The sequence below is a fragment of the Rhodanobacter sp. BL-MT-08 genome (genome assembly GCF_054161255.1).
Genome location: NZ_CP167872.1, coordinates 227,335 through 342,677 on the forward strand (window position 1 = coordinate 227,335; position 115,343 = coordinate 342,677).

79 protein-coding genes, 1 pseudogene and 1 riboswitch (1 of these 81 running past the window's edge) are annotated in these 115,343 nt (G+C 60.7%); of the genes and pseudogenes, 29 read left to right on the forward strand and 51 right to left on the reverse strand.

Annotated elements, in window-relative coordinates; all coding sequences use genetic code 11:
* Positions 1-240: 240 nt before the first annotated feature.
* From ACDK93_RS00995 to ACDK93_RS01015, 5 genes are all read right to left on the reverse strand, one after another.
* Positions 241-879 carry a glutathione S-transferase gene (locus ACDK93_RS00995; protein ID WP_458070726.1) on the reverse strand — a complete coding sequence of 213 codons (639 nt, stop codon included), beginning with the start codon at positions 877-879 and terminating at the stop codon, positions 241-243.
* Positions 880-945: 66 nt separating this feature from the next.
* Positions 946-1,650 carry a LytR/AlgR family response regulator transcription factor gene (locus ACDK93_RS01000; protein WP_458070727.1) on the reverse strand — a complete coding sequence of 235 codons (705 nt, stop codon included), beginning with the start codon at positions 1,648-1,650 and terminating at the stop codon, positions 946-948.
* Positions 1,628-2,728 carry a sensor histidine kinase gene (locus ACDK93_RS01005; RefSeq protein WP_458070728.1) on the reverse strand — a complete coding sequence of 367 codons (1,101 nt, stop codon included), beginning with the start codon at positions 2,726-2,728 and terminating at the stop codon, positions 1,628-1,630. Before ACDK93_RS01005 ends, ACDK93_RS01000 begins: the two co-directional genes overlap by 23 nt.
* 173 nt (positions 2,729-2,901) lie before the next feature.
* Complete coding sequence (locus ACDK93_RS01010; protein WP_458070729.1) at positions 2,902-3,564, reverse strand: alpha/beta hydrolase; 663 nt, start codon at positions 3,562-3,564, stop codon at positions 2,902-2,904.
* Positions 3,565-3,653: 89 nt separating this feature from the next.
* Positions 3,654-5,825 carry a prolyl oligopeptidase family serine peptidase gene (locus ACDK93_RS01015; RefSeq protein WP_458070730.1) on the reverse strand — a complete coding sequence of 724 codons (2,172 nt, stop codon included), beginning with the start codon at positions 5,823-5,825 and terminating at the stop codon, positions 3,654-3,656.
* Positions 5,826-5,981: 156 nt separating this feature from the next.
* Between ACDK93_RS01015 and ACDK93_RS01020 the strand changes: the two genes are divergently transcribed.
* The 3 genes from ACDK93_RS01020 to ACDK93_RS01030 all read left to right on the forward strand — a co-directional run bounded on the left by ACDK93_RS01020 (position 5,982) and on the right by ACDK93_RS01030 (position 9,865).
* On the forward strand, positions 5,982-8,426 hold the full coding sequence (locus ACDK93_RS01020) for a S9 family peptidase (protein WP_458070731.1): 2,445 nt from the start codon (positions 5,982-5,984) through the stop codon (positions 8,424-8,426).
* Positions 8,427-8,490: 64 nt separating this feature from the next.
* Positions 8,491-9,042: a DUF2059 domain-containing protein gene (locus ACDK93_RS01025; RefSeq protein WP_458070732.1), complete on the forward strand. Its 552-nt coding sequence runs from the start codon at positions 8,491-8,493 to the stop codon at positions 9,040-9,042.
* 226 nt (positions 9,043-9,268) lie between these two features.
* Positions 9,269-9,865, forward strand: coding sequence for an HAD family hydrolase (locus ACDK93_RS01030; RefSeq protein WP_458070733.1), 597 nt, complete (start codon positions 9,269-9,271; stop codon positions 9,863-9,865).
* Between the two features lie 401 nt (positions 9,866-10,266).
* Here the strand turns inward: ACDK93_RS01030 and eda are convergent, their stop codons facing one another.
* The 4 genes from eda to zwf all read right to left on the reverse strand — a co-directional run bounded on the left by eda (position 10,267) and on the right by zwf (position 15,276).
* Positions 10,267-10,917 (reverse strand): bifunctional 4-hydroxy-2-oxoglutarate aldolase/2-dehydro-3-deoxy-phosphogluconate aldolase, encoded by a 651-nt coding sequence (eda, locus tag ACDK93_RS01035; RefSeq protein WP_458070734.1) that lies wholly within the window; start codon positions 10,915-10,917, stop codon positions 10,267-10,269.
* Positions 10,918-10,972: 55 nt separating this feature from the next.
* Positions 10,973-12,790 carry a phosphogluconate dehydratase gene (gene edd, locus ACDK93_RS01040; RefSeq protein WP_458070735.1) on the reverse strand — a complete coding sequence of 606 codons (1,818 nt, stop codon included), beginning with the start codon at positions 12,788-12,790 and terminating at the stop codon, positions 10,973-10,975.
* A gap of 206 nt (positions 12,791-12,996) precedes the next feature.
* Complete coding sequence (pgl, locus tag ACDK93_RS01045) at positions 12,997-13,710, reverse strand: 6-phosphogluconolactonase (RefSeq protein WP_458070736.1); 714 nt, start codon at positions 13,708-13,710, stop codon at positions 12,997-12,999.
* A gap of 135 nt (positions 13,711-13,845) precedes the next feature.
* The gene (gene zwf, locus ACDK93_RS01050; protein ID WP_458072312.1) at positions 13,846-15,276 is read right to left on the reverse strand and encodes a glucose-6-phosphate dehydrogenase; all 1,431 of its coding nucleotides are present in this window, start codon (positions 15,274-15,276) and stop codon (positions 13,846-13,848) included.
* A gap of 318 nt (positions 15,277-15,594) precedes the next feature.
* Here zwf and ACDK93_RS01055 point away from each other — a divergent pair, with 318 nt between their 5' ends.
* From ACDK93_RS01055 to nagA, 3 genes are all read left to right on the forward strand, one after another.
* A complete protein-coding gene (locus tag ACDK93_RS01055) occupies positions 15,595-16,347 on the forward strand; it encodes a GntR family transcriptional regulator (protein ID WP_458070738.1) in 753 nt (250 codons plus the stop codon).
* A 70-nt stretch (positions 16,348-16,417) separates the two neighbouring features.
* Entirely contained in the window at positions 16,418-17,449 is a 1,032-nt protein-coding gene (locus tag ACDK93_RS01060; RefSeq protein ID WP_458070739.1) for an SIS domain-containing protein, read from the forward strand.
* 203 nt (positions 17,450-17,652) lie between these two features.
* Positions 17,653-18,792 carry an N-acetylglucosamine-6-phosphate deacetylase gene (gene nagA / locus ACDK93_RS01065; protein WP_458070740.1) on the forward strand — a complete coding sequence of 380 codons (1,140 nt, stop codon included), beginning with the start codon at positions 17,653-17,655 and terminating at the stop codon, positions 18,790-18,792.
* A 109-nt stretch (positions 18,793-18,901) separates the two neighbouring features.
* Here nagA and ACDK93_RS01070 read toward each other — a convergent pair whose 3' ends face one another.
* On the reverse strand, positions 18,902-21,934 hold the full coding sequence (locus ACDK93_RS01070) for a TonB-dependent receptor (RefSeq protein ID WP_458070741.1): 3,033 nt from the start codon (positions 21,932-21,934) through the stop codon (positions 18,902-18,904).
* A 273-nt stretch (positions 21,935-22,207) separates the two neighbouring features.
* A riboswitch (cobalamin riboswitch) is annotated at positions 22,208-22,435 on the forward strand.
* 140 nt (positions 22,436-22,575) lie between these two features.
* Here ACDK93_RS01070 and btuB point away from each other — a divergent pair.
* The 3 genes from btuB (at position 22,576) to ACDK93_RS01085 (ending at position 29,501) form a co-directional block, all read left to right on the forward strand.
* The gene (gene btuB / locus ACDK93_RS01075; protein ID WP_458070742.1) at positions 22,576-24,480 is read left to right on the forward strand and encodes a TonB-dependent vitamin B12 receptor; all 1,905 of its coding nucleotides are present in this window, start codon (positions 22,576-22,578) and stop codon (positions 24,478-24,480) included.
* Between the two features lie 252 nt (positions 24,481-24,732).
* Entirely contained in the window at positions 24,733-27,906 is a 3,174-nt protein-coding gene (locus tag ACDK93_RS01080; RefSeq protein ID WP_458070743.1) for an efflux RND transporter permease subunit, read from the forward strand.
* Positions 27,907-28,403: 497 nt separating this feature from the next.
* Positions 28,404-29,501, forward strand: a complete 1,098-nt coding sequence (locus ACDK93_RS01085) for an IS110 family RNA-guided transposase (protein WP_458070744.1) — start codon at positions 28,404-28,406, stop codon at positions 29,499-29,501.
* A gap of 354 nt (positions 29,502-29,855) precedes the next feature.
* Here ACDK93_RS01085 and ACDK93_RS01090 read toward each other — a convergent pair whose 3' ends face one another.
* On the reverse strand, positions 29,856-30,347 hold the full coding sequence (locus tag ACDK93_RS01090; RefSeq protein ID WP_458070745.1) for a YybH family protein: 492 nt from the start codon (positions 30,345-30,347) through the stop codon (positions 29,856-29,858).
* A 466-nt stretch (positions 30,348-30,813) separates the two neighbouring features.
* Here ACDK93_RS01090 and ACDK93_RS01095 point away from each other — a divergent pair.
* Positions 30,814-32,351, forward strand: a protein-coding gene (locus tag ACDK93_RS01095; protein WP_458069793.1) for an IS3 family transposase whose coding sequence is annotated in 2 segments (ribosomal slippage) — positions 30,814-31,273 and positions 31,273-32,351 — 1,539 coding nt in all. Because the reading frame shifts where the segments join, the coding sequence is not laid out codon by codon here.
* A 196-nt stretch (positions 32,352-32,547) separates the two neighbouring features.
* Here the strand turns inward: ACDK93_RS01095 and ACDK93_RS01100 are convergent.
* The 10 genes from ACDK93_RS01100 to ACDK93_RS01145 all read right to left on the reverse strand — a co-directional run bounded on the left by ACDK93_RS01100 (position 32,548) and on the right by ACDK93_RS01145 (position 44,369).
* Entirely contained in the window at positions 32,548-33,033 is a 486-nt protein-coding gene (locus ACDK93_RS01100) for a DUF3617 domain-containing protein (protein ID WP_458070746.1), read from the reverse strand.
* A 96-nt stretch (positions 33,034-33,129) separates the two neighbouring features.
* Positions 33,130-34,800, reverse strand: coding sequence for an alkaline phosphatase family protein (locus tag ACDK93_RS01105; RefSeq protein ID WP_458070747.1), 1,671 nt, complete (start codon positions 34,798-34,800; stop codon positions 33,130-33,132).
* Positions 34,707-35,168: a hypothetical protein gene (locus ACDK93_RS01110; protein WP_458070748.1), complete on the reverse strand. Its 462-nt coding sequence runs from the start codon at positions 35,166-35,168 to the stop codon at positions 34,707-34,709. The genes ACDK93_RS01105 and ACDK93_RS01110 overlap by 94 nt, the downstream gene beginning before the upstream one ends.
* 208 nt (positions 35,169-35,376) lie before the next feature.
* Positions 35,377-37,032 (reverse strand): multicopper oxidase family protein, encoded by a 1,656-nt coding sequence (locus ACDK93_RS01115; protein ID WP_458070749.1) that lies wholly within the window; start codon positions 37,030-37,032, stop codon positions 35,377-35,379.
* A 196-nt stretch (positions 37,033-37,228) separates the two neighbouring features.
* Positions 37,229-38,692 (reverse strand): MATE family efflux transporter, encoded by a 1,464-nt coding sequence (locus tag ACDK93_RS01120; RefSeq protein WP_458070750.1) that lies wholly within the window; start codon positions 38,690-38,692, stop codon positions 37,229-37,231.
* 142 nt (positions 38,693-38,834) lie between these two features.
* Entirely contained in the window at positions 38,835-39,356 is a 522-nt protein-coding gene (locus ACDK93_RS01125) for an acyloxyacyl hydrolase (protein ID WP_458070751.1), read from the reverse strand.
* A gap of 141 nt (positions 39,357-39,497) precedes the next feature.
* Positions 39,498-41,024, reverse strand: coding sequence for a DHA2 family efflux MFS transporter permease subunit (locus tag ACDK93_RS01130; protein ID WP_458070752.1), 1,527 nt, complete (start codon positions 41,022-41,024; stop codon positions 39,498-39,500).
* Positions 41,025-41,112: 88 nt separating this feature from the next.
* The gene (locus ACDK93_RS01135; protein ID WP_458072313.1) at positions 41,113-42,231 is read right to left on the reverse strand and encodes an efflux RND transporter periplasmic adaptor subunit; all 1,119 of its coding nucleotides are present in this window, start codon (positions 42,229-42,231) and stop codon (positions 41,113-41,115) included.
* A gap of 147 nt (positions 42,232-42,378) precedes the next feature.
* On the reverse strand, positions 42,379-43,869 hold the full coding sequence (locus ACDK93_RS01140) for an efflux transporter outer membrane subunit (RefSeq protein WP_458070753.1): 1,491 nt from the start codon (positions 43,867-43,869) through the stop codon (positions 42,379-42,381).
* Positions 43,870-43,892: 23 nt separating this feature from the next.
* The gene (locus tag ACDK93_RS01145; RefSeq protein ID WP_458070754.1) at positions 43,893-44,369 is read right to left on the reverse strand and encodes a MarR family winged helix-turn-helix transcriptional regulator; all 477 of its coding nucleotides are present in this window, start codon (positions 44,367-44,369) and stop codon (positions 43,893-43,895) included.
* A 235-nt stretch (positions 44,370-44,604) separates the two neighbouring features.
* Here ACDK93_RS01145 and ACDK93_RS01150 point away from each other — a divergent pair, with 235 nt between their 5' ends.
* Positions 44,605-46,206: a S10 family peptidase gene (locus tag ACDK93_RS01150; protein ID WP_458070755.1), complete on the forward strand. Its 1,602-nt coding sequence runs from the start codon at positions 44,605-44,607 to the stop codon at positions 46,204-46,206.
* 18 nt (positions 46,207-46,224) lie between these two features.
* Here the strand turns inward: ACDK93_RS01150 and ACDK93_RS01155 are convergent, their stop codons facing one another.
* Positions 46,225-47,274, reverse strand: coding sequence for a LacI family DNA-binding transcriptional regulator (locus ACDK93_RS01155; RefSeq protein WP_458070756.1), 1,050 nt, complete (start codon positions 47,272-47,274; stop codon positions 46,225-46,227).
* A 128-nt stretch (positions 47,275-47,402) separates the two neighbouring features.
* The gene (locus tag ACDK93_RS01160) at positions 47,403-48,689 is read right to left on the reverse strand and encodes a sugar MFS transporter (RefSeq protein WP_458070757.1); all 1,287 of its coding nucleotides are present in this window, start codon (positions 48,687-48,689) and stop codon (positions 47,403-47,405) included.
* A gap of 448 nt (positions 48,690-49,137) precedes the next feature.
* On the opposite strand from ACDK93_RS01160, the gene ACDK93_RS01165 reads away from it, so the two are divergent.
* The 4 genes from ACDK93_RS01165 to ACDK93_RS01180 all read left to right on the forward strand — a co-directional run bounded on the left by ACDK93_RS01165 (position 49,138) and on the right by ACDK93_RS01180 (position 56,789).
* Complete coding sequence (locus ACDK93_RS01165) at positions 49,138-50,247, forward strand: glucokinase (protein WP_458070758.1); 1,110 nt, start codon at positions 49,138-49,140, stop codon at positions 50,245-50,247.
* 145 nt (positions 50,248-50,392) lie between these two features.
* Positions 50,393-53,212, forward strand: coding sequence for a TonB-dependent receptor (locus tag ACDK93_RS01170; protein WP_458070759.1), 2,820 nt, complete (start codon positions 50,393-50,395; stop codon positions 53,210-53,212).
* A 182-nt stretch (positions 53,213-53,394) separates the two neighbouring features.
* Entirely contained in the window at positions 53,395-55,716 is a 2,322-nt protein-coding gene (locus tag ACDK93_RS01175) for a beta-N-acetylhexosaminidase (RefSeq protein ID WP_458070760.1), read from the forward strand.
* An 11-nt stretch (positions 55,717-55,727) separates the two neighbouring features.
* Entirely contained in the window at positions 55,728-56,789 is a 1,062-nt protein-coding gene (locus tag ACDK93_RS01180; protein WP_458070761.1) for an acyltransferase family protein, read from the forward strand.
* 25 nt (positions 56,790-56,814) lie between these two features.
* Here ACDK93_RS01180 and ACDK93_RS01185 read toward each other — a convergent pair whose 3' ends face one another.
* Both ACDK93_RS01185 and ACDK93_RS01190 read right to left on the reverse strand, forming a co-directional pair.
* Positions 56,815-57,450 (reverse strand): Lhr family helicase, encoded by a 636-nt coding sequence (locus ACDK93_RS01185; protein WP_458072314.1) that lies wholly within the window; start codon positions 57,448-57,450, stop codon positions 56,815-56,817.
* A 36-nt stretch (positions 57,451-57,486) separates the two neighbouring features.
* Positions 57,487-61,467, reverse strand: a pseudogene (locus ACDK93_RS01190) (DEAD/DEAH box helicase); the annotation flags it as partial.
* A 227-nt stretch (positions 61,468-61,694) separates the two neighbouring features.
* On the opposite strand from ACDK93_RS01190, the gene ACDK93_RS01195 reads away from it, so the two are divergent.
* Positions 61,695-63,710: a trypsin-like peptidase domain-containing protein gene (locus ACDK93_RS01195; protein WP_458070762.1), complete on the forward strand. Its 2,016-nt coding sequence runs from the start codon at positions 61,695-61,697 to the stop codon at positions 63,708-63,710.
* A gap of 103 nt (positions 63,711-63,813) precedes the next feature.
* Here ACDK93_RS01195 and ACDK93_RS01200 read toward each other — a convergent pair whose 3' ends face one another.
* Positions 63,814-64,395: an acetate uptake transporter gene (locus ACDK93_RS01200; protein ID WP_458070763.1), complete on the reverse strand. Its 582-nt coding sequence runs from the start codon at positions 64,393-64,395 to the stop codon at positions 63,814-63,816.
* A gap of 429 nt (positions 64,396-64,824) precedes the next feature.
* On the opposite strand from ACDK93_RS01200, the gene ACDK93_RS01205 reads away from it, so the two are divergent.
* Positions 64,825-68,760: a molybdopterin-dependent oxidoreductase gene (locus ACDK93_RS01205; protein WP_458070764.1), complete on the forward strand. Its 3,936-nt coding sequence runs from the start codon at positions 64,825-64,827 to the stop codon at positions 68,758-68,760.
* Between the two features lie 17 nt (positions 68,761-68,777).
* Here ACDK93_RS01205 and ACDK93_RS01210 read toward each other — a convergent pair whose 3' ends face one another.
* The 5 genes from ACDK93_RS01210 to cyoA form a co-directional block, all read right to left on the reverse strand.
* Positions 68,778-69,566, reverse strand: a complete 789-nt coding sequence (locus tag ACDK93_RS01210; protein WP_458070765.1) for an SURF1 family protein — start codon at positions 69,564-69,566, stop codon at positions 68,778-68,780.
* Between the two features lie 29 nt (positions 69,567-69,595).
* Complete coding sequence (gene cyoD, locus ACDK93_RS01215; protein WP_458070766.1) at positions 69,596-70,006, reverse strand: cytochrome o ubiquinol oxidase subunit IV; 411 nt, start codon at positions 70,004-70,006, stop codon at positions 69,596-69,598.
* Complete coding sequence (cyoC, locus tag ACDK93_RS01220) at positions 70,003-70,644, reverse strand: cytochrome o ubiquinol oxidase subunit III (RefSeq protein ID WP_458070767.1); 642 nt, start codon at positions 70,642-70,644, stop codon at positions 70,003-70,005. Before cyoC ends, cyoD begins: the two co-directional genes overlap by 4 nt.
* On the reverse strand, positions 70,637-72,610 hold the full coding sequence (gene cyoB, locus ACDK93_RS01225; RefSeq protein WP_458072315.1) for a cytochrome o ubiquinol oxidase subunit I: 1,974 nt from the start codon (positions 72,608-72,610) through the stop codon (positions 70,637-70,639). Before cyoB ends, cyoC begins: the two co-directional genes overlap by 8 nt.
* Before the next feature lie 111 nt (positions 72,611-72,721).
* The gene (gene cyoA / locus ACDK93_RS01230; protein ID WP_458070769.1) at positions 72,722-73,795 is read right to left on the reverse strand and encodes a ubiquinol oxidase subunit II; all 1,074 of its coding nucleotides are present in this window, start codon (positions 73,793-73,795) and stop codon (positions 72,722-72,724) included.
* Between the two features lie 163 nt (positions 73,796-73,958).
* Between cyoA and ACDK93_RS01235 the strand changes: the two genes are divergently transcribed.
* Entirely contained in the window at positions 73,959-75,296 is a 1,338-nt protein-coding gene (locus ACDK93_RS01235) for an MFS transporter (protein ID WP_458070770.1), read from the forward strand.
* Here ACDK93_RS01235 and ACDK93_RS01240 read toward each other — a convergent pair.
* From ACDK93_RS01240 to ACDK93_RS01250, 3 genes are all read right to left on the reverse strand, one after another.
* Positions 75,224-76,024: a GGDEF domain-containing protein gene (locus tag ACDK93_RS01240; protein ID WP_458070771.1), complete on the reverse strand. Its 801-nt coding sequence runs from the start codon at positions 76,022-76,024 to the stop codon at positions 75,224-75,226. The genes ACDK93_RS01235 and ACDK93_RS01240 overlap by 73 nt on opposite strands.
* Positions 76,025-76,165: 141 nt before the next feature.
* Complete coding sequence (locus ACDK93_RS01245) at positions 76,166-76,390, reverse strand: hypothetical protein (RefSeq protein ID WP_458070772.1); 225 nt, start codon at positions 76,388-76,390, stop codon at positions 76,166-76,168.
* Positions 76,391-76,632: 242 nt separating this feature from the next.
* Positions 76,633-78,417 carry a hypothetical protein gene (locus tag ACDK93_RS01250; protein ID WP_458070773.1) on the reverse strand — a complete coding sequence of 595 codons (1,785 nt, stop codon included), beginning with the start codon at positions 78,415-78,417 and terminating at the stop codon, positions 76,633-76,635.
* A gap of 472 nt (positions 78,418-78,889) precedes the next feature.
* Here ACDK93_RS01250 and ACDK93_RS01255 point away from each other — a divergent pair, with 472 nt between their 5' ends.
* Together ACDK93_RS01255 and ACDK93_RS01260 are read left to right on the forward strand one after the other, a co-directional pair.
* Positions 78,890-80,272, forward strand: a complete 1,383-nt coding sequence (locus ACDK93_RS01255) for a tyrosine-type recombinase/integrase (protein ID WP_458070774.1) — start codon at positions 78,890-78,892, stop codon at positions 80,270-80,272.
* 40 nt (positions 80,273-80,312) lie between these two features.
* The gene (locus ACDK93_RS01260) at positions 80,313-81,341 is read left to right on the forward strand and encodes a hypothetical protein (protein WP_458070775.1); all 1,029 of its coding nucleotides are present in this window, start codon (positions 80,313-80,315) and stop codon (positions 81,339-81,341) included.
* Between the two features lie 355 nt (positions 81,342-81,696).
* Here the strand turns inward: ACDK93_RS01260 and ACDK93_RS01265 are convergent, their stop codons facing one another.
* Positions 81,697-83,091, reverse strand: coding sequence for a hypothetical protein (locus ACDK93_RS01265; RefSeq protein ID WP_458070776.1), 1,395 nt, complete (start codon positions 83,089-83,091; stop codon positions 81,697-81,699).
* 156 nt (positions 83,092-83,247) lie between these two features.
* On the reverse strand, positions 83,248-83,637 hold the full coding sequence (locus ACDK93_RS01270; protein ID WP_458070777.1) for a helix-turn-helix transcriptional regulator: 390 nt from the start codon (positions 83,635-83,637) through the stop codon (positions 83,248-83,250).
* Positions 83,638-84,208: 571 nt separating this feature from the next.
* On the opposite strand from ACDK93_RS01270, the gene ACDK93_RS01275 reads away from it, so the two are divergent.
* On the forward strand, positions 84,209-84,727 hold the full coding sequence (locus ACDK93_RS01275; protein WP_458070778.1) for a hypothetical protein: 519 nt from the start codon (positions 84,209-84,211) through the stop codon (positions 84,725-84,727).
* Between the two features lie 284 nt (positions 84,728-85,011).
* On the opposite strand, the gene ACDK93_RS01280 is transcribed toward ACDK93_RS01275, so the two are convergent.
* From ACDK93_RS01280 to ACDK93_RS01300, 5 genes are all read right to left on the reverse strand, one after another.
* Positions 85,012-85,713 carry a MobA/MobL family protein gene (locus tag ACDK93_RS01280; protein ID WP_458070779.1) on the reverse strand — a complete coding sequence of 234 codons (702 nt, stop codon included), beginning with the start codon at positions 85,711-85,713 and terminating at the stop codon, positions 85,012-85,014.
* Between the two features lie 1,572 nt (positions 85,714-87,285).
* On the reverse strand, positions 87,286-88,014 hold the full coding sequence (locus ACDK93_RS01285) for a hypothetical protein (protein WP_458070780.1): 729 nt from the start codon (positions 88,012-88,014) through the stop codon (positions 87,286-87,288).
* Positions 88,015-88,151: 137 nt separating this feature from the next.
* Positions 88,152-88,640 carry a hypothetical protein gene (locus ACDK93_RS01290; RefSeq protein WP_458070781.1) on the reverse strand — a complete coding sequence of 163 codons (489 nt, stop codon included), beginning with the start codon at positions 88,638-88,640 and terminating at the stop codon, positions 88,152-88,154.
* 486 nt (positions 88,641-89,126) lie between these two features.
* Positions 89,127-90,398, reverse strand: a complete 1,272-nt coding sequence (locus tag ACDK93_RS01295; RefSeq protein ID WP_458070782.1) for a hypothetical protein — start codon at positions 90,396-90,398, stop codon at positions 89,127-89,129.
* Positions 90,399-90,438: 40 nt separating this feature from the next.
* On the reverse strand, positions 90,439-90,915 hold the full coding sequence (locus ACDK93_RS01300) for a hypothetical protein (RefSeq protein ID WP_458070783.1): 477 nt from the start codon (positions 90,913-90,915) through the stop codon (positions 90,439-90,441).
* Between the two features lie 411 nt (positions 90,916-91,326).
* Between ACDK93_RS01300 and ACDK93_RS01305 the strand changes: the two genes are divergently transcribed.
* Positions 91,327-91,605 carry a helix-turn-helix transcriptional regulator gene (locus ACDK93_RS01305; RefSeq protein WP_458070784.1) on the forward strand — a complete coding sequence of 93 codons (279 nt, stop codon included), beginning with the start codon at positions 91,327-91,329 and terminating at the stop codon, positions 91,603-91,605.
* 197 nt (positions 91,606-91,802) lie between these two features.
* Here ACDK93_RS01305 and ACDK93_RS01310 read toward each other — a convergent pair whose 3' ends face one another.
* The 3 genes from ACDK93_RS01310 to ACDK93_RS01320 all read right to left on the reverse strand — a co-directional run bounded on the left by ACDK93_RS01310 (position 91,803) and on the right by ACDK93_RS01320 (position 93,862).
* Positions 91,803-92,285 carry a JAB domain-containing protein gene (locus tag ACDK93_RS01310; protein ID WP_458070785.1) on the reverse strand — a complete coding sequence of 161 codons (483 nt, stop codon included), beginning with the start codon at positions 92,283-92,285 and terminating at the stop codon, positions 91,803-91,805.
* A 167-nt stretch (positions 92,286-92,452) separates the two neighbouring features.
* Complete coding sequence (locus ACDK93_RS01315; RefSeq protein ID WP_458070786.1) at positions 92,453-93,415, reverse strand: DUF932 domain-containing protein; 963 nt, start codon at positions 93,413-93,415, stop codon at positions 92,453-92,455.
* 138 nt (positions 93,416-93,553) lie between these two features.
* Entirely contained in the window at positions 93,554-93,862 is a 309-nt protein-coding gene (locus tag ACDK93_RS01320) for a hypothetical protein (protein WP_179480831.1), read from the reverse strand.
* A gap of 470 nt (positions 93,863-94,332) precedes the next feature.
* Here ACDK93_RS01320 and ACDK93_RS01325 point away from each other — a divergent pair, with 470 nt between their 5' ends.
* Positions 94,333-95,103, forward strand: a complete 771-nt coding sequence (locus ACDK93_RS01325) for a hypothetical protein (protein WP_458070787.1) — start codon at positions 94,333-94,335, stop codon at positions 95,101-95,103.
* A gap of 92 nt (positions 95,104-95,195) precedes the next feature.
* On the opposite strand, the gene ACDK93_RS01330 is transcribed toward ACDK93_RS01325, so the two are convergent.
* The 4 genes from ACDK93_RS01330 to ACDK93_RS01345 all read right to left on the reverse strand — a co-directional run bounded on the left by ACDK93_RS01330 (position 95,196) and on the right by ACDK93_RS01345 (position 102,769).
* Positions 95,196-100,460, reverse strand: a complete 5,265-nt coding sequence (locus tag ACDK93_RS01330; protein ID WP_458070788.1) for a hypothetical protein — start codon at positions 100,458-100,460, stop codon at positions 95,196-95,198.
* A gap of 296 nt (positions 100,461-100,756) precedes the next feature.
* Positions 100,757-101,458: a hypothetical protein gene (locus ACDK93_RS01335; protein ID WP_458070789.1), complete on the reverse strand. Its 702-nt coding sequence runs from the start codon at positions 101,456-101,458 to the stop codon at positions 100,757-100,759.
* A 16-nt stretch (positions 101,459-101,474) separates the two neighbouring features.
* Entirely contained in the window at positions 101,475-101,984 is a 510-nt protein-coding gene (locus ACDK93_RS01340; protein ID WP_458070790.1) for a hypothetical protein, read from the reverse strand.
* A 467-nt stretch (positions 101,985-102,451) separates the two neighbouring features.
* Complete coding sequence (locus ACDK93_RS01345; protein WP_458070791.1) at positions 102,452-102,769, reverse strand: transposase; 318 nt, start codon at positions 102,767-102,769, stop codon at positions 102,452-102,454.
* Between the two features lie 131 nt (positions 102,770-102,900).
* On the opposite strand from ACDK93_RS01345, the gene ACDK93_RS01350 reads away from it, so the two are divergent.
* Positions 102,901-104,172, forward strand: coding sequence for an AAA family ATPase (locus tag ACDK93_RS01350; RefSeq protein ID WP_458070792.1), 1,272 nt, complete (start codon positions 102,901-102,903; stop codon positions 104,170-104,172).
* On the forward strand, positions 104,169-105,050 hold the full coding sequence (locus ACDK93_RS01355) for a hypothetical protein (RefSeq protein ID WP_458070794.1): 882 nt from the start codon (positions 104,169-104,171) through the stop codon (positions 105,048-105,050). The genes ACDK93_RS01350 and ACDK93_RS01355 overlap by 4 nt, the downstream gene beginning before the upstream one ends.
* A gap of 434 nt (positions 105,051-105,484) precedes the next feature.
* Here ACDK93_RS01355 and ACDK93_RS01360 read toward each other — a convergent pair whose 3' ends face one another.
* Complete coding sequence (locus tag ACDK93_RS01360) at positions 105,485-106,045, reverse strand: hypothetical protein (protein ID WP_458070795.1); 561 nt, start codon at positions 106,043-106,045, stop codon at positions 105,485-105,487.
* 282 nt (positions 106,046-106,327) lie between these two features.
* Between ACDK93_RS01360 and ACDK93_RS01365 the strand changes: the two genes are divergently transcribed.
* Together ACDK93_RS01365 and ACDK93_RS01370 are read left to right on the forward strand one after the other, a co-directional pair.
* Positions 106,328-108,085 carry a reverse transcriptase family protein gene (locus tag ACDK93_RS01365; RefSeq protein ID WP_458070796.1) on the forward strand — a complete coding sequence of 586 codons (1,758 nt, stop codon included), beginning with the start codon at positions 106,328-106,330 and terminating at the stop codon, positions 108,083-108,085.
* Complete coding sequence (locus ACDK93_RS01370; protein ID WP_458070797.1) at positions 108,051-110,198, forward strand: ATP-dependent nuclease; 2,148 nt, start codon at positions 108,051-108,053, stop codon at positions 110,196-110,198. Before ACDK93_RS01365 ends, ACDK93_RS01370 begins: the two co-directional genes overlap by 35 nt.
* A gap of 394 nt (positions 110,199-110,592) precedes the next feature.
* On the opposite strand, the gene ACDK93_RS01375 is transcribed toward ACDK93_RS01370, so the two are convergent.
* Both ACDK93_RS01375 and ACDK93_RS01380 read right to left on the reverse strand, forming a co-directional pair.
* A complete protein-coding gene (locus tag ACDK93_RS01375) occupies positions 110,593-112,431 on the reverse strand; it encodes a putative bifunctional diguanylate cyclase/phosphodiesterase (protein WP_458070798.1) in 1,839 nt (612 codons plus the stop codon).
* A 100-nt stretch (positions 112,432-112,531) separates the two neighbouring features.
* Positions 112,532-112,969 carry a sensor histidine kinase gene (locus tag ACDK93_RS01380; protein WP_458070799.1) on the reverse strand — a complete coding sequence of 146 codons (438 nt, stop codon included), beginning with the start codon at positions 112,967-112,969 and terminating at the stop codon, positions 112,532-112,534.
* A gap of 43 nt (positions 112,970-113,012) precedes the next feature.
* Between ACDK93_RS01380 and ACDK93_RS01385 the strand changes: the two genes are divergently transcribed.
* Both ACDK93_RS01385 and ACDK93_RS01390 read left to right on the forward strand, forming a co-directional pair.
* Positions 113,013-113,345, forward strand: coding sequence for a chemotaxis protein CheB (locus ACDK93_RS01385; RefSeq protein WP_458070800.1), 333 nt, complete (start codon positions 113,013-113,015; stop codon positions 113,343-113,345).
* Between the two features lie 443 nt (positions 113,346-113,788).
* Positions 113,789-115,343 carry the 5' portion of a PAS domain S-box protein gene (locus ACDK93_RS01390; protein WP_458070801.1) on the forward strand. 617 nt of this gene lie beyond the right edge of the window, so only the first 1,555 of its 2,172 coding nucleotides appear in the window; the start codon lies at positions 113,789-113,791; its stop codon lies off the right edge, out of view.

Below are 115,343 nucleotides of genomic sequence, written 5' to 3' on the forward strand. Positions count from 1 at the left end.
AATTCAGCGCATCGCGTTCTGCGAATTAAAGGTATCCAACGCCGGTTGGCCCCGAGCAAACGCCGCTGCCGAAACGTAGGTTGGCGCTGAGCAAAGCGAAGCCCAACGGGTACGAAGCGATGTCATTCGGATCGCCTCGTGCCTATGGGGCTTTTTGTTGGGCTTCGCTACGCTCAGCGCCAACCTGCGTCGCTGCCTCAATCTCCACACTCGCACCGATGCAACGACGGTCAGGGCGGGTCACACCCCGCCGCGATACGTGCTGGGACCGAAGGGCGCCGCGGCAAACTCCGCCAGCGCCTCGGCCATTTCAGAGAACGCGCGCAGCGCGGGATAGTCAGCCGCCAGCACGACATCTGGCACCATCTCCTGGGCGAATTTCCATGCAACGGCGGTGGTGATGCCGGCCTGATCGATCGTGCTGCCGGTAACGGCGGGTGTTCGATCCCGAAAGGACGATTCAAGCGCATCGTAAGCGGCCAGTAGCTGTCCGGTAACGCGTTCCACCCACGGCGCGTGCTGCTTTTCGGCCGGCCGAAGCTTGCGCTCATAAACAATCTGCACGCTTTTCTCGCAGGCGGCCAGCGCCAGTCCGATGAGGCGCAGCGAATGCCGCAGTTCGTCGGTGTCTGTCGGCATCAAAGTCCTCCCCGAGCCTCCGATCACCTCGGCATATTGCAGAATCAACGTTGAATCGATCAGCACCTCGCCGTCGTCGCAGATCAGCGTCGGCGCCTTCACCAGCGGATTGATTCGCTGAAACTCGTCGAAGCCGCCGAACACCGACAGCGACTGGTGCTCGAAGGGGATGCCAAGCAGCTGCAGCGAGATAGCCACGCGGCGCACGTAGGGCGAGTCGAGCATGCCGATCAGTTTCATGGGATTCCTTTGCGTAGGTATAGAATGGAAATGACAGAGCTGCTCGTCTTGCGCAGCGTCCCGCGCTCATCCCAATCGCAGAAGCCTTCTCACCGCCGGCAGATTGCGCCGGCTGATTTCCGGGCTCATTTCCGTGCCGTCCAGACGCGCGAGCACGCGGCCGTCGCCGAGGGTTTTCAGTCCCAGCAATCGCGCCGGTGGCACGAGGCAGTTGCGGTGCAGGCGGATGAGCTGGTTCGGGTAGGTTTCTTCCAGCTGGCGCAGCGATTCTTCGATCAGCAGCTCGCCGCGACGGTGCTGTACGGCGACGTATTTTTCGTCGGCGAGCAGGTAGATCACTTCGTCGAGGGCAATGCGCACTTCTTCACCGCGCAGGCGTCCGTGCAGGTATTTGGTCGGCTCGCGGGTTTGATCGGCGAGCCGGCGTTCGGCGCGCTGCAGGGCATCGCGCAGGCGTTCGAGCCGCACGGGCTTGAGCAGGTAATCGACGGCGCCGAGTTCGAATGCCTGCAGCGCGTGCGCTTCGTAAGCGGTGCAGAAGATCACCTGCGGCCGCGCGCGACCGGCGAGGCGCTGGGCCAGCGCGGTGCCGTTGAGTCCGGGCATGTTGATGTCCAGCAGCAGGATGTCCGGCTGCTGTTCGCCGATCGCTGCGAGCGCGCTTTCGCCGTCGCCGACGCTGCCGACGATGTCCGTGCCGGCGCATTCGCCGACCAGCGCGGCCATGCGCGCGCGTGCCAGCGGTTCGTCATCGACGATCAGTACGCGCATCGCGGCTTTGCTCGGAGGGTTGAGGCATGGGGAGATAAAGTTTTACAACGAAGCGCGCGCCGTCGGGTCCGCTCTGTGCGCCGGCGTCCACGCGCGCCAGCGGCCCGTAACGATAGGCCACGCGCTGGCGCACATTGTCCAACCCGTGGCCGTTACCCGGTTCGGCGGCGGTTTCCGGCAGCGGATTGATGATTTCAACGATGAGCATCTGCTTATCGATCGTGCCGCGCAGCGTCACCTCGCCACCACCGACCAGCGGCTGGATGCCGTGGCGCACGGCGTTCTCCACCAGCGGCTGCAGCAGCAGGCGCGGCAGGGGAAAGTTTTCCGGTAGCGCGGCGATATCGCGCTGCACGCGCAGTCGATCGCCCAGGCGCAGCTGCTCTATCGCCAGATAGCGCTCGATCAGCGCCAGCTCGTCGCCCAGCGTGCCGTCGTCGTTGTTGTGCTGGCCCAGCGCGGCGCGAAACAGTTCGGACAGATCTTCCACCGTGCGCTCGGCCGCATCGGGGTCGACGCGGATCAGCGCCGCCACCGTATTCATGCTGTTGAAAAGAAAGTGCGGGCGGATGCGCGCCTGCAGCGCATCGACCTGCGCGCGCGTCACGGCCGCCAGCCGCGCCTGCCACTGCGCCTGCACGTAGAAATAGCGCAGCATCGCTGCGCCGAGCAGCGCCGCGATGGCCACGTTGTCCCGTACAAACACGCCGCTGCTGTCGGTACCCAGCTGCATTTGCAGCGCTACATCGAGCCAGTGGGCCACGCTGCTGGCGGCCAGCACGATCAGCACGATCAGCAGCCACACCGCCGCATAGGGAAAGTGCCCGGGCAGGCGCTGCAGCAGGGTGCGCAGCTTGCACAGCGCCACGGCAATCACCAGCGCCAGCCACGTCACGAACAGCATGCCGACGCTGTAGCTGGCCCAGTCGCGCTGGCCGGTGCGCGACAGCCACATCACCGTCACCGTGAGCGCCCCGACCACGATCAGCGCGAATAGCGCCGGCAACCGGCAAAAGTCCGGCAGCGGGCTCTGCTCGACGCGTTCGCGCGGGCGGCTGGCGAGTGGGGGCAACGTCATGCAAGCAAGTATGCCGCATGAGCGTGGCCGGCTTGATGGGGTGATGAATCCAGCACGCGCCGCGGATGCAGGGCTTGACCCTGCCGGCCATGGGCTCATTCGATCGGTCGCTTTCGTGGCGCAAAACCGCCGTTCCGTCGATCGGTAGCCCGGAGACAGGAAAGCGTCGCTGGCTACTTTACCCGCTGCCCGATCCAGTCGCGCAGGTCGGCGATCTCCTGCGGATTGACGGCGTGCAGCATCGGATAGGTGTGCCAGTCGACGTGGTAACCCAGCGCCTGCAGCCGGTCGCGCGAATCCAGGCCGCGCTGCAGCACCACCACCGGATCGGCCAGTCCGTGCCCCCAGAAAATCGGCGTCGCCGCATTCGACGCGTGGCGCTCGGCGGCCAGGGTGGTATGCAGCGGCAGATAGGTCGACAGCGCGATGATGCCGGCGAGCGTCTGTGCATGGCGCAGCCCCGCCGACAGCGCGATGGCGCCGCCCTGCGAAAAGCCGGCCAGCAGAATACGTTCGCTCGGTACGCCGCGGCTGTGTTCGCGCGCGATCAACGTTTCCACTTCGCCCACCGAGGCGCGCATGCCGGCCTCGTCCTGTTTGGCGTTGAGATCGAACGCGGCAATGTCGTACCACGCGCGCATCGACATGCCGTTGTTGATCGTCACCGGCCGCACCGGCGCGTGCGGAAACACAAAGCGCAGCGCCGGCCAGCCCGGCGCCACCAGCTGCGGCACGATCGGCGCAAAGTCGTGCCCGTCAGCGCCCAGCCCATGCAGCCAAATCACGCTATGGGTCGGGTTGGCGGCGGTTTCCTGTTCGACGGTCGGCAACGGCATGGGCGGCGCACTTTTGAAAAGTAAAGCGCGATGGTAGCAGCCGCCGCGCTGTCGTCCGAACCATGCGTCAGCGCATCGGCGCCTGCCTGTTATTTCGCCTCGAGCCCCAGTTCCTGCGCGAAAAAGGTCAGCATGATCGCGGTATCGCCGACGCGCTGGCTGAAGGGCGCGCCGATGCCGTGGCCGGCGTTGACGCGCGTCAGCAGCAGGATCGGCCGGTCCGAGGTGGTGGCGTTCTGCAGCGCCGCGGTGAACTTGCGCGACTGCCACGGCGCCACGCGCGGATCGTTGGCGCCCGTCGTCATCAGCACGGCGGGATAGGCGGTATGCGGCTGCACGTTCTGCAGCGGCGAATAGGCCAGCGTGGCCTTGAACTGCGCCGGATCGCTGACCGTGCCGTATTCGCTGACATTGTACGCGCCGTTGGCGAAATCGGTTTCGTGGCGGATCACGTCGTAGATGCCGACCATCGACACCACCGCACGATAGTCCCCCGGATGCTGCACCAGCGACGCACCCATCAGCAGCCCGCCGTTGCTGCCGCCGAGAATGCCCAGGTGCGCGCGGTCGGTCCACTGCGTGTCGAACAGCGCCAGCGCGGCCGCGTGGAAATCGTCGAACACGTTCTGCTTGTGCAGCTGCTGGCCCTGCGCATGCCACGCTTCACCGAACTCGTTGCCGCCGCGGATGTTGGCGTATGCCAGCACCCCGCCGCGTTCCAGCCACGCGAGCTTGGCGCCGACGAAACCGGGCGCCACCGGAATACCGAAACCGCCGTAGCCGTAAAGTATGGTCGGCCGCTTGCCGTTCGGCGTGATGCCGCGCATCGCGATCACCGTCACCGGCACATGGCTGCCGTCGGGCGAGAGGCCGTCGATACGCTGTACTTCGATGTTCGAATAATCGGCCGCGGGCTTCACTTCAAATACGGTCTTCAGGCGGCCGCTGTGCGCGTCGTATTCGGCCCAGCGCGAGGGCGTGGTCCAGCCGCCGTAGCTGATCAGCGCCTGATTCTGGCCGGGCTCGGCAGCGATGGCGCCAACGCCGATGCCGTGGGCCGGCAGCGGCAGGCGACGCACGAACCGGGCGTTGCCGTCGTACTGCTCCACCCACCAGTCCGGCCCCCAACTGCGCGTCACCAGGAATCCGCTGGCGATCGGTTCCACGCCCTGAATTGCGCCTTCGCGCTCCCCCAGCACCTCGCTCACGGCGCCCTGCGGGTCGACCGCCAGCAGCTTGCCGCGCGGCGCGTCGGCAAAGCTCACCACGAACAGCCGCTGGCCGATCCACGCCGCCGTGCGCACATTCGCTTCACCGCCGACGATCTTTTTCCACTGCGCGCCATCGCGTAAATACACCTCGGCCGGGCCGCCGTCGCCGACGTTGGCCAGCACCGCGAGCTGCTGCGCGCCCGGCGAGCTGAGCAGGCGATATTCGGCCACGCGCGAATAGCCCTGGCCGAATACCACGGTGTCGCTGGCCGCCGGCTGACCCAGCGCGTGATGCGCCAGAGTGGCGTCGAACTGCCTGACCTCGGCCTTGCCCTGCGGCGGCACAAAGCGCACGTAGGTAAAGCCTTTTTCGTCGGCGTCCCAGGTCAGCCCCTGCGGTGTGGTGCCGCCGCCGGCCCAGGGCAGCGCATCGGCCAGCACCTTGCCGGTGGCGACATCCAGCACATGGATGGTGGTCAGCTCGCTGCCGCCCTCGGCGGTGCCGTAGGCCAGATAGCGCGCCCGCGGCGACGGCCAGTAGTTGGTAATGGCGGTGGTGCCGCCGTTGGCATTGAGATCGACCAGCGCGCGCGGCTTGCCGTTCGGCCACGGCTGCGCCATCAGCAGCGGCTGCGGTTGCGGCGGCGTTTCCTGCAGGTAGAACAGCGTGCCGTGGGCCAGCAGCGGGTCGGAACGCGTGGTCGAGGTGATCGCCGGCTGCTGCACGCGCGCGGTCATCGCCTTGCCGTCCGGCATGGCGGCCAGCACCGCTTCGGTATGCGCGTTTTGTGCGGCAATCCATTGCTGCACCGTTGGATCGTTGGCGTTCTCCAGCCAGCGGTAGGCATCATTGACGCGCGTGCCGTGCAGCACGCTGGCGTCCTTGCCCTGCGGCGTGGAGGGAGGTATCGATACCGGTCGGCGGTGGTCGATTAGCGACACGTCTCGCGCTGGTGGAGCGGCGGCGGGTTGCACCTGCGCAGCGCACCACGAACTTGCGCCGAACAGCGCCGCGGAGACAACGATCAGGCGAACGAAGACCAGGCGCATGCCCTTTACTCAGTGACCATAGACGCCACAGCGTACTGCGGCGTCGCCTGGCGTGCAGCGATGTCGACCCTGACTTCTGGCACGGGTGGGCATGCATGGCCGTCGCGCTCGGCTATGCTGATTTTTCTCATCGTTGCCCTCCGTGGAGACTGCCCCATGCGTCGACTGCTGCTTGCCGGCCTTATCGCTTTTGCTGTGCTGCCCGCCGCAGCCGTTACGCCGCCCGCCGGTGGCGCGCTCGACCTGGAAACCATCATGGCCAACCCGGACTGGATCGGCCATCCGGTCGAGATGCCGTACTGGAGCGTAGACGGCCGCAGCATTTATTACTCGCTCAAACGCGACGGCAGCCCCGTGCGCGATCTGTACCGCGTCGATGCGGCCAGCGGGCAGAGCACCAAGCTCGATCCCGCTGCGATGGCGCAGGCCGAAGGCCCAGCGGTATTCGATCGCACCCATCGGCATGCGGCATATGTGATGCATGGCGATATTTTCGTAGTCGATATCGGCAGCGGTCGGCGCACCCAGGTCACGCGCACGCCGCAGGAGGAGTCCTCACCCCAGTTCTCCGCCGACGGTCGGGCGCTGCAGTTTCGCGACGGCAATGACTGGTACAGCTATGACCTCGCAAGCGGCGGCACGTCGACCGCCGCGGTGCTGAAATTCGCCGATGATCCGCAGGCCAAGAAAACCGACGAGCTGGGCGACCTGCAGCTGCATCTGTTCAAGACCCTGCGCGACATCAAGGCCGACAAGCAGGCGCTGAAAGATGAAGATAAGGCGCTCGACGCTGCCGATCCCGGCCGCGCGCCGGCGCCTTTCTTTCTCGGCGACAAGTCGGAGGCCGTCGACACCGAGCTGTCGCCCGATGGCCGCTGGCTGCTGGTGGTCACCGCGCCGAAGGGGTATGACGAAGGCAAGCATCCGGTGGTCAACCACTACGTGACCGAGAGCGGCTACACCGAGCCGAAGGAAGCGCGCACCTACGTCGGCCACAACGATCCGGCGCCGCAGTCGCTGCTGCTGCTCGACCTGCGCCAGCACCAGAGCTACCCGCTGGCCACCGACGGTCTGCCCGGCATCAAGGACGATCCGCTGAAGGCGCTGCGCGCGCAGACCGTTGCCGCGCTGGAGAAAGCCGGCAAGTCCGACGAGGCCAAGGCCTTGAAGGCGCCCGACGTGCGCGGCGTGCGCGTGGTCGGCAGCCCGGAAGACGGCGGTGGCGGCGGCATCGCCTGGAGCGACGACGGCAGCCAGCTCGCCGTGCAGGTGCGCGCCAACGACAACAAGGATCGCTGGATCGCCAGCGTCGACTTCGGCACGCACACGCTGGTCAACCAGCAGCGCCTCACCGACGCTGCGTGGATCAACTGGAACTTCAACGATTTCGGCTGGCTCAAGGACAACCGCACGCTGTGGTATCTGAGCGAGCACACCGGCTACTCGCAGCTCTACAGCAAGCCGCTCGACGGCAAGGCCACCGCGCTGACCACCGGCAAGTTCGAGGTCAGCCATCCGCTGCTCAGCGACGACGGCCAGTGGTTCCACGTCCGCACCAACCAGGTAGCGCCTTACAGCTACGACGTCTACCGGCTGCCGGCGAAGGGCGGTGCGCTGACCCGCGTCACGCAGTACCAGGGCATGGACGATTTCAAACTCTCGCCCGACGGCAGGCAGCTGGCCGTGCTGCATTCGTCTCCGTACGTCTTTGCCCAATTGGCCGTCCAGCCGTCCGCCGGTGGCGGCGGTCACGACCTGACCAACACCATCAAGCCGGCCTACGCGGAGCATGCCTGGATCGCGCCGAAGATCGTCGAGATTCCCTCCAGTCACGGCGCCGGCGTGATCTACGCGAAGTACTACGGGCCGGCCGACGAAAGCGAGGCGGCCAAGCGTCCGGCGGTGTTCTTCGTGCATGGCGCCGGCTACCTGCAGAACGTCACGCTGTCGTCGACCTACTACTTCCGCGAACAGATGTTCCACAACCTGCTGGTGCAGCAGGGTTACGTGGTGCTGGACATGGACTACCGCGCCTCCGAAGGCTACGGCCGCGCGTGGCGCACCGCGATCTACCAGCACATGGGCCACCCCGAGCTGGAAGACCTGCTCGACGGCAAGGCGTGGCTGGTGAAAAATCACAGCGTCGATCCCAAGCGCGTCGGCATCTATGGCGGCAGCTACGGCGGCTTCATGACCGAGATCGCCCTGCTGCGCGCACCCGGCGAGTTCGCCGCCGGCGCCGCGCTTCGCCCGGTCTCCGACTGGACCAGCTACAACGACGACTACACCGCCGACATCCTCAACACGCCGCAGCTCGACCCCGCGGCCTACAAGGCCAGCTCACCGATCGAATACGCCGACCAGCTGCGCGATCCGCTGCTGATCGAACACGGCCTGATCGACGACAACGTGATGGCCAGCGATTCGATCCGCCTGTATCAGCGCTTCATCGAACTGCACAAAAAGAATTTCTGGATCTCGCTGTATCCGCTGGAGCGGCATGGGTTTGTCCATGCGGACGATTGGCATGACGAGTATCGGCGAATCGATGAGTTGTTTGAGACGTATTTGAAGCCCTCATCGGCGTCGCCGGGTCACTGATACAAAAATCGGCTCAGACCGAAATGCTTGAAACTTCGATATCTACTTCAAGGAGAGATGAAAGATGCGCATCCGTACGATAGGTTTTCTTGCACTAATTCTCACGACCAGCCCCGTTTTCGCAGCCGATACGCCGCCGAGTGACGCATCGATACAAGAGCTGTTTAAGGTGATGCAGACGCACAAGCTGCTCGACGGAATGATGGGGCAGATGGATGGCTTGTTGCGCAAATCCGTACAACAGAGCTTGGCGGGGAGGGAACTCGATGCAGGAGAGCAAAAAATCATCGACGAGCAAATTGCAAAGATGAACGCACTGATGCAACGGGCATTGGCTTGGCAGAATATGGAGCCTACGTATGAGGCCATCTATAAAAAATCGCTGTCGCAAAAAGAGGTAAATGACATGGTGGCTTTCTACAAAACGCCATCCGGGCAGGCAGTGGTAGTGAAGATGCCAATGCTGATGCAGCAGGCCATGCAAATGACGCAGGAAAAATTGACTGTTCTGATGCCCGATATCCAGAAGATTGGAGAAGAGACAACGACCCGTCTGAAGGCGTACGAGGCAAATAAGTCACAAGCGCCGGCAAACTCCACAAGCGTCGCTAAATAACAAAGACGGCGAAGGCCGTTCCAGGCCGCATCGTATTCATGTCGTTTGAAGCGATACAAGCTTTCGTCCTCCTACGGACGTCGAGCCACTCTCTCTTGCGTCGCCGTTGAAAAGCAAAAGAGACGTTGCTCGCCCTCCGCAGGCGGGCGAAACGCCGCTTTGACAGTGGACTTTTCTCCCCCGCGCTGATCGTCGACAGCTTGTACATGATAGGAATCACCGGTCGATGAATCTCGCACTCTTTGATTTCGACGGGACGATCACCACAAGGGGAACGTTCCCGGGCTTCATGCGTGTCGCAGTTCTGCCCGCAAAACGCGCTGTGGGAAACGTTCTTTTTGCCCCGCTAGTTCTCGGCTACAAGCTCGGTTTCATCTCAGGCAGCGATATTCGCGCCCGAGTTACGCGGTTTGCATTTCGTGGCGTAGCTGCGGATGAGGTGCGTCGGGCCGGGCAGGAGTTTGCCCGAGACGTATTACCGGATTTGCTGCGGCCCTCGGCGATTGAAAGAATTCAGTGGCACAAGAATCAGGGCGATGTCGTTGTGATTGTGTCCGGCGCGTTCGATGTCTATCTATCGCCCTGGTGCGCGCAACATCAGCTGGACCTCATCTGTTCGCAGTTGGAAGTCGTCGTCGGCACGCTGACAGGTCGATACCGCGGAGCGCAATGCGTCAACGCGGAGAAGTCCAGACGTATTCGAGAGAAATACGATCTCGAGAAATTCCTCAATGTGTATGCCTACGGAGATACAAAAGAAGATATGGACATGCTGAACTTAGCCACGGAGCGTTATTTCCGCTGGGAAAAATGCCCTGAATGAGCTATGCGGTCATCTGCGATGCGCAAGCGAGCCTGCTCTTGCTCTACCAAACCCCTGTGCGGCGGTGAGGTTAGGTCGACAGGCCCGCAGGGGGATCGGCATGGATGCCGATTCCTTTTCGTCAGGGCAGGAGCCCTGTCGAAAAGCCCGGCCTCGGCTCACGGACTTGACGGGCGCAGCCCGGCAAGCGCCAAGTGGGGTGGCCTTTCTCTTGGTCACTTCTCTTTGGCCACGCAAAGAGAAGTGACTCGGCCTCCGAAGGAGGACGAAAGCTCTGCTTCTAAAAAACACATCAACCGCGAAAAGCCAGAGCGTCCCTCTCCCCGACCCTCTCCCCAATAAAGCTTGGGGAGAGGGGGCTAAAGCGAAAAGCCCGAGGCGAAATTCCGGCCGGCGAAAAATCAGAGCGAGCGTAGCCCCGCCGCCTCGCGCGCCAACAACTCAACCGCAGCCCAATCCCCCGCCGCCAACCTGTCCGCAGGCGTCAACCACGACCCGCCCACACAAAGCACATTCGTCAACGCCAGAAAATCCGGCGCACTGGCCAGACTGATGCCGCCGGTGGGGCAGAAACGCGCCTGCGGCAGCGGACTGGCCCAGGCGCCGAGCAGCTTGGTGCCGCCGGCCGGCACGGCCGGGAAAAATTTCAGGAAGCGATAGCCGCGCTCCAGCAAGGTCATCACCTCGCTGGCTGTGGCCGCGCCGGGCAGTAGCGGCACGTCGCTGTCATCGACGGCGTCGAGCAGTTTTGGCGAGACGCCGGGCGATACGGCAAAGCGCGCGCCGGCGTGGCGGGCGGCTTCCAGATCGCGCGCGGTCAGCACGGTGCCGGCACCGATCACGGCGCCTTCCACTTCGGCGGCGATCGCGCGGATCGCGTCGAGCGCGGCCGGCGTGCGCAGCGTGACTTCGATCGTGGGTATGCCGCCGGCGACCAGGGCGCGCGCCATCGGCACGGCGTCGCGCGCGTTGTCGATGATCACCACCGGAATCACCGGCGCCAGCCGCATAAGGGTTTCGACCTGCTGCTGCTTGTGTTCGATGCTGCTCATGAAATCGCTCGCGGAAAGTTGGAAAGGGAGTGGCTGCGCGCTGGTCGCGAAACGATCAAAGCACGCCGGCGCCAAGGTCGGCCGTGGTCGCCGCCTGCCGGAACAGGCCGAACAGTTCGCGGCCCATACCGCTGTGCTGGGCGGACAGATCCGCATGTTGCGGCAGACGCGCGTCAAGTTCGTGCGTTTCCATCAGGACGTCCAGACGTCCATTCACCGCATCGAGGCGGATGATGTCGCCATTGCGGATCTTGGCGATATTGCCGCTGGCCACGGCCTCGGGCGTGACGTGGATGGCCGCTGGCACGCGGCCGGAGGCGCCGGACATGCGGCCGTCGGTGAGCAGGGCGACGCGGTAGCCGCGATCCTGCAGCAGGGCCAGCGTCGGGGTGAGCTTGTGCAGCTCCGGCATGCCGTTGGCCTGCGGGCCCTGGAAGCGCACCACCGCAATGAAGTCGCGGTTGAGCTCGCCGCGCTTGAACGCTTCGCCGACTTCGTCCTGATCGTGAAACACCACGGCGGGCGCCTCGATGATCAGTCGATCGTCGGGCACCGAGGACACCTTGATCACGGCGCGGCCGAGATTGCCCTGCAGCATGCGCAGGCCGCCGTCGTGGCGGAACGGTTCGTCCATGCCGCGCAGCACACCGCGATTGCCGTTCTGCTTGGAGACCGGCGTCCAGCGCAGCGCGCCGCTGTCGTCGAGCTGCGGAATTTGCGTATAGCCGTCCATACCGCTGCCGAAGACGGTCTGCACATCGGCGTGCAGCAAGCCAGCGCCGAGCAGCTGATCGATCAGGAAGGCCATGCCGCCGGCCTGGTGGAACTGGTTCACGTCGGCGTAGCCGTTCGGATACACGCGGGCCAGCAGCGGGATCACGCCGGAGAGCGCGTCGAAATCGTCCCAGCGCAGCTGGATGCCGGCCGCCTGCGCAATGGCGACGAGGTGCAGCAGATGATTGGTTGAGCCACCGGTGGCGTGCAGGCCGATCACGCCGTTGATGATGGCGCGCTCGTCGATGATGCGGCCGATTGGCAGGTAGTTGTCGCCGAGCGCGCCGAGCGCGTTGACCCGGCTCACGATGTCGGCGGTGAGCGCGTCGCGCAGCGGCGTGTCGGGCGGCTCGAAGCTGGCACCGGGCAGGTGCAGGCCCATGATCTCCATCAGCATCTGGTTGGAGTTGGCGGTGCCGTAGAAGGTGCAGGTGCCGGGGCTGTGATACGAGGCGGCCTCAGCCTCGAGCAGCTCGGCCTTGCCGGCCTTGCCCTCGGCATAAGCCTGTCGGACCTTGGTCTTTGCTTCGTTGGGAATGCCGCTGGGCATCGGGCCGGACGGCACAAACGCGCCGGGCAGGTGGCCGAAGCTCAGCGCGCCGATCAGCAGGCCGGGCACGATCTTGTCGCAAATGCCCAGGTACAGCGCGCCGTCGAACATGTCGTGCGACAGCGCGATGGCGGTGGCCATGGCGATCAGGTCACGCGAAAACAGCGACAGCTGCATGCCGGCCTGACCCTGGGTCACGCCATCGCACATGGCCGGCACGCCGCCGGCGACCTGGGCGGTGAAGCCGGCGTCGCGCGCGATCTGGCGGATCAGTGCCGGATAGCGCTCGTACGGCTGATGCGCCGAGAGCATGTCGTTGTACGAGGTGACGATGGCGAGGTTACCGCGCAGGCCGTTGCGCAGCGCGTCCTTGTCGTCCGGACCGCAGGCGGCGAAACCGTGCGCGAGGTTGCCGCAGGACAGGCGCGCGCGGTGAGGGCCGCCGCGATCCACCGCGTCGATGCGCTGCAGATACGCTGCGCGCGTTTCGCGGCTGCGTTCGCGCAGGCGTTCGGTGACTTCGGCAACCACGGGATGCAGCGTGTTCATTTCAGGACTCCGTAACAGGTAGTGCGGTGGAAGCGGTTTATGCAGGGCGGTAAGCCGTGTTCCTTTCTCCCTGATCGAAGCGGCGCAGAACGAAGTTGAAGAGCCGTGCAGACCACTTGGGCCGCCTTCGACCGAGTGCCCCCGCCGCTACGCTTTGTAGGAGCGGAAGGGCGCCGTTGCGAAAGCCGTGAGGCAACGACCAAAGCTCATGGACACCAGTACACCGCCACCGGCACGCGCAGCTGGGTCAGAACGGAACGCACCGGATAGTCGCGCGCCGCGCCAAGGCCCAGGCGTGCGTCGGCCAGGAGATCGCGCTTTTTGTTGCCGGTCACCAGCAGAAACAGCGATTCGGTTTCCAGCAGCGTCGGCAGGGTCAGCGTGATGCGCGGCTCGCCGGCGTCGGGTGCATGCATGGGCAATACGCGGGATTTGCCGTTGAGATCGAGCGCTTCCGCCAGATGATCGCCGCCGGGAAAGAACGACGCCGTGTGGCCATCGTCACCCATGCCCAGCACGACCGCGTCGAACGGCAACGCGAGTTCTTCGATCCGCCGGCTGGTAGTGGCGAGGCCTTCTTCCGGCGCCGGCGCATCGTTGTAGAGCGGCACAAACTTGGCGACCGCGGCTTCGTTCTGCAGCAGCGTCGTTTTCACCAACCTGGCGTTGGAGCGCTCGTCGGTGTCCGGCACCCAGCGCTCGTCGACCAGGGTGATTTTGACATTGGCCCAGTCCAGCGTTTCCTTCGACAGCTGGGCGAAGAAGTCCTTCGGCGTGCTGCCGCCGGAAACGGCGAGTAGCGCATGACCGCGCTGGTTGAGGCTCATGCGCAGCCGCTTGGCGACGCGTTCGGCCAGCGCGCCAGCCTGCGCGTGGCAATCGGTGAAACTGTGGGTGGTGACGTTGAGATGCGTGGTCATGGATGGTGTTTGCGCGCCGGACGCATCATGCGGAAGGCGCGCCCTGCTTATCGTTAGGAAGGAAGGTGAAGTGTGACGTACCGTTGGTCCCGCGCAAGTGAATCACCGCTAACGGCCCGCGGGCGAGTGGAGCGATCAGTCGCTGTCCTCGCTCCAGGTGCGGCCGTCGCGTTCGATCAGCGCAATGGCCGCGCTGGGGCCCCAGCTGCCGGCCGAATACGCCCGCGGCGCTTCACCGCTGGCCGACCAGGCGGCCAGAATCGGGCCGGCCCAGCGCCATGCGGCTTCCACTTCGTCGCGACGCATAAACAACGTGGGGTTGCCGCGTACCACGTCGAGCAGCAGGCGCTCGTACGCGTCCGGTTGCGACACGCCGAAGGCTTCGGCAAAGCTCATGTCCAGCGGCACGTGACGCAGGCGCAGGCCACCGGGGCCTGGGTGCTTGATGGTCAGCCACAGTTTCACGCCTTCATCCGGCTGCAGCCGCAGCACCAGCCGGTTCTGCGCCAGCGTGCCGGCTTCGGCATGGAAGATGGAATGCGGCACGGGCTTGAACGCGACCACGATTTCCGACACGCGATCGGGCAGACGCTTGCCGGTACGCAGATAGAACGGCACGCCGGCCCAGCGCCAGTTGGCGATCTCCGCCTTCACCGCGACAAAGGTTTCGGTATGCGACTTGGTATCGCCCAATTCATCGAGATAACCGGGCACCTTGACGCCATCGGACACGCCGGCGCGATACTGGCCGCGCACGGTGAGCTGTGCGACGTTGCTGCTGTCGATGTGCTTGAGCGAGTTGAGCACCTTCAGCTTTTCGTCGCGCACCGCATCCGGTGCCAGGGACGACGGCGGTTCCATCGCCACCATGCACAGCAGCTGCAGGATATGGTTCTGCACCATGTCGCGCAGGGCGCCGGCGCGGTCGTAGTAGGCGCTGCGGTTGCCGGTGCCCAGCGTTTCGGACACGGTGATCTGCACGTGGTCGATGTGCGCGTTGTTCCACAGCGGCTCGAACAATGCGTTGCCGAAGCGCAGCGCCAGCAGGTTCTGCACGGTCTCCTTGCCGAGGTAGTGATCGATGCGGAACGTTTGCGATTCGTCGAACACGCGGCCGACCGCGTCGTTGATCTGGTTGGCGCTGTCGAGGTCGCGGCCGATCGGTTTTTCCAGCACCACGCGCGATTTGCCCTCGTTGAGCTTGTAGCTGCCCAGGCGTCCGCAGATATCGACAAACAGTTCGGGCGAGGTCGAGAGATAGAACACGCGGATGTGCTCGGGCTGCTCGCCGATCAGGGCGGCAAATTCGTCCCAGCCCTCGTCCTTGCGCGCATCCAGCGAGCGGTAGCCGACCTGCTTGAGGAAAGCCTCGATCTTCGCCGTTTCCGCACCGCTGGTCTTGCTGAGGGTGTCGCGCACCTGCTCACGGTAGCTGTCGTCGTCCAGCCCTTCGCGGGCGATGCCGACGATGCGGCTGCTGTCGGGAATCTGGCCGTCGAGAAAGCGGTGGTACAGGGCGGGCAGCAGCTTGCGCAGGGCCAGATCGCCGGTGCCCCCGAAAATCACCAGGTCGAAGGGTTCGGTGCGCTGGGAGGAGCCGCCCTGGGAGGCGTCTGATCGGTTGGAGCTAGTCGAAGAAGCAGTCACGAAGTCACCTCGATAAATGCCGTGAGGGCAGACAAGCGCGACCAAGAGGTGCTGCTGCCCGGTTGGCGTTGATCATACCAGTGACATACCAGACGGCGCCACCCGTTTCTGCGCGGCCTCAGAAATCATAAGCGAAATGAGCAAAACGCTAACAAATCTCATTGTGGCGCCACGGCTTTGGGCAGGCATCCGCCGGGTAGTTGCCTAAGTGGTTACTCATTGGTATCTTGTGCGACTATGGAAACCGCCCTGGCTAACGAATACCGCCGCATCTGTCACGATCCGGCCACCAACCAGCCGCTGGCCTATCTGCGCCTGCGCCGGGCGATTCGCAACGTGGTGGAACACCGCGATATCGAGCCGGGTCAGGCGCTGCCCAGTGAGCGCGATCTGTCGGTCGCGCTCAAGCTTTCGCGGGTCACCGTGCGTAAGGCGATCGCCGGGCTGGTGGAGGAAGGCCTGCTGACCCAGCGCCACGGTGCCGGCACGTTTATCGCCGAGCGCATCGTCAAGCCGATGTCACGGCTGACCAGCTTTACCGAAGATCTGCACGAGCGTGGACTGCACCCGCGCTCGGAGTTTTTCGAGCGCGGCATCGGCGAAGTGACGCCGGAGGAATCGATGGCGTTGAACCTGTCGCCGGGCTCTCTGGTGGTGCGCCTGCACCGCGTGCGCTACGGCCAGGATGAACCGCTGGCGATCGAGCGCAGCGTGGTGCCGGCCAGCGTGCTGCCCGATCCCATGCTCGTGCACGACTCGCTGTACGAAGTGCTGGAGCAGTTCAATTGCCGGCCGCGGCGCGCGCTGCAACGGCTGCGCGCGGTGTCGCTCAATGCGCAGCAGGCGCGGCTGTTGCACGTCAGCGCCGGCAGCGCAGGTTTGAATATCGAGCGCCGCAGCTTTCTCGACGACGGCCGCGTGGTGGAGTTCACCTGCTCCTGGTATCGCGGCGATATCTACGATTTTGTTGCCGAACTGCAGACGGATTGACGGAGCCTTCCCGTGGAACCGATCCATCAGCCGTCTAGACGTCCATAAATCCTTCAACCCAGAGAATCCCATGCAGGCACGCGACACCTTGATGTATAGCGAAGCGCACGAAGCCGCCGATGTCGTCGCGCGCCAGTTTGCCGCTAACGATGAAATCGTCACGGCGCTGGCGCAAACGCTGCGCGCGCATCCACCGCGCTTCATCGTGACCTGCGCCCGCGGCAGCTCCGATCACGCCGCCGCCTACGCCAAGTACGTTTTCGAAACCCAGCTCGGTATCGTTACCGCATCCGCCTCGCCGTCGGTGACTTCGGTCTACGCGGCCGAACAGCGCTGGCAGGACGCGCTGTTCATCGCGATCTCGCAGTCGGGCAAAAGCCCCGACCTGGTGCGCAACGCACAGGCGGCCAAGATCGCCGGCGCGCGCGTCATCGCGCTGGTCAACGTGGAGGATTCGCCGCTGGCCGCGATCGCCGATACGGTGATCCCGCTGCACGCAGGCCCCGAGCGCAGCGTAGCGGCGACCAAGAGCTATATCGCGGCGCTCGCCGCTGTGCTGCATCTATGCGCGCGCTGGCGCGGTGACCAAGAACTCGGCGAAGCGCTGCACGCCTTGCCCGACGCGCTGCGCAGCGGCTGGGATGCCGACTGGTCGAGCCTGAGCGAAGGGCTGACCGACGCGCACAATCTGTTTGTCGTCGGCCGCGGCTTCGGTCTCGGCATTGCGCTGGAAGCGGCGCTCAAGTTCAAGGAAACCTGCGGCCTGCACGCGGAGGCGTTCAGTGCAGCCGAGGTCAAGCACGGCCCGATGGCGCTGGTCGGACCAGATTTTCCCGTGCTGTGCTTCGCGCAGGACGACGACACGCTGGAAGGCACGCTGGCCCTGGCCGACATGTTTCGAAAGCGCGGCGCCCACGTGTGGGTGGCTGCGCCGGGCCAAAAAGGAAAAGGCAGTTTGCCAGTGATGGCGGGCCTGCCGGCGCTGTGCACGCCGCTGCTGATCATCCAGAGTTTTTATCGCGCGACCGCCGAGCTGTCGCTGCGCCGCGGGTTCAATCCTGACGTGCCGCCGCATCTGAACAAGGTGACGGAGACGGTTTGATTTTTTGGAGGGCGAGCGACTAGGGGCGAGCGAAACCGGGGTCGCCGATGATTTCTCGTGCTGCACGCTCCGCGCCGTTTGCACAGCAGCTAACGGGTCTAGGGTGCGGCGTAGAAGTACAACCTGCCAATACCTTGTTGCCGCTGTTCCAAAACTCGAATCAGCAAACCGATTTTTCGACACACACCTGACCAGGATCCGCCATGACAATCGCCCTCACGAACGCTCGCGTGCTCACGCCGCAAGGCTGGCGGAAAGATGTGGCCGTGCTGCTTGACGGCGGCCATATCCTCGACGTGGTGCCGTCATCCGACGCCCGCATGCAGCAGGCGGAACAGCAGGATCTGCAGGGCGCCATGCTGCTGCCTGGCTTTATCGATACGCAGGTCAACGGCGGTGGCGGCGTGCTGTTCAACGACGCGCCGACCGTGGAAACGATTCGCCAGATCGGCGCCGCGCATCGGCGCTTTGGCACGACGGGGTTTCTGCCGACGCTGATCAGCGACAACGTGCAGACCATGCGCGCCGCGATGGCCGCGGTGGAACAGGCGCTGGCGGAAAACGTGCCCGGCGTGCTGGGCATCCATCTCGAAGGCCCCTATCTCGCACCGGCGCGCAAGGGCGTGCATGACCCGAAATTTTTCCACGCCCCCGGCGGCGAGGAACTCGCCATGCTGTGTGCCCCGCATGCCGGTGTGCGCCTGATGACGCTGGCACCCGATCAGGTGGCGAGCGAGAGCATCAGGGCGCTGGCCGCAGCAGGGCTGGTGCTCTGTGCCGGTCATACTGCGGCGGATTACGCCACGATCAAAAAGGCATTGGCCGACGGCATTCGCGGCTTCACGCATCTGTTCAACGCGATGACGCCGCTGGGCAGCCGCGAACCCGGCGTGGTCGGTGCCGCGCTCGACGATGCACAAAGCTGGTGCGGGCTGATTGTCGACGGCCATCACGTGCATCCGGCGACGCTGCGCGCCGCCATCGCCGCCAAGCCGCGCGGCAAGATGCTGCTGGTCACCGACGCGATGCCGCCGGTCGGCGCGGATCATCCCGACTTTGTGCTCAACGGCGAAACCATCAGCGCGAGAGCCGGCATCTGCCAAACGGCGCAGGGCACGCTGGCCGGCTCTGCACTCGACATGGTCAGCGCCGTGCGCAACACCGTCCAGATGCTGGGCCTACCGCTGGAAGAAGCCGTGCGCATGGCCAGCACGTATCCCGCGGAATTTTTGGGTTTGGGCCATAGCCACGGCCAGATTGCCGCCGGCTATCGCGCCGATCTTGTCGTCATGAATGATGGTTACAATATTGAGCAAAGCTGGATTGGCGGTAGGCTCAACTGAACGATCGACGTTGATGAGTTGTCAATCTCAAAAGGCAAAGAATATCCAAGAAAAAAGCCGGCGGTATAATTCCGCCGGCGTTTTATAGGGCTGAACGATTTATGAGTTATCAGAAATCGTAAGTCGCAGACAGGCGCACGTAACGCGGCGTCTGACGGGATATGACGCGCTGATAGCTTGTAGCGAAATTACCAACGCCAGGCGACGTGTTGTAGATCGTATATTCCTGAGTTGTTTCCTGAGCATTCAGCGCGTTCAGCACATCAAGGGAAAGGCCGAACTTGCCATCCATGACCGCAGGCCGGTACGTCGCTCCCAGGTCTATACGCTTCAACCACGGGTAGCGCTTCAAACCAGGACGCGAAGGCACACCGCCGCAGTAGTGATAGTAAGGCGCATACCCAGTCGGATCACCGTCAGCGCCTGGTCCGGTATAGCCAAGACAACTCTGTGGGGCGCCCGACGTCACACTGAGATTGCCGGAGACCTGCCACTCGGGCGTGATTTGATAGTAACCATATGCCTTGAACTGATGCGGACGGTCTGCAGACTGCGGGCCGTTGGCAAAATCCATTACCGCCGAGTTGTCCCAATCAATGGTTTGCGAAACGTCATCCTGGCCTCCGGGCACACCCCCCGTTTTTGTCTGGCCTTCGGTGTTGCCGTAGCTACGCGAGAACGTGTAATCAACGCGACCGAACCACTTGCCGTCGAACTCATGCTGCAAAAACAAATCGAGTGCATAGTAGCGGCGCTTCAGTGGCGGGAAACCATAGTCCTTCCAGCTTACCGGGATGTCGATATAACTACCGTCGTCCTGTTTCACCAGGTAGTTATTTGTGCGACCTGGGTTGAACAGATAGCAGCCGTTGAGATTGCCAAACTGACTCGGGTCGTAGCCCAGCGACACACCCTTGGCAACAATCGTGTCCGGATCGCAGACGTCATCCACAGCGGTGCGAAGTTTGCGGTAAGAGACCTTAGCGCCGTATGTCCAGCCTGGCGTCAGAGTCTTATCGAAACCGAGAATGTATTCATCCTGATATTCGGCTTTGATGTTGCTGGTCGCCACTGTCTTCGGGTCTGGCGCCTGACCAAATTCATTATTGGTTGAAACGGGCGTGGCGTTAATAGCCGCCAACCCGGTCGGAGCACCCGTCGCCGGATCAATACCGGTATAAGTGAAATACTGATCGGTGAACAGGCTGCCGGATGCACCGCGAACCGCTACGTTATTCGGCAACGCCAGATAATAGCGACCAGCATTACCGTAGACCTTGAAACTGGAGTCGCCGTTGACGTCCCAGCTGAAGCCAAGGCGCGGCGCAAGCTGTGGCTTGGTCAGTCGGATATATGGCTGACCGCTGCTGTTGTAATTGGTGAACTGATCATTGCGAAGGCCAATTTTGACCAGCCAGCGATCGTCGATCTGCCAGTCATCCTGTATGTACTGTGCATGCTGCACAGTTCGGACTGACGCCGAGTTGGAAATGTAGATTTGATCGACGTAATAATTCTGTCCAGGCGCGCCGACGCCCAAGCCGTCGGAGATTGGCACGTTCGGAGTATCGGTCTGTGAATAGTCCCAGTAATAACCAGGCCCTGTTGTATTGCTGCCGATGTAGTTTGAGCGTGCAGTCTGGTTGTCGATGCCACCGCTGATGAGGTGATCGCCAAGCTTGTAGCTGATGTCGAAGCGAAAACTGTTGATCTTGTTGTTATTGCGTGGATCTTGAGCGCTGAGCAGCGTTTGCGAACCTACGTACCCGTTCGGATTGCCGCCGGTATAAGCAGGGTTCTGCTGATCGGCGCCGTTGACGTAGGCATCCGAACTGGGATTGCCCGGCTCTTGATAGTCCCGCGTTTTCATAGTGCCCAGAAGAGCGCTCACCGTCAGATCATCGGTTATGTACGACGTGTACTTCGCGATGTAAGCGTCGCCACCGGTTTTGGTGTAAGTGTCTTTGGTGAGGTAATCGCCGCGCGATTTCGTGTCGTAGTTGTAGTCGTAGATGGCGCCGGTGTAGCTGCGCTTGTCCGAGACCCCGGTGAGTTCGAGTATGTTGCTGTCGTTGATATTCCAGTCCAGCTTGGCGTACCAGCGTGGCATATCGTACGTGTAGTCCGTATAAGGCGACGCGCTGGCTGTTGTTGAACTGCCGAGGACCGACTTGCCTGCCTGCCGCTCAACGTCAGCAGAAAGAAACAGGAAAAGCTTGTCCTTGATCAGCGCGCCGCCGCCATAGAGGCTAAGCTCGGTCGTGCTCGACTTGTCCGGCTTATTGACGTTGTAGATCTTGCCGGCATTGGGTCCATACACCGAATAGATGTCATTGGCGTCCGCTTTCAGTGACGACGGCGTCCATCCGGCGTAGCCGCCAAAATGCCATTCGTTGGTGCCACGCTTGCCTACTATGCTGAGCACACCGCCATCCGAGCGACCGTATTGGGCACCGAAGCCACCGGTCAGCACTTCCACCTGGTCGATGGCGCCGTACGGTAGCGTCAGACCACCCAGATTCTTCAGCGGATCGGTGGTGGCAAAACCATTGATATAGTAAGAATTTTCCGTGACCGACGATCCGCCGAAGGAATTCAGCGACTGTCCGGAGGTAGAACTGGTGTAGACATTGTTGTCGATCACACCAGGCGCCAGTCGGGCGATAGCTTCAGGTGTGCGCACCAGGGGCAATTTGGCGAGCTGCTCGGCGGTTACGACAGTGCGCGAGTCGACGGCTTTCACGTCAATGGCCGGTAGTGCGCTGGCAGAGACGTTTACCGTCCCTAATTCCTTCGCGAAGGAAACTTCGGTTGCCGAGCCGACAAGAAGAGTGACGTTATCGCGCGAGCCAATGACGGCGCCATCGCGGATAAGGGTTACGGTGTACGTTCCAACCGGCAGGGAGCTGGTCGAATAGCGACCGTTGGCGTCCACTGGCACTTCGCGAGTGATGCCAGACCCACTTTGGATTTTTACGGTTTCGCCGCTTCCCGTAGGCGCCTGTCCAAACACAGAACCAGTGGTGGATTGGCCAAACGCTGCTCCAGCCGATCCCATGCCGATAATCAGCGCAACGCTCAAAATGTTGCGCCTCGGCATCCTTTGCGTGTCGTAAGTACGTGCGTTATTCAACTTGCCCATGATGTTTCCCCAATACATGCCAGCGCTGTCGGCTGGAGTTCGAGTGAGATGGTCGAGTGAGGCCACGAAAAGATTTTCGGTACCTGAGGCCATGGCTCGCCCAGCGAGGCCATGCAGGCCGTGTGTCAGTTGTGTTGACAAAATGTTACGGCTTATGAAAGAACTTACGTCACTGTTTCCTGTTTGGTCAACAACTTTTTAGCAATTTCTTGCGCAAGGATGTGGATACGCTGGCGTATGCCCGGCCGACTTGCGGATGCAGCGGATCAGCCACTACAGTGCCGGGGTCGAGGTGTCCCAAGGGCTCACGCCGGAGGGATGAAACGGGAAGCCGGTGCGTGGTGCGGATGCACTGCAAGGCCGGCGCTGCCCCCGCAACGGTAAGCGAGTCAACGAACGGCGGATGCCACTGTGCTTGCACGGGAAGGCGTCGTTCGGAGCAGGCGATTGATACGTCTGCTGCTCGTCAGCCCGGAGACCGGCCTGGACGATATCTGGTGGCTCGCGGTGGGCGAGGCTGAACCACGTGCCGTGGCGACGTCAGTTTGTGCGCGCCGCGCCTGCCCGTTGTTCCGTCTTTTCCTGTCGTCAGCCGCCAGCCCATCGAACATATGGGCCGCGCGCGGGTGTGCGGCCGGGGAATGACATTGAAAAAGACTGTACTGGCAGCCTCGCTTTTGAGCTGCGTGATGGCCGCCCACGCGGCCGACCAGGGCGCTGCCGACGCGAGCAACACCAGCTCGCTCGATCCGGTGATCGTTACCGCCACGCGTACGCCGATCACGATCGACGAGTCGCTGTCGTCCGTGACTGTTATTACGCATGCCGACATCGAGCGGCTGCAGCCGGTCTCGGTGATCGATCTGTTGAACGGCCTACCGGGCGTGACGTTTGCGCAGTCCGGTGGTCTCGGCCAGCAGTCGTCGCTGTTTCTGCGCGGCACCAACTCCACCCATACGCTGGTATTGATCGATGGCGTGCGGATCGGTTCGATTACCGCCGGGCTGCCCGCATTTGAACAGATTCCGGTCGAGCAGATCGATCGCATCGAAATCGTGCGCGGTCCGCGTTCGAGCCTCTACGGCGCCGACGCGATCGGCGGCGTGATCCAGATTTTCACGAAGCACGGAAACGCCGGCGGCGGCATTACGCCGTCGTTGAGTGTGACCACGGGCAGCAACGGCTTCGTCAATTCACAGGTCGGCTTGTCCGGCGGCGATCCGCACGCCTGGTACAACGTCAGCCTGGGCGGCGAGTACACCAGCGGTATTCCCGCCTGTCGGCTGGGCGCAGCGGAAGCCGGGGCCGGCTGCTTTGTCGACGACCCGCGCGATGACGCCTACCGCAACTGGAACGGTTCGGCCAATGCCGGCTACCGCTGGGACAACGGCACCGAGCTCGCTTTCGACTGGCTGCGCAGCAAGAGCAACGTCGAATACGCCGGTAGTCCGTATGGCGGCAACGATGCCGTCAACGAGCAGCACGTCGCCGGGACGCGGCTGACGTTCTCACCGCTGGATATCTGGAAGGTGACGCTGAACGCGGGCCAGAGCCGCGACGATTCGCAGACCTATTACCAGGGCACCTACTTCGGCGATTACTACCCGCGCACGCCGACTGGTTACGCCGATTCGCGGCGCAACCAGTTTTCCTGGCAGAACGACATCACGCTCGGCAGCGGTCAGCTGCTGACGGTGGGCGCGGACTATCAGCAGGAGCACATCACCAGCGACACCGGTTATCTGGACAGCACCCGCGGCGATGCCGGCACGTATGCGCAGTACCAGGGCACCTTCGGCCAGAATGAAGTGCAGCTTTCGGCGCGGCATGACCACAACGACCAGTTCGGCAATCACAACACCGGCGCGGCCGCCTGGGGCTACAACTTTGCGGACGGCCTCAAGCTCACCGCCAGCTACGGCAGCGCCTTCCATGCGCCGACCTTCAACGATCTCTACTACCCCTACGGCAGCGGCAACCCGGATCTGAAGCCGGAAAGCTCGCGCAGCGCCGAGCTGGGGGTGTCGCAGACGGTAGGTATCTGGAACTGGGCGTTGAACGCCTACCAGACGCGCATCAATCAGCTGATCACCCTGGATGCCAACTACGTGCCGCAGAACATCAGTCAGGCGCGCATCCGCGGGCTGGAAGGGCAGGTGGGCGTCACGCTCGACGGCTGGCGGGTGCAGACCTACCTCACCGCGATGCAGCCGATCGAGGACGACAGCGGTCCGAACAACGGCAATCTGCTGCCGCGTCGGCCGAAGCAGACCGCGCGTGTGGAGCTGGACAAGAGCTACGGCGACTTCGCCATCGGCGGCACCTTCAACGCTGACAGCAAACGCTACGACGACGCGGCCAACCTGCATCGCCTCGGCGGTTACGCCACCACCGACCTGCGTGCCAGCTACGCGTTTGCGCCGAACTGGAAGGTCGAGGCGCGGCTGGCGAATATTTTCGATCGCGATTACGAAACCGCTTACTACTTCAACCAGCCAGGTCGCACCTGGTACTTGACGTTGCGCTACAGCCCGGCAAGTCTGTAGCCATTCGCCTGTGCCGTCAGCACGGATGCTGGCGGAGTGGCACTCCAGGGAGTGGAGCGGAAGCGACACGAACACGGACGTTCACCCCTGCCTTTCGACAGGGTGAGGACTTAAGGCACATACGTTTGCGCACGCCGACAGGCATAAAGTCGGCATGATCGATACGCACGCCGCTGCCGCACGCCCTTTTACGTCCGCGAAAATGTTCGCCGGCGTCGGCTCGCCGGTATGCTTGCAGGCCACGGAAGCGCCATGAATATCTTTGCCCCCATGATTCGCCGCCCCGCCGGCACGTCGCTACTCGCGATCGGCCTGGTGCTGGCCGGTATCTGCGCGTATTTTTTGCTCGGCGTGGCGGCACTGCCTTCGTTCGAGCTGCCGGTCGTTTTCGTGCAGGCTGCACAGCCCGGTGCGAGTGCGCAGACCATGGCCAGCACGGTGCTGGCGCCGCTGGAGCGGCACCTTGGGCAGATTCCCGGCATCGACGAAATGTACGGCAACGCCACCGAGGGGTCGGCAACCGTGATCGTGCGCTTTCATTTCGGGCGCGATACCGACAAGGCCGCACGCGACGTGCAGGCCGCCATCAACGCCGCACAGGCTGATCTGCCGGCACTGCCGAGTCCGCCGCAGTACTTCAAGGTGGACACAGCATCGATCCCCATTTTGCTGGTGACGCTCCGATCCGATGGCTTGCCGATCGATAAGCTCTACGACCTTACCGACACGTTGCTGCAGCCGGCGATGGCGCAAATTCCCGGCGTGGCCCAGGTGCAGGTGTTCGGCGGCACGCCGCACGCGGTGCGCATCGATTTGGACATGCACGCGCTGGCCGCCAAAAACCTCACGGCCAACGACATCAGCAATGTATTGATCGCCGCCAACGTGTCCTCGCCGCAGGGCGTACTGTCGGACGGGCACACGCAGATGACCGTCACGGCGAACGACGCCCTGCAGACCCCGGAGGAGTTCGGCAAGCTGCTGATCTCCGATAGCAACGGTGTGCCCGTGCGCATGTCCGATGTGGCCAAGGTCTACAGCGGCGAACAGGACAAATATCAGGGTGCCTGGTTCAACGGTAGCAAGACCGTTGCGATGCAGATCAGCAAGCGCCCCGAAGCCAACGCGGTGGCTACGGTGCAAGCAATTCTTGCCAAGCTGCCGCAGCTGCGCGCTTCGCTGCCCGCCAATATCACCATCACGCCAATGTTCGATCTCACTCAGACCACCAAGTCGGCCTTGCATGAGGTGGAGGTGGCGCTGGCCATAAGCATCGTGCTGGTGGTGCTGGTCATGCTCGTATTTCTGCGCCGCCTGCGGCCGACGCTGATCGCCACGCTGAGCGTGCCGCTCTCGCTGGCCGGCGCGTTCGTGGTGATGTGGATCCTGGGGTATACGCTCAACACCTTGTCGCTGGTGGCCCTCGTGCTATGCATCGGCTTCGTCGTCGACGACGCGATCGTGGTGATCGAGAACATCGTGCGGCATATGGAGCACGGTGAAGAGGCACTGGAGGCGTCTTTGGTTGGCGTCAGCGAGATTGGTTTCACCGTCATTTCCATCACGCTGTCATTGATCGCCGTGTTCGCACCTTTGCTGTTCGGCAACAGTATTTTGGTGCTGCTGTTGCGCGAATTCTCCGTCACGCTCACCGCCGCCGTCGTTATTTCGGCGCTCGTGTCACTGACCTTGACGCCCGCCTTGTGTGGCCTGCTGTTGAAACAGGATGCGCAGGGCATCGTGCGTGAGCCGTCACGCATTGAATTGGCCATGGAGCGCTTTGATCGCAATCTGCATCACCGCTACGAACGCGCGCTGGACTGGGCCATGCGCCATCGCCGGCTGATGCGCTGGCAGCCGCTGCTGCTGCTTATTCTTACCGTTGTGCTGGCGTTCGCCGTCGTGAAAACGGCTGGTGGCACCTTCATGCCGGACGAGGACACCGGCCAGTTGCAGGTCGATCTCACGGCGGACACCAATATTTCGCCCACGCTGCTGGCCGAACGCGTCAAACATGCGGCCAGCATCATCCAGGCCGAGCCCGACGTGGTGGATATCCTCAGCGTGCTGGGCTCCAACGGTGGCGGCAACGGGGCGGTCGGCAACGGCGGCACGATGTGGGTCGATCTCAAACCGCGTGGCAGCGGCCCGAACGAGCGTCACGAAAACATCAAGGTGCTGATTGAGCGGCTCGGCAAGAAGCTCGACGCGCTGCCGAACGTGCGCGTCGAGGTTACGCCCGTGCAGTTTCTCGGCGGTGGCGGCAGCGGCGACAACGCCGGCCAGTACGAATTTCAGCTGGTCAGTTCCGACGGCGGCGACCTGCAGCCGTGGACGCTGAAGATGGTGCGCCAGCTGCGCACGATGAAGCAGCTGCGTGATGTCAGCAGCAATTTCGACCAAGTCGGCAAGCAGCAGATGATCAACGTCGATCGCGATGCCGCCAGCCGTTTGCAGGTCAGCATGGGCGACATCGACTCGGTCCTGCAGAACTCGTTCGGCCAGCGCCAGGTGTCGGTGATCTATTCCGACCTCAACCAGTATCGCGTGGTGCTCAACTCCGCCGCGGCCGAATCGATCAGCGCGCAGGCGCTGCTCAACAGCTATGTGCGCAACACGCAGGGCAACATGATTCCGCTATCGGCCATGGCCCGCATCGACCCAAGCCTCACGCCCACGCGCATCCGCCACCACAACCAGATGGAAGTGTCGACCATCAGCTACAACCTGGCCAAGGACGTGAGCCAAGATAAAGGCATCGCGCTAATCAACAAGGCGGCCACTATCCTGCAGCTGCCCGAAGGCATGCGTGTGGACTTCACCGGCGCGAACCAGAGACTGCAACAGGCCGAAAGCAACGGCTATGTGCTCATCGTCGGCGCCATCATCGCGATGTACATCGTGCTGGGCATTCTCTACGAAAGCCTCGGTCACCCGCTGACGATTCTCTCCACGCTGCCGGCCGCCGGCGCCGGCGCCTTCCTCGCGTTGCTGGTCACGCAAACGCAGATCAGCCTGATGGCGATCATTGCGATCCTGATGTTGATCGGCATCGTGAAAAAGAACGCGATCCTGATGGTCGACTTCGCCCTGGTCGCCGAACGCGAAAGGGGTCTGCCTGCGCCCGAGGCGATACGCGAGGCGGCGCTGGTGCGCTTCCGTCCGATCACCATGACGACTCTCGTGGCGATGGGTGCGGCGTTGCCGCTCGCGATCGGTTTCGGCGTGGGCTCGGAGATGCGCCAGCCGCTGGGTATCGCGATTGTGGGTGGGTTATTGGTGTCGCAGTTGCTGACGTTGCTGAGTACGCCGGCAATCTATTTGTGGAATCACGATCGGAAGATTCGCAAGGCGGCGCGGATCGAGAGGCGCGCAGCGAAGCGGCGGCTGAAGGCGATAGGCAAGCCTTCGCAGGCGGCCGGGTAAAGCAGCGCAACGTTTTCTCCTCTCCCCAGGCTTTATTGGGGAGAGGGTAGGGTGAGGGGTCGCTCTGGGTTTTGCCGTGGTGTGTTTTTAGAAGCAGAGCTTTCGCCCTCCTGCGGAGCGCGAGGTACTTCTCTTTTGCTCGTCCAAACGAGAAGTACCCAAGAGAAAACGACACCCCACTTGGCGCTTGCCGGGCTGCGCCCGCCAAGTCCGTGAGCCGAGGCCGGGCTTTTCGACAGGGCTCCTGCCCTGGCGAAAAGGAATCGGCATCCATGCCGATCCCCCTGCGGGCCTGTCGACCTCGCCTCACCGCCGCATAGGGAAGTGGAAAAGCAGAGCGGCTTTCCCGCGAATCAAATCGAGATGTCTAACGCTTGAATTGGTACCCGCTGCGAAGCGGTTTGGTTTGAATGAGTAAAAAGAGACTTCCTCCCCCTTTCGGCCTCGAGGGCCATGATGGTGATGCGGATCAACCGTCACTTGAAGAGGAAGTCTCCATGAGCACTATAACCATTGGCGTGGATTTGGCGAAGAGCGTGTTTTCGGTGTGCGAGATGGACGCGGCGGGCCATGTGCTGGGCCGGCGTGATCTGGGTCGCGAGGCGTTTGCGCTGTGGCTGGCCCAGCGGCCGGCCGGTACCGTGGTAGCGATGGAGGCGTGCAGCGGCGCGCACCATTGGGCCCGGCGTTGCCTGGAATACGGGCTGCAGCCGCGGCTGATGGCCGCCCAGTTCGTCACCCCGTTCCGCAAGAGCCGCAACGCCAAGAACGACCGCAACGACGCCGAGGCGATTGCCACGGCGGCCCGTCAGGGCAACATGCGCTTCGTGCCGGTCAAGGATGTCGAGCAGCAGGCGCGGTTGGCGTGGCATCGGGTGCGCGAGGGTTACAAGACCGAGTCGCTGGCGATCGGCAACCGCCTGCGCGGCCTGCTGGCCGAGTTCGGCATCGTGGTGGCAAAAAGTGACGTCGCCCTGCGCCGTGTGCTGGAAACGCTGGATCAGCAGGCGGGGTTGCCGGACGAGTTCAAGGCGTTGCTGCGTGACCTCAGCGCGCACTGGGCGCAGTTGCGCGCGGCGATCGAGGCGTGCAGCGCACGCATCGAGGCCCACGCGCAACAGGACGCGCGGTGCGTGCGGATCGGTGCGATCGTGGGCGTCGGCCCCATCACGGTCGATGCGATGGTGGCCAGCGTCGGCAACGCCCGGGAGTTCAGGAACGGACGGCAGCTCGCCGCGTGGCTGGGTCTGGTGCCGACCCAGCATTCCAGCGGCGGGCACACGCGACTGGGCACGATCAGCTGCCGCGGTGACGCGTACTTGCGCACCTTGCGGATCCAGGGCGCACGCAGCAGCCTGCAGCGCGCCAAGGCGGTCAGCGTGGAAAGGTGCACACCCGAGCAGCAATGGATACGGCAACTGGACGGCCGCATGCCCTTCGGCAAGGTGCTGGTGGCGATCGCCAACAAGCACGCACGGCAGCTATGGGCGATGCTCGCGCACGATCTCGACTACGACCCGCACGCCAGCGTGAAGCACCCGATGGCGCGTCGTGCGGACAGCCACTGCGCCATGACGGTCGCCGCCATGGCATGAAAAGGTTCCACGTCAGCGCGCAGCGGTAGCAACGGGTCAGACCCACCCGGAGAGAACCTGACTAACCATTTGGACGTCTACAAAGTGTTTCGGCTGATCCTCGAACACCGACGACACCGATGAACGAATGAGGTCTCCGGGCGCGGTTTATACCCTGGTCCGCATCGGCACCATCGATGCAACAAGACCGTTTACGGAAATGCAGTCTGGCAACGTTCAACGCCGCAAGCACTGACACGCACGACGCAACACAGAGGACAACACGATGACCAGCGAAAGCCTGAAAGCTCAAGGCAAGAACATCAAGCGGGCGGTGTTGACGGGAAGTCTCTTACGGAATGGTTAGTCTTCCCTCTATGGCTCTGAGACACGCTGGCTTTTTGGCACGATGTTCAGATTGTCCATATCCGAAAAGATTAGCCACGGCCCGCCTGGTGCACGACGCAAAGTGAGAGTGAACTTTCCCGCATCGCCCGGTGCATCGCCGTAACCGTAAGCGCCAATGATGTACCCAATCGTGTCTCCAGTCGAAAAAGCGAGCGCGCGCAACCGCAATGGGCCACCGCTGTGACCTTGAAAGGCTGCCTGGATAGCCGAATGTCCCCGGACTGGCGAACGATTGTTCTGCAGGACAAATCCGTCCTCTGCAAATAGTGAAGCTAGTGCCACCGCGTCGCGCTCGCGCCAAGCACGCTCATAATCGCGAAGCACTCGATTCAGCTCAGGTGGTAAAGCGACAGTGGAAAGCTGTGCGGGCTTGGGCTGTTCTGGGCTGTTCTGCCCGAGTAGTGGTTTCCACACCAGCAGGAGCGCAACGACGACGAAAGCCACGGTGGAGCGGGTCATACGTTTCAACCCTGATGGAGTCTCGAAATTCTAACGTTCATAAGACTTCAGGTCGTGGAAAACGCACTGTTCGATCTAGCTAAATTATGACTTTGCATATCTCGCTGATCGATTCGCAAAATACTTACGGCCTGAGATTGCCGGGTAGTTCTTGTCGCTTCATTTGCGTTGAACGAATGTCACTACGAAGCGCGCACTGTTTTTCAAACTCCCCTATGCGGCGGTGAGGCGAGGTCGACAGGCCCTTAGGGGGATCGGCATGGACGCCGATTCCTTTTCGTCAGTGCATGGATGCGCTGTCGAAAAGCCCGGCCTCGGCTCACGTACTTGGCGGGCGCAGCCCGGCAAGCGCCAAGTGGGGTGTCGTTTTCTCTTGGGTACTTCTCTTTTGGACCCTCCACGTCAGACTAGTTGTCGCCTCGTTTGATTTGATCAATCACACTGGAAGGCGGCAGCGAGCGAGAGCATGAAATGGGTACGTTACACAGCCGAACAGCGGCAATGGGCGATCGAACAGATGGGGCCACCGACGAACCGCCGAATCCGTGCGTTGGCCTTGGCGTCGGGCATTACGGAAGTCACGCTGCGGACGTGGCGAAATGCAGCGCTGATCGAGGGATCGCTGGTGCGTAAGGACAGCGGACAAAGCGAGCGTTGGTCCGGTCCGGAGAAATTTCGGATCGTGGTGGAAAGTGCGCCGATGAATGAGGCAGAGCTCTCCGAGTACTGTCGCCGGATAGGGTTGCTGCCGGAGCAGATCCGGCAATGGCGCGTGGCGTGCGAGCAGGCCAATGCGCCGATGACCACCGCCCAAGGTGTGGTGAAGCCCGATAGCGGCATGGCGCGCGAGCGCATCAGGCAGTTGGAGCGCGAACTGCGCCGCAAGGATGCGGCGTTGGCGGAAACCGCCGCGCTGTTGGTGCTGCGAAAAAAAGCCGAGGCGATCTGGGGCAAGGACGAGGACGCATGACCTCTCCCTCAGATCGCCGCGAGGCGTTGGCTCTTCTCGATGACGCGGTGGCTGCCGGGGCGCGGCTTGCGCCAGCCTGCGCGATGCTGGCGCTGAGCATCCGCACGGTGCAGCGATGGCGGCAGAAGCCCGAAGATGCGCGCCCACAGGCGCATCGGCCCGCACCGGCCCATCAGCTCAGTGACGAAGAACGTCGGCACCTTCTGGCCGTCGCCAACGAACCGGCCCATGCCCAGATGACGCCGCACCAGATCGTGCCGAAACTGGCCGATGAAGGCATCTTCCTGGCCAGTGAGTCGACGTTTTACCGCGTGCTCAAAGCGGCCAGTCAAACCGCGCATCGGGGACGCAGCAAGGCGCCCCAGCGTCGTGCGCCCACCACCCATAGGGCGACCGGCCCCAACCAGGTCTGGTGCTGGGACATCACCTGGATGCCCAGCACCGTCAAGGGCCGCTACTTTTACTGGTACATGGTCAAGGACATCCACAGCCGCCTGCTGGTGGCCAACGAGGTGCACGAGGCCGAGTCATCCGATCATGCCAGTGACTTGATCAGGAAGGCCTGTTTGCGCGAACGCATCGTCGGTCGGCCGCTGGTGCTGCACTCGGACAATGGCTCGGCGATGAAGGGTGCCGTCATGCTCGCCACGCTTCACGAACTTGGCGTCGCCTCGTCGTTCAGTCGTCCGCGGGTGAGCAACGACAACGCCTACGCCGAAGCGCTGTTCCGCACGGCGAAGTACTGCCCGCTCTGGCCCGAACGCCCCTTCGACACGATCGACGAGGCGCGCGTATGGGTCAACCGCTTCGTCGCCTGGTACAACCACGAGCACCGCCACAGCGCACTCAACTACGTCACGCCCAGCCAGCGCCACTGCGGTCATGCAGAACGCCTGTTGGCCGCACGTGCCGAGCTCTATGCGAAGGCACGTCAACGACATCCCGCGCGCTGGGCGCGGCATACGCGCGACTGGACACTCGCCAACGAGGTCTATCTCAACCCAGAACGAACCGAACTGAAGCACGCGGCATAACGCACGACGCGACAACTACCTTGACGCACGCCGTGGACAAGCAAAAGAGAAGTACCTCGCGCTCCGTAGGAGTGCGAAAGCTCTGCTTGTAAGAAACAACAAAAACAGAACGACCCCTCACACCAGCCCTCTACCCAATAAAGCCTGGGAAGAGGGAATGACACGCGCAGGCTCGAAGAGAATCACTGCAAAAAGTTCAATCACTCGGACTGGTACAAGCCGCGTACCGCTTCCCCTCAACGCGAACCACGTCCCCCTCACCCTTCATCGCAACACTCGCCACGTAATGCTCCGGCGAATCAAAATCCACGCGGCCCTTGCCGGTGGCTGACGTATTCCCAGGACAACTCAACGTCCAGTCCAGCGCGGTACTGCGGCGGTGTTGATTGCTGGGCAAACATTTCGTCTGATTTGGTATATCGATATTGGCGAACTCGACCCATGGGTCAGCGCCTTCGTCGACGCAGTGCCAGGTGGTTTTCGACTGGCCCACAACCTGGCCGTGACTGACGATGCTGGTGACAATTTTCCACAGGCCGGGCATCGCCTGAAAATCGCCGGGGTCGGCGAGGGTGGCGGTGCTGCCAAGCGCTGCGGCGAGAAACAGCAGCGCGATAGAGCGACGTCGAAGACGGAACGTCTGAAACGCGCGTCGTACATGTCGAATCGGTCGATGGATCATCCATCAATCTCCAGTGGTAAAAACAAAGCAGGCCCCGGGCATGCCCGGGGCCTTTGTGCGTTTCTGCATCAGCAGGAAGCGCACGGTTTTATTCCATCAGTTTTGCTTGCCATCCTGCACGGCCGCAGCCGTCCAGCCGCCGTTCGAGAAGTCGAACATGTCCATCAGATTGCCGATTGCCGGCGCGTTGACGGGCACGTAAGGATTGCGGCGCAGCGCAATCGGATTGGGTAGGTTGTCGCGGCTGCGGGGCGAGATGGTGGCATCCAGGTCCCAGTTGGCTTCGACGAATTTGTCGAACGAAACGTGATCGTAATACGTGTGCACCACGCGGCCGCCCTGCGAGTACTTCGAGATCACCAGCAGCGGGATGCGCGTGCCATCGCCGAAGAAGTCGATCGGCTGCACGTAACCGGAGTCGTAGTAGCCGCCGCCTTCGTCCATGGTCACCATGATGACGGTGTCGTTCCATACCGCCGGATTGGCCTTGGCCATGTCGACGATCTTCTTGACGTAGCCTTCGAACAGTTCGAGTTTCGACGAGGCCGGATGGCCGTCCAGAATGCCGTCGGGTTTGGCGATGGAGACGGCGGGCAACGTGCCGTTCTGGATGTCGGTGTAGAGGTCGTTGATATCCTGATTGTTGGCGCGCAGGGTCGGGTTGGTCATGATCTGGGTGGAGTACAGGAACGGATCGCAGATGTTGCAGAAGGTGCCTGCCTCACCGTTTTCCTTGCCGTCGCCCCAGCCTTCGCCGTAGTACTTCCAGCTGACGTTGTGCTTGCTCAGCAGAAGGGCGATGTTGTCCTGCCTGGTCGGCGGAACGGTGAACTGCGTGCTGCCCAGCGGTGCGGGCGTGCCGTCACCCATGTAGCCGGGGTTGTAGTTGTTGACCAGGTAATACGCGCCCGGCTTGCAGTCGGTGCCGCGGAAGGTGCGGTACGGCAGCGAGCCGAGATAACCCTTTACCGCCGCCACGCCGGGCTGCGTGTCGTCCGCGCAGTTGACGTAGGAGCCGCCGCCGTAGCCGTCCTGTACCCACCAGTTGTTGGTGCCGGACTGCGAGTTAGGGTTTTCGATCTGGTTGTTCGGTGGTGTGGTCGGGCTGCCGTTGGCGTCGGCGTAGAAAATCGGATTGCCGTAGCCGAGCATGATGTGGTTCGCACCGGTGCCACCCATCACCGACTGGTGAAAGTTGTCGCTCAGCGTATAGGTTTTCGCCAGCTCGGCGAAGTAGGGTGCATCGCCTTTGGCCACGTTGAGAAACTGCATCGCGGTGGATCCTTCACCAGTGCTCTGGTTGGTGAAGTTGGCCGGCTGAGTTTTGCCGTTGTTGCCCGCGCCGATGTTGGTTTCCACCCACGGGAAAAGATCGGCGCGGCAGCCGCTTGGGTTGGTCGCCGTCGCACTCTGCATGCTGCAGTCGAGCTGCTGCCACATCTGGAAGAAACGGTGCACCGGGCTGTTGGCGTAGTCGTCGTAACTGAGCGACGCGTGCATGTCGACCGGCGCGTTGGCCAGCTGCGTGGGGAAGCGCGTGTCGACCACGTCGTTGGGCAGGCCGGTGCCGCCCTCGGCCAGCTGCTGGTAGGCATCGCTCGGCAGCGCCGGTTCGACCGACTGCGCCTGCGCGGCGGAGGAGAATGGCGCCTGCGTTGGTGCGCCGCCGGTGTTCATCGACGGCAGCATGGCGAATGGCGTGGTGCGCGTGGGCGTGCTGGAGTAATTGCCCGTCTGCGATGCCTGCCACTGCTGTGCTTTGGCCACGTTGGGACCGGGCGTGCCGTCGGCGTTGACGATGCCTTCGGACAGCAGGTTGTGATGCTCTGGCCGCGCGGCGGCGTATAAGTAGCAAAGATGTGGTCAAAGGTGCGGTTTTCACCAATCAGCAGGATCACGTGCTTGATCGGCGTGAGGGTGTAGCCGCTGCGATCAGCACCGGGCGTATGGAGAGTGACGATACCGCCGGGCAGGCCGGCCTGATGTTTGGAGGCGGCCGCGGGTATGCCCTGACGGAACGCGGCATCCTTGTCCGGTGGTGTGATGCTCTGCGCGCTGACGATACCGGCGACGGTAGCGGTGAGCAGTCCAAGCAACAGCGGCTTGTGGTGCTTGCGATGAATCGGTGAGCGCATGACTTTGTCTCCTGCAGTGGCAACAGTGCTGCAATCGAATCGTTTCCCCCTGATTCGTAACCGCGGGCCTTGCCGGCGCAACGGTCGGCGGCAGTCTGATCCGCCAAGATGACGCTCCGTTGGCGCGCAAGAGACAGCCGACGCGCTCCGCGTGACAGTGCGGCGACATCGTAAAAACATCTGCGTCGATCCGCAGGAACACGCGATGTCAGGCGGGTAGCAGCTCGTACGGACGCATCATTTCGTTGTCCTCGTGCTCGAGGAAATGGCAGTGCCAGACATAGCGGCCCGGCTCGCCGTCGAAGCGCACCGCGATGCGCGTGACCATGCCGGCGTCGGCGCGCACGGTGTCTTTCCAGCCCGCCTCGTGCGGCGGTGGCGGCTGTGCGGGGCCGGTGTATTTGACCGTGCGATGCGCGTTCCACGCGAACAGGTCGAAGGGCCGGCGATCGATGATCTGAAAGCGCACCAGGTGCAGATGGATCGGATGCGCGTCACCGGTGACGTTGACGAAGCTCCAGGTTTCCGTGCTGTGCTGGCGCGGCTTTTCGCTGATCGGGTCGGACCACATCTTGCCGTCCAGCAGCATGGTCATGGCATTGCCACCGGCGTCGTCCTGCTCGCCCAGCGCGAGCTGGCGATGCTGCACGGCGCTGGCCGGATCGATGCGCGGCACCGTGCGCAGCGCCGCCGGCAACGCCGAGGTATCGCGCTGGCCGCGATCGCGCACGCGAAATTCCAGAATGCCTTCGGACTGCTGGCGCAGCTGCAGCGTTTGGCCGTCCATTCTGGAAAAGTCGATAACCACTTCGGCGCGTTCAGCCGGGTACAGCTGGATATGCGAGCGTTCCAGCGGTGCGCTCAGCAGGCCCTGATCGCTGGCGATCTGCTGGAAGGGATGATCGTGCGACAGCGACAGGTCGAAGAAGCTGGTGTTGGCCACGTTGATCAGGCGCAGCCGATAGCGCCGCGGCTCGACCTCAATGTACGGAAACAGCTTGCCGTTGCACAGCACGGCGTTGCCGTGGCACTCCGACACCCACGGCGCGGCGGGATCGTCGGACACCGGGTAGTACAGCTGGCCGTCCTTCGCGATCAGCCGATCGCAGAGAATCAGCGGCAGGTCGTACTCGCTCGAAGGCAGATTCAGCGCCTGCTCCTCGGCGTCGCGCACGGTGAAGGCGCCGAACAGTCCGGCGTAGATGTTGAGCCGAGTGATGCCCATGGCGTGATCGTGATACCACAGCGTCGCCGCGTCCTGCACGCTGGGGTAGTGGAACTGCAGGGATTTGCCCGGCACGTACCAGTCCTCCGGCCAGCCGTCGCTGCCGGCCGGCACGCGCGCGCCGTGCACATGCGTCACCGCACGCACGAGGGGCTTGTCCTTTTCCGCGCCGTGGATGGTGTGATCGATCGGCAAAAAGTGCTCGGTCGGCAATCCATTGGCCCATTCGATCAGCAGCGGTTCGCCGCGCGTGGTCTGGATGGTTGGCCCGGGCGAGCTGCCGTTGTAGCCCCACTGCGGCGTCGGCGGCAGATCGCGGTGCAGCCTGGATCGAAACGCCTGCATCTGCATGCGGTAAAGCGGCAGTGTGCGGCCCGGATAAGCCGGATGCGCGCGCTCACCGACGGCGCGCGCGATCGGCGGTATCGGCAGCGTATCGACGAATTTGCTCAGCGACGTCGGGTTGAGCAGCGGCACCTTCGGCGCGGCCAGCTGCGGCATTTTCATGTCTGCCGATTTGATCGGCATGGCCATGCCGGGCGCGGCGGTCGCGCGCGCCAGCTGCAGCGCGTCGGCCAGCGCGCAGGCGCCTACGAAACTGCCGGCGCCGAGTAGAAAGCGGCGGCGCGTGAGCGTCATGGTTTCTGACTCCACGCCTGCGGACGGCTTTTTGCCGGAGCCGCTTCCAGGCAGCAGAAGAAAGCGGACATCGAGCGGGCAAGCTGGGGCGCAAAAATCATCAGGCCACTCTAGGCAGGCCGAATGACAGTCGCATGGCAGCTTTATCTTGCGTGATGTCGGACGACGTGCTCGCCGCCGCCTGAAAGAACTTTCGTCAGTCGGTAACCGGCATGACTGCCGTGGCCGGCACGCCCTGACCTGTGGTGGGCGCCTGTTCGGCCGCCGTGGGTTGGAGCATGTGCGCGCGTCGCCAGCCGCCGTAGCGGTAATAGCCGATCGCCATCAGCATCGATACCAGCGACCCCAGCGGAAAGCTCCACCAGATCGAATCCGCGCCCAGCCGTGACTGCAGCAGCAGCGCGAACGGTGGCCGGATAAACCACATCGAAATCAGCAGCACGAACAGCGGCGGCCATACGGCGCCGGTGGAGCGCACCACGCCGAACAGCACGAACGTTGCGCCGAAGAACAGGAACGACCACACCGCGATGACGTTCAAATGCATCGCCAGCCGAATCGCCTCGCCATCGTGCGGCAGAAACAGCCCGAGCGCGGCGCGATTGAACAGGTAAATGATGCCGATCAATGTGCCGCCCAGCAGAAAGTTGTAGATCAGCCCGGTGCGCGCGATGCGGCCGACCCTGTCCCACAGGCGCGCGCCGACGTTTTGCGCGGCCATCGACGATACCGCCGCGCCGATCGCCATCGCCGGCATCTGCACATAGGTCCACAGCTGGCTGGCCGCGCCGTAGGCAGCCACGGTATGCGAGCCGTAAGCGTTGACCAGGCGCATCATCAGAATGGCCGAGCTGGAAATCACGATCATCTGCAGGCCCATCGGCAGGCCCTTGAATACCAGCGCGCGCAGCAGCGCCGGGTCCGGTTTCAGATAGCCCAGCTCGGCGCCGGTCAGCCGCAGAAAATGCTTGCGCCGATACAGCGTGATGATGAGTGCAGCGAGCGCGATGATCTGCGCGATCAGCGTGGCGGTGGCCGAGCCGGCGATGCCCATCTTCGGGAACGGACCGATGCCGAAGATCAGCAGCGGGTTGAGCCCGATATCCAGCAGCACCGCCAGCCCCATGAAGAGCAGCGGCGTTTTCGAGTCGCCGGCGCCGCGCAGCGTCATCATCAGAAAATTGAGAAAGTACATCGCCGGCATCGCAATAAAGATCACGTGCAGATAGGCGATCGCGAACGGCAGCGCATCGGTCGGCGTGCCGAGCAGGCGAAGGATCGAAGCTGTGCCCAGGTAACCGGCCAGCGACACCAGCACTGACAGCGCCACGAAGAACCCGGTGCCCGTGCCGACCACGCGCTTGGCCTCGTCGATATTGCGCGCACCCAGGCTCTGGCCCACCAGAATCGTGCTGGCCATGCTGACGCCGAAAACCATGCTGAGCAGCAGAAAGATGATCAGCGACGAGTTGCTGCCCGCCGACAGCGCGGCTTCGCCCAGATAATGGCCGATCCACATCGCGTTGACCGACGCGTTCAGCGACTGCAGTACGGTGCTGCCGAGAATGGGCAGCGCGAATAACAGCAGCGTGGAAGCGATTGGGCCCGAGGTCAGCGACGCTTTGGCTTTCGAGGGTTGCTGTAGTCGCGGTATGGACATGGCGATGGTTCCGGAATGGGCCTATGCAACCGACGCATCATCGCTCAGTTCGGTGTCGAAGGCCTGGTCGCCCCGCCCAAAAAGAAAATCCCCGGCGCCGGGCCGGGGGTTTTCTTTCCTGTAAAACCAAAGTGGCCGGCGGTCAGAAGCTCACGCCAACCAGCGCCATCGTCTCGCCGCGGTTGGGCTCGTGAATGCCCGCGTTGGAAATGTGCCGCAGCTGCACGCTGAAATATTTGCCCTGCCAGCCCAGCGTGCTGGCGAACTCCAGCGGACCACTCAGCGCCGGCGTGCGGCCGGTGTTGTAGGTGGGCTGGAAGCTGAAGAACAGGTGGCGGTACCAGTCACCCTGTTGTCCGTACTGGAAGCGCGCGCCGGCGCCAAGCAGGAAGGCGTTGTCGCGGGTGTTCTCGCCTTCGATGCGATGGTTGTAGAGATTGCGGCCATCGATCCAGCCCAGCGAAACGTCCGGCGCCCAGGAGAAGTTGCTGCTGCCGATAGGCTGCGCATCGAACACGCCTTCCAGAAACACGGCCGGTGTGCCGTGGCTGTTGGAATAGCTGCGGCCAGCTTCGATTTCGAAGGTCGCCGCGGCCGCCGGCAGACTCAGGCCGATGAGGCCAAGCGTAAAGCTGGTACACAGAAATTTCTGAAAGAGGTGCATGACGGGTCCGTAGTTGCCGAAATGATTTGCGCCATGATTTGCGATGGCGCGTCGCTTGAAAGTGAATGCTCGCTTACCGCAGAGGCCGTTCAACGGATGGAACGTCAGGCCGGGCCACGGCACGGAATCGATGCGGCCGCATCAGTGACCACCAGCGGCCGGACCGGCCTTTGCCGCGAACGGCGGGCGGGCCAGCCAGATCACCACGATCAGCGAAAGGAAGATCCAGCCCAGCAGGTGGAACACTTCGTTGAACGAGATCTGGTAACCCTGCTGGGTGATCATGTTGTTGATCATCGAGCTGCCTCTCGTTGCATCGCCGTGCCCGAGCTGGGCGATGGCGGTCTGAGCGGTCGGGCTGTACGGCGTGATGCCCTCGGCTAGCTGTTCATGGTGCACGATGGCACGGCGGTCCCACAGAAAGGTGGTGAGCGAGGCGGCAAAGCTGCCGCCCAGCGTGCGCAGGAAGGTGGCCAGTCCCGAACCGGAGGCGATTTCGCTCTGCTTTAGATCGGACAGCAGGATGGTCAGCACCGGCATGAAGAACAGCGCCACGCCCAGGCCCTGGATCAGCTGCACTATCGCCACATGGTAGAAGTCGATGTCGAGATAGAAATCCGAGCGCATGAAGCAGGTGGCGCCCATCACCAGGAACGCGCCCGATGCCAGCAGGCGCAGGTCGAAACGCGTAGCGTATTTGCCCACGACAAAGGTCAGCAGCACCGGAATGATGCCCAGCGGCGCGGTGGCGTAACCCGCCCAGGTGGCGGTATAGCCAAGGTTACGCTGCAGCCACTGCGGCACCAGCAGGCCGATGGCGAAGAACGCGGCGTAGGCGAGCACCAGCGCCAGCGTGCCGTAGCGGAAATTGCGGTGGCGAAACAGCCGCAGATCGACGATCGGGTCCTTGTCGGTCATTTCCCAGATCACGAACACGATCAGCGCGATCGCCGAAATGATGCTGGTGACGATGATGAAATTCGAGTTGAACCAGTCCTCGTCGTTGCCCTTGTCCAGCACGATCTGCAGCGCACCCACGCCGATGATCAGCGTGATCAGGCCGATATAGTCGATCTTCGGTCGCTGCAGCTGCTCGACGCGGCCCTTCATCTGGTTCGCCACCACCATGCTGGCAAAGATGCCGATCGGCACGTTGATGAAGAAGATCCAAGGCCACGAATAATTGTCGGTGATCAGACCGCCGAGAATCGGGCCGGCGATCGGCGCCACCACCGTGACCATCGCCAGCAGCGCCAGCGCCATGCCGCGTTTCTCCGGCGGATAGATGCCGATCAGCATGCTCTGCGTGATCGGGTACATCGGACCGGCCACCGCGCCCTGGATGGCGCGGAACATGATCAGCATGCCCATGCTCTGCGAGATGCCGCACAGGAACGAGGTCAGCGCGAACAGCAGGGTGCTCCAGACGAACAGCTTCACCTCGCCGAAGCGGCGCGTGAGAAAGCCCGTCAGCGGCAGCGAGATCGCCATGCTCACCGCGAACGAGGTGATCACCCACGTGCTCTGGTCGCTGCTCACGCCGAGGTTGCCGGCGATGGTCGGCAGCGACACGTTGGCGATGGTGGTGTCCAGCACCTGCATGAACGTGGCCAGCGACAGGCCGATCGTGCTCAGCGCAAGGTTGGGTGGACGGAATGCTTCGGCCATGAGGATCTGCGTCGGTAAAGAGTGTCGGGCACGTGGGCATCAGCGCGGGGCGGCATGGCCGCCTTCGCGCTGATGTCGAGCTACGCGATCAGTTGCTGCCAGCCATGTTGGCGTGGATGACCTTGGCGATTTCGAGGTCGGCCTTGGCCAGCTGCTGCTTGTAGACGTCGGTGCTGAACACCGGCTGGGTCGGCGAATGCTGCGACAGGGTCGGGCCGTTCTGGTCGTGCAGGCCCACGTCCACCGTCACCGACATGCCCAGGCGCAGCGGATGCTTGTCCAGCTGCTGCAGGTCGTCGAAGAACACGCGAACCGGAATGCGCTGCACGATCTTGATCCAGTTGCCGGTGGCGTTCTGCGCCGGCAACAGCGAAAACGCGCTGCCGGTGCCCACGCCCAGGCTCTCGATACGGCCCTTGTACTTCACCGCACTGCCGTAGACGTCCGAACTGATTTCCACCGGCTGGCCCAGGCGCATCTTGGTCAGCTGGGTTTCCTTGAAGTTCGCATCGATCCACACAGCGTGCAGCGGCACCACGGCCATTAGCGCCGTGCCCGACATCACGCGCTGGCCGACCTGCACCGAGCGTTTGGCCACATAGCCGTCCACCGGTGCCACCAGGGTCGAGCGCACGTCGTCGAGATAGGCCGAACGCAACTTGGCGGCGGCGGCCTGCACGTCCGGATGCGAAGCGACCACGGTGTCGTCCACCAGCACCTTGTTGCTCTGGTACTGCTGCTGCGACGAGGTCAGGCCGCTCTGCGCGGCATCCAGCGCGTCGCGGGCATGCGACAGTTCCTCCGCCGAGATCGCGCCGGATTTGGCCAGCTCGCGACGGCGGTTGTAGTCGGCGCGCGCCTTTTGCAGCGCCACCATGCGCTGGGCCACGTCCGCCTTGGCGCCATCGACGCTGGCGTACAGGCCGCGCACCTTGCGCACCGTGTTGGCGAGGTTGGCCTTGGCTTCGGCCACCATCACCTCGGCGTCGCTGGGGTCGAGCTGCACCAGCACCTGGCCGGCGTGCACGCGGTCGCCATCGTCGGCGCCGATGCTCACAACCGTGCCGGCGACCTGAGGCGTAACCATCACCACGTTGCCGTTGACGTAGGCATCGTCGGTGCTCTCGTGCCAACGGCCGTCGAGGAAATACCACAGCGCCCAGGCAATGATGCCGAGCACCACGACCACGACGAGGATGCGCAGCATCAGGCCGCGCGAACTCTTCTTCGGCTTGTCGGCGTTGGTCTGGGCGGGTTTGCCGGCCAGCGTGGACTGATCGGGCTTGCCCTGACCGGCGTTGTTTGGATCAGCTTTATTGTTCTGATCGGGTGGTTGGCTGGACATGATGCTGCCTCAGGAACGTGAAGGGGTAGGGGAAGAAGGGGAAGCGGAGCTGTTCGTCGGCCTGGCGCCGTCCTGGCCGGGCAGGCCTTCCGGACGGAAACCGCCGCCCAGCGCCTGGATCAGCTGCACCGAAAGATCGACCTGTTGCGACTGCAGGCCGGCCATCTCGCGCTGCGCGGCGAGCAGCTGCTGGCGCACGCTGAGCGCTTCCAGATAGCTGCCGATGCCGGCCTGGTAGCGCTGCTGCGCCAGCTGCCACGCGCCGTCGGCCGCGTCGATGGCCTGCTGCTGCGCGGTGATCTGATCCTGCAGCGAGCGCAGGCCCGCAAGGTCGTTGGCCACGTCGTTGACGGCGCCGACCAGAATCTTGTTGTACTGCGCCACGGCTTCGTCGTACTGCGCGTCCTTGCCGGCGAGATTGGCGCGCAGGCGGCCGCCGTCGAAAATCGGCAGGCTGATCGACGGCGCCACGCTGAAGAAACGCGCCGGCGCTTCGAAGAGGTTGCCGCCGCCCAGCACGATGAGTCCGGCGTAGGCGCCGATGCTGACGTTGGGCAGAAACTGCGTCTGCGCGACCTTGATGTTTTTGCTGGCGGCCTCGACGCGCCAGCGTGCGGCCACCAGATCGGCGCGATGGCCGATCAGGTCCACCGGCAGGTTGTCCGGCACCGCGACGGCCGCAGGATTGAGCGCCTTCGGACGGGTGATCGCCAGGCCGCGATCCGGGCCCTTACCGAGCAGCACCGACAGCATCGACTGCGCGGTCTCGATGGCATGGCTGGCGATGGCCAGCTGCTCGTTGGCGCTGGCGACTTCGGAGTCGCTCTGCTTGAGCTGGATCTGATTGTCGATACCGGCGGCCACGCGCTGGCGGGTCAGGGTGCGTGCACTGTCGGCGCGCGCGAGTTCCGCCTTGGCAACGTCCTGGCCGGCGTACGCATAGCCCAGCTGCACATAGGCGCGGGCGACGTTGGCCGACACCTCGATGCGCGCGGCGCGGCGCTCGATCTCATAGGCACGGGCCTGGCCTAGCGCGGCTTCCCACGCGGCGCGCTTGCCGCCCCACAGGTCGAGGCTCCAGCTGAAGCTCACATCGGCGTATTTGAACGGCGCGGCGTGACCGTTTCCGAGCGGCTGCGCGGTGACCGGCAGGCGCGCGTCACCGACGCTGCCGCCCGCGTTGACTTTCGGCAGGCGCGCCGCGTTGGCAATGCCGGCCTGGGCCTGCGCTTCGCGCGCCCGCGCATCGGCCATGGCCAGATCGGGGTTGTTCTTCAGCGCTTCGTCGATCAAGGCGCTGAGCTGCGGATCGCCCAGGCCGGTCCACCAGTCCGCCTTTGGCCACGCGGCGGGCGACACGTTGAGCCGGGCCAGGCTCTGCTCGGTCTTGAGCGAGCTCGGGTCGGTCAGCGAGCCGTCCGAGTGCAGGCCGCCGCTGCTGGCGCAGCCGGCCAGTGCCAGGGTGAAAGCAGTCGCTGCTGCGAGTCGATGCAGGCGCATGTGTCGAGGTCCGGAAAGTGAGATCAATGCTTGTCGCGGAGCGTGTTCAGCACGCGCTCCAGGTAATCGTGCAGCTGCGCGCGCTCGGTGACGTTCAAGCTGCGCTGCGCCGCGGTCATGACGCGATCGCTGCAAACGTGGGCGGTATCGCGCCACATCGTGTGGCCTGCATCCGTCAGTTCGATGCGAAGCGCTCGGCGGTCCTGCGCGTGCGGCGTGCGGCGCAGATAACCCTTGCGCTCCAGATGATCGAGCTGGCGCGTCATCGCGCCGCCATCGAGCTCGACCGCACGTGCCAGCTCCGTCGCGGAAACCGCCCCGAGCTCCTGTGACTTCTTCAGAATCAGGTACTGGGTAAAGCTCAAATCCACGCTCTGATGAGCGAACTCTGCTTCGATTGCCCGGACCAGCTCGGCACGCACAGTCGCCAGCAGCCAGCCGAGCGTGGGCTTGGGTGGCTGCTCGTTGGACATCGCTTCGGCGGAGAGATTGGGTTTCATAAGCCGCGTATTCTATTGCCGCTAATATATTTGTCAAGGCAAATATATGTTTAATTATATTTGTCAAGACAAAGTGATGGCGCTCCGCCGACTATCCAGCCTCGATTGGTCCGTCCAGCGATCAAACTCTCTGTCCGGAATGACTTCTGGGCGATGAAAGCCGGCGGCGTCGATGCTTATGCTGACCGCTTGACCCGCCGCGCCTGTGCGGCGGGATTCCAGGAACCGGCCACTCATGCGCAAACTTCCCCTCGCTGCAGCCCTCGCTGCGCTCCTGCTCAGCTCAGCGACCTTCGCCGGTGCGGACAAGAAGGACGAGAAAAAGGACGACAAGCCCGCGTCCGCGCTGGTCAACCCGCAGACCTCGATCACCGACGGCTCGGTATCGGTCGAAGGCCACAGCATCAGCTACAAGGCGGTGGCCGGCACGCTGGTGCTGCACGGCAGCGGCGACAAGGAAGACGAGCCGCAGGTCAGCATGTTCTACGTCGCTTATACGAAAAAAGGCGCCGAGCCGGGCAAGCGGCCGATCACCTTCATCTACAACGGCGGCCCGGGTTCGGCCACGGTGTGGCTGCACATGGGCGCATTCGGGCCCAAGCGCGTGGTCACCGCCGACGATAGTCACACGCCGGCCGCGCCGTATGGTTTGGTCAACAACGATTACAGCCTGCTCGATGCCACCGATGTCGTCTTCATCGATGCGCCGGGCGCAGGCTTCAGCCGTCTGATCGCGGCGGATGAGGACAAGTCCAAGCGCGACGAGCAGATGAAGGATCGCAAGAAGGCGATCTACAGCGTCGACGGCGACGGTCACGCGTTTGCACAGTTCATTACCCAGTTTCTGTCGAAGTACGGCCGCTGGAATTCGCCCAAATATCTGTTCGGCGAGAGCTATGGCACGACACGCTCGGCCGTGCTGGCCAATATCTTGGAGAACGAGAACAGCGTCGATCTCAACGGCGTGATTCTTTTGTCGCAGATCCTCAGTTTCGACACCAGCATCGACGGACCACAGTTCAATCCTGGCGTCGACCTGCCCTACGAGCTGGCCTTGCCGACCTTCGCCGCGACCGCCTTCTATCACCACAAGCTGCCGCAGCAACCGGTCGCGCTGGAGCCCTTTCTGGAGGAGGTGAAACAGTACGCGCTGGGCGATTATGCGCAGGCCCTGATGGCGGGTTCGCGGCTGAGCGAGGCGCAAACCCAGGCGGTGGCGCAGCGGCTGCACCAGTATACCGGTCTGCCGGTCGACTATCTGATCAAGGCCAATCTGCGCGTCACCGGTGGCATGTTCGAGCACGAACTCCAGGCAGGTAGTGATATCACCACGGGCCGACTGGACAGCCGCTTCTCCGGCCCCGCACTCGATCCGATGGCGAAGGATTCCGAATACGATCCGCAGTCCTCGGCGATCAGCTCGGCGTATATCGGCGCCTTCAACGACTACGTGCGCACCAAGCTGAAGTTCGGTGACGGCCTGCAGTACCGCGAGTACGCCGATATCGATCATTGGGACATGTCGCACAAGGCGCCCGGCGTCAACGGCGAGGCGCTGCAGTCGTCGACCAATGTGATGCCGGACCTGGCGATGGCTATGAAGACCAATCCGAATCTCAAGGTCTATTTGAACGGCGGCTATTACGACCTGGCCACACCGTTCTTCGCCGCGGATTACGAGATGCACCACATGCCGATCCCGGCCAGCCTCGACGCCAACATCAGCTACTCGTGGTACCCGTCCGGCCACATGGTCTACGCGCACGAGGCGTCATTGAAGCAGCTGCACGACAACGTCGCCCGCTTCATCGAACAGACCGACAACATCAAGCACTGAGCGTGTCGCCGCGAACGCTCAGCGTTTCGGCGGCGTGCTTTGCCGCGGTGCGGTGGAGCCGCGCACCACCAGCTCCGGACGAAAGCCTTCGTTGACCGTGCTCAGCGCTTCGCCGTTGGCCTCGCGCTGCAGGTCCTCGATGAGCCGTTTTGCCGCGTGGCGGGCAATTTCTTCGGTGGCTTGACGCGCGGTCGTCAGCGCGGGCCACGACTGCTTCGAAAACGGGCTGTCCTCGAAGCCCGCGATCGACAGCTCGAACGGCACGTTGATGCCGTCCGAATGCGCTGCGGCCAGCACGCCGGCGGCAATTTCATCGTTGGATCCGAAGATCGCGGTGGGGCGATCCTTCAACGCCAGCAGCTTGCGTGCACCGCGAAAGCCGTCGTCAAAGGTGAAGTCCCCGGGCAGTATCAGCTTGCGATCCAGGGCGATGCCGTAATCCTTCAGCGCATCTTCGTAACCCTGGTAACGCTCGGGGCTGGATCGATGCTCGCGTCCGCCCCACAAAAAGCCGATGCGCTGATGGCCGAGCTGGATCAGGTGCTCGGTGATCGCATACGCCGCGTCGCGATCGTCGACGTAAACGCACGGATAGCCGTCCTTCGGATCCTGCCGCGCCGAGATGATCCGCATGAAGGGAATCTTTGCCGCGGTCAGGGTGCGGATCAGCTCCGGCTGCTCGGACATCGGCGGCGCGAGCACCAGACCGGCCAGGCGCGAACGGCGCACCAGCTCGCACAGTTCATCGGCCAGCGTCGGCGACGACGAATCGCAGGGATGGATCTGCAGGCCGAAGCCGCTGCTGCGGCAGACCGACAGCACGCCGCGCTGCATGTTGATGATGTAGTGCGCGTTCGGGTTGTCGTACACCAGGCCGACGGCATACGCCCGCGTGCTGCGCAAACTGCGCGCCGACGGATCGGGCTGATAGCCCAGCGCCTCGATTTCGCGAAGAACCTTGGCGCGCGTACGAGCATGCACCGACGGCTCGTTGTTGATCACACGCGACACCGTCTTCAGCGAGACGCCTGCCTTCTCTGCGACATCCTTGATAGTGGAACTGCGCAACCGTAAAACCTCTTTCGCCAACTATGGAGGCAGCGCCATCGCGCCGACGACGCCGCACAAAGTGTGCGACGTCGCGTGCATCCTAGCCTATGGCTATGACAGGGGCGACTGCGCCGAGCGTGAACGGCTCAGCGGCGCTGGCCCACGCGATGACCGGCCAGCCCGTAAAACAGGATGTACAGGTAGCACGGCACCATCAGCAGCATGAAGGCGAGCTGGAAATCGACGTGTTCTTTCAGGTGCACGAACAGCTGCGGAATCACCGCCCCGCCCGCAATCGCCATGATCAGCAGCGCCGAACCACGTTCGGTCAGTGCGCCCAGCCCTTTGATCGCCAGCGGAAAGATTGCCGGCCACATCATCGCGTTGGCAAAGCCCAGCGAGGCGACAAAGCCGACCGAGACGTAACCCTGGGTCAGAAACGCGCCGATCGAAAACAGCACGCCGAGCACCGCCGAAATCGCCAGGTAACGCTGCTGCGACACGATTTTCGGAATCAGCAGCAGGCCGGCGACGTAGCCCAGCAGCATGGCGCCGAGGGTGAAAGCGGTGAAGAACTTGGTCTGATCGAGCGGCAAATGGAAGCCGGCGCCGTAGGTGCCGATGGCATCGCCCGCCATCACTTCGACGCCGACGTAGACAAACAGGCAAAGCACGCCCAGCCACAGATGCGGAAAGCTCATGATGCTGCTTGAGGCCGCTGCGTCCCCGGCGCGGGCCGGCGTGCTGTTGGCCGAAGACGCCTCGATATCGGGCAGCGAGGAACGCGCAATCCAGATCGCCAGCAGGACCAGAACGCCTGCCATGACCATATACGGCGCGTGGATTCGCGAGGCGAATTCGTTGAGGAGCGCTTCACGTGTGACCGGATCGGCGGCCTTGACCTTCTGATCGAGATCGCCGATGCCGTGCAGCACCAGCGTGCCGATCAGCACCGGCGCGAGAATGCCGGCGACCTTGTTGCAAATGCCCATAAAGGCGATGCGCTGCGCCGCGCTGTCGATGGGCCCGAGAATGCTGATGTACGGATTCGACGCGGTCTGCAAAAGAGACAGGCCGGCACCGATCACAAACAGGCCGGTGAGCGCGCCGGCAAAAACGCGCATGCTGACAAACTGGCCGAACAGCAGCGCGCCGACGGCCATCACGAACAGGCCGAGCGCCATGCCTTTCTTCATGCCCGTACGGCGAAGCACCAGCGAGGCCGGCAGCGACAGAAAAAAGTACGACAGGTAAAACGCGGACGGCACGAGAAACGCGTAAAAGTCGTCGACCTGAAACGCCAGCTTGACGAAGGTGATCAACGGCCCGTTGAGCCAGGTCACGAAGCCGAAAATGAAAAACAGCATGCCGATGATCATCATCGGTCCGAAATTCGAGCGTGCGGCAGGCGCCGCCGTGAGTGTCGCTGACATGGATGATGCTCCCCGGGTGCTTTGATCTGGATGATCTGGTGTTTCGCGGCGTCGTCGGCCCAAGGCCTGAGACATCGCGAATGTCTCTTTATTGGCCGTAAAGTGCATCGTTGTCAATTCGCGTCGCACCAAAGCCAACGGATCGAGGCATAAACCAGGAGTGCCTTGAATCGCTGACCGTTGCCTGTGTGGCAGTGCGTCAGCGCTATTTTCAACGAGCCGTCACCCGCCTTTGGCCTTAAATAGCGGCGTTTGGATCCTCAGTTGATGTGTTCTGGCAGATGTCCGGTGACACCATGTTGCGTCGCCGTACCACCCAAAAAAATAAATTTTGACGCCCTGTTGACAACGTTGTCATTTTAACCACAGACTCCGCCAATCAGGCCGTCCAGGCGCCGCGGCGATCCACCGTGGCGCGGTCGGAGCCAAACCTCGTCGGGAGAGCGGAGTGGGGGAAGTCGCTAATCAGCGTCATACATCGGAGCTGTCGGCAGCCGCGCTGCCGGGCGCGTCGGTGAGTGCCGCAGCGGGCCAGATCGCGGATGCGGCGCATCGTCCCTTTATCGCTGCCGATGTCGGGGGCACGCATGCGCGCATCGGTCTGGTGATCGGTGGAGCGATCGGCAAGACGCCGGTCGAGGTACTGCATTACCACCGCTACAGCTGCGGCGAATGGCCGAATCTCGTCGTCATGCTGCAGGACTTCGTGGCACAACTGGCGACGACGCCACATGCGGCAGCAGCGCAGCGCATCGACCGCTGTGCGCTGGCCTGCGCCGGCTACGTGCTGGACGACGCCATCATCAACGAGAACCTGCCGTGGCCGGTGCCGATCGCGCCCATTCGCCAGGGCCTTGGGATCGATCAGCTGGCTGTCATCAACGATTTCGAAGCGGTGGCGTATGCCGCGCAGTTCATCGATGCCGCGGCAAGCCGATCGATCATCGATGCCGCGCAGCCGCCTGTCGAGGGTCCCACGCTGGTGATGGGCCCGGGTACGGGTTTGGGCGCGGCGGTGCTGCTGCCGGGCCAGCCACGCGCGCACGTCCTGCCCACCGAAGCAGGCCTCGTTGCCTTGGCGCCGGGCAACGAACGCGAAATCGAGATTCTGCGCGTGCTTCAGCGCGATCGTCCGTACGTAGCCTACGAAGACGTGCTGTCGGGTCCTGGTCTGCTTCGGCTTTATCGCGCGCTGTGCGAATTGCGCGGCCGTGCGCCGAATCTGCAGACACCGGCGCAGATCACCGACGCAGCGCAGGCGGGCAGCGACGCGGCGGCGCTGGAATCGCTGCATGTTTTCTGCGCTCTGCTCGGCAGCTTCGTCGGCGACCTGGTGCTGCTGTATCGCGCCAGCGCCGTGTACCTGGCCGGCGGCATCCTGCCGCAGATCCAGCTTTTTCTGCAGACCAGCACATTCGCCGAACGCTATTTCAACAAGGGCGTGATGCGCCCTTATCTGCAGCAGGTTTCCGTACGACTGATCGAGCACGGCCAGCTTGGCGTCATTGGTGCCGCAGGCTGGTTTATGGATACGCGGCACATAGAGCCGGCGACATGAAGTGACATGCAACTGATCCAGTGACACGGCACCAAGCCGCAGACACATACACCAGGATTTACGTAAACCAGGGACTTACGCCAACCAGCCCAACGCCGCGCACCACGCCGGTCTTGATTCGCATCACCTCTGAGGGGAGGACATCATGAATTATCGCAAGACATTGCTAGCCGCCAGCATCTTCACCAGCCTGTGCATGTCCGCCGCGGCATTTGCTGCGGATGGCACGCCGGCTTCGGTTGCGCCGGCGCAGGATACGTCCAGCCAAACCGGCACGAACGCACCGGCCACCACGCAGGAAGCGCGCGACGCCAATTCCAAGAAGGTCACCAATCTGGTCGGCGTCACCGTTACAGGCATCCGCGCCAGCCAGCAGGCATCGATCAACACCAAGCGCAACGCCGACGCGATCGTCGATGCGATCACCGCCGAAGACATCGGCAAGTTTCCGGCCAGCAACGTGGCCGAAGCGCTGGCGCAGATGCCAGGCGTCACGCTCGATCGCAGCATTCCCGGTACGCAGCGCGTGTCGATCGACGGCATCGATCCCAGCCTCAACCTCACCCTGCTTGACGGTCATCCCGTGGCGCAGGCGATCTGGCTCTACGGCGACAGCCCGAACCGCGGCTTCAACTACTCGCTGCTGGCGCCCGACGTGATCGGCAAGCTCGAGGTCTACAAGAGCCCCGAGGCGCGTTTGCCGGAAGGCTCGATTGGCGGCACCGTGATCATGCATACCGTCAAGCCACTGGATGTGCCGTCCAACACCTTGAGCGGCTCGTTCGGTGACAACTACAACGACATGGTCGGCCATGGTCGTCCGTCGGCGTCGGTGTTCTACAGCTGGAAAACCGATGACAACACCTTTGGTGTCGACGTCTCCGCGCAGCACCATGAGCAGTTCGGCAATCGTCAGGGTCTGGAGAACTACGGCTATTCCAGCGTAGCCTCGGTCAATACTGCTGCCCTGGCAGCAGGCAATACCGCCATCCAGAATGAACTGAACTCCGGTGCTATCAAGGGTACCGACCAGATCCCGAATCAGGTCAGCGCCACCAACTTCCAGCAGACCGAAAAGCTCGACAGCGTTACCGTGAACCTGCAGTGGAAGCCGACGGATAATTTCTCGTCGACCCTCGGTCTGATGTACGTACGCGACAACCTCAACAATCTCAATCAGTCGATGTATCCGTGGGCAACCAACGCGCCTGCCGGCATTACCTCGCTCACTGAAGGCCCCAACGGGATCATCACCAGCGGCACCCAGGCGGGCACCGCCTGCCTCAACAATCTCAACTGCGTCAGCACCGCCCATACCTATACCGACAACAACGCGCGCATCTCGACTATCACCACCAAGGGCATCGACTGGCAGGGCGAGTACAAGGGCGACGGCTGGCGCCTGAATGCCCAGGCCGGCGTCAACACTTCGCGCAACCCGATGGAGCAGGCGGTCAAAGAAATTTTCTACGGCGGCGGCTTCGACTGGAGCCTTTCCAAGGGGCCGCAGTACACCGATCCGACAACGGCCAACAACCCCGCCTACTGGGCCGACAACGGCTGGGGCGGCAATCTGGGCAAGGAGCTCTACAAGGCCAAGGATACCTACGGCCAGCTGGATTTCAGCAAGGACTTCGACGGCTTCTTCAACGAGCTGCTGGTGGGCGCGCGCTACACCTCGCACTGGGAAAGCCAGGTGCTGAACGTGTACACCGGCGCCGCCACGCTGACCCTGGACCAGATCGGCTACGGCGGCCTCAGCAATTTGGACGGTTCGTCCAGCCTGGGCCTGACCAACAGCTCGATCCATCATGTGCAGACGCTGGGCTCTGGCGCGATCTTCAATGCCATTCTCGGCTCGCCCGGCTTTGGCACGGCGACGGATGCCAACTCCTACTGGGATAATACGTTCAACGTGCAGCAGCAGAACAGCTCGGCCTATGCCCAGCTGAACTTCGGCAACGACGACGTGCACGGCAACCTCGGCGTACGCTTCGTGCATACCAAGTTCACCGACAGCGGCTACAACATTCCTGGCAACTGCGCGGCCGCCGATTCGTACGACTGTACGTTCCCGGCCGGCTATGGCTATGTGACCCAGAACAGCACGCGCAACGACTGGCTTCCGGCCTTCAACATCGCATGGAACGTAGCGCCCGACTTCATCCTGCGTGGTGCGGCGTCGGAAACCGTGGCCTATGCGCCATACAACCAGATGGCGCCGTATTTCCAGGCCAACGACACGGTGCTGACGGCCGCTGCAGGCAATCCGAACCTGAAGCCGTACCGCTCGCTCAATGCCGACCTCTCAGCGGAGTGGTACTTCAACGATACTTCGGTGCTGGCGGTGTCGGGCTTCTACAAGAGCATCCTCAACTACATCGTCAATGCGGCGACAACGCAGGAGCGCATCAACGGCTCGTGGACCATCCCCGGTTATCAGACCAGCGCGGCTGCGCTGATCGCCACCGGTCAGTGCACCGCCGCCGGCGTCTGTAACTACGACGTCACCTCGCCGGTCGACGGCGGTCGCGCCAAGGTCAAGGGTGCGACCATCAGCTACCAGCAGGCCTTCAGCGATAGCGGCTTCGGCATTCGCGCCAACTACACGTACTCCGATGCTTCCACCAACAGCGGCGGCGCATTGCCGTACAACTCCAAGAACGCCTATAACCTCAGCCCGTATTTCGAGCAGGGGCCATACAGCGCCAGCGTTTCTTACGGATGGCGTTCGAGCTATCTGGCGGGCGGTTATGTGGCGGGTGCTCCGGCGACCTATGTTGACGGCTACAAGGAGCTCGATGCGACGGCGGGTTATCAGTTCAACAAGAACTTCTCGATCAACCTCAACGCGCTCAATCTGCTGAACTCGACCTACCGCGCCTATCTCGGCAGCAAGACCCAGCTGTCCGAGGAATATGTCACCGGTCGCCAGTACATGCTGAGCGCGCACTTCAAGTTCTGATCGCTCGGCTCTGATCGACAACTACCGTTTTATCTGTAACGTTTCATCATCAGGTTCTCTTTGAAGTTTTCTTCCCCCACGGACCTGGCACCCTTGCCAGGTCCATTTTTTTTGGGGTATGGATGATGCATCCGGCCGCTCAGCTGAGCGGCCGTTACCCTCTATTGCCGCCGAGACACGCCATGAATCTTGCACGCCTTGTTGCCCGTCTCGGTTTTTGCGCAGCGGTTGCTCCGGCCCTTGCGATGGCCACAACCGTGCCGCCTCCGCTGATTCCGCTGCCGGCGCAGATCAGCTATGCCGACGGCGCATTCCGTGTCGATACGCATACGCCAGTCGTGGTGGCCGATAGCAATGCCTCGACGCGCCGGAGCGCGGAGTATCTGGTCGCGCTGATGGGGAAAGATCGTGGCCTGGATCTGCAGGTGGAACAGCACGCTGCGACGCCGAAAGCCATCGTGCTTCAGCGCGATGCGCAGGCGGCGGTGGCAAACCCCGAGGGCTATACGCTCGACGTGACGCCGCAGGGCATCCGCATCAGCGCGCGCGATGATGCAGGCCTGTTCTACGGCGCGATGACGCTGACGCAGCTGCTCACGCCGGATGAAAGCCGCGGTCCGGTGAGCGTGCCGGCCATGCAAATCGTCGATCGGCCGCGCTTCGTCTGGCGCGCGCTGATGCTCGACTCGGTGCGCCATATGCAGAGCGTCGCCGAGATCGAAACGGTGCTCGACCAGATGGCCCAGCACAAGCTCAATACCTTCCACTGGCATCTGGCCGACGATCAGGGTTGGCGCATCGAGATCAAGCGTTACCCCGAACTCATGCGCATCGGCGCATGGCGCACGCCCATCGATGCCGGGCACGAAGACCAGCCGCTGCGCTATGGCGGTTTCTACACGCAGGATCAGATTCGCCAGATCGTGGCGTATGCCGCGGCGCGCTACATCACCGTAGTGCCGGAAATCGACATGCCCGGCCACGCTCAGGCTGCGGTGGCCTCGTATCCGTTTCTCGGCGTGACCGGCAAGCGGCCGCCGGTGTCCGAGGACTGGGGCGTGCATCCGTATCTCTACAACGTCGACGACGCCACGTTTACCTTCATCGATCACGTGCTCGATGAAGTAATGACGCTGTTCCCCTCGCGTTACATCCATGTCGGCGGCGACGAGGCGGTCAAGGACCAGTGGAAGGCCTCGCCTGCCGTGCAGGCCAAGATGCACGCGCTGGGCCTGAAGGACGAGGACGCGCTGCAGGGCTGGTTCATCAGCCGACTGGGGCGTTATTTGTCAGCCCACGGCCGCCGCCTGATCGGCTGGGACGAGATTCTCGAAGGTGCCGTGCCGGCCAATGCCACGGTGATGTCGTGGCGCGGCGTGCAGGGTGCGATCGACGCGGCGAAGCAGGGCCACGACGTGGTGCTTTCACCGTCGCCGGACCTCTACCTCGATCAGCTGCAGAGCGATCGCGCCGACGAAAACGCCGGGCGCATGCCGGTCAGCGACCTGGCCAGCGTCTACGCGTTCGAGCCGGTGCCCAAGGTGCTCGACGCGACGCAGGCCGCGCACGTGCTCGGCGCGCAGGCCAACCTGTGGACCGAGCACATGCCGAGCATCGCGCACGTCGAACACGCGATATTTCCGCGCCTCGACGCGCTGAGCGAGGTCGACTGGTCGCCGGCCGCTGCGCGCGACTGGAACAGTTTCCTGGCACGCCTGCCGCTGCAGTTAGCCCGCTACCGCGAGCAGCATATCGGCTATGCCGACAGCGCGTTCGCCGCAAACATCACGGTCGATCGCGCGTCAGCGCTGACCCGCGGTGCGTCGTGGCTAACGCTCAGCAATCAGGCCGGCAGCGGCGACCTGCACTACACGCTGGACGGCAGCGAACCCACGATTGCCTCGCCGCTTTATCGCACCCCGCTGAGCGTGACTTTGCCGCTGACCGCGCGCGTGGCCACCTTCAGCCGGGCCGGCCTGCTGCTCGCGTCGTCGCGGCAGCGCGTCCTCAATCGCGCCAGCCTGCTCAGCGTGAGCGGCAATGACATGCCCAACTGCCCGGGTAGCGATTTCCGCCTGCGCGTGCAGCCGATGCCGGACGCGACGTCGCTGACGCCGAACTACAGCATCAACGTGTTCGACAGCTGCCAGCTCTATCCGGCCACGCCGATGGACGGTGTCGCGCGTATCCATGTCGATGGCGTGCGGCTGCCGCGCAACTATCAGCTGGCGCACGATGCCAAGCTGGTGGTTTCGCGTGCGCGCAGCACGCCCTTTGGCGAACTGGTGGTGCATCAGGACCGCTGCGACGGCGCGGTGCTGACCACGCTACCTCTGCCTGATCCGGCCCACAGCGCGCGACGCTTTGCACTCGACGGCGCGCTGCAGGCGGCGCGCGGCTCGCACGCGCTGTGCCTGATCTACACGGCACCGATCGACGGTGACCTGTATGCGCTCGACCGCGTAAGTCTGCTCGGCGACGAAAAAACGCCGCCGGTGCATTGATGAGCGTGGTGATGAAGCGACTGGCATCGCTCGACGCGCTGCGCGGCTGCACCGTGGCAGCGATGCTTCTGGTCAACGATCCCGGTGACTGGAGTCACGTTTACGCGCCGCTGGATCACGCTGCATGGAACGGCTGCACGCCCACCGACCTGATCTTTCCGACGTTCCTGTTCGTCGTCGGTGTTTCGGTGGCGCTGAGTCTGCTGCCGCGGCTGGAGCAGGGCGCCCGGCCGGCCCCGCTGATGCGCGCGGCGCTGTGGCGCGCACTGCGCATCGTGGCGCTGGGCGTGGCGATCAACGGGCTGGCGTGGCTGCTGATGCCCGGCGCGCACCTGCGCTTCCCCGGCGTGTTGCAACGGATCGGCGTGTGCTTCGCCGGCGTGGCGCTGTTTGCAATCTATGCCAGGCCGCGCACGCAGTGGCTGGCGATTGCGCTGCTTCTGGTCAGTTACGCCACATTGCTGTGGTGGGGCGGCTCGCTTGCGCCGTGGGTGAACATCACCAGCCGCGTGGACAGCGCGGTGTTTGGCCGTTTCGTCTATCTGATCGACCCGACGAGCGGCCGCGGCCATGACCCCGAGGGGTTGCTGGGCACGCTGCCGTCGTTGGCCACTGCGCTGCTCGGCCTGCGCGCGGGCTGCTGTCTGCGGCAGGGCCAAACCAAAACACTGCTGATCGCCGGCGTCGGCGCACTGATGCTCGGGGCGCTGTGGGCGCTGTGGCAGCCGCTCAACAAGAACCTGTGGACGCCGTCGTTCGTGCTGTGGTGCGCGGGCTGGTCGACGCTGGCGCTTGTGCTTTTCCACGTGCTGATCGATCGCTACGGCTGGCCGCCGCTGGGTCGGCGTTTCGGCATCAACGCGATCGCCGCCTACGCCGGCTCCGAGGTGATGCAGATCGTGCTGCCGGCGCTGGGCTGGCAGGAGCCGCTGTATCGCCATCTGTTTGCCGATCCACTGACGCCGCTGGTCGGCGCCTATGTGGCGTCGCTGGCCTGGGCGCTCGCGTTCGTGGGGTTGTGGTGGCTAATCGTTTACGCGATGGATCGACGGCGCTGTTATCTCAAGCTTTGAGTCGCGCGGTGGCTGGGCAGGGCGTTTACTGCTGCTGTTGCTGGGCGGCCATGCTACCGGTGAGAGGCAGCGCATGCCGTAGCAACGCGTGCTGCGCCTGCTGCAGTTCCACACCGGACAGCTCGATCAGCGGCGTCACCTTGCCCGCGATCAGCGCGGCGATCGCCATGCCGTCGCAATACAGCACGCGCGAGCCCGCCAGCGCCGGCACCTTGTCGCCGACCAGCACGGTGCCGACCAGATTCAGCGGGTCGCAGCCGCTGAGGCAGAGCAGTTCATTCGCATCCGCGCGCTTGCGCGCCGCGCGCAGCGGCGCGATCGCCTCGGGCAGGGCGAACTGCTCGCCGACCAGGCCTTCGACGAAACGGCCGCCGCGAATCTCGCCGCGCGCCTCCAGCCGCTGATACACGCGCCGCAATTCGCGCCACGGCGGCAGCCACGGCGCCTCGCGCTCCAGCAGCTTCCAGAACACCACGCCGTAGCGGCGCAGCAGCGCGCGTGCGATGTGTTCCGTTGCTTCCATGGAATCAACATGGCGAGAAGCGCCGCCATCGCTTCCTCTCCCCGGCGGGGAGCGGACTGAGGTGAGGGGACGGGTATGCTGAGGAGCCTCATCGGAAGCTTGCTCGCGGTGCGTCTCCTCATCGGCCTTGTCGGGCATCCTTTCCACAGCAGGCCGAAGACTCTGTATGCGTGCCAGCGACCAGCGCCCCGCATCCTCGATGCCGTTGAGCGCGTGCCGACGCATGCGGCGGTGCCGGTGCGCGTCGCGCTTGGCCGCGGGCAACAGCAGGGCGCGCATGCCGGCGAAGCTGTCGGCGCTGACGCGGCCGGCGGCGACGAGTTCGCCTAGCGCGTCTTCCATCTCGGTACGCAGCAGTCGTGTGGCGCTCATCAGCTCGTCGAAGAACAGCGCGCCCTGAGCTTGCAGCGCTTCGGCCACCGCCTGAGCACGCGATGAAAGCAGCGCCTCCTGCGTGTCAACGCCGTTGGCGACGGACGTCCAGACGGCCATGCTGCGCCGTGGCAAGAGCACGATCGGTGTGCTGCGTACCGGGCCACCGCTGCGACCGGCCGTGCCACTGCTCGCGCGCAGCCGGCTCCAGCCGATGCGTCCGGCACGGCACAGGTCGTCCAGCCAGCTGAACGAATAGTCGCCAACGCGCGCGGGCAGGATCTCCGATTCCCACGCGCCGGCAGCGGCCTCGAAACCTTCCAGCTGGCTCAGCGTGGCGTGCAGGGCATCGGGCCCGGAGAGTCGCGCGGCAGCGGACACGTGCTGCCAGTCGAACAGAAAGCGCATCAGCTCGCGTCGGCTCACCGGCTCGATCTCGCGCCGCAGCCGGCCCAGCGTGTAGCGGTGGATGCGTGCCAGCAGGTGCCGCTCGCACCATTCGAGGCCGTTGGCATCGTCGGTGGCCGAGGCCGCCGTGAAGCGGCCCTGCATCACGTAGCCCTCGGTCTGCAGCCGCGTCAGGGCCAGGTCGATCTCGCCGACATCGACGGCGAGCGATTGCGCCAGCGCGCGCGCGCTGACCGGGCCCAATCCACCCAGGCGATGCCGCACCAGTTCGAGCAGCGCAGCGTCGCGGTTCCACGCGTGCGCCGTATGGCCGTCGGGCGCGGCGATGGCCGGCCGCATCGCTGCGCCCGCATGCAGCGCCTGCCACAGCGGCAGGTTTTCGCCGCAGGTCCAGACATGCTCGTCCGGCGCCACCGTCAGCCGCGTGGCGCGATGGGCTTTGGCCAGTGCCTGCAGCCACGCGTCCCAATCTGCGTTCGCGACGACGTCGTCCGCCGTGACGAAGCCCAGCACATTCAGCGCTTCGTGCATTTCATCCGCATCGCGCACCTGCGGCCACGCCTCGTCGCGCACCGCGGCGATGGCTTCCGGATCGAGCCGGCCCAGATCGTCGGCGCTGTCGGCGCCGTTCCACTGGCGCGACTGCACGGCCTGAGTACGGCGCTCTTCCAGCGGCGCGTCGTCGAGGAAGGCATACGGCGCGGCGTTCAGCACCTCGGCGGCCAGCGGGCTGGGGCCGGTGAGGTCGCGCGCGACGATGCGGATCGCGCCGCTTTCCATTGCGCGCAGCACGTCGAGCCAGCCGTCGGTGTCCATCGCCTCGCGCAGGCAGTCGTGCATGGTCTGCCGGACCAGCGGATGTTCGGGTACCTCGCGCTCGCCGACGATGTTTTCCAGGCAGGCGACCTGATCGGGGAATACCGAGGCCAGCAGATCTTCGCTCTTCATCCGCTGCAGCGGCGGCGGCACTTTCTTGCCGGAGGCGAAGCGAGGCAGCGCCATCGCGGTCACCGCGTTCAACCGCCAGCGCGCGCCGAACAGCGGCGCGTCGAGCAGGGCCTGGATCAACACCTGCTCGGCGGTGTTAGAGTGCAGGTAGTGCGCCACCTCCTCCAAGGGAAAGCTGTGGCTGGTGGACAGCGACAGCACGATGGCATCCTCGGTCGCCGCCGCCTGCAGCTCGAAGTTGAACTGGCGGCAGAACCGCTTGCGCAGCGCCAGCCCCCAGGCGCGATTGACGCGGCTGCCCCACGGCGTGTGGATCACCAGCTGGGTGCCGCCGGACTCGTCGAAAAAGCGTTCCAGGATCAGCGTGGACTGCGTCGGCAGCGCGCCAAGCGCGGCCTTGGCGCGCGCCAGATAGTCGACCAGCTGCTGCGCGGCCTCGCCGTTCAACTGCAGCTGCTCGCTCAGCCAGCTCAGGGCAGCGGGCGCGCCACCCGCGTCGAGCTGTACCTCGATATCGCCGCGCAGGCGCGACACGCCAAACGATAATTCCCTGCTGCGCCCCGGCGCTTCACCCAGCCAGAACGGGATACTCGGCGGCGCGCCGCGCGCGTCTTCCACGCGCAGACGATCGCGTTCCACGCGCTGTATGCGGTAGCTGGTGTTGCCGAGCTGGAAGATGTCGCCGGCCATGCTTTCGACCGCAAAATCCTCGTTCACCGTGCCGACGATGATGGTCTGCGGCTCCAGCACGACCTTGTAATCGGCCGTGTCGGGAATGGTGCCGCCGGCCATCAGCGCGGTGAGCCGCGCGCCACGCCGCGCGCGCAGCTGGCCATGCACCGCGTCGCGATGCACGTAGGCGGCGCGCGCGCCCTGGCGGGTGGTGAAACCTTCGGCCAGCATTTTCACCACGGCGTCGAAATCGGCGCGTTCCAGCGCGCGGTAGGGCCAGGCGCGGCGGACCAGATCGTAAAGCGCGTCCTCGCTCCATTCCTGGCACGCCACCTCGGCGATGATCTGCTGCGCCAGCACGTCGAGCGGCTGCGGCGGCAGGATCAGCGCATCGAGCTCGCCGCGCCGCACGCAGTCCAGCAGCGCCGTGCACTCGACCAGGTCATCGCGGGTGGTCGGAAAAAGGCGTGCCTTCGGCTTGCCGCTGATGCTGTGGCCGGAACGCCCGGCGCGCTGGAGAAACGCCGCGATCGAGCGCGGCGAACCGAGCTGGCACACCAGATCGACATCACCGATATCGATGCCCAGCTCCAGTGACGCGGTAGCCACCAGCACGGACAGCTCGCCGCGCTTGAGCCGCTGTTCGGCGTCCAGCCGCAGCTCCTTGGAAAGGCTGCCGTGATGGGCCGCCACGGTTTCCTTGCCCAGCCGGTCGGACAGATGCCGCGCCGCGCGCTCGGCCATCCTCCGCGTATTGACGAACACCAGCGTGGTGCGGTGCGCCTGCACCAGCGCCGCGACCTGGTTGTAGACCAGCTCCCAGCCATCGTTCGACATCACCGCTTCCAGCGGCACCGGCGGCACGGTGATGGCGAGATCGCGCGGGCGGGTGTGGCCCACATCAACCATCGCGCAGCGACAAAATCCCTTCTCCCCGTCGGGGAGAAGGTGGCCCGAAGGGACGGATGAGGGGCGGGTGCTCGCGGGAATATCGGTTTGGCCGCTAGCTTCGCTGTTGGCCTCTGGCGACCCCGGCACCTCACCCGAACCCTCTCCCCGCGGGGGAGAGGGGGAATGGTGAGCGCCCACTAAAAAGTTAGCGACTTCTTCGATGGGCTTCTGCGTCGCCGACAAACCGATGCGCAGCAGTCGTCGCTGGCACAGCGACTGCAGCCGTTCGAGTGACAGCGACAGATGCGAGCCGCGCTTGCTGCCGGCGATGGCGTGGATCTCGTCGACGATGACCGACTGCACGCCGGCCAGCATGGCGCGGCCGGAAGCCGAGCCCAGCAGCACGTAAAGCGATTCGGGCGTGGTCACCAGAATATGCGGCGGCTGTTTGCGCAGCAGCGCCCGCTCCGCCTGCGGCGTGTCGCCGGTGCGCACCGCGGCGCGGATCGCCACGTCGGGCAGGCCGAGTTTTTCCAGCTCCGCGCGAATGCCCTGCAGCGGCAGCTCCAGGTTGATCTGGATATCGTTCGACAGCGCCTTCAGCGGCGACACGTAGAGCACGCGCGTGGCGTCTGGCAGGGCGCCACCGTGGGCCACGCCTTCGCAGATCAGCGCATCGATCGCGGCCAGAAACGCCGTCAGCGTCTTGCCCGAACCGGTCGGCGCTGCGACAAGCGTATGTCGGCCCGCGCGAATCGTCGGCCACGCCTTCGCCTGTGCCGCGGTGGGCGAGTCGAAGGCGCTGCGAAACCAGCCCGCGACGGCGGGGTGGAAGCTGTCCAGCGGATCGGCATCCAGGCGCATCGGCAAGGGTTCGTGCGGTGGTGAAAAGAGAGTCACCCGATCATATATGGGGATGTGCCGGACCCGCTCAATGCAGCATGGCGCGCTGCCCTTTCGTGGCCCTGCCGGCGCCAGTGCAAGCGCCGATGAGGCATGTCACTATCCGCGAACGGCCGTCGCCGATCAGGATTCCGGGGGAGTTCAACGACGGCTTTCATGCCAGGGCGGATGCGATGCAAAGGATGTTCATGCACGTTTTGCGGGTGATTCGGCGCGACGCAGGCGCCTCGATGTTCATGCTTCAGCGGATGGCGCTGGCGGCATTGATCGGTTTCTGCGCCATGGCCGGCGCGCACGCCGCCAGCCTCGATCCGGCCGTGCTGCCGAAGATTCAGGCGGCCACGTTTGAAGTGGTCGCGGCCAAGCCGCTGAATGATCCGTTGACCTACGAAAAACCGCTGCCGCTGGAGCTGCTACCGTTCCAGGAGCGTAACGACAAATACTTCTCCATCGGCACCGCGTTTGCCATTGGCAACAACCGCTACGTCACCGCTGGCCACGTGCTTCAGGTCGGCATCGGCAGCCTGTGGGGGCCACCGGCGCTGCGCGATGCCAACGGTAACGTCTACGCGATCGACAAGATCGAAAAGTACTCCCTGCAGGAAGATTTCGTCGTGTTCTCGCTGGTCAAGCCGCCGGCCAACGCTGCGGCGCTGGAGGTCAATACCAGCCCGTCGCTGAACTCCGTGGTTTACGCCGTGGGCAACGCGCTGGGCACGGGCGTGGTGATCCGCGACGGCCTGTATACCTCCGATACGCCGGAGGATCAGGACGGTCGCTGGAAGTGGATGCGCTTTTCCGCGGCCGCGTCGCCGGGTAACAGCGGCGGCCCGCTGCTGGACAAGGACGGCAAGCTGATCGGCATCGTGCTGATGAAGTCGGCCAACGAGAACCTCAACTACGCGCTGCCGATCGGCCTGATATTGAAGGCGCCCGATCATCTGGCGGTGATGGACCAGCGCGTGCCGTATCAGCTGGATATTTTCGACACCACGCAGAACAACATCTTGAAGGATCAGTTCGCGCTGCCGTTGAGCTTCGCCGATTTCAGCGCAGCGTATACCAAGCGCTTCGACGCGTATGTCGATGCACAGATCAAGCTGCTGCTGGCCAAGGATCCTGACAAGCTGTTTCCGCGCGGCGAGGGCTCCAGCCGGATTCTGCACAGCGTGGCGCGGCAGAGCAGCTTTCCCGGCCTGATCGTTCGCAGCACCACGGGCGACTGGGAGGTGAACGGCAAATCGAGCAAGAAGATTCCGCTGTCCGACAACGGCTACGTCACCGCCGGCGTGGCTAAGAGCAATATCCTGTTCCATCTGCGCAAGCCGGATAACCTTGCCGCCAGCGCGCTGTACGGCAATCCGGCGCTGCTGATGGATCAGCTGGCCAAGGTCGGCATCTTCCAGCGGCGCGTGGGCAGCGAGGAGATCAAGATCACTTCGCTGGGCAAGCCGGCCACCGACACCGTGCACGTCGATGCCTGGCAACGCCGATGGCAGGTGCGTATCTGGGACATGCCGTACATGAACGTGCGCGTGGTGACCTTTTCGCTACCCGTGCCGGACGGCTACGTGACGATGATGCGCTTCGCCCAGGGCGACCACGATTACGACAGCGTGGCCGACATGAAGGTGCTCACCGATTTCATCGACGTGGCCTACGGCGGCACGCTGGCGCAGTGGAAGGACTACCAGAAAAATGCCGCGCTGCTGCCGGCACCGCTCAAAGGGATTACGCTCGATATCGACTACGGCAAGCGCTTCAGCTATCGCGCGAATCGGCTGAGTTTCTCGTTTGCGCCCGCGCTGCAGAAAATCGAGCAGGACAGTCTGCTGATGCTGGGCTTCGGCTTTTTCGACGACCATGGCAAGGTCGTCTGGGACGTCGGCGATGTCCAGGTATTCGCCAATGCCAACGATCCGGACCAGATCAACGTCCAGCGCCACGTCGCGCCGTCGGCGGACCTGGACGACGACTTCAAGAGCGAATGGAACAAGCTCACCCACCAGCGCCATCCGTATGACAGCGTGGCGCAAAGCGACAGCGGCGACATGCAGATTGCGACCACGGCGGGTGTCGCCGGTAACGCTGCGCCGTCGGTGCTGTACAGCGTCGGCGTGGCGGTGGACGGCACGCAGCCGCAGCCGGCCATGAAGGCCAAGCTCGATGCGCTGATGCAGAACCTGCACGTCGACGATCATTGACGATCGACAAGATTTGCAACAACAAAGGCCACGATGATCGTGGCCTTTGTTGTTGGTTCAATACGACTTCAGCCGCTCACAGTAGCGGTGAGCGACGTCGGTATTAGTGTGCCGCGCCCGGTGCACCGATCGGCAGCACGGTGCGCTGATGCGCGTCGTTGATGACTTCGGCGGCCGATAGATAAAAAGCGAACGCCGCGGTTATCAGGCCGCCGTAGCCACCCGCCACCTTCAGTCCCGGCATGCCGGTCCATTCGCCCGCCGCGAGCAGAAAGAAGGTGATCCACAGCGCGAGGAAAACCAGCTGCAGCGCACGCGCGGCTTTCCACGTGGCAACCCACATGTACAGCGTGAAAAAGCCCCACATGAAGAGATACCAGCCGACGAAGGCGGCCGGCACCTTGTCGTGCAGAAACAGCACGAACAGCGCGAACGACCACCAGAACGCGCCGTAGCTGACGAACGCCGTGGCGCCGAAGGTATTGCCGCGCGGCAGCTCCATCACGCCGGCGATCATCTGCGCCGTGCCGCCATAGGCCAGCGCCACTGCCAGCACCATGTTCATGCCGTCGCCGCTGAACCAGCCGGCGTTGATCATGCTGAGCAGCCACGTGGTCAACGCGAAGCCGGCCAGGCCCAGCGGCGCCGGGTTGGAAAATTTGGTGGGTACGTGTTCGTTGCTCATCGTGCGAAGCCCCCTGAATGGATCGAAGCGGTGGTGATGCCGCGGGTGTTTGTAAGCCTGGTGTTGTTGTCTGCGTCTGCCGATGCGCATGGAGCGCATCGGCATGTGATGTCTGGCGGCTCCCCTGGCGAGCTTATGCGGTCACCGAATCAGCCTTGTGCTGACTCGCCGTCGACACAAGCTTATGACGTAAGCGTCGTGCTTCGATCCGAGCATACGCATGCTGGCGACCGGACTCATGCTGCATTGCGGTGCGGCGGGTGCGCCGTGCAAGACGTTCGCCGCAGGGAAACACGACGGTGTGACAGCTTGGCGTCATCAGGCGCGCGGGCCTTTGGCAAGTTCCATCTTTCACGGATTTCTCTATCGCGCATTTCTCTGTACTGTCTCGATTCGGTCGGTGGACCGTTCCGATCCTGGAGAGCAGCGATGGCGTACGTGGTCACCCGAACCTGTGTGGACAGCAAGTACACGAAGTGCGTGGACGTCTGTCCGGTCGATGCGTTTCGCATCGGGCCCGAGATGCTCTACATCGATCCGGACGTCTGCATCGACTGCAACGCCTGCCTTTCCGAGTGTCCGGTGCGGGCGATTCATCCAGACCACGCGGTGCCAGAAGCGTTGCTCGATGACATCGGTTTGAATGCCCGGCTGTCGAAAATCCATCCGGTGATCACGCAAAGCCAGGACGACAGCGTGCCGGTCGCGCGCATGCCAGCCAATGCGTCGACGCCGCGACGATTTGCCGTGGTCGGCTCTGGGCCCTCCGGCTTTTATGCGACCGAGGAATTGCTCAGGCAGCTGCCGGGCAGCGCGGTCGATATTTTCGAACGCCTCCCGACGCCGTACGGGCTGGTGCGCTACGGCGTCGCGCCGGACCACCCGAAGATCAAATCCGTGACGGACAGCTTCGACGCGATTGGGCGCCTGCCCAACGTGCGGTTTTTCGGCAACGTGCAGGTCGGCACAGATGTGCAGCGGGAGGAGCTGCTGACCCACTACGACGCCGTGATCTACGCCACCGGCGGTTCGGTCAGCCGGCCATTGAACGTGCCCGGTGCCGGGCTTGCCAATGTGCTGGGCGCTTCGGATTTTGTTGGCTGGTACAACGGCCATCCGGATGTTCGCGACCTGCCGGTCGATCTTTCCGGCCGCACCGTCGTGGTGCTGGGACTGGGCAATGTCGCGCTAGATATTGCACGCATTCTGGTCACGCCGGTGGACGAGCTGGCGGTCACGGATATCGCCGACGAGGCGCTGGCGGCGCTGCGCCAGAGCCGCGTGCGCGAGGTTTGTCTTGTGGCGCGCCGCGGGCCGGCGCAGGCCGCGTTTACGCCCGGCGAGCTGCGCAAGCTGATGGACATGCCGGGCGTGCGCATCGTCGTCGATGCGCGTGATCTGATCCTAGACGAGGCCAGCGCGACCGACCTCGACGCGCCGCTGAACAGCGAGGCGCGCCAGAACGTGGCGCTGTTGCGCGAGGCGCAGGCTCGAACGGTCGATGGCGATCGCGTCATTCGATTCGTGTTCAAGGCATCGCCGGATGCCTTCGAAGGTCGTGAGGGTCGCGTCGCGTCGATGCATGCCATCGTCAATATGCTGCAGCGACGTGCCGATGGCTCGGTCATGGCGCGCGGCACGGACGAGCGCCTGCAGCTGCCCGCCGATCTAGTGATCAACGCGACCGGCTACCAGGGCGTGGCGCTGGATGGCGTCGCGTTCGATGCGCAGCGTTCAGTGATTACCCATCGCGAGGGTCGGGTGCTTTCCGAACGTGGTGATGTGCAAAACCGGGAATACGCCGTGGGCTGGATCAAGCGCGGCGCCAGCGGCGTGATCGGCAGCAATCGCCAGTGCGCGTCGCAGACGGTGCGGCACGTGGCGGCGGATCTGGCGGGCGCGCCGTCATCGGCCGCGGCCGCTCAAGCGGATGTGTTTGCACTGCTCGTCGCGCGCGGCGTCGACGTCGTCAGCTTTGATGACTGGCGTGTGCTTGATCGGCATGAGCGCGAGCAGGGTGAGGCGCATGGACGGCCGCGGCGGAAAGAGGTCGACGTGGCAAGAATGCTCGAGGTGATTCGTCTCGGGCGCACACCAACTGGCGAGGCGCCAAGCGTCACAGCTGCATCGGCAAAAGCGCCGGGCATCACTGCCGATGCACCGACGTCCAACCTCAAAGTGCACTACCGTACCTGCACGCTGTGCGAAGCGATGTGCGGCATCAAGATTGCGCTGGACGGCCAGCGCATCGTGTCGATCGCCGGCGACCCTGACGATCCGCACAGCCGTGGGCATATCTGTCCCAAGGGCTACGCGCTGCAGGATCTGCACAACGATCCGGAGCGCATCCGCACGCCGATGAAGCGCGTGGGTGGCACGTGGCTGCCGATCTCCTGGGACGACGCGCTGGACGAAGTGGCCACGCGACTGGTGGCAATCCAGAAGCAGCACGGCAACGATGCCGTCGCGGCCTACTGGGGCAACCCGACCGCACACAATCTCGGCCTGTTGCTGACGCTGCCGACGTTTCGCGGGCAGCTGCGCACGCGCAATATTTTCTCCGCGTCCAGCCTTGATCAGATGCCGCACCAGCTGGTTTCGTATCTGATGTACGGGCACAGCCAGCTGTTCACCATTCCGGATATCGACCGCGCCGACTACATGCTGATGCTCGGCGCCAATCCGGCGGCATCCAACGGCAGCCTGATGTCGGCCGGCGACGTGCTGGGTCGCCTGCAGGGCATTACAAAGCGCGGCGGGCGTATCGTGCTGATCGATCCACGGCGAAGCGAAACCGCGCATTACGTCAGCGAACACCAGTTCATCCAGCCAGGCACCGACGCGCTGTTTCTGCTCGGCCTGCTGCAGATCATTATCGAAAGGCGACTGACCAAGCCGGGCCGGCTGGCCGACCTGGTGATCGGTTGGGATGCGCTGCCCCAGCTGCTCAACGTGCTGCCGCTGGATCGCATCAGCGAGCTGACCGGCATCGCCGCGGCCGATATCGAACGCATCGCGGTGGAGTTTGCCGGCGCGAACACCGCCGTGTGCTACGGGCGTATGGGCGTCTCCACGCAGAGCTTCGGCACGCTCAACCACTGGCTGATCCAGCTGCTTAATATTCTCACCGGCAATCTCGATCGCGCCGGCGGCATGATGTTCACCACGCCCGCGGTCGACCTGCTGAAGAGCTCAGGCCGCGGCGGTTTCAATCGCTATCAGAGCCGTGTGCGCAAGCTGCCGGAATTCAGCCGCGAGCTGCCGACCTCGATTCTGGCGGAGGAGATCCTCACGCCGGGCGAAGGCCAGGTGCGTGCCTTTGTTAGCGTCGCCGGGAATCCGGTGCTCTCTTCGCCGAACGGTCGCCAGGTGGACGAGGCGCTGGCGCAGCTGGATTTCATGGTGGCGGTGGATTTCTATCTCAACGAAACCACCCGGCATGCGCATATTCTGTTGCCGCCGACCGGGCCGCTGGAGCACGAGCAGTACGACCTGGTGTTCAACCTGCTGGCCGTGCGCAACGTGGCCAAATACACCGGCCCGCTGTTCGATCACGTCGAAGGTACGCGCTCGGACTGGGAGATTTTCAGCGAACTGACCACACGCATGCAGCGCCTGAAGACGCGGCATGCGCCGTTGGCCAAACGGTTGAAGCTGCGTGCATCCGAGCGTGTCAGCCGCTGGCTCACACCGGCGCGCATCCTCGACCTGGGTCTGCGCGGCGGTCCTTACGGTAAAGGCCTGAATCCGCTGCAGCGGATCAACCCGTTCGGCAAAAAGGGATTGAGCCTGGCCGCCTTGAAAAAGCATCCGCATGGTCTCGACCTCGGGCCGCTGCAGCCGTGCTTGCCGCAGCGCCTGTTTACCAAGGACAGGAAGATCCAGCTGATGCCCGCGGTGCTGATCGAGGATCTGCAGCGGCTCGCGCAGCATTACGCGGCCGATGCGGTGGCGCCGGGCCTGGTGCTGATCGGCCGCCGCGATCTGCGTACCAACAACTCGTGGATGCATAACAGCCAGCGGCTGGTGAAGGGGCGCGATCGCTGCGCGCTGTTCGTGCATCCGCAGGATGCCGCGGCGCTAGGTATTCATGACCGGCAGACGGCGCATCTCGCTTCGGCGAAGGGCGAAATCGTGGTGACGGTCAAGCTCACCGATGAGATCAAGCGCGGCGTGGTCAGCCTGCCGCACGGCTGGGGGCATCACCGTTCCGGCATGCGCATCAGCACGGCCCAGGCCAGTCCGGGTGTAAGCATCAACGACATCACCGATGATCAGGTGGTCGACGCGCTGTCCGGCAATGCGGTGCTCAACGGTGTGCCGGTGACGCTGCACGCGATGGCCGAGGTGGACGTGGCCAGCTGAGTCGTTCGATTGCGCGGTCAGCGCGCTTCGGCGCGCGATTGACGAAGGCCTTCGCGAAGCCGCTTCTCCTCACGCCACACGCGTCTGGCCGCCAGCAGCACCATCAGCGCCAGCAGATACCAGGTGATCGCGTAGACCAGATGGTTGTTGGGGAATGAGATCACGGTGAGGCCGCCCACGGGCTCATCGTTGCCGTTGCTGCTGGTCGCGCCGGCGTCGGCGTCGACGAAATAGGGCGCCACGTGCGACAGGCCGCGCGCGGCCGCAATCGCCTGCACGTCGCGTGAAAACCATCGGTTGGCCGCGGGCTCGTTGGTGCGCAGAAAGCGGCCGTGCGGTTCGCTGAGGCGCAGCAGGCCGGTGATCGTGACGGGCGCTGTCGGATCGGACGATGGGCTAGCTTTCCACTCGGGCGGAATAAAGCCGCGGTTGATCAGCACCACGCTGCCGTCGCTCATTTGCAGCGGCGTCAGCAGCCAGAAACCGACGCCGAGATCGGTACTGGCCTGCACGCGCGTGGCGCGGTCTTTGAGCAGGGTGCCGGTCAATTGCACGTGCCGGTATTCGTCGCTGGCGGCGGTGACCTTCGGCCATTGCGCAGGCGCCGGCGGGGCGACGGGCGGCGCATGCACGCGCTGATCGACCCGGGCGATCAGGTCGAGCTTCCACGCGCGGCGGTAGACCTGCCACGTGCCCAGCCCGAGCAGGCCGACAAAAAGAATCAGTCCCAACAGCGACAGAAAAAAAAGCGCGGCCCCACTGCGGGGACCGCGCTCAGTAACAGTAACGTCGGGTGTGGCGTTCATCGGCAGTCATGCGAGCGCAGGACGCGCGCTCAGGGCATGTTTTTCATCTGCTCTTCCATCACCGACGGCATCATGTTGTGATTCAGGTGATACATCACCCAGATCGAGCCGCTCAGCGTGATGACGACCAGCACGACGGTGAAAATCAGCGCCAGCAGGGTCCAGCCGCCCTCCGCCTTCGAGTTCATGTGCAGGAAGTAGATCATGTGCACCACGATCTGCACCGCCGCGAACGCCAGCACCACCAGCGCGGTCATGCCCGAGGTATGCAGGCCGCCGCTCATCACGATCCAGAACGGAATCGCGGTGAGGATGACCGACAGGATGAAGCCGGTCATGTAGCCCTTGAGCGTGCTGTGGCCCGCCCCGGTGTCGTGATGGTTATGGCCGTGATTGTCCGGGTGGCCTTCCTGCGGAATGAGGTCGGTATGCGTGCTCATTTCAGCACTCCCATCAGATAGACAAAGGTGAACACGCCGATCCAGACCACGTCGAGGAAGTGCCAGAACATCGACAGGCACATCAGCCGGCGCTTGTTTTCCGTCGTGAGGCCGAGCTTGCCCGTCTGCACCATCAGCGTGATCAGCCACACGATACCGAAGGTGACGTGCAGCCCGTGCGTGCCCACTAGAGTGAAGAACGACGACAGGAACGCGCTGCGCTGCGGACCGTTGCCTTCGTGGATCAGATGCAGGAACTCGTACATTTCCAGGCTGAGAAATGCCAGGCCGAACAGCCCGGTGATGCCCAGCCAGAGCAGCATCGGACGCAGGCGGTTGCGCTGCATTTCCAGAATGCCGAAGCCGTAGGTGATCGACGACAGCAGCAGCATCGAGGTATTGAGCGCGACCAGCGGCAGCTCGAACACGTCCGCACCGGACGGGCCGCCGGCGTAGCTGCGCCCGAGCACGCCGTACACGGCAAACAGGCAGGCAAAGATGAGGCAGTCGCTCATCAGGTACATCCAGAACCCCAGCAGGGTGCCGTTCTCCGGATGATGCTCGTGCGTCAGATGGAACTGCAGCGGCCCCGAAGCATGGGTATCGCTGACGATGGCGGAGGCGTGGGTATCAGACATGGTTGGCTAACAGCGTGGTGCGGGCTGCCTCGGTACGGACGACTTCGTCGGCCGGAATATGGAAGTCGCGCTTGTAGTTGAAGGTATGGCCAATGGCGACGGCCAGCAGGGCAACAAAGGACGCGATCATCACCAGCCACATGTGCCAGATCATCGCAAAGCCGAACAGTGCGCTGAGGCCGGCGAGAAAAAGGCCTGCACTGGTATTTTTCGGCATGTGGATGGCGATGAAGCCTTCGGTCGGCCGCTTGTAGCCCGCGTGCTTCATCTGCCACCACGCGTCGACCTCGTGCACCAGCGGGGTGAAGGCGAAGTTGTACGACGGCGGCGGCGATGACGTTGCCCATTCCAGCGTGCGCGCGTCCCACGGATCGCCCGTGACGTCGCGCAGCGCCGCGCGGTTGCGGAAACTGACGTAGAACTGGATCAGCATGGACATGATGCCCAGCAGCACCAGGAACGCACCGAAGGCGGCGATCTCGAACCAGATCTGCAGCGACGGATCGTCGAAGTGGCTCATGCGGCGGGTGACACCCATCAGGCCCAGCACGTAAAGCGGCATGAAGGCGAAATAGAAGCCGGTGATCCAGAACCAGAACGAGCACTTGCCCCAGAACTCGTCCAGCTTGAAGCCGAAGGCCTTCGGGAACCAGTAGTTGATGCCGGCAAACAGGCCGAACAGCACGCCGCCGATGATCACATTATGGAAGTGCGCGATCAGGAACAGGCTGTTGTGCAGCACGAAGTCCGCCGGCGGCACCGCCAGCAGCACGCCGGTCATGCCGCCGATGGTGAAGGTCACCATGAAGCCGATCGTCCACAACATCGGCACCGAAAACGTGATGCGTCCCCGGTACATGGTGAACAGCCAGTTGAAGATCTTCGCACCCGTGGGTATCGAGATGATCATCGTGGTGATGCCGAAGAACGAGTTGACGCTGGCGCCCGAGCCCATCGTGAAGAAGTGATGCAGCCAGACCAGATAGGCCAGCACGGTGATCACGATGGTCGCGTAGACCATCGAGGTGTAACCGAACAGGCGCTTGCGGCTGAAGGTGGAGGTGACCTCGGAGAAGATGCCGAACGCTGGCAGGATCAGGATGTACACCTCCGGGTGGCCCCAGATCCAGATCAGGTTGACGTACATCATCGCGTTGCCACCGAGCGTGGTGGTAAAGAAGTTCGTGCCGACGTAACGGTCCAGCGAAAGCAGCGCCAGCACGGCGGTCAGCACCGGAAAGGCGGCCACAATCAGCACGTTGGTGCACAGCGCGGTCCAGACGAACATCGGCATCTTCATCAGGCTCATGCCGGGCGCACGCATCTTGATGATCGTGACCAGCAGGTTGATGCCCGACAGCAGGGTTCCCACGCCGGCTATCTGCAGCGACCAGATGTAATAGTCCACGCCCACGTCGGGGCTTGCGGCAAGACCCGACAGCGGCGGGTAGGCCAGCCAGCCCGTGCGCGCAAACTCGCCAACGAACAACGACATCATCACCAGCACGGTACCGGCCGCGGTCATCCAGAAGCTGAAGTTGTTGAGGAACGGAAACGCCACGTCGCGTGCGCCGATCTGCAGCGGAATGACAAAGTTCATGATGCCGGTGATCAGCGGCATCGCCACGAAAAAGATCATGATCACGCCGTGTGCGGTGAACACCTGGTCGTAGTGCTCAGGCGGCAGGAAACCATGATTGCTGCCGAACGACATCGCCTGCTGAGCGCGCATCATGATGGCGTCGGAGAAGCCGCGCAGCAGCATCACCAGCCCGAGGATGATGTACATGATGCCGATTTTCTTGTGGTCGATGCTGGTGAACCACTCCTTCCACAAATAGCCCCACAGGCGGTTGTAGGTGACAACGGCCACCAGCGCCAGGCCGCCCAGCATGACGGCGATCATGGTGCCCAGCACGATCGGCACGTGCAGTGGCAGTGCCTCCCAGGTGAGCCGGCCGAAAATCAGTTTTACGGGATCGAGGTGATCAAACATCTTCTGCACCAAAACTTGAAACATCAGGACAACGGGCGCTCGATGGACAAGCGCGCGATAAAGGAGCGCGGCTGCCGGAGCTCACCGCGGGCTGCCAGCCGGCGCCGCCACGGGCGTGTTTTTGGCATCGGTGGCGGGCATCTGCATGCCGGACATATCCATGCCTTTCATGGAATCGTCGTGGCCACCTGCGCCTGCGCCGGCATGCGCCGCGCCCGACTCTGCGCCAGACACCTCGTGCGACGCGCCGTGCGACGCTTCGCCCATCATGTTGTTGGCACACGACTGCCCGGGAGCAACGCAGTTCATCATGATGGCGTCGTAAAGATGCGCATCGACGCTGGAATAGAAATGCACCGGCTCGAGCTCGCTGGGTTCGGCCAGACGCAAATACGTGTCGCGATCGAGGCTGTCGACACTCTTGCGGGCGTTGGCGACCCAGGCGTCGAAGTCCTTGTCGCTCATGCCGTGAAACTTGAAGCGCATGCCGGAGAAACCATCGCCGCTGAAATTGGCGGAAAAGCCGTCGTACACGCCGACCTTGTTGATCACGGCGCTGAGCTTGGTTTCCATGCCCGGCATCGCATAGACCTGTCCGGCCAGGGAGGGGATGAAGAACGAGTTCATCACCGTGCTGGCAGTGATCTTGAAACGGATCGGCCGATCGATCGGCGCGGCCAGCTCGTTGACCGTGGCAATGCCCTGTTCGGGATAGAAGAACAGCCATTTCCAGTCCAGCGCCACCACTTCGACCGTCAGCGGTTTGACGTCTGCCGCGACCGGCTTGGTCGCCGAAAGGCGATCCAGCGAGCGGTACGGATCGAGCTTGTGCGTGCTGACCCAGGTGAGTGCGCCCAGCGCAATGATGATAAGCAGCGGCGCCGACCAAACCACCAGTTCGAGCATGGTGGAGTGATGCCATTCGGGGTCGTACTCGGCGTCCCTGTTTCTTGCACGGTAGCGCCAGGCGAATACCAGGGTCAGCACAATCACCGGAATGACGATCAGCAGCATCAACCCCAGCGAAATGAGGATCAGATCCCGCTGCTGTAACGCGACGTCGCCGTCGGGATGCAGCAGTACGGCATTGCAGCCTGCCAGCAGCGCGAGGACAGGGAGCAGGAGCAGTCCGCGGAGGTAATTTTTGAGGGGCATTGCGGGAGGATAAACGTCTGGGGATACGTAAAAAGGTACACTCGTTGCTGCAATGCAGGAATAGGACACTTTGTCCTATGGCGGCGCTACAGCTTGAATGCGATGCTTTGAAACGAGCGTAGTATATCGCTGTCGCAACATACGTCCCGAACCGAGCAATCCGATGTCGAGCATTATCCAGCAGCACCCCGACCCGTCCGCCCACATCGCGGACTACGAGGCCGGTGAAGTCCCCGCGGGTCACTCCAAGGTTGCTCCCGGCGAAATCGCCGTAGGCGTGGTCATCGGCCGCACTTCGGAGAACTTCGACTTTTTCGTGTTCGGCATTGCCTCGGTGATGGTGTTTCCGAAGGTGTTTTTTCCGTTTGCCAGCCTGCTCGACGGCACGCTGATGTCGTTCGCGATTTTCGCGCTGGCGTTCATCGCCCGTCCGATCGGCACCACGCTTTTCATGGCGATCCAGCGACGCATGGGGCGCGGCTTCAAGCTCACCCTGGCGCTGTTCCTGCTCGGTAGTTCGACCGTGGGCATGGCGTTTTTGCCCAGCTACAGCGTGCTCGGCGGCGGTGCTATCGTGCTGCTGGCGTTTTTCCGGATGCTGCAGGGCTTTGCCCTGGGCGGCTCGTGGGACGGCTTGCCGTCGCTGCTGGCGCTGAACGCGCCGGCGGCGAAGCGCGGCTGGTATTCGATGCTGGGTCAGCTTGGTGCGCCGATCGGATTCATGATCGCCGGCGCGCTGTTCCTGTTCCTGCACGGCAATCTTTCCAACGACGATTTCATGGACTGGGGCTGGCGCTATCCGTTCTTCGTGGCTTTTGCTATCAACGTGGTGGCCCTGTTCGCGCGACTGCGCCTGGTGCTCACCGAGGAATATACGCAGCTGCTGGAAGAGGGCAATCTGGAGCCGATCGGCATTACCGAAATGCTGCGGGCGCAGGGCTACAACCTGTTCATCGGCGCGTTTGCCGCGCTGGCGAGCTATGCGCTGTTCCATCTGGTCACGGTGTTCCCGCTGTCGTGGATCGCGCTCAATGCCACGCAGACGCTGGACAGCGTGCTGATCGTGCAGATCATCGGCGGCGCGCTGGGCGTGCTGGGCACCATCGCATCCGGCATGCTGGCCGACCGCTTCGGTCGACGTAACACCCTGGGCACGCTGGCTGTCTTGATCGGCATCTTTGCGCTGTTTGCACCGTGGCTGCTGGGCGGCAGCCCCGCCGCGCAGGATGCCTTCATCCTGATCGGCTTTGCGCTGCTGGGCATTTCCTACGGTCAGGCTTCGGGCACGGTGACGGCCAACTTCCTGGCCCGCTTCCGCTATACCGGCGCCGCGCTCACCTCCGACTTTGCGTGGCTGATCGGCGCGGCGTTCGCGCCACTGGTGGCGCTGAGCCTGTCCGTGAAGTTCGGGCTTGCCGCGGTCAGCATTTACCTGATTTCCGGCGCTGCCTGCACGCTGGTTGCACTGAAGATCAACCGGGCCCTGGAGTCGCGCGACTGAACCGGGACCTTGGCGCGCGACGGATGTCGTTCGCGCGCTCCACGGCAGTCACGCCGGAGTGATTTGGCCACCGGTTCGTGGCCCTTGCCAGTTGGCACACCCAAGGCCGCCGGCTGATGGAGAGCGTGCCGATGGCGGCGTGCACGCTTGTCGACATACATGGCGGCATCGGCCTGGGCCAGCAGCGTTGTCGCGTCGCGGGTGCCCGGGTCAACGATGATCAAGCCGATGCTTGGGCCGACATAGTCGATGACGCGGTTGTCCAAACGGAACTGCCCTGCACCCGCCGCCTGCAGCTTGGCCCGAAGCGCGCTGGCCGTGGCTTCCGCATCGCGGCGCGCCACCGTGACGAGCGCGACGAATTCGTCGCCGCCAAGGCGCGCCACGAAGTCACTCGATCTGACGGCACCCTGGATACGAGCTCCGATAGCGGCAAGGAGTTGGTCGCCCGTATCGTGCCCGTGGTCGTCGTTGATGGTCTTGAAATGGTCCAGATCGATAAAGGCGACGATCAGCGCGAGCTCGCCGGACGCGGTCGAGGCGATGTACCTGCCCATCTCGCCCATCAAGGCGCGTCGGTTGGGTAGCTGCGTCGTGGTGTCGGTCAGCGTGTTGAGGGACAGTATTTCGTTGGCTTTCCACAGCGCCAGCACGAGTTTCTCGCGCTCGACCCGTTGCGCGATCAGGATCGAGAACATTTGCAGCACCTGCTCGACTCCTTCAGCCATGGGCTTGCGCTGATCGCTGGCCGCGCATAGCGTGCCGTAGAGAGCGCCATCGTGAGTGCGCACGGCTGTGCTGGCGTAGGTGGCGATGCCCAGCTCCCCAGCCGCCGCGGCATCGCCCCAGCGTTGGTGGACATCATCGGCTTAGGAGCAGCCTTCCTCCAGCGCGCGTTTGCACAAGGTCGATTCCCAGGGCACCGATAGGCCTTCGGGAATCTGCAGTGTCTGCGTGTTGCGCGCGAACAGCACATGCTGAACGCCCGTATTTTCATCGATCGTCGTGAGATAGGTCGACTCAAGCCCGGTGACGGCTTCCAGCATTTCCGGCAGCGGGCGCACCAGCTCTTCCAGCGTGTGCGCACGCGTCAAGGAGACTGCCAGCTTGCCGACAAGATCGAATGGAGGAAGCTTGGATCGCGCCGCTTTCGTCGTTGCAGAAGGTACCGGGATAGTTGCGAGGGCAGCGAATTTCCGCAGAATGCCATGCCGTCGACGCCTTGTGATAGTCACGCCGCGTCGTGACGTTTTCTTGCGCAAACCGATGAACGAGGCGGGTATTCACTCGCCGATCGCGGGCGACATTTTCCGCATGCAATGTCGATCCGGCGACGCTAGAGCGCGATGAAGCCGGCGCCGGCATCCTGCAGAGACGACGCCGCAAAAAGAGGATGTGTGGCAGCGCTATGCCCGAGATGCTGCACCCGAGCGAAGGTCAGTAGGGCATCCGCAGACAGCGGTATCGCTCGATCCGCTGCCGTCTGCGATATTTCATAAGCAGCCATCGGCGGGTGGATTTCCGCAGGCGTGCCGAAGGACGCGCGTAAAGCCAGCGAGTCTCCCTGATCGGTGGCGATGCGTTTGCGCACGGCGAGATAGCTTTCGGCCACGCCGCGGTTTCGAGGCAAGCCCGAGGAATCCAGCCGATCAAGCAGCAGGCCGGCCAGTGCGGGCTGGCTCGTGGCCAGGGCCTCCTGTGCCGCATGCACCACGCATATCAGGCACGGCGATTTGTGCGTCAACAACTCGTCGACCATGCCTCGTGCGGCGCGGTAGTCCTGATGATCGACATAAGCGGCAAGCAGACTCTCCTGCGCCTGCGTGGAATCAGGATAATCGAGATAGGCCCACTGCCACCGCATCACGTCCGATGACCAGAGCGGCACGGTGGCGCGGACATTGGCGAGCGAGGCGAACAACCACAGAACAAGCGTGCCAAGGGCCGCGACTCTGATCAGCAACAGCCCACGCAACAGGTACGCCGACTGCGCGACCAACAACGGGAGCAGGCAGCATGCCAGAGCCAGTGCGGTCATCGCGTAGCGTTCGTGATACAGGCTCGCGTCGAATTTCACCGGCACGATATGCAGTACCGGCAGCAGAGAAAACATGACAACAAGCAGCAGCACTCCCACAGCCTGACGCCGCAAGCTCAGCACAACGGCAGCGCCAACCAGTCCCAAAGCGGCAATGTCGGTGGCCACGCTCGCCAGGCTCAGGGTGCGAAACTGGGCAACGTCTAGCGGGTGAATCGGGTTGAGCCCGGTCATCGGCCACAGCAGCATTCGCAGGTAGTGCACAAGCAGGAAGCTCACTTCCTGAACGCGTCCGAGCACACCCAGGGCGCGTCCTTCTGTCGCCTGGACCAGGTACCCGAGATAATGGTGCCGAAGCGCGAGATAGGTGGCGCCGGTCAGCAGCACGCCGACGTAGACCGACGCGTTGTTCCTTATGAGGGCGCCCAGGCGCGTCATCGCTCCCGTTCCGGTAACGCCGCCGATCAGCAGCCAGTCCATTGCCAGCAGAATCAGAGGAAAGGAGACGGCCGATTCCTTGCAGCACGCCGCCAGGAAAAAGCAGGCGGAAATCGCAGCAATTCGCGGCCAGGGTCGCTGCAACGTCACGTTGGCCAGCAGGGCGAGCAGGGTGAATGTCGTCACCGCGAGGTCGTACTGACATCCGATCCACGACAGCGGTTCGATCAGCAGCGGATGCACGGCGTAGATCAGCATCGGCAGAACCGCAACGCGCCAGGAACCGTGGCGCGAAATCACCGCCGACAAACGCATGGCCAACAGCCCCACCAAAACCACATTCAGCGCGTGAATGCTCAGAGAAACCGCATGCATCGGCCCCGGCTGGTAGGCAAATACGTGCAGTTCCAAACTGAAAAGCCCCATCACCAGCGGTCGAAAATAGGTCGTGAAGCCGTTTGTCTGTCCGATCAGCAGCGTCCGCCACGGGTTCGCGCTGTGCGCCGAGATACTGGTCAGGGAATCCAGCAGCTCATCCCACGCGAAGTCCGCCCGCATGACGGGCCAGTACAGCGCGAACAGCGCGACCAGCAGCGGCAGCAAAACTGCGGAAAAACTGTATGGCTGGGAGATCCGTTTGATCATCGGGGACAGGGTCGCGGGAGACGGCACCCAGAGGGCTCAGCAAGAATCGTGCGAGCTTGATCGACTTTCCGTCGATGGCGCGGCAAAGTGTTCCGGTGACGCAGATGCACTGGCTTGCGGACGCTCGGCTACGCTGAGCCTTCGTCGGAAGTCGCCACGCTCCTGATGGACAAAGTTTCACCGGTCCCAGCGAGCGGCGAGTCAAAATGGCACTGCAGCGCGCCGTGCGTACTGGTTGCAGCCCGAGAGGCGGCGGGGTGGTGGGCCCACGAGGACTCGAACCTCGAACCAAAGGATTATGAGTCCCCTATTAGTCTGTTCCGTCAATTCTCAAAGTTCCCGTTCGGTCCTTATCTTTTGCCGTTCTTGGCGCATGGCGTTCCCATTGAGTTCCATGTAATGCCGTGCGATCCTGCGCATATCAGGGACCCAGTAGGGACTTTCCACACCGCTCGTCGGTCAGGACACGGACATGGGCCTCACAGCTCGCGCGTTGGCAAATCTGGAAAATGGATCATGGCTTACTGAGCCGGGAAACCGGAACGAGGGCGCCTTGCGTGCAAAAGGGAGCGAACATGGCGCACGCTTCTATTATCGTTACAGGGACAGTAAAGGATCCTACGACGATCTGCCCATCGGCAGCTTTGACCTGCATGGCAAGCGCGGTTTAAGTCTCGAACAGGCGAGAGCGAAGGTTCGAGACCTTCGCACACGTTATATGGCCGGCGAACGCGACCTCAGAAGGGCACTCGAGTCTCAGCAGCGCAGCGACGTACTACAAAGGAGCGCCGAGGACGAACAGAAGGGACTTCTGGAGACTCGCGCGCGAGCGACTTTGGGTGCCTTGCTAGCCGCTTACGTCGAGCAACTTAAGCGAGACGGCAAATCTAGTGCGCATGCCGTTGAAACCGCTGTTATGCGTCACGTTGAAATTCCTTGGCCGAAGCTGTGGAACACGCCAGCTGCGGATGTAAGCGCTGAAGACCTTCTGAGCATGATTGCTCGGGTTGCTAACGCAGGCACGCTTCGGGAGGCTGCAAAGCTGAGATCCTACCTTCGGGCCGGTTACGGTGCCGCCATTCGTGCGAGGCAGGACGCGCGCGGGCTTGCTGCCCTGCGTGATCTAAAAATTACAAGTAATCCGGCCCGTGACTTGGTGACCGTTGAGGGTGCGTCCAAAGCGCGCGATCGTGCATTGTCTGTTGCCGAGTTGAGGAGCTATTGGAGACGTATCCAAGGCATAGAAGGTATAGATGGTGCAGTTCTGAGGTTTCACCTGTTGACTGGCGCGCAGCGTATTGAACAGCTGGGGCGAGTAATCGTCGACGACTACGATACGGACATGCAGTGTCTTCGCTTGTTGGACCCTAAGGGGCGGCGAAAGACGCCGCGAGCCCATGATGTGCCACTGATCGAAGAAGCATTGTTAGCGATGAATGATATGGTGGCACTCCCCCCTAAGCCAGAAGATCCCAAGGGTTCAAAAAAAATCAGGCTCGGGAGGCTTGGGCCGTTCGTCTTTACAGTTACCCACGGTCAAAGCGGAGCAGGTTATTCGTCCGTACAAGATCGCCTGCTGCCCGTGGTGAATGCAATGAAAGCGGCAGGTGAACTTGAGAAAGGAAACTTTACGCTTGGGGATCTACGTCGTTCCGTTGAAACCAGGTTGGCGGCCGAGGGCGTCTCTTCAGACACCCGCGGCCAGCTGCAGTCGCATGGCCTTGGCGGCGTACAAAAACGTCACTACGATCGGTACGAGTATCTCAAGGAAAAGCGCGACGCCCTTGATGTGCTTTATCGCTTGTTGAGCGGAAAGCGACGCCGGGCAGAAACAAAGATGCGCAAAATTCGTTGAGTGCGATGTCTGTGGGGCTATGGGGGATGTTCAAATAAATTTGAAAATCAACAGTCTTAAAGTATCCCATCCGCGTTCGCTACAAGAAGCGTTGCAGATCTACGCCCGTATTTCGGAAATGCACACGTTAGCCTGCGCTGTTCATAAACACGAGAAACCTTTTGAGGACGTTCTGCGTAGTATTGAACAACGTTCCAGACGCGTCGGAGGCGAAAAAAAAGATCAAGGCAGAGAGCAGGACGAATACGAAATCGTATTCGAAGACGAAGACGAAGACGGATTCGGAGCCAGAGCGAGATCTAGTCTGGACATCGAAATGTTCGTTAGGCCCGGCAACAGCCTCCCACCGATCGAGGTTTCGCTAGCCTTCTGGGTTGACGTAAATAATGCATTCGAAGATAGGGCTAACGATCGAGCCTGGCGTTTGCTGGACAACGTTTACTGGCACCTAGGGTTCGCCGAAGGCATTTTGGGTAATCCAGCCGGGGAAATTTTTCCGGAAGCTCTCAATGACGACGTAGCTACTCTGGAAGCTCAGCTTAAGGATGCACTTCCGCGCGCACTGGGATCGCCATCTTCAGGCGATCTGAGAAGAGAGTATCTCCGTGGCTTGAGGACTGGCCTGCTCGATAAACAACGGGCCAAGAACCGGCGCAGCAGAGGCAAAAGTAAGGGCAATAAGGTAGCGAGTGATAATATTAGGGAAGATCAGGAAGCCGTCGCTCGACTGATAGAAGAAAAATGCCCAGTTAAAGGATGGAAGTCATCGACGGGCGTGGATGTTATCAAAGCCGTGCTCCCCGCCTACCGAGCGATTCTCAAGGCACGCCAACCTAAGGCACGAGCCGAAGAGCAGACGCTCTTAGATGAGAAAATCTCAGCAAAGGCGGATCGCGTATCAAAATTGGAAGGCTCCGGCGTCGGCAAAGGTAAAGCACCAGTCGGACCAAAAAAAGCTGTTCTTGCTACTGAGGAGTCCATGGATCCGTCCAAGCGTCTAGAGGTTTGGCTTAACAAGAAAGGGGTCGTCAGAGATGCTTGGTTAAAAGGACGGTCAAAGGGTAGTTGACATTTCCCTTTTATGAATTTGAGGGACTGACATTTACGTTGGCATCCTTCTGTATTTCCAGAACATGAAGCTCGTCAGCCGTACCGGACTTATGATGGCATCAACGGACCCGGTGCCCCCCCAGGGCAAGATATGACGCTGGTGGTTGGTCATTTAATGGCAGACGGTCGCTATCGGCCACAAGCGGACCGTCTGTCGCCACAGGCGCGTGCGCATTGGGTTCATTGCGAACGGGGGCGCTGCCGACTCTAACGCGGAATGCGCTTACAGATGCCCCTGGTCGATGTCCCCTGTGGGTCGGGACCGCACAATTAATTGCCACCAGCGGGCTGGACAGCGTCGTCCGACACAGGCGTTAAGTAGAACCGGGACTCGCAGACTTGACGGCGGCGGTATTCCGAGGCTTTTTAAACTTATAAGTCGGAGCCCTTGTCGGCCCCTTTGAGGTCGTGTAGGTAGAGGGTATTTGCTCGACAGGTTTGGGAGGCTTTGGGTGCTTGACCCGTTTTTCCGGCAACGAGACAAAAGCGAAATTCGGCTCCATCAGGTCACTTCGGCCTTTAACCCAGCCTGATACAGGCTGACGCCTGGTCGGCCTCTTGTATTTCGTAGCCACCTCAGCCTTCTCTGGCACAATCACAGCAGCGTCAGTTTCGACCAAGGGTGTGCATTCTTTCCCTGCCAAGAGTTTTGGTAGATTTCCTGTCTCGAACGTATGGCGTCTGCCCCCGCCCGGAGGCAAGAGCCTTAGCCAATAATCCGGCTTGGTCAGCCGCGCGCCGAACCGGTATAGGGCGCCCCTTTTTCGGGTGTCGCCAAGGGCAACATCGCCAAACAGCATTGTGTCCTCAGGATGCGGTGGTTTACCTGCACGGCAGTTCCACTGTAGCGCTCTTTGGGCACCCGCAACCTCGGTCCACATGTCGGCGATCTCCGACCCTGTGATCTCATCTGTACCTGCTGGGCGACCGTTGAAGAACAACAGCCAGTCCGCGTGGAACGACGTCAGCAATCCGTACTCAATCTTGTATACAAAGCCCACAAGACTGACGCTGTACTTGTCGTCTACTTTCTCCTTGAACAGTTTCATCTCCGACTTCATCTGGTCGAAGGTAACGAGGCTTTCAAGGTTGATCCGCCCCGGATTGGAAGTGCGATCTTTCAAGATCGCACGGGCCACCCGCAACGTCTGTTCCGGCTCAGGCATGCGGTATTTCAAAGCCACGCGAACAACCTGCAGTTTCTGATAAGTATCAAGCAACGCGTCGACGTACTTGGTGAACCTTCGGTAGTTCTTCATTGAGGACTTATCGTGGTTTTTCACCAAGTCCTCGAAGACCTTCGTCTTGGCTTCGCTACGAATTCGCTCCAGGCATTCTTCGAGGTCACGGTCGCAGTTCTGCTCTCCGTACATGCGAGACTTGAAATTGAACGGCTCAACGTGGCGCATAAACAGGTCGAAATGCGGCTCGTAACGATGGATCGGGAAATGCAACCTCATCGTCGCCATGTCGCTATGACGAACCGCCAGACCAAACTTTACCCACAGGCTTTCCGGATCTTTGCTCACTCCGACCAAGTCGTCCGTTGCAGCAATGATCCTTTTGATTATTCGCGCCACGTCCTTGATCTTGCATACAAGGGTTAACTCATCAGTGGAATGCGCGTTGATGTTGCCGTGATTGTCGGGCACATGCAGGATGGTCCGGGAATTCAGGCCCCGAGCGATTTCTCCACCTTTACTTTTCATCTGCTATCGATCCGTTCCGTTTTATTATGGATGCCGTCAGACGGTATGTCGCCGATCGTAGTGCTGGCTATACCCAACTCCCGCGAATGACTGACATGGTGAGCAATCGCCTAGGTGGGCTGATCCGCTCGCCAATGGTTTGAGCGTTTACCGCGACTATGCGCCGGCAGCCGATCGGCCGACCAAACTGGTCAGTTCCGACGTTGATTCGCGTTGAAGTTTCGGTCGCTGCTCATGCCGCTTCCTACTCCTAGCTGCGAAGCGCGTTCTGATTGCCGCATTCCTTTCCTCAAGACGCCCCTTTATCGCAGCGTCACGCCTGGCAATGCGGGCCGCAACATAAATACCGACCTCAGACTCAATCCAGGCAACTATCGATCCGGGGTTGGACTGTGGTCCCAGTTCTATGGGTGTCGGGAAATCGGGGTCGAAACCGGACTCGTCCGGATCCATCCGCCGGTACAAAGTTGAATTGCTGATCTTCAGCAATTTCAACAAGGCCGCCCGGCGCATCAAGCCCATTTCTTCGAATACGGTTGCCGTCACTTTTGCTGCGTTCCTTGGTGCAAGGGCGCAGATTAAAAGACGGCTTTAGGCAAGTCCCAAAGTCCGCTTGGAGTATTTCTTTTGCGCGAGTGGAATCTCCCCGCTGCTCCGCATGAACCACGACACTCTCCACAGGCGGGTGATATCAGTGATACCCCGTCTAGCTGGCCCACTGGGATCGGCTAAAGCACTCGTGATGAATTTGGTTACCGCACATTTTGTTTGGCAAGAGGCACAAAAAGTTAGTTTCTAGGGCGGAAAAGTTAGTTCCCAAGGCTGAGAAGTTAGTTCCCATGGCTTCAAACCGCGGCTCCAAGGGCAACTCGACGAGTGAGATCGCCGACCGGGAATCGTTAAGAAATTCTGGCGCCTAGTCCAAGGGGGTCTGACTGCCTAATGCCGTGAAATTTCGACATGGGGGTGCGCGCTGACAACAGATGACTTCGTACTTGTTCTAAATCGCGCCGATTAGAGCGATGACGGCCACAACATTCTGCAGCTGTAAACCGAAGGTGATCACAAGAGGGAACACTGTCATATGTAACAAAAAGTTTTCATTGAGGAATTCGATATGAGCCAGATAAATTTGGTCAAGCCCCTGGTGGCGCCCGAGTACCGTTACAGCATTTACCGCGGCGATTCGATCGTTTATGACCTGATCCGTTCGGTCAATTGTGGTCACGCACGTAACGACTTCCAGAGGTGCAAGCTTATTGTTGTCCATACCTCTGCAGCCAAGGAAGCGGTGTTGTTCGAAACGGACGATATCCAAATTCGCGAGGCCGACTATATTTTTGTCGTGTGCGCCACGATTGACAACGACAATCCGTTTCCAGCGTATGAACGCGATGAAGCCATTCGTTCGGGTTCCATTGTCGCTTCGGCTCTGATCACGGCGGTAGTAGAACATGGTCTGGTATCGCAACGGGTATTGCACTTGGACGATGTCGGAATCGCTCAGGCACTTGGTATGGAAGCGGCTGACGTTGTCGTGACGTTGGTAACTGCACGTTTCATATCGGAGGTTGAGCTTGCCGGCAGCTTTAGTGATGACTATGAGCCCAAGGCAGACATTGTCTGGTTTGCTTAGTCGACGAACCCGGGCTGCCGTTCGCATGTCTGGACTCGGCGGCGCGGCGGTCTACAAAACATCCGGCCGAAAGCCCGTTAGGCATGCTTGTATCGCAGATCACTCGCGTCAATGATCAAAGCGACATGACGGGTCGTAGCGCTAGGGTGGAAAACAAGCCTCAGGGAGATTGGTTCAAGAAGGTGGGCGTGATTTGCGGCGAAGTATCAATATGCCGCTTCGCGTGGCGCTACGTTCAGACATCCGCTGCCTTGTTTACTGATGCGCCGCAGACGCAGCGGCGCTCAGCCACTCCGCCTCTTCGCAACGTATGCTTTCTTTTCCTCTTCCGACATGAGCCTGACACGAGCTTGCCCTAAAGGTCGCTCGGGGATTCGATCGACGTTTTGTTCTTTCAGCGTACGGTGATCGACGCGCACTTCGTACCCGCCCCTGGCGAGTGCAGCGTTTTGGATCTCAGCACATTTGGCACGCACCGCGATCATGTCGTTTCGAAGTTCAACCCGGTCTTTGCCGCCCCCTCGTTTTTTGCGCCCTCCCTTTTCGGGCTGCTTTGGGTTGTACCGTTTGAATATTTGCTCCAAGGGTCGTGATATCCCGTCATCCATGCGGTCTGAAAACATCACATGCACATGTACGTTGAGTTTGCCTTCGATAGATGAGATGGTTTCATGGATCGCATACTCGTAAGGGCGGTCGCCCACCAGTTCTTTCACTAGCTGTTCTACCAACTCAACGATTTCTCGCCGACTCAACTGCGAAGGGAGACTGAAGACGTACTCTTTGTAGGGCGCACCGTTCGCTCGCTCGCATCTATCTGCCGCGCCCCAAAAGGCTATCGTGTTGCCATTAACGCAAGGCGGCATGTTGCCGTAGCTGCGGTAAACTAGATCTTCTCTTGTGCGGTGCTTGCCTTGTCGGGTGATGTAAGAGGACTGCTCTATTGCCGATCCCTTACTTCCGCTCTTGATTCGCATATGAAACATGGCCGTCTCCCAGGTCGTCTTATCGGATTTAAAAAAAAAGCCCACGAATGTGTTCGTGGGCTTGGGGTTTTTGTGATCTTAGATGCGACTTTGAAGAGAAAGGGTAAGTGCACGCTCCGCTCTCCTCCCCTCTATAACCTAGTAAGAGGGGTGCTCTTGCTTGCGCCCTACTCAACGTTCTTTGTTGATCATGAGGCGCTATGCCTGACTACCTAACTCGTACTCAACCCATAACCATAAGCAGAGCAGTAAACATTTACTGCTCCCTTGCTAAAGGGTCGCGTCGCGTGTGAGTACGCATAGGAGGCATCGTCAACCAGCGATGCTGACCATCTGGGCGATAGCCATTAACGGACGTATGTGGCGAATTGCGCCTACAGGCATCTACTCCGGCTGCTGACATCGTCCTGGACGATGAGGGCGCACTGTAGGGCTGCTCCGTGAGTCTGGCCCGATCCGGCTAGTGTCAGGCGATAGCCGACACTGTACCTGTCAGGTAGAACCGATGACCGGAGTACCTTCAGACTTCAAATGCTTCATGCATCGCACTGGAGTATTCGACGGAGAGTTGGCTGTTATTGATATGGTCGAACGTAGGCTGCTCATAGCCTAGATGAACTAGACGGGTAGGCGTCTACATGTGTAGCGGCGCGGAGCCATCTGCATGGCGCGTCATCAGTATCTCTTGTCGGCTATATGCTTCAGCGATAGGTGCTCGGTACTCGTCATCAGTGCGATTAGTGAACCGGTGGCCGTGGGAGAACTTTGTTTAATGGTTGTTCTCAAGGTTAAGGGGGAGCGTTAACCTTAAGCGGCGGAATCAGAATAGAAATTTGCTTGGACACTGTGCGCAAGCCACACAATGCGTTCGTCGCGGCAGGTGAGTATTCAACAGGATATGTAGTCGCTCGCCACTAAAGGGCGTAGCTGTGGTTCTTGTAGCCACGCTATGCAGTCTGAGGCATGTGGCTGAGCCTTAGATTCTGATGGCAGCTAGCCATGCCAATATCTCTTACTTACCAAAGCATCATATGAGAGCAACCACACATCACCTGCTGCACTGACTTCTCAAGCTCAGCAAACAGACCCTCGGTCTAACGGAGGCGATGCGAGCGCTGTATGCGTTCGAAGGCCTTACCAGCGACGGAGACGCAATGGGTGGATTCTGCACTCGGTGTTGTGCAGTTTTTTGCTGACACAAGTATAAGTTATTGAAATGCATGATAATCAGCGTAAGCGCCGTCGTCTCTGCTTTGTCTATGCTACGAGGCAACATAAAGTTGGCTGGCGCCTTTCAGCGGGTTTCCTGGCCCCTGGCTGGTAGTTCCGATGCGCGCGCCTAGAAGATGCGCAGCGATGCATGCAGGCATGAGCATCTTGCCGGGCCGACACTTACCGGTAGTTCGTGTGCTCGTAGCGAATGATCAGAATGCCGGGCCGATGGAAGTGGCCACGCTCGTTAGCAACGAAAGTCGACCGGCCGACTTCGGCCAAAAGCATACGTTCAACGCTGGAATTGAGTGGCGGCGTAGCCGTCGGCCTCGAAGAATTGTTAGGTGGCGCACCGATTCGCTATGGCCTAGGAAAAGAAGCTGTAGTGCCGTCCGCATAACGCAAAAGGCCATTCCAGCTCAAGCCTATGACAACAGGCTTTCCTCGCTTTCGCGACATGACGATGGCGCCAGGATGATAAAGGTGCCGAAGACCGTCAGGCGAGAAGCGCGTTGACATGCTTGGGATTCCCCCTGTTTCAAGGTTATGGGCCAACTCATCGTGAAAAGCAGCCAATAACGGCATTCCATGAACTGTCACGTACGCGCCAGCCAAAATTGGCCCTTGGTGGGTAACGAAATGGAGTGGCGTAAAGCTAGCTCCTCCTGATGGGCGATGGTTTGGGTCTACGCCATCTACGCTGTAAAGACCAAGCTTCGCCGGAACTTTAGAGTGCCCAAATATCGCGCGCACGATATCAGGCGAAGGGCGCCACTTTTGGGGACCAGTCCATCCTGCGGCTGCGACGTTTATTACAGTTTTTAGTAGCCACCGCTCAAAGAGTTCACCCTCGATGTTTATCGATCCATCAAACAACTCTTCATTGGCGCTTGCTTGAAATTGCGCGATCTTCCCTGCCGTTGAATCGAGAGGACTAAGCAACGAGTTGTGGTGCCGGCAGAGAATGTTTGCTTTCTCTGCGCCATGCGTTGGCTCCCCGTGCCTGATGCGTTGAACGCCTTCGATGACAATTGGGCATGAACAGCCAGCTTTGAAGATGGCGTTGCTAAATATGTGCTCGCCGGACATTGTGTCGCATCCGCCAAGAGAGTTTGCCCAGCATCTATCCATCGCACCCTCTCTATCTAACCAACTTTTCGAACCCTGGATTTGCCACCTAACGCCTGAATTAAGCAGCGTTACGAAGCAACGGCTTGAATGAATTGTTAGGTGCCAGCCTGTAGATCTTTGAGCTTATGATGAAGCTCTCGGATACAGTCATCGACTTCTAGCGCGTTGAAGCTGTAGGCAATCGTGCTGTTGAAGTGTTTTGTGACGTCAATGCTTGAGAATCCACTTATCTCAAGAAGAGCTTGATGAGCTATCTCGTTCCTGAAATCCAATAGCTTTTTTACTTTCTCGATTAGCGGCTCATGCGGATCAAGCTTCTTCAGTCTTTTGATTAAAAGCCCTAACGACAGATCTTCCAGGCCGCTCAAGAGCGAGCCTTTCTTAGTTGCGTCCTCAACAAGAAATGCCTGCTTTTCGATATAGCGTTTGAGTCCGAACTCAAGGACTTGGAACCTGCCAAGTGCGACGAGAACGACCTTTTCGTATTTCGCTCGGATGACGTCTTGTCCATGCGATTCAGCGGCAGCCGTAGCAGCGGCTTCGACTATGTTCTTTACATCTTCTCTTGAAACTTTCATTGGCATCTGACTACCCAATAGACCGACCTAGGTCGGGTTATACATCTCGCATCAAGCGATATCCGCAGGTGCGATCCCCTTGCACCACTTGACGTTGCCGACCCTGCATCGGGTTATGCGTCCATCGCAAACCCCGATTGGGATCGTCCCACAATGAGCCTCATCGTGTTTTCGTGACCGGCAGCTTAGGGTCGACAAGCGACCTTCAGTAGGATGGTTAGCCCGTCGGCAATCTCGGTCAAGTCATGTGTCGAGCGCGGTCATCTGGGTGATACGAATCGGGATGAGGCCCGCGCTATTGAGACCGAGCTCGAAGGCGAGCGCTAAAGCTGTCATTAAAGGCACATGCGATGGCGTGCTGCTCGAATGAGGTTATGGAGGCAAAAAAAAAGCGCACGTGATCGTGCGCTTTTTTTTCTCCTAACCACCGTTAGGTACTGCCTTAGCTCCCGAGCCGTTCCGATATTGCGACAACGTGAGGCTCTTAAGCATCTAGTTCTTGGGCGCTGTTTTTCCTTGCTTACAGTCTTCGGTCCATTCGTCAATCTGGTCGTACGCGATAACGGCGTCGTCACCACGCTCTTTGCGGTAAGCGGCTTCCCAATCGTCAAGACAGGCGTTTCCCGTACCTGGAATCTGCACGCTCCCAGACAACGCATCCGCGGGCGAACTAATGCTTGAGGCGCGGCCTGGTTGGGCTTTAGTGGATTCCTGAGGGCCTTCTGAAGGCACCGCCCTGCTTGACGCAGACACCGGTTCAGATACGACGTGTCCGGCGTTCAAGTTAAAAGTCTGCGTCGTTCCGCTGTCGTTTACGACAAGATTGGTCCCGACCAAAGACCCTTCGCTGAAGTGCAGGTCAAAAAGCAGTTTTCGATCTACGTCCCAGGCTTTAGCTTCGCCATCAAGCTTTCCTTGCTTCCAATGTGAGTCGATGTGGGCGGGGCTGGTTAGGGCGTGACCGAGGTCAATCTTCGCGTCCCAGCAACTCGTATGTATCTGATTGTAAGTCTCCGTAACGCCTATGCTTTGATCGTCCCACTCTCCTTCGCGCTGGCCGTCGGCGAATACACCTTTCTGTAAAGGATCGCCCTGCTCGAGAACCTTTACAAATGCTCCGTTGGGCTTACCGTCTCGGAACTCGGTCGTTGACTTGAATGTCCCGTCATCCGTGCTGAAGGTCCCAGAGTCGATTTGACCAGCCTTATAGATGGCGTTGATGGTCGCCTCGCCTCGGGTGTTCCACTGCTGGACGGTGCCGTCCGCTAGACCGTCCTTCCAGTCAACCCGACCAATTAGCTGCTTTCCATCGTAGGTATAGGTTTTAACCGTGCCTTCGAGCTTTCCCGCTGACCATGATTGATCCTTGATCAACTCACCGGTATCTGCGTTGTACAGCGTTGACGGGCCATCGAACTGCTCATCCTTATAGTGGAGGACGAAGGCCTTGCGACCGCCGGTACCTTCGCACCAGGCGTCTCCATCGGGTAAGCCTTTAACGTAGTGCTGTTCACATCCTGACAAGACCTGAGTCACTGGGTGACCCGGAACGGTGGCGATGTTCGCTGTCCAATAGTCCTGAAGATTGGAAGGAATCGTGTCTTTGAACGCAACGATACCGGTAAACGGATCAGTGCTGCCGTGCTTGTATGCCAAGCCGCCGTTGTTGTCGATTTGTCGCGAGTCCAAGGTCTCCTGGCCGCACGCCGTTAGCAATGCACCGACAAGCGTGAATAAAGCAATCCCTACCGTTGTTTTACGCATGAGAAATCCCCTGTAGTCCGAATGAATGTTTTGCAACGCTTTACGGTGTTGCTCTTGCTGTGGTGATTGTCTCGAGACTGCTTTGGGCTTCGTTCCAGCCGTAACGCAGTCCCGCCACGATCCCGCCGGCTGTAATCACAAGCACGGCGAGCGCCATGAAGAGCGATAGCGCGATATCTCCCGATGCCAGACCACCGAGTCCGCTGATAATCAGGCCGCCGGCGACGAGCATGGCCAGCGCACGCCCGATCACGCCGAGTCGACGCTTCGCGGTCCATTTGATGGCAACAGTTGGCGACTGGTCAGCCATCGCATAGGTCCAGCCCCTTTTGGTCGAGTTGCGGACAAGTACGCCCAGCGTCAGGCCGATGACAGCCAGCATGAGGTTGGCGGCGGTCTCCTCGTTGGCCGCGACTTGTCCTAAAACGGCTGCAATGATTAACAGGTCCGCAGCGGTGAGTCCCCCAATCCACAGGTTTGATTTCTTTTGGCTCGAAGTCAGATGAAATTGGCGCATGGTTTAATTTCCTTATTGGCTTGGTTTGCGGTGGGTAAGGTTTGACGAGCAACACGAAAGTCGGGATTCGCTCGCCCACGAACTTGCGCGTAAATCCCTTCTCTTACGGGTTTCAGTTCGTTGCAGTTCCTCAACCGTCCGCGGACGGCTGGTGACCAGTCGCCTAGCGACGTCGCCCCATCCCTAACTGGACGCTCTTTTGCTGATCGCCCACGATTAGGTGAACGCGCCGACGGCGTGCTTTGGCTTAGAACGGCGATAGATACATTCCCCTTCAAGTGCTCGCGGCATCCCTGCGAAAGTGAGGGACTAAAGTCCCCGCGAGAATACCTATTAAACAGGTATAAATCCTGAATTACATATAACGCATAGTCAGGTATAGCTTCGTTGACCGTCCCTCTAGGTCCGGTCATGAAGCGAACTTCTCTCTACAGCGAACGGCATGCGGTGCTTGTTGACTATCTGCGCGAGCTGAGGGTGCTTCGCCACCTCACGCAGGCTGAAGTGGCTGAAACCATCGGCCGGCCTCAGACCTATGTGTCAGACATCGAGAAAGGCAAGCGAGGCTTGGACTTACTTCAGGTGCTGGACCTTTGCGAGGCCTACGACGTGTCGCTTCCGGCCTTTTCGGTCGAATTGGACCAACGATTAAAGAAGCTTGCGAAGCCCTCTCGGCGAACGAACCGCTAGCCTCCGCGCTTGGCGTCTAAAAGCTCGTCCTTACAAAGGCGAATCGTCAGACTGATACGGCGTCATGATCGTGCCGCATTGCGGACACTCGTCATCGCACATTGCGTCCCAGGCATCCTCCCATTCGGTGTTGCAGTTGGTGCACTTGTAGAAGTTTAGGTAGCGCAGGGAAGGCTCAGAAGCACGGAAGCAGCAGCTCATATCAGCCCGCGCCCCGCCATGCTCACGCAGTCAGCACCCACAACGATGTGATCCAGAAGTCGGACCCCGATGAGTTTCAGTGCATCGCGTAGCTCGTCCGTGATAACGCGATCAGCCGTGCTGGGCTCTGCCACGCCGCTGGGATGGTTGTGAGCAAAAATGGCGGCGCAGGCGTTGACGCTCAAAGCTGCCCGCACCACTTCCCGCGGGTAGACGCTGGCGCCGTCGATCGTCCCCGTAAACAGTTTTTGACAGTCGATAATCTGGTGTCGGTTATCCAGCCACAGAACATGAAACTCCTCATGCGACAAACCACCAAGGCGCATGCGCAAGAAGTCGGATGCATCGCTTGGATTGGTGATGGCTCCCAGCCGTCTCAGTTTGTCTATCAGAATGCCTTCCGCCGCGGCGAGAACATCCTGTTCGGTCGCCGCGGCAAGGTTGTAGGTGACGCTAGTGTTTGAACGAACACATTTCATAATGGTGCTCCTGAGTGATGGACGGGCAAACAAAAAAGGCCCGGCAATGAGCCGGGCCTTTGAGCGCTTGGGTGTTTGATTAAAATCGCAGTGGTCCGCTAGATATGGGCCTAGCGGGTGGGTCGGATAAAACGTGCCGAACCTAAGTCAGACGTAGCGCGAAGTCTCTAGCTGAGCAACATCAACGTTTCATCCCACGCCTTCTTCTTAAGCTCAGCCCCTTGACCAAACCAGGCCGCGTCGAGACGGTGGCCGTCGCTGCGTGCACGGCGATGGTGGTCGACGTATTCCGTCACCGAATTGACGAGGCCCCACGCGGTGTTGGCCGCAGACCTCATGTAAGCGCCTTTACCACGCCCTTCGAACAGCGCCTGTACGGTCTTGAGTGCCCGCTCATTAACCGCCGTGGTTTGTGTTTCGGAGACGTTGGTCGTGGGGTACGTCAGTATTCGCTGCAGCAACGCTTCCACCGTCTTTGCATTGACCCTGCATTCGGACAGGGCTTTCATGCGCTGCATAAAGTCGTCCCACGATGCGATCGCGATACCGAGCTGCTGCTTAACCGCTTTTGCATCGAACTGAGTCCGATGCGGCACCTTTACCGCACCGGCATCCCTGCTGAGAGCGACGGACAAGGTGTTCTGGCAAACGACCCTGACCGATGTGAATTGGGCAGTAGTGGCCAGCGAGCCGTCGCATGCCGTGGCGAGCAGTAGATAGCCGTTGACCTGATCGCCACCTTTTAACATCGCGCTCTGGCCTGTGCGTGCGAGCGCCCAGAACTTCCTGCCCTCTTTGAGAACACCGGCCGTCTCTAACTCAAAACCCGCAATTTCCGTGAGGTCACGGTAGAACTCCAGGATCTCCGAGGGCTGGACCACGTGGTAGCGATCGGAGACGATGGCCAAGGGTGCTTTGGTGTCAGAGCGGTAGAGAACTTTCTGGCCCGGGAAGGTGGAGCTGACGTCCGCGTCGAGGCCGCTGTCGAACAGGACGTCTGAAGCCTCGATGGACCAGCGCATGCCGGCTTGTTCAGCCCAGACTTCGAGCGGTTGATGAGGTGCAAGCGATTGACCCAGCCCATGCCAAGGGACCTCGTTGACGTAAGCCATAGATTGAACGGAATGCATGAGTGAACTCCTAAAGAGACAGAAATACGCATAGAGCCCGGCCGAAGCCAGGCTCTATGCGTATCAAGAGGAAACAAGGGATAGGGCGGACGCCCCGTTTAGGCTGGCCATTCGGTCAGCGCGCTGTAGGCGAGAGCTCTAGTCGAACGAGTGGCCGCACTCCTTGCAGAGATAGACGGCCGTGACGGACTGTTTTATCGTTTCGCCGATGAGGGATCCGGCGGCACAACCGGTCGCGCCGCCACGAAGGCCGCCGATGATCGCGTTGGCAATCAAGTGGAGGCGACGACCGTTAACGACAGTCGCGTCCGCAAGGGCCGATTCCGCCAACGCCGATGACACACCACGTATGGCACCCGCCACACCGCCCGTGGCTGTGGCGGTCTTCTGAACGTGATGCTTAAGCGCCGCAAACGCTTCCGCGTTGCAATTCGGACACGTGGTCATAGGGCTGTATTCCCCGATGAAGGTCGTGCTTCACCAGCGGCTCGATGAGTTTTACCGCAAAGGAAACCGATAAAGAAAACGATGGCGAACGCCACGAGGCTTTCTAGGATTGGATAGTTGATGATCACGATTCGCTCCAAGGGTCTGATAGCTGAAATGAGGAAATCAGCTGATACACGAGAGCACTTTGTTGCTCTCCCTTGGGTTATGTAGATCTCAAATAATTTTGATTGGTGTATCGGTCCATAGCGGTCTAGCGACCTGATCCAATAGCGATATAGGCAACTGGTTACCTACAACAGACGAACCACTGGCAATAGCCAGTTTGGCAACCACTGTCTTCGGTCGCAGTCGACAACGACCGGCAGAAATCGATCCATTTGAGCCGGTCGAAAACGGCTGAGTTAGGCGATAGCAGAGCTCACGCGTGAGGTCGGGAATGCTAAGGTCTCTCGCACTGATCTTGCGCAATGCGCAAAGAAACCAAAACGGGGCAGGGGATGTCGATCTTCGAGGAAACAGTTTCGATCATAAAAACGGCTGAGCGCTTAGTCATTGGACCTCGAGTCAAATCACGCTGGGCATCGATCGAATCTATGATCGATGCCGTTGTGCACGTGCCTTGGTTCCTCCTGATTGGTATCCGGGAACACTTAGCAACTTTTGGGTTCGGGCTGTTTCTTGTTCCTGTCTGGTGGTGCATCCTCGTCGCCATCATGTTGGTGACTGGCGGAAATCCGGCTGCGAACCTTCACGCGTCGAACGGCTGGGTTGTCGCTGGCCTGATGGCTATGGGCTCAGTACTTTTCCCTCTTCCGAGCCGGTCTGCTCGGCTGAGTGTTCGGCCTCAACATGTCGCTAGCCTTGCGGCGTACATCAAATCCGTCGCTCCGGATGAAGCCACCATCAGTTTGCTCCAGTCTGGCATGGCGGCGCTGGACTCCGTAGCCAGCATGCGGATTACCCGCATTAACTGGATCCTAGGCATATGTTGGGCTGGCCTAGTTTGGGCTGCGTTGCATTGGGTGTTTACGACGGAAGTGTCCGATGCATTACGCCAAGAAGCTATGTCACGCGTGCTTGGCGGGTTTCTGATCTTCTTGTTCTTTGGTATTGGCGTTATGTCCTACGAAGCCGCGGTTCGCATCGTGAAACAGACCATCGACTTTGCCTTTCTTCAGGCGAGCGATGTGCGAGAGCAGAGCGGTGGTGGATTGGCTGCGGTTGGACACGGTGATTAGCCGCTGCTATCTCGGCTAGGACAGGGGGCCGGTTCCGGCCAAGAGCGGCCATTCGGCCCGAGGGCGGGGCTGTACCATGAGCGATGCTATGGCTACAGCCGTAACAGTTCCTGCTGCAGAAATCCCGCGCCGCGTACCCCTTCGTCCACCAGCCTGTCGGCGAGCCGAATGATCCGTTGGCGTAACGCCTCCGTTATGGTGCCTTCGTGAGCGGCAATAACGGACTTCAGCAATGCAACTGTATTCTCGCCATGGATTTGCCAGAACGGGATATCGGCAGCGCGGACCTCAACTGTTGTTTCGATCCAGCCGAGCGCTGGCTCCGGCATCCAATCGCGTCCGCCAAGGCTCAGGAGCGTCGTGAGAGCTGTAAATACTGTCGAGTTGGCGCCTAGTTTGGCGACGGCTTTCTCGACGGTGGATAGAAACAGCGAAAGGTGCCGCCAGCCTGGATCTATAGCGCACGCCAGGGGTGAGAAGCCCGTATTCGCACAAAAGAAAAGGCTGAGAACGCAATCGGTGTACTCGCGGTCGAGATGTTCGCAAAGCGGGTTAGACCCCTCCGGATTAGCGATCACCCAATCCGCCAAACGCCGCCAAAACGTCAAGTCTGCTTCGGTGATCTCTGTCGGTGTCACTAACGCACGCAACATGAAATCGTGCATGACGGTGTGGAGCAGCAACAGTGCGGTCTCGTTTTCTGCCGCTAATATCGGTGAGATAAGCCGCTCCTTGGCCTCCAATTCTGGAATGGCGGCCAGAACTCTGCCGAGCCATGCCGAACAGGCATAAACCCATTCAAACGGTGTGTCGCTGCGATTTTCGCGGCGCGAATCCGCAAACGGCGGCAATACTTCCATGATTGTAAAATCGCGCAGCTGGCACGCGAATGTGGTGACGCGTTGGGTTGCGTCTGGACTCCCCGTCAACGCGGCGAGTGGCGCCTTGAGGATGAGTGCTTCCGCAACGTGCCATAGAAAGACGCGTGGGTTGCGCTGATAGCCGTTAGTTTCTGGCGATGCTCGGTAACGGGACACCCGCTGCGCGGCAGGCCGGCGCCGCAAGCCACCAGCCCAATCCTTGAACGCAGTCCAGGAGAAGCGCGGTTGCTTGATCCACGGCATCGGAATCGCAGGTAATTTGGGAACAGCATTCCTCGCCAGTGCCAGCTTTGCCCGGCGCAATAGCTTTTGGTTCGCTGCATGCTCATGAGCGTCCGGAACGACATTGTAGTGATTGGGGATATGGTCGCGATCGGTAATGGATCGCCCGATCACGAGGTCTACCAAGACCCAGCAGAACGTCTGATATTTGGCCGCGTAACTCACCATGCTGACGAACACGGCTGCGGCAAGGTGTTCAAGGGGGTGCAGCGCCGCATGGAGCAACGCAGCCTGTGCATTCGGTACAAGGCGGTCGCGCGCGAGAAGCCCGGAATAACCATGCACCGCAAACACCTTCGGGTGCATGGCAAGAACAGAGCTACGGAGTAGGAAGTCGCGCTGCATCTCGGGCGCTGTGGCGGCGCGATGAAGCATCTCGACCGACCAGGCGAAAGCTGCATCATCATCGGTATAGCGCGCCAGAACGAACGCGACCCCGGCGATCGCCACGGCTCGTTGTTGTTCATGAAAGTCCTCCGTCAGATCGAAGGCGTTGTCCTTGTCGATAGCTTGAACCCGGTGCCAAGCATCGGACAACGTGATCTTCGGATCGACCACACCTTTCTCAAGCGCTTCGTTCGCCCACAGGGCGAGAGCAAAGTACTCGCTTAACCGCGCGTGATCTCCAGACTGCTCCTTGAAGCGTTGCGTGTGGGTTGACGGCGCATCACACCAAATGACATATCCATCTCCATCGCGCGCCTGCTGTACCTGCCAGTTGTCGAGAACGCCGCGTTCGGCAAACACCGCCATCTTCTCGGTTAGTTCGGTGACGCGATTGCTGTTCTTCTGCTCTTCTTCATATTCAAAAGGAAGATGTTGCGGGAACGCAGATATACCAGTGAGAACCCGCTCTCGGAGGTCGTCGTCACCGGCGAAGATCAGATAAGGTAGTAACTCTCGGATATCGTGTTGCCGATGCGGTCGTTCGTTCAACTCCTTGTTTGCTGTTAGCTCATGTCGGTACCTATACCAATTCCCCATTTGATTGACCGGATGCCGATCGCCCATCCAACGCGCGATATCCCAGCCCCAAAGATGCGAGCAAGTAAGGAGCGATGCGGATTGCGCGATTGAGGCTTGCGGAAATGCGAGACACAGACTCACGGCCAATCCCAACACGGCAACAGACTCGTTTCTGTCCATCACCTTGTTCAAGACATCGGCGAACAGTGCGCCGGAATCCAGTTGCTGGAGTGCCCACCACTCTAGTGCCATGAGCGCGCAGCGCACCGCATCGCTTCCCCACATCCCACGGAACCAGAGATAGACTTGATGATCGCCCCAGAATTCGCGGGGATTGCCGTCCCACGACACGATCACAGGAAGAGGGGTTGCAGGAGCGTAGTGTGCGGGATGGGTGCGACTCCAACGCCACACAGTGATGGCGTGGTTGCAGAAAGCGTGGATGAGACGTAGCCCCTCGCTTTCGTGTAACTGTAGTAACAGTAAAAAGGGTAATTGAACGGGCGACGCCGGATAGAAATGCCGGTCTGACGCGATGCCGAGGTTATCGATCAAGAAACGCGCATTGCTGTAGAAGTGATCGTCTTTGTCGTCTTTTGGATGATCTAGAAACGCCGCCAGCATGAAGTTAACTAGTGCGGTCGGCAGATGTCGCGCCAACGGCAACGCGCTTTCCATGATGGCATCGCGGTAAATACGCCGGCTGTTATCGGTTTGTGTCTTGTCTGCTAGATAAGCCTTGACCACGTCTGGGTTCTCAGCTGCCGATCCCAGGAAGATCGCGCGCAGAGATTTTTGGAGCTTCTGATCATCTTCATAGGACAAAGAGAGACCGAGCGGATCACGGCGATCTGAAAAACTGTCGGGATGAAGATCACGCTCGACCTCCGCAAGCCAATCGCAAGCGAGGGTGCCTATTTCACGGCAATGCCGGACGTTCTGTCCTGCAAACAGATCCTGCCAGCTAGAGAAGATCGGTAGAAGATCTGGAATGACCGTTCGTGGCAGGCTTGTGATGTGTTGCATGAGCCAGTCGAGAAAGCGTATCCATACCGTAATGCGCGGCTTGGCCGTAAGATTTGCATATTTGGACCTGTCTGCGGGGTCGATATGCGGCGTCTCTGACTCGTTGAGGAACTGTCCGTTTGGTACGACCTCGATCGTTCGTAAGGCGAGCATAAGTTTTTGCAGTGCTTGCGCGTCTTCTGCCACAAGATAGGGCGTTAGGGCGTTCAGTAACGCCGTAGTACGTGTTGACTGCAGACAGGAGAGCAATACAGCACGTTGCCACACGGAACGAAGCTCAGGCGCGGCGGTTTCCGCGATAAGACGTTCCCAAGCTAGGGGCGTCATCTCGGTCTCAAGCAAATAGGTTCCTAGCAATTGCACGGGCCGGATAAGAATCTGGGCTTCTTCGGAATCTCGCACAAAAGACACGACGCTCGAGCGATGGCGAATCAGGGTTTCGCACAGCGTCCATTCTTCGAAAATGTCGTGGGCGAACACCACGCTATGACCCAGCTCAACATTTCTGAGCACACCGGCGGTAGCGAGCCGCTCGATTGCGTTCACCGAAAGTCCGCCCAATCTGATGGCGGAGCCTGGGGACTGTGCAAACCGTTCGCCGAGTGCGATCAAGGTTTCGCGCTGCTCCTGGGCGAGTGCGAAGCCGGTTTGGTCGGTGCCACCAAACGACCACCACAATTTCATCAGGGCGGCTTCCGTCGCCGGCAGCGCCGCGTCGCTCGTGCCTTGTGCGCCGAGCGTGAGAAGCGCATTGAGAAAGAAAGGACGATGCAGGATAACGTCGATTGATTCTTGCGCCAGAAGCGGCCGTAGCCGCGGAAAATAGGCGCTTACCGTATTCCGTTCATCGAGTTCCAGTGGCGCCACCGTGACGCTGGCTAGAGGTAGCGCATTGAGTACCGCGCTATCGATCCAGGTTTCGAGATGCCGGAGATTCTGTTCACGCACCGTCACCACGACCTTCCAATCGGAAAGATGGGGCGTGGTCGCGATAGTGCGCAAGATGTCGTTGACGGTGATCTGCACAGCCGGATCGACGATTTTGTCAATTCCATCGATGAACAGAATCGGTTCACCTGAGCCCGCGAGATCGGTCAGTACCTCGGCGCAGTCGGATCGAATACCCAGCACATTGGCAAGGGCCGCCCAGCCCCTCGGCTGGATGCGCGCGTCCTTGAGCACGAAGATCGGGCCGAGACGCGCGCTTTCCTCAGCAAACTCCCTGAGCAGCGCCGATTTCCCGGTGCCGGGCTCACCAATGAGCTGAATGAAGCGAGCGGCGTCGAGCGCGCTCCGCAACGCATTGCTGGCTGCGTGACGGTGCAAGCGAAGGCCCGCAATATCCGCCTTGATCTCGGCCAAGGCCCGCTGGGATTCCTGACCAATCGCGAGAAGCGCTCGCCGCCGCGTGGCCGACGGTTCGGCCAATACGAACCCGTCAGTGCGCATCTGTTGTCGGAGCGTAACGCGATCGAGGCTGCCGGCAAGCGGAATGAGGCGACCGGCTTGAGCAATGAGATGATCCCAGAGCTGCCCTGCACGGCTTTCCGGATCATCCGTGAACAACGCACGCAGACGATCGCGTACCGCCTCAGCGTCGCGCGAGACCTCGGCGGTTTGAAAGTCAAAATGAATGATGAGCAGACATTTCAGGAATTCCCAGAGCTCGTCATAGGTGAGGGCCCGTCCGGCATGCGCGGTGAGCGCATCGCGGATGGTTTGCACAAACGCGACCTTCGCTTCACTGGAGAAATCCTTCTTCTCGATACGCAGAAAGAAGTCTTTTGCGCTGTCGCTATAGCGTGCCCAGGACAGCACGGATTGATAGTGGTCATCGGCACGAGCGTTATAACGGCCGATACCGACACCGAACCGCATATGAATGCGATCAAAATCATAGGCGATGAATGTATTCCAAGCGCGCTGAAGAATATCGATCCAGTTCTCATCACCAGCAGTAAACGAAACCTTGTTCTTAATCTGCAGATGAAGCGCGGTAGCGACGCCATCATCAGTGGTGCCTGCCAATACAATGTCATCGAGAGGTGCACCCCAATCCCCACGTTGAGTGCTGACACTGGTGATAACGTTTCCCAGCAAGCCGCGTACCGGTAGCTCGCAAAGGAGCGCCGCGAGATAGTAGGAAACAACCGTGGTCTCAAATTGGGAGCCACCGCCACCACTTGCATAGGGGCTTGTCATGAAAACGATTTTGCTCGAGACGGTAACGTCACAGTGGGCCAGCACGAAGGGTGACTTTATCCGATTCCTGGCCTCTTCTCGAACTGTCCGAACAGCCCCCGATGAATGACCGCTATGGGTCGGTCAGCGACCATCGGAAAGTTCAGCCAACCGACCAGTCTGCGCCCTCGAACCAATGGTCAGTGACCGGCCAAAAGCTGCCAGTCTTGTCGCGTATCAGCCAACGTCCAAGAAGGGTCCGTTACGGACGGTCGACGTGGGTCTGTCGCTGATCAGACTGACCGGTGAACTGGTCATCATCGGCCGGTCACATGATGCGTTCGACCCGTTGCACGCAAATGATCAAGCGCTTCCGCAGTCATGTGCCGGTAAGCGTATTCGATGAGATCTCGTACAAGTTCGAGCAAGCCGCCCCATGGCAGGCCATCGTAAGGATCACCGTGCGCCAGACCGTTTCGGATGCCGACCAACGTTGTCGGTGGCTCGATGAAGGTTCCCATGCGCGCCTCGCGTTCCTCTTCACTCATATACAAGCGACTGACCACTGGGCCATAGAGCCTTGCAGAGGGGAGCAAGCTGTCTGTCAAACCTTCATTTTCAACCATGTGGCGGAGTAGATCGTGCAGCATTGGAGGGCGCGGTTTGCCTTTGGCCTTTGCCGGGCCTTCATTTCGTTTCTTCACTTTTGGGACTGCGATCCGCCCACCATAACGGTCGAGCAATCCAAGTTCTAAGGCGACGACGGCAGCGAGTTCTCCCGCTTTGACGAAACCGTCTTCCAGCCAGCCGTAGGCATACAGCTTCTGGGCGAGATCGAACCTCGCCACCACAATCAGTGGCACCGCTCCGTGCAGATTGCACGCGCGTATCAGGTCCAGCCACTCAGCCGCGCGTGTGAGGTTACGAACTGCGCCAGGATTTCCCTGATCAGGCCACGGAACCGTTAACGGAGATGCGGAGCGATCCGGCCACGTGTCAGCGATTGTGATGTCGTCCATTTGAACTCCAGACCGATCAAGCGACCGAGATGGCGGATGGCTGCGGCTGAAACGCTCGCGCGTTTGAAACGCGGCCTCGCAACATCTTCACCCACAGCTTTGCCTGGTGGTCGACAGGGAGTGACTGCCACGGGACAAGGGTGATGCCTGCGGCGAGATAGTCGCCCTTCGCCTTCAGGGCGTCATAATTTTCCTGAAACGTGACGATGTGGACGCGCTCGCATTCAACCAGTAAGCGAATGAAATCGGCGGGATCCGTATTTCCTTCCTTGATGTGTGCTTTGACGAGCTGCGTGAGGCGGGTTTGAATTCGCAGAAAGTGCTCGAGTCGCAGCGTTTGCGTTGGATCGGCGGCCGCGGCTGCTGACACGGATCCAGTGAAAGAACGGATCCGCATCTTTACCCGACCGGCGCACACATGCGTATACCAAGCCCGCGCCATGCTCGGTGTCACGTTGGGCTTGTGCGCCAACCACATGACTTGCTCATAGATAAAAGTTAGCTCGTCGGTGAGCTTCGTATCCATCGGCGGGTCTTGGGTCATGTGATCGATGAGGGCGGGGACGATAAGTCACTGTAATCGTACCGCTGCCCGATGCGCTTAGCGCGCCATGGCGACAGCCGGTGCACCGACCACGGACAACGCTGCGCGTTGACACACCTTGAATGTCGGCTTTGGGTGGATCAGCGACCATTGGAAACCGTCGCCGACCGGTGACTTTCGGACAGTCGCTGAGTGACTTTCACAGGAAGAAAGCTGCCGTTACGGTGAGGGTTAAACTCGTGGCGCGGCTACGGGCATTGCAGGGACTGGCGATACCACGCCGCGAGAGCCTTGGGATCCGCCGCCTTAAAAAGATTCCAACGACACCGGTGATGTGACCGGCGTGAGGTTCGAACGCGGCCGTGGCCAGCCCGGCTGCCGGCAATAACGCGCCACGCCGAATAGCGCATAAACCAGCGCCATCGGCTCGTTCTGGTCTCGCTGATCAATCATCGCGTACGTTCGACTCCTTCCGACATCAAGAGCGCGATAGCCTTTTTTAAAATGGTTTTTTCGCGTTCGAGGCGTTCGATACGCGCCTCGAGTTCTTGGATACGCCTTTGGTCCGTGGTCATTGCCGGATTGCGCCGCATAAGCCCCTGACGTTCCTCGCCCAACTGCTGTATCCAGCGGCGCAACGGCGACTCGGCCACGCGGACCGAGCAGCGGGCATTCATGTGGCTATAGCCTTGGTCGAGAACCCAGAACGCCTCGCTGACTTTGAACTTGGGAGAAAATGTACGACGTTGCTGCGTCAGAAACGTCACTATGGCGAGCTTTTTCGCCTAAACGGATATTTTGGGGCATTAGACCACTACAGCCTCTATGCGGAGAGGTTAAGCTTCTAGACACCAACCCTGAGGTAACTCACGCCAAAGGCTTAGACGCTAGGACAGGCATGTATATCGACCAAATTCACTTGCAGCACTTCCGTAGCTTTCGTAAGGCTAGCGTCGATTTCTTACATCCGAACCAAGATTTTACGCGGCTCGATCTGCCGAAGCCTCGAATCAACAACGTCAATCTGTTGCTAGGCAATAATGGGCTCGGTAAGACAACGCTCTTGAAGGCGATAGCATTGGCTTGCCTGGGCCCTGCGGTTGGTCGTGCCGGCATTTATCCATATCGTCTGGTCAGGCAAGAACCTAACGACAAGAGTTCGAAACTTCGCTCTGGCTCCAAGGCTAATCATGAACCTATAGAAGCAGTCATCAAGGCCACTTTCACACCACACGAACAAGATCGCGTCTCTTCCGATATTTTGCATCTTGAGTCCGACGTACGTGTAAGGCGTCGGATTGATCTCGAAGAGCTGGAATGGGCCCATTGGGATGACAAGACTTGGCACCCGATATACAAATCAGAGTCTGACGCACTATTTTTTGTAGGCTACGGTGCATCGCGTCGCGTCGAACAAAAGGAACGCTTTGATCCGGGGCAGCGCAAAAGTCGCACGTTCGTTCGAGCGCAAAGGATTCAAGGACTGTTTGAGGAGTCTTACTCACTGGTGCCGTTAAGTAGTTGGCTACCTGCTTACAGCTTACGAAATAGAAAGCGTTCAGCTCAAGTCATCGATTTATTGAATGAGCTCACCGGCAGGGGCCATTACCAATTTACCGGCAAACTTGAGGGGGGTGAATACCTTTTCCAGCGTGGCGGCTTATTTGTGCCATTTCCCGCCCTCTCCGATGGATATCGCGCATTTCTAGGTTGGATTGGAGATCTGCTTTATCACATCTGCATGTCATGTCCGCCGGATAAGAGCTTGACCGACAACCGAGGGATAGTGATGGTCGACGAGATCGATCTGCACCTGCACCCTAAGTGGCAGATGAGTGTCCTGCCGACGTTGGCGAGGGCACTCCCAAATATTCAGTTCATTGTGACCTCGCACAGTCCGTTAATCGTGGGGTCGCTCGAGTGGATGAACATCATCACAATGAAACCCGCCACTGGTCAGGCGAGCAGGCTTACTCGCATTCCTGATGCCGTGCATGGACTCGATGCTGATCAAGTTTTATTAACAGAATTCTTTGGCTTGGTAAGCACTCGTGCGGAAGGATCGAAACGGAGGATTAAAGAATTGAGTTTGCGAGCGCGAAAAGGTGACACTGAGGCGGCGAAGCAACTACTCGAGCAATTGACTAAGGGCATGGAATCAAATTCGTGATCGCCTACCGAATTACCGAGGCTGAGCTGAAGCGCCGGATCGAGGCTGAGGCGCCCGGATGGCTAGAGCGTGCGAAAAAACGATCAAAACAGTTCGTGAAGGCAGGCATGTATTTCGAAACCAGCCCGATCTGGTCAGAGGTCAAGGTCGTATACATGCGATTGCAGGGCGGTTCTAAATGTATTTATTGCGAACGCAAGCTTGAGGCGGAGGTGCACGGAAAGGCGGAACATGACGTCGAACACTTCCGTCCGAAGAGCAGCGTCCGAGCATGGAAGGTGCCTGCAGCTTTAGAGGATCAAGGCGTCTCAGTTACGCCGCCCGGTAAAGATGCGCCGGGATACCATCGGTTGCCATATCACGTGTTCAACTACAGCGCAGCGTGTAAACCTTGCAACTCTGCGTTGAAAAGTGACTGTTTTCCGATTGTGGGCAACTACCATTTTAATGGCCAAAATCCGCGCAAGCTGTCTTCTGAAAGGCCTTTGCTTATTTACCCTATCGGCAATTTCGACGCCGATCCAGAGATGTTGATTCGGTTCTACGGCGTTTCACCACAGCCGGTGGCTGCGCGTGGCCATGAGCGGCATCGCGCGATTACTACTATCGCTTTCTTCGAACTTGACGACGCCATTCGACGCGAGAATTTGATCGGCGAGCGCGCAATAGTTATTACGGCACTATATCCACAGCTTGAAGTGCTCTCTGGCGAACCTGGTTCGATAAACGCGGCACGTCAGATCGTAAATGGATTTAAATCCGCCAAGGCCTCACATTCCAACTGCGCACGCTCGTACGTGGAGCTGCACAGCAGAGATCGAGCGGAAGCGCGAGCGTTATTTGAACTTGCAGCAGCCTACATCGATACGAGTTCTTAACTTGTCACTTCGAATAATATTGACCGGATTGATGATTGAAGCCTGGCAAATATACAAATCAGATCGCATGGAACTGCGCAATGAAAACATACGGTCGCATGAACTTCAGGTGCCCACGACGGCCCCGGTGCCGACGCCGTAGCGCTTGTGCCGTTGCGCCAAGGTCAAAATCTGCTGGCGGAGTTTCCCTCGCCTGAAACGTAGCGACCAAAAGGACTCTGCTAAGCTCTTCTAGTTAAGTACGAATGGCCTTACGACCGCGCTCCGCATCACGACGGTCTTTGATTGCCTCAACTGTTGCGGGGGCCAATAGGCCCAAAAGCCAACCAAGTATTAAGACAATTACTTTTTCTTTCACCTGCAGTTGGTATCAACGTGGGGCCTAACGTCAGAATTAGGCCGCGCCAAGAAGCGGCGTCGGCTTGAATGAATTGCTAAGAGCCAACTTTTGCCTGTCTGAAAGTTGCGCTGTAGGCCTCCTCTGGAACCTCTGGAATGGCCCCCACGATTTCTTCTAGGCGCGAGTTGATGGCGAAGAGCTCACCATGTTCGCGGTCAATCTCACTGACCTTGATCTTGATATGTGAACGAGAGCCTCTTTTCGTGGCAGGACTCGCACCTGAAAGAGGAGTTCCAAACATCTCTTCATCGGTGTTACGCATCCAGCAGTAGTGTGCGAACTTGTTGCGTAGGGATCGTAGCTTATCAATCTGTCGGTTGAGCCCAACTATTTCCTTTGCAAGAGGGGCCTGAACTAGCCGGTCGACGTAACGGTGATGATGTATTTCTAGAGCCTGAATTATCGCTTGCTGCATTTGCGATACGCCAAGAAAATCCGTATATGTTCTTGCGAGGTACGACGGCGTGCCGAGCAACCGTCCGAGCAGAACACCGAGGTAGAACTCTGAGTTGGCCCACTCGGTAACAAATCGACCTATACAGGCTTGCTGCTGAGAAGTGAGCTGTGCGTACGGCGATGAATGATTGAATGGCATTGGCACTTAATTACCTAATAGACGGACCCATGAATCCGGTTATACATCCTTGATCATGAGCGGTGGTAGAGGCGCAGCGCCATAATTGCAAGGAGCGTACCCGTTCTGGGCCGGCTAAATACTGGATGCGCAAATGCTGTTGTGAAAGCCCGAGGAAAAAAGCCCGCTGCCCGCCGGGGACGCGTTATCATTGCAATAGGCGGCCGCCGCCATGGTTTAGGGTGCGAGTCGCACCCGCCCTTAAGGTACTGGTCTCTTGTCCTGGTCCCGGCCGCCTCTCTTATGCAAAAGCCCTTCGTTGTCGATCTGAGCGCCTGCCAGACGGTGGATCACCTCGCTGTGGCTCTGGGTGTCGACAGCAATTTGCTTGCCGCTTTAGCATCCGCTGAAATAACTCCGTATTATCGGCGCCACTTGATCCCAAAACGCAGCCGGCACCAACAGAGCCGGTCGCGCATCGTGTTTGAGCCTGCCACAGAAGAGCTACGCCAGGTCCATAAAACGATCAGCCGCCGTCTGTCGGCTTACGCATCGCATCGGGACCCTTCCTTCCCCCCGGAATGTTGCTATGGTTTCGTTCGGAAACGCTCGACCTTGGAGAATGCGGACCGCCACAAGGGAAACGAGCTGCTCTTGCGGGTGGATATAGCCGATTTTTTTCCATCCATCGTGCAAGGGCGCGTTGCGGATGTTTTTCTTTCCATTGACCTCAAGCTCGAATGCGCTCAGCTGCTAAGTCGCGTTCTGTGCTTCAACGGTGCGCTTGTACCCGGTCTTAGTGCCAGCCCGCTAGTCGCCAATCTGGCATGTCGATCTCTGGATGTACGCCTCTTGAGCCTAGCCAATGAGGCGGGTGCGACGTACACGCGTTATGCAGACGACCTGTCCTTTTCAGGCGATACCGTGCCCACTCTTGTTCAAGTGGCAAGCGCCTTGGAGGCGGAGGGTTTCTCCATAGCTGAAAAGAAACATCGTTTGACTAAACGCGGTCAAGCGCACTTCGTCACCGGCTTAAGCATCCAAGACCCCATGCGGCCTCATGTGCCAAAGAAGATGAAGAGAAAGCTTCGACAGGCTCTCTACTACAGCGAAAAACATTCGATCCAAGACCACCTTCTCAAATGTGGGAAGAAGATGGGCCATGGCGTGAACTATCTCGACGGCATGGTGCGCTACGTGTCCCACATCGAAAAGGGTACAGCCTTCGATTTTCGGAAAAAGTGGGAGCAGCTCCAGGCCCGAGACGATATGTCGCCAAGTGTCGGCAGCGACTACGGCAAGGAACGGCGTAACTACTTTGTAGCTGTAGATGAAACCATCATTGAGACAAAAACGAAGCGTTTCATCGCCGTAGGATTTGTGCTCTATCAGGATGAAAAGCCGGTCGATGTAGCGGTGCAGGAAACACGGGACGCGTACTTGGCCGACTCCTTTGCTCCGGGAAAAAAAGGCGATATCGCCAGGCAAGGTCTCCATTACGCCGACGCTCATGCTCACTTGAGGGCAAAGTTCATTGAACGTTTGCCGGGCATACCTATGCGAGTTTTAGTCGGCATTGCTGAATTGGCGGGCGAGTCAAACCAAGCGAAGGCTGAAGCGTACCTTCGCATTTTCCGATGGGGCTTCGCCAATATTTGCGGACGAGCTGACCATGGAGCACTCAAGCTCTTCATTGAAGCCGCACCGTTCATCATGAAGGCAGACGTCGAAAATGCCATGGCGTCCCTCTACGCCGTGAGGAAAGCCGCAAATATCTCGCGTCCGGCCGTTATGCCCGAAGTGGCCTTTGTCGGCAAATCGTTCGCCGCCATTTCCTTACCCGACTTCATGCTCGGAGTTCTCGGAACGTACGTGAAAGAGCGCGAATGTACTCCAGGAGAGTTGAGCTCGTCTGGCGTTGCAGTGGGACACTTTGAACGACTGCGCGATCGGTTCTCGCTCATTCACGATGTTGATACTGGTCGTTATTATTCCCGCAGAAAGCCCTTCAATGCGGGCAGCTTGGATGATCGATCTAATCTTATCCCTGCAGTATTGTGAGTACCCGATGAGACTTGAGCGCATCGACATCTCGAACTTCAAGGGACTAAAGAATGCGTCGTTTGAACTGAAGAAATTTGCTTGCCTCATCGGCGAAAACAACGCTGGCAAGTCGACGGTTCTTCAGGCCATCGTTCATGCACTCAACCGGCCAACACAGCTGCCAATTGGCCTCCACTACGATGCAGCGCATCCCATAGTCTTCCGACTTACCTTCACAGATATCACCGAACTTCACTTGTTGAGACTGGCCGAAGAGCACCGAGGCAAAATTGCAGACTTGGTTGTCGAAGGGTGCTTGAACCTCATTGTGCGGTATCCGCCAAACGAACGCGTAGAGGTGCTTGAAACCATTAAAGTTGCCCGAGACGCGCGATTTTCTTCTGAAGGCATTATTGCTGCCATCGGCGGTCGGAGAGGAGTGGCACTGCGCGACGCGTTCGCTGCTGCATATCGAGATGTCGGCAACCACCCTGAAAACTGGAGCATGGGTGCGGCTAGAGATTGCCTGGCGGCTCACATAAAAATGTTGCCTGATGCTGAGATGGAAACGCGCGAAGCTCCGCTGCGCTCAGGCATTGGTTCGTCGATTACCACGCTCCTGCCCGAGCCCATCTATATCCCGGCTGTCAAGAACCTCGCCGATGACATGAAGACGAGCCAGTCGACATCGTTCGGTCGTTTGCTCGGACTGTTGATGGACGATATGGAACCGGATTTGCATCAGATTCATACGGCGCTGGCGTCCCTCAACACCCTTTTCAATCGGACCGGCGGGGACGACGAAGAGGCTGACCAACGGCATGCCAAGGTCAGGTCGTTAGAGTCGATGGTGGAGTCATTGCTCCGCGAAAACTTTCCGGAGGTAAAAGTCCAGCTTCACGTTCCACCACCGCAGCTGAAAACGATTCTTAACTCGGCACAAATTTTCATTGACGACGGCTCGAAGGACTTGGTCGACAACAAAGGAGATGGCATCAAACGGATGCTTACCTTCTGCCTTCTACAAGCATATGTTCAACATTCGTCTCAAGGACCTCAGGATGAGGCCAATGCTGCAGAGGAGCGGCCTTTGCTATTTCTCTTTGAAGAGCCGGAGCTTTACCTACACCCAAGGTCTCAACGCATACTCTTCAACACGTTAGCGCGCATTTCAGAAACACATCAGGTTGCAGTCTCCACGCACTCCCCATTGTTCTTTGCCCCGGGCGTAACGGCGAGCTTCGTTCGCGTCGCCAAGAGGAACGCCAATCCAGAGCCCGTAGGCGAACTTTTTCCAATTGCCATTGATTTAAATGAGCCGCAAGCCGAGACCTTTAGGTTAGCGAGGTTTGAAAATGCGGATGCGGCATTTTTTAGCCGACGTGTTGTCTTGTTCGAAGGCGAATCAGACGATTTCTTCTGCGATCATGTCGCAAGGAAGCTGGACGACCAGTGGGATTTTCACGCTAGAAATATCGCCATGGTTCGCGTTTCGGGAAAGGGAAACTTTGCTAAGTACCGCGCTTTTTTTGAGGCGTTCGGCATCGAAGTCAAAATAGTTGCCGATCTCGATACGCTGTTTGACGGCTTTCAACACTTGAACGGCGGCGCTACCGCTGCTGCTTTAAGGGGAGTCGCCATTCAATCCATTGATGCTCGGGTGATTTCTCTTGGCATTCGCCCTGAGCCAAATGGAGAGCAAATCAAGGATCACGTACGTAAGGAGACGTGGAAGCAAAAGTGGGAGCTCGCACGAACGACTCTGAAGGAAATTCAGGCCCGCGCTGGCGCCGCCACTGTCGAACAGCTCCGTCTGCTTGATGAACTATTCGTTTGGGGGGCTGATGTGGGCCGCCTGCAGGCATGTCTTAGAGACAGTGACGCGCGCAGTGCCCTGGTGGATCTTCTAGATGAACTTCGAAGCCGCGGAATCTGCGTTCTTTCGCGTGGGGCAATTGAGGACTATTACCCCGTTCTTGCCAATCGGACCGGACCTAAGCCCGACTGTGCACTGCGCGCTGCTGCTCTTGTCGTTGATCGCGCTACTGCACAGGCTTTATGCCGAAGTTTGGCGAAAGGACGGCGAACCGAGCTCGAAGAAATATTCGAGGAGCTTTTTCGGGATGCCTGAGTTAACGCTTAAGCTACCTGAAACGGTCAGCATGTCCTGAAGCCTACGTTCGCAAGCGTGTGCAATGGGTCGATTTCTGACAGTCGTTCTCGCTATGCGAAAACTGATACAAGGTCGGCCTGCGCTGTGTCTTATAAGCATCATTGGCAAGCCTTAAGAGTATGACGGTAGTTATGACGGGAGCGCACGCCTTCGCTCTTAGCCGATTAATGCGGGCCATGAATTTGCGAGGTTTGTTCGAGACCGTCATAGACAACGTTACTTTACCTAAGCCTGCCAAAACGCAGTTTTAGATTTAGCGCAAGGTCTTCAGCTCAGTCTTCTTGTAGAAAGTAAAAAAGACGTAATTGCTCGGTTTATTTTGCTACTTCTACCGAGTGCTGGAAAACATCCATTAAGGCGCCGGGTCATCAGGAATGCCGTTGACCTTGAATCCCGTCAGCCAAGATGTGAACTCACTACTCGGCATAGGGCGCGAGATAAAATAGCCCTGCATTTCGTCGCAGCCCATGTCCCTGACCATCCTATAGATACTGGCCGTCTCCACGCCCTCTACAACCACGCGGAAACCAAGCGCACGCGCCATGCCTGCGATGCAGCGCACGATCATCTCGTCGTCCGCACTCCTGTCGATGGAAGCAACAAATGACCGGTCAATCTTAAGCGTGCCCGCAGGAAGTTCGCGCATGTAGGCTAGGTTGCTATAACCGGTGCCGAAATCATCAATGGCAATGCTCACGCCCAGCTCACTCAATTGGGAAAGACGCTGCCGGACTGCCTCGCTGTTATGCACGAAGGTGTCCTCAGTGAACTCCAGCTCGATACGGTCTAGCGGCACATCGACCTGTTCGGCCGCCAACAGTAGCCGTGGCACTAGGTCCGCCTCAAAATCGGTGCTTGAGACATTTATTGACAACCGTATATCCAGTCCTTCGCTCAGCCAAAACGCCAACTGTTTCAGGCTGCGTTGTAAGACCCAATCGGTCAGGCTCCTCATTAGGCCAGCCTTCTCAACTAGCGGCACGAAGCGTGCTGGAGAGATCCAACCCAAAATCGGGTGACGCCATCGCGCCAAGGCTTCGACCCCGGTGCATTGGCCGCTGTGTAAGTCCACTCGCGGTTGGTAGTGGAGGTCCAGCTCGTTGGCTGCCCCGCTTGCGGGATTGTTTAGTGCTGCAGAGAGTTCGGTAAGCAGGAAGAACTCCTGCTGGTGTAGCTCATCTTCCGACTGTTCGTAGTGGCTCCAGCCGCGCACGCTTCGCTGGGCAGCATAAGAAGCGCTCATCACTAACCGCAGGGGGTCGCCAGTCGTGATTTTGCTCGCTGGCATATCAAGTAGGCCTACGCCGGGCTGTATGGTGAGCGGAATGCCTTGACAGTCGAAGGGTTTGCGCAACTCTCCCACCAAGCGGTCCAAGGATGCGGAGTCTGCAAACGCCTGTGTATCCGGAAGCAACAACGCGAATCGTGCCACGCTCACCTGGTATAGGCACATGTTTGGGGTCATCCACTGCTGGATACGCGTAGCTACCAGCCGGATAAGGGCATCCGCATACTGGTGACCCATGGCACGCAAAAAAGCGTTGAACCGGGCGACGGGCGCGACGTCGATGGCCACTATGGCAAGACTGCTAGCGCCAGCTTCGACGCGTATACGAAGATCCTCAAAGAAAGCGTAGCGGTGCGGGAGCTGCGTTACTGGGTTTACACGTCTAACATAGCTTCGAAGCACAACGGCAGCGCCCGCCAGGCTGGCGGCATCGGCGAGCATGGCTCTGTCCGTTTCGCTCATTGTTGCGCGCGGGTAAAAGTCGAACACACACAAGGCGGCGACATGCCGATGGGTTAGGGCTTGAACGGGCACGCTGGCGAAAAAACGCACCGGTGCGGACGCAACGTTTGTCTCAACGGCAGCGCGCCCGTGCACATCCAGTTCCGTGTGCGAAGAATCGCCAGCGATAGCGATGCGAAGAAAAGCCTGCAGTTGACCTGAAACGGCAGGAATCGTCGAACTGTCCGGTGCGAAGAAGAACGTTCCGCCTTCGATGAGAACTAGCGCCACCAAGGGAACTTTTAATGTCGCACATAGCATGCGCGCCACCGAATCGAACCCAGGCACCAGATATGCCTCATGCGTTACTTCCGTAGACGTGGCGAAACTGTGCCTCTGCGAAGACAAGTCGTTGGACGCAGTGGCAGAACCACCTGTGAGTACACCGGAATCTTTGTTCATGGACTAACTCCCATCAAACTGAACGCTGTAGGAGGAGCCTGCCGGCACTTTAGCGAGTGCCACACGACAACCAGACTTTATTTGCACTGAAATTCTTGGCCTATCCGCAAAGGATATTCCAGGTATGCGCAAGGTCAGCTAGCTTCTTACTAGGAAGAGTAACGGAGAATTCGCTACCTGAATCAATTCCTTTGCTACTTGCTGAGACGTGACCCCCGTGCGCGTTAATCAGCTCACGCACCACGGCGAGTCCTATACCGAAGCCACCGTTGGAATGCTCCAAGCCGCGTGGGTCTAGGACAAATAAATCGAAAACGTGCGCCCAAGCTTTCGCCGACATGCCTATGACATTGTCTGATACTGCAACGACCATGGCGCCATTGACGTTTGAATAAATCAATGCGATGCGCCCACCCACAGGACTGTACTTCGATGCATTGTCGAGCAAGTTGCTGAAGGCCTGCGTTAGCCGCACTTCATCCCCTTGAAACGGTAATGGTACGGGTGGGAGTTCTAAGGACATTTGTTGATTTCTCATTTCCATTGCTGGACGGCACATCTCTACAGCTGTCCGAAGAATTTTGCAGATCGCCGCATCAATGGGTGGTCTTCATGCTCTATTACAGCTTTTTCTCTCCATGTCTGCCGACTTTCGAGCGGCGGTGCTGGTTGTTCTGCACACTTCAGCCACTGGTCCCGGACTGGCCGCTGGCCTGCTCGACAGCGAGGTTGCGATGCCAGTTTCTTATTCTTATTCGGGCGAATCGCTGAAAGGTGGGCACATCTATTTGGCGCCACTGGATCATCACCTGATCCTTGCTGCCGATGGTCGGATGAGTTTGAATAAAAAAACTCAAAGTGCATCACTCGCGCCCCGCGGCGAATCCTCAATTCTTCTGCCTACGTTTGCGTAAGCATCGGCACTAATCTTGCTTGACGATTCGGATGTTTATGCGCGACTCAAAATGGCAGACCGCTCGATCCAGGGATCTTCCCACCCCGGAAGGGGTGAGGCGATACCCCGACACTGCAGGCTATTTCTTTCCGTCCGTAGATCGCGAAACGGCTGAGTCGGCACGGATTGGCTGCACTTGCGTCGCGTCTTGCGTGGAAGTCTGCCTTGGCGAATGCGACTGCCCAGCCTGCAAAGCTCGCCATGCTCAGAAAATGCCATGGACGCCGCCCGTTATTGTCGAAATATGACCATTTCGTCATCGGCCGCTTCTTTGCCTGCATTTCTAAACGAATAAAAACATTCCACCAGCGTCATCCGTCGCCGCGCCATCGTCGTATAAGCAAGCGAAGCTAAACCGTTTATAGTCCCTTCCGAGCCTCTGGGGTTTAAAGAGACCATCCCATGCAACGAGCATCCACGTCCCGCCATGAGCCCGAGCGCCTGGAAAGACTGCTTTCCTTGGGTATTCTGGATACGGAAGCAGAACCGTTATTTGATGCGCTTGCAAAAGCGGCTTCACTCGTTGTGGGTGTCCCCATTGGGTTGATTACGCTAGTGGATGCGACGCGCCAATGGTTCAAGGCTAATGTTGGACTGGAAGGTACGTCCGAAACATCGCGCGACGTCGCTTTCTGCGACCACACCATTCGCTCCGATGACCTGATGGTCATACCTGACGCCAGCGGCGATGAGCGATTTGCCGACAATCCCTTGGTGACGGGCGATCCTCATATTCGTTTCTATGCAGGAGCCCCCATCGTCCTTAGGGACGGTCTGCGTATGGGGGCATTGTGCGTGATTGATACCCGTCCGCGGCGCCTAAACGAGCATCAAGCTGCAGTTATGGCACAGCTTGCCGACGCTGCAGCGGAAGCTTTGGAGCAGCGGGCAATCGCGCTTGAGCGCAATGAAGCTTTGCGACGTGAAGCGCATACCCAAAACACCCATTTCCAGGACCGCGATAAGCTAGCGCGCATCCTGGAAGCCACGCATGCCGGCGTTTGGGAGTGGAACGTTACTACCGGCAAATTCATCGTCACCGAGGAATGGGCGCAGATTTTTGGTTATTCGATCGACGAACTGCGTAATCTTTCCGTCAGCACCCTGCAAAAACTTACGGTGACGGGGAACCAGGCGGCCGAGCTTGAGATGAAGCTCACTCATCCCGACGACTGGGAGCACGTCGCACAAAGACTCAGCGAATACCTTGCCGGCAGTCGCTCCGTTTTCGAATCCGAAACGCGCATGCGGCATAAGGACGGCCACTGGGTGTGGGTACTTACTCGTGGTCGCGTAAGCAGCACATTAGAGACGGGGGCGCCAGAGTGGATGTTTGGCACGCTTGTCGATATTTCCGAACGCAAAGAGATTGAGCGAAAACTGAAAGCCAGCGAAGAGCTGCTAGAGCGCAGTGGCAAGCTGGCGGGTATCGGCGGATGGCAACTGGATCTTGCGACCCAGGAACTCACTTGGTCCGACCAGACGTGTCTGATCCATGATCTTCCGGTGGGGTATCACCCTACGGTTGAGGAGGCGATCCACTTTTATGCACCGGAAGCACGCGAGGTCATGGCGGCGGCTGTGCAAAAGGGAATGACGGCGGCGACGGACTGGGATCTTGAGCTACCGCTGATCACAGCCTTGGGTCGCCCTATATGGGTTCGTGCCGTGGGCCATGTGGAATTTGAGCAAGGGACAGCCAGCCGCCTCGTCGGTGCATTTCAGGACGTGACATTCCGCAAACGCGCGGTCGCATCCCTCGAATTAAGCGAGAGGCGTTTTCGGAAGTTATTCGAAGATAGCCTCGGCTTGATCTGCACCCACGATTTGGAAGGCATTATTCTTTCAGCCAATCCGGCGTCGGGGGAGGCTTTGGGTTACTCCTTGGCCGAACTCATTGGTCTGCCCTTCAAGCAACTTATGCAGCCTGAATTGCATAAGTTGTTTGACGAGTACT

Coding starts and splice junctions, on each gene's coding strand:
- ACDK93_RS00995 (WP_458070726.1), bottom strand. CDS start 879: ATGAAACTGATCGGCATGCTCGACTCGCCCTACGTGCGCCGCGTGGCT.
- ACDK93_RS01000 (WP_458070727.1), bottom strand. CDS start 1,650: ATGCGCGTACTGATCGTCGATGACGAACCGCTGGCACGCGCGCGCATG.
- ACDK93_RS01005 (WP_458070728.1), bottom strand. CDS start 2,728: ATGACGTTGCCCCCACTCGCCAGCCGCCCGCGCGAACGCGTCGAGCAG.
- ACDK93_RS01010 (WP_458070729.1), bottom strand. CDS start 3,564: ATGCCGTTGCCGACCGTCGAACAGGAAACCGCCGCCAACCCGACCCAT.
- ACDK93_RS01015 (WP_458070730.1), bottom strand. CDS start 5,825: ATGCGCCTGGTCTTCGTTCGCCTGATCGTTGTCTCCGCGGCGCTGTTC.
- ACDK93_RS01020 (WP_458070731.1), top strand. CDS start 5,982: ATGCGTCGACTGCTGCTTGCCGGCCTTATCGCTTTTGCTGTGCTGCCC.
- ACDK93_RS01025 (WP_458070732.1), top strand. CDS start 8,491: ATGCGCATCCGTACGATAGGTTTTCTTGCACTAATTCTCACGACCAGC.
- ACDK93_RS01030 (WP_458070733.1), top strand. CDS start 9,269: ATGAATCTCGCACTCTTTGATTTCGACGGGACGATCACCACAAGGGGA.
- eda (WP_458070734.1), bottom strand. CDS start 10,917: ATGAGCAGCATCGAACACAAGCAGCAGCAGGTCGAAACCCTTATGCGG.
- edd (WP_458070735.1), bottom strand. CDS start 12,790: ATGAACACGCTGCATCCCGTGGTTGCCGAAGTCACCGAACGCCTGCGC.
- pgl (WP_458070736.1), bottom strand. CDS start 13,710: ATGACCACGCATCTCAACGTCACCACCCACAGTTTCACCGATTGCCAC.
- ACDK93_RS01055 (WP_458070738.1), top strand. CDS start 15,595: ATGGAAACCGCCCTGGCTAACGAATACCGCCGCATCTGTCACGATCCG.
- ACDK93_RS01060 (WP_458070739.1), top strand. CDS start 16,418: ATGCAGGCACGCGACACCTTGATGTATAGCGAAGCGCACGAAGCCGCC.
- nagA (WP_458070740.1), top strand. CDS start 17,653: ATGACAATCGCCCTCACGAACGCTCGCGTGCTCACGCCGCAAGGCTGG.
- ACDK93_RS01070 (WP_458070741.1), bottom strand. CDS start 21,934: ATGGGCAAGTTGAATAACGCACGTACTTACGACACGCAAAGGATGCCG.
- btuB (WP_458070742.1), top strand. CDS start 22,576: ATGACATTGAAAAAGACTGTACTGGCAGCCTCGCTTTTGAGCTGCGTG.
- ACDK93_RS01080 (WP_458070743.1), top strand. CDS start 24,733: ATGAATATCTTTGCCCCCATGATTCGCCGCCCCGCCGGCACGTCGCTA.
- ACDK93_RS01085 (WP_458070744.1), top strand. CDS start 28,404: ATGAGCACTATAACCATTGGCGTGGATTTGGCGAAGAGCGTGTTTTCG.
- ACDK93_RS01090 (WP_458070745.1), bottom strand. CDS start 30,347: ATGACCCGCTCCACCGTGGCTTTCGTCGTCGTTGCGCTCCTGCTGGTG.
- ACDK93_RS01100 (WP_458070746.1), bottom strand. CDS start 33,033: ATGATCCATCGACCGATTCGACATGTACGACGCGCGTTTCAGACGTTC.
- ACDK93_RS01110 (WP_458070748.1), bottom strand. CDS start 35,168: ATGCGCTCACCGATTCATCGCAAGCACCACAAGCCGCTGTTGCTTGGA.
- ACDK93_RS01115 (WP_458070749.1), bottom strand. CDS start 37,032: ATGACGCTCACGCGCCGCCGCTTTCTACTCGGCGCCGGCAGTTTCGTA.
- ACDK93_RS01120 (WP_458070750.1), bottom strand. CDS start 38,692: ATGTCCATACCGCGACTACAGCAACCCTCGAAAGCCAAAGCGTCGCTG.
- ACDK93_RS01125 (WP_458070751.1), bottom strand. CDS start 39,356: ATGCACCTCTTTCAGAAATTTCTGTGTACCAGCTTTACGCTTGGCCTC.
- ACDK93_RS01130 (WP_458070752.1), bottom strand. CDS start 41,024: ATGGCCGAAGCATTCCGTCCACCCAACCTTGCGCTGAGCACGATCGGC.
- ACDK93_RS01135 (WP_458072313.1), bottom strand. CDS start 42,231: ATGCTGCGCATCCTCGTCGTGGTCGTGGTGCTCGGCATCATTGCCTGG.
- ACDK93_RS01140 (WP_458070753.1), bottom strand. CDS start 43,869: ATGCGCCTGCATCGACTCGCAGCAGCGACTGCTTTCACCCTGGCACTG.
- ACDK93_RS01145 (WP_458070754.1), bottom strand. CDS start 44,369: ATGAAACCCAATCTCTCCGCCGAAGCGATGTCCAACGAGCAGCCACCC.
- ACDK93_RS01150 (WP_458070755.1), top strand. CDS start 44,605: ATGCGCAAACTTCCCCTCGCTGCAGCCCTCGCTGCGCTCCTGCTCAGC.
- ACDK93_RS01160 (WP_458070757.1), bottom strand. CDS start 48,689: ATGTCAGCGACACTCACGGCGGCGCCTGCCGCACGCTCGAATTTCGGA.
- ACDK93_RS01170 (WP_458070759.1), top strand. CDS start 50,393: ATGAATTATCGCAAGACATTGCTAGCCGCCAGCATCTTCACCAGCCTG.
- ACDK93_RS01175 (WP_458070760.1), top strand. CDS start 53,395: ATGAATCTTGCACGCCTTGTTGCCCGTCTCGGTTTTTGCGCAGCGGTT.
- ACDK93_RS01180 (WP_458070761.1), top strand. CDS start 55,728: ATGAAGCGACTGGCATCGCTCGACGCGCTGCGCGGCTGCACCGTGGCA.
- ACDK93_RS01185 (WP_458072314.1), bottom strand. CDS start 57,450: ATGCCCGACAAGGCCGATGAGGAGACGCACCGCGAGCAAGCTTCCGAT.
- ACDK93_RS01195 (WP_458070762.1), top strand. CDS start 61,695: ATGCACGTTTTGCGGGTGATTCGGCGCGACGCAGGCGCCTCGATGTTC.
- ACDK93_RS01200 (WP_458070763.1), bottom strand. CDS start 64,395: ATGAGCAACGAACACGTACCCACCAAATTTTCCAACCCGGCGCCGCTG.
- ACDK93_RS01205 (WP_458070764.1), top strand. CDS start 64,825: ATGGCGTACGTGGTCACCCGAACCTGTGTGGACAGCAAGTACACGAAG.
- ACDK93_RS01210 (WP_458070765.1), bottom strand. CDS start 69,566: ATGAACGCCACACCCGACGTTACTGTTACTGAGCGCGGTCCCCGCAGT.
- cyoD (WP_458070766.1), bottom strand. CDS start 70,006: ATGAGCACGCATACCGACCTCATTCCGCAGGAAGGCCACCCGGACAAT.
- cyoC (WP_458070767.1), bottom strand. CDS start 70,644: ATGTCTGATACCCACGCCTCCGCCATCGTCAGCGATACCCATGCTTCG.
- cyoA (WP_458070769.1), bottom strand. CDS start 73,795: ATGCCCCTCAAAAATTACCTCCGCGGACTGCTCCTGCTCCCTGTCCTC.
- ACDK93_RS01235 (WP_458070770.1), top strand. CDS start 73,959: ATGTCGAGCATTATCCAGCAGCACCCCGACCCGTCCGCCCACATCGCG.
- ACDK93_RS01240 (WP_458070771.1), bottom strand. CDS start 76,024: ATGGCTGAAGGAGTCGAGCAGGTGCTGCAAATGTTCTCGATCCTGATC.
- ACDK93_RS01250 (WP_458070773.1), bottom strand. CDS start 78,417: ATGATCAAACGGATCTCCCAGCCATACAGTTTTTCCGCAGTTTTGCTG.
- ACDK93_RS01255 (WP_458070774.1), top strand. CDS start 78,890: ATGGGCCTCACAGCTCGCGCGTTGGCAAATCTGGAAAATGGATCATGG.
- ACDK93_RS01265 (WP_458070776.1), bottom strand. CDS start 83,091: ATGAAAAGTAAAGGTGGAGAAATCGCTCGGGGCCTGAATTCCCGGACC.
- ACDK93_RS01275 (WP_458070778.1), top strand. CDS start 84,209: ATGAGCCAGATAAATTTGGTCAAGCCCCTGGTGGCGCCCGAGTACCGT.
- ACDK93_RS01280 (WP_458070779.1), bottom strand. CDS start 85,713: ATGTTTCATATGCGAATCAAGAGCGGAAGTAAGGGATCGGCAATAGAG.
- ACDK93_RS01285 (WP_458070780.1), bottom strand. CDS start 88,014: ATGTCCGGCGAGCACATATTTAGCAACGCCATCTTCAAAGCTGGCTGT.
- ACDK93_RS01290 (WP_458070781.1), bottom strand. CDS start 88,640: ATGCCAATGAAAGTTTCAAGAGAAGATGTAAAGAACATAGTCGAAGCC.
- ACDK93_RS01295 (WP_458070782.1), bottom strand. CDS start 90,398: ATGCGTAAAACAACGGTAGGGATTGCTTTATTCACGCTTGTCGGTGCA.
- ACDK93_RS01300 (WP_458070783.1), bottom strand. CDS start 90,915: ATGCGCCAATTTCATCTGACTTCGAGCCAAAAGAAATCAAACCTGTGG.
- ACDK93_RS01305 (WP_458070784.1), top strand. CDS start 91,327: ATGAAGCGAACTTCTCTCTACAGCGAACGGCATGCGGTGCTTGTTGAC.
- ACDK93_RS01310 (WP_458070785.1), bottom strand. CDS start 92,285: ATGAAATGTGTTCGTTCAAACACTAGCGTCACCTACAACCTTGCCGCG.
- ACDK93_RS01315 (WP_458070786.1), bottom strand. CDS start 93,415: ATGCATTCCGTTCAATCTATGGCTTACGTCAACGAGGTCCCTTGGCAT.
- ACDK93_RS01320 (WP_179480831.1), bottom strand. CDS start 93,862: ATGACCACGTGTCCGAATTGCAACGCGGAAGCGTTTGCGGCGCTTAAG.
- ACDK93_RS01325 (WP_458070787.1), top strand. CDS start 94,333: ATGCGCAAAGAAACCAAAACGGGGCAGGGGATGTCGATCTTCGAGGAA.
- ACDK93_RS01330 (WP_458070788.1), bottom strand. CDS start 100,460: ATGACAAGCCCCTATGCAAGTGGTGGCGGTGGCTCCCAATTTGAGACC.
- ACDK93_RS01335 (WP_458070789.1), bottom strand. CDS start 101,458: ATGGACGACATCACAATCGCTGACACGTGGCCGGATCGCTCCGCATCT.
- ACDK93_RS01340 (WP_458070790.1), bottom strand. CDS start 101,984: ATGGATACGAAGCTCACCGACGAGCTAACTTTTATCTATGAGCAAGTC.
- ACDK93_RS01350 (WP_458070792.1), top strand. CDS start 102,901: ATGTATATCGACCAAATTCACTTGCAGCACTTCCGTAGCTTTCGTAAG.
- ACDK93_RS01360 (WP_458070795.1), bottom strand. CDS start 106,045: ATGCCATTCAATCATTCATCGCCGTACGCACAGCTCACTTCTCAGCAG.
- ACDK93_RS01365 (WP_458070796.1), top strand. CDS start 106,328: ATGCAAAAGCCCTTCGTTGTCGATCTGAGCGCCTGCCAGACGGTGGAT.
- ACDK93_RS01370 (WP_458070797.1), top strand. CDS start 108,051: ATGATCGATCTAATCTTATCCCTGCAGTATTGTGAGTACCCGATGAGA.
- ACDK93_RS01375 (WP_458070798.1), bottom strand. CDS start 112,431: ATGAACAAAGATTCCGGTGTACTCACAGGTGGTTCTGCCACTGCGTCC.
- ACDK93_RS01380 (WP_458070799.1), bottom strand. CDS start 112,969: ATGAGAAATCAACAAATGTCCTTAGAACTCCCACCCGTACCATTACCG.